The following is a 97556-nucleotide window of genomic DNA, read 5'->3' as shown; positions in this document are numbered from 1 at the left end:
CACTCGTAGCTCAGCTGGATAGAGTACTCGGCTACGAACCGAGCGGTCACAGGTTCGAATCCTGTCGAGTGCACCATTTAAGAGTCAGTTGCAGCAATGCAGGTGATTCGGCTTCAACCAGTTGTGATCTGGTCTAAAAACACACTCTGCACTCGTAGCTCAGCTGGATAGAGTACTCGGCTACGAACCGAGCGGTCACAGGTTCGAATCCTGTCGAGTGCACCATACAAACAAAAAGCCCGCCTAGTGCGGGCTTTTTGCCGTCTGGGGTTTGTGTAGGATTTCGGCTTATTCCTTGACTCGATGTGTTTTCCTCATCGGCTGCGTCGTCGCAGTTCATAGAGGCAGCCACTGCTCAGCTTTGGCTCGCAAGCGCTTGTTCTTTCCAGTTTTTTAGCGTTAAAAGCGCACGCAGCGTGTATCATTGCGCCCGTCAGCCCCGCCGGGGCTTGTGGAATACCTCCATGGACTTACCCAGTAGTTACTTAGTACCCCGTTTTTCCAATCATGAATTGACTGATTGATCCTTCCGGCGTACCCGCTGCTGGGAGTGGAGTTCGCCTATGACCGAAGTAGAAGTAAAGAAAACACAAGAAAGCCTGCAGGATCGTCTGGCTCAAGTCATCGAGCTGCTGCAGCGCCAGCGCGTGGTCGAAGACCTCACGCATCGCCAGGAAGGTCCGAACCACGACCGCGTCGAAAACCTGGTTCACCGGCAAAACCTCGTCGAGTTGCAGCGCAAGCTTGATGACCTGCACTCCGCCGACGTCGCTTACATTCTTGAAGCCTTGCCACTGGACGATCGACTGACCCTTTGGCAGTTGGTCAAGGCTGACCGCGACGGCGATATTCTCCTCGAAGTATCCGACTCGGTCCGAGAAACCTTGATCGCCGACATGGACGATCACGAGCTCTTGGCTGCCGCCCGGGAGATGGACGCCGACGAACTGGCTGACCTGGCCCCTGAGCTGCCCCGCGATGTTGTCCATGAGCTGATGGAGGCCCTCGATAGCCAGCAGCGTGAGCGTGTGCGCTCCGCACTGTCCTATGACGAGGATCAGGTCGGCGCACTGATGGACTTCGAGATGGTCACCATTCGCGAAGACGTCAGCCTGGAAGTGGTATTGCGTTACCTGCGTCGCCTCAAAGAGCTGCCTGGGCACACCGACAAGCTGTTTGTTGTCGACTATGAAGGCATTCTTAAGGGCGTGTTGCCGATCAAGCGTTTGCTGGTCAACGATCCGGACAAGCGCGTTGCGGACCTGATGGCCAGCGACACGGTGAGCTTCCATCCGGACGAAGATGCCTATGACGCCGCCCAGGCGTTCGAGCGTTATGACTTGATCTCGGCGCCGGTGGTCGACAAGAACGGCAAGCTTATTGGCCGTTTGACCATTGATGAAATGGTCGACCTGATTCGTGAGGAGAGTGAAACCGAAGTCCTCAACATGGCCGGTCTGCGTGAAGAGGAAGATATCTTTGCTTCGGTATGGCGCTCATTGCGTAACCGTTGGGCCTGGCTGGCCGTCAACCTGATTACCGCGTTCATCGCGTCGCGGGTCATCGGGCTATTTGAGGGCTCGATCGAGAAGCTGGTGGCGCTCGCGGCATTGATGCCGATTGTGGCCGGTATCGGTGGCAACTCCGGTAACCAGACGATCACCATGATTGTGCGTGCCATGGCGCTCGATCAGGTCAGTACCGCCAATTCTTCGCGACTCATGCGCAAGGAGCTGGCGGTCGCGCTGATCAATGGCGTGGTCTGGGGCGGGGTAATCGGTGTGGTCGCCTATTTGCTCTATGGCAGTTGGTCGCTGGGGGTGGTGATGACAGCCGCCATGACCCTTAACCTGTTACTCGCGGCGCTGATGGGGGTGTTGATCCCCATGACCCTGGCGCGCCTTGGTCGCGACCCGGCGATGGGCGCCAGTGTGATGATTACCGCCATGACTGACAGCGGCGGCTTCTTCATCTTCCTGGGTCTGGCAACCATCTTCCTGCTCTGACCAGGTGGGAGCGGGCAAGCCCGCTCCCACACCCGCCCGTCCTGGGCAACTGTTAAATTCCACGCAAAAAAAAGCCAGCACATGGCTGGCTTCGGCTTTCAGTTGCAGATCAATTGGCTTCTGCGGCCGCCTCTACGTCGTGCGCGATAAGCGAGACAAGGGCATTTTGCTGACGGTGGGAGAGCTGACGAAAACGCTGCAGCAGTTCGCGTTCGTGCAGCGACAGCTCAGGGCTGTCCAGGCGCATGCTTAACTCTTCGCCCAACGCACCTTCCTGAATGAGGCTCTGCTCCAGGCGCGCGATGATTTCGGAGTTCATGCTGCGATGATGATTGCGAGCCACCTCGGCAATGCGTTCCCGCATTCCGTCTGGCAGACGTACGACGAACTTGTCAGCCGTACGGCTGGAATAAATTGCCTGTTTCAATGGGCGCATATATTTAACCGGTTAGTTCAGGGGAGCGGTTTTTGGAATTGGCCGCAAGGATGAGTGTTAAGACAAGGCTCACGACCAAAGTTCAACCCTAATTGCAAAGAGGACGCATCATGCCTCAGATTTGACAGTTACTTGGCGTCAATTCTGTGACAAATATTGAACTGCCTAAAGGCTTTATGCCAGCACTCATTTGCATTTTTGCGGACTGGTTTGAAATTTTTTTACAAGCAATCACCCGAACGTGATGTTCGGGCAAATCCAGGCGCAACGGGGTAAATGGCCGCACATCGTAGCGCAATGTGGCCTTTTGCCCTCAATCTTTAGACTAGTGGCAATTTGCCGATTTACGAGTGCGAGGCGACGTAAGGTAGGGCGGGGAGGAGGGGGTTCAGCGTAAAACCGGGTCGAATTTAATGCGGCGACCCATGATGAGCGTCAGCAGCAGAAGGCTGGCAGAGATGCCTGAAACCACAAATGCTGTGGTTTGCCCGGCTTGCGCACTGGTGTTCATCCCTGCGATGCCTGTGGCAATAGTCAGGCATAAAAAGAAACAGGCGGATTTGGACATGAGCAATTCCTTAGAACACCCAGTGTTCAGAAGCAGGCGCAGTTTGCGCGCCTTGAGTCAGGCGTACCGGCGATTGAGCGTTCGGCGTCATCACCGCCAATTGCGGACGTTGCTGCAAATGGTGCGGCACCGCCTGGCTGATCTGCGCGGGATCATCACTGCCGGTCGATTGGAAATGAAACGTGACAAGTGCCGCCAGGGCAATAGCGTTAAGCGCTAACAAAAGGGCACTGTTCATGGTTATGTTCTCCGCTTAACGCCGTGGCTTGTGTGGTTTAGTAGGAGAAGTATTGCAGGTCTCGTGCCAATCTGTTTTTCCAATAAAATCAATAGGTTAAGCCTACTTCAACGCCCTGAAAGGTTGCAATTTGCAATGCTGGCATTTTGGGGGAGTGCAATTTGCACGATAGCCGCAATCCCCCGTATTTGCGGTGCGCGGCAGGGGTCGCTCAAACAAGGATCGGCCTACACTCAAAAAGCCAACGGACGACATGACAAAACCGACCCTGGCCGTTAACATGCACGCCGTCTGTCGCCGCGCCCTTGGCGCCACGGCTGTCATTTGTCCCAGTAGCTCAATTGGATAGAGCATCCCCCTCCTAAGGGGAAGGTTGGCCGTTCGAACCGGCCCTGGGACACCAGATCCAAAGCCCCGCTCAGGATGTTCCGGCGGGGCTTTTTTGTGCCTGTCTTTTAAACATCGGTCGAACCTTGCCGGTGATCGAGGTTCTCAGCAGGGGCGGAGGTTTTTATCTCAATCGGTGTACCTCGCAGGTGGCCAGACAGCGTCTGAGCACGTAAGCAAAATATTCCCCCGGAAACAGTGCGTACCGCCTGTCCGGAACCGGCAACCCGGGACTATCATTTGATAGCCCTGTCTCTCACTGCAAGGAGCCGCTCGGAACGCCGATGCGCCAAATCTGGAAACCTTTTCGAGCCCTTTATTTCGCCTCCTTGATGATGCTGATCGGCTCTGGCCTGCTGAGTACCTACCTGGCTTTGCGCCTCGCAGCCGACCATGTCGACAGCCTGTGGGTGGGTGCGCTGATGGCGGCCAACTACTTTGGCCTGGTGCTGGGCGGCAAGATCGGGCATCGCCTGATTGCCCGGGTCGGGCATATCCGGGCTTACGCCACCTGCGCCGGGATCGTCGGTGCGGCGGTGTTGGGCCATGGGCTGATCAACTGGCTGCCAGCCTGGATCGTGCTGCGGATAATCGTCGGCCTGGGGATGATGTGCCAGTACATGGTCATCGAGAGCTGGCTCAATGAGCAGGCGGAAGCCAAGCAGCGTGGTGTGGTGTTCAGCGGCTACATGATTGCGTCTTACCTGGGGCTGGTGCTGGGTCAACTGATCCTGGTGATGCACCCCGAGCTGGGCCTTGAACTGCTGATGCTGGTCGCATTGTGCTTCGCCCTGTGCCTGGTGCCGGTGGCGATGACCCAACGTATTCACCCGGCACCTTTGCACCCTGCGCCGATGGAGCCGCGCTTCTTTATAAAGCGCGTGCCGCAGTCGTTGAGCACCGTGTTGGGCGCTGGTGTGATCGTCGGCTCGTTCTACGGCTTGGCGCCGTTGTATGCATCCCAACAAGGGCTGACTACTGAGCAGGTCGGCCTGTTCATGGGCTGCTGTATTTTTGCCGGTTTGCTGGTGCAGTGGCCTTTGGGCTGGCTGTCGGACCGTTATGACCGTGCCCTGTTGATTCGTTGTTTTGCCTTGTGCCTGGCGGTGGCTGCATTGCCCTTGGCGATCATGACCCACGTGCCGTTGGAAGTGCTGTTCGTGGCCGGCTTCCTGTGTTCGCTGGTGCAGTTCTGCCTGTACCCATTGGCGGTCGCATTTTCCAACGATCATGTGGAAGGTGATCGCCGGGTGTCGCTCACAGCCATGCTGCTGGTGACGTACGGCGTGGGTGCGAGCATCGGCCCGCTGTTGGCGGGTGTGGCGATGAAGCTGTTTGGCAGCCATATGCTGTACGCGTTTTTCAGCCTGTGTGCGGCCATTCTTGTGTGGCGTATCCGGCCGAAAGCGGTAACCAACCTGCACCAGGTGGACGATGCGCCCTTGCACCACGTGGCGATGCCCGACAGCATGTCCAGCTCGCCATTGGTGGCTTGCCTCGACCCGCGCGTCGACGAGGCGGTCGTGCAGGAGCAGATGCTGGATCCTGTCCCGGACCCGGCGCCTGAAACCGATCCGCCGTCACCGGCAGATGATGAGCCACCTTTCGAAGGGCCGCCCGAGCCTCTGGGGCCAGACGAACATCCTCACGACTTGAGCAGGGCGCGCCCCTGAATGCAAAAACGGGCAGACCCCATCAGGGTCTGCCCGTTTTTTTTGACGCTGTCTTTAAAGCTTAAAAATCGTCGTCCTTGTCAAAGCGCCGCGCGTCACGTTGCAACTGGTACACAAAGCGTTCCACTTGGCGCTGCACCAGGCCGCTCATGTTGTGGAAGCGCACGCCGGCAAACGTCGTGTTGATCTTGTCTTCGAAGTGCAGGTGACGCAGTTCGACGGAGGTGGTCATGCTGCCGAAGGGCAGGGCCGCGATGAAACGGTCGTAGATCTGGCCCAGTTGCAGGCGCTCGGAGATGTCGCCTTCAAAACGCAATTTGCAGCCGGTGGCGGAAATATCCAGCAGCTTGCCGCTGACCGGTGCCTTGAGCTTCTCGCCACCCATTTCGATGCCGACCAGTTGCGCCAGCTTAAGCGCTGCGCGAAAGGCATTGCGACGCTGATGGTAAACCACCTCGTCGGGCATGCTGCCGGTGTAGATTCGGTGGCCGTCTTTTTCGCTGATGGTCAAGGTGCCGTTGCTTTCCCAGGCGATTCGCACGCCATCATGGAAGCCTTCGATACGGAACGGTTCGCCACTCTCAAGGTGGCGTTCACCGTCACGCGGGACCATTTCGTCCAGTACCAGCGTCTTGCTGTCCCGGTCAACGTCCACCAAGTAGCTTTGAAAGCGCTGGCTGCGTTCGTGGAAAGTGATGATCAAGGGATCATGGCTTTCTTGCAGCATCCGCAATGTGCCGGCGATTTCCAGAGGTGTGGAGAGTACTTTGGGTGGCTGCGGGGCATCTTCCGCATTAGGGGCGTTGAACACGGTTCTTCCATCTCCAGACAAAATACGACTACACGCAAGAACCGGCATTTTGCCAGTATGTGGCGCGCCTTGGATAGGTGCGCGGTAAACCGGCGTCAGGCTTGGCTGCGGGTGCTTGGCTTGACCAGGCGTGAAGTGGAGCCTTGGGCGTTATAAAGAGCCGGAGGCTCTCCGCCGTGGAGTATACGTAACTGGTTGGCGGTCGTGGCTTGCTGCAGCTGGATCGACTGGCCGTTAAGCAGGTTGGCTTCCTGGCACTGTGCGAGCAAAGAATTGAGTGCAGTGCTTTGAGTCAGCAATTGATCGCCGACCGAGGAGTGGCTGGCCAGTTGAGCGAGGCCAGCGTGATCGGCCGGCAGCCCGAGGCTGATGAGAATCTCACTGCGCTTTCTGCCGTGCTGTTCCAGCAACACGATCAGCGACTGTTTGCGCGCCAGGATTTCTTCCAGCAAGCGCATGTCCCGACCATAGAGGGCCAGGGATTCTTCTTTAAGCAGCTCGAGCAACTGTTGCGTCGGCGCCAGATCATCAATGATCAGTTGAAGCAAATGTTCGTCGTGGTGCATGGCTGGCCTTGGGTTTTAAGCGTCCAAAAGCCCTGCGCAGGCCTTTGCCTAGCGCTCGGCTTCGAAGTTAAGGAGCTTGCTGGCTACACGGTTGCTGTCGACTTTATAGCTGCCATCGGCGACGGCCTGTTTCAACTCGGCCACACGGGCTTTGTTGACAACCGGTTGGTCGCGCAGCGAGTCAGTGACCTTCTGCAACTGTTGAGCCTCATTGCTCAGGTGAACGGATTCTCCACTCTGACTGGCGCTGGCCTGTTCTGGCTTGGCTGCAGCAGCTGGCTGAGACTTGGCGTCTACGCCGTCCTTGGCCCCGCTAGTGCGGGCGTTGCCGGACAAAGCCGGGGAGTTATTCAAACGACTGAAATCAATGACCATGATAAAAAACCTCTGGGTATATGGACGCTTGCCATGTTTTCGGCCATACCCGGACAAACTTTAGGCTCGAATTACAATAAATCTGCACGTGCGGACGTCTGGCGCACAGTGTAGAAAAAGCCAGCGTCCTCTGCCACTAAACTATAACGCGACCTCAACCTGACCCGGTGCAGTCACTTGCGCCTTGATCACACGGTTGGAGTTGAGATTTTTCACCCTGATCTGTTCGCTCATGCCGCCATTGGACAGTGCTTCACCCGGCATCTTTACGCTCAACCCGCCGCTGCTGGCGGAAATCACTACTTGATCGCCCTTGCGTATCACCTCGGCCTGTTCCAGATGGACCAGGGTAATGACTTGGTCGGTGACCATTGGTCGGGTAAGTTTCTGCCCGATCGCCTGGTCCATTGAGGTGAGATAACCCTGGTTGATCAGGCTGATGTCGCGTTCACGCAGGGCCACATCCTCGAAGCCAATGATGCCGGTACGTTTCAAGGGGCGTGTCACCACCACCACATCGCGGAACAGCTTGACCTGCGCCGGCACGAATACGGTCCATGGGGACGCGCCTTCGCAGCGTACTTTTACGGTAACGCGGCCGATGGGCTGCGCGGGGCTTTCCAGCGACGCTGTCAATTCCTTGTCGCACATGGGCATGCGCAAGCGCGGGTCTAATTGGTTGACCTGGATTTCATATCGCCCAGGCGTCTGTGTGCTTGCCAGATAATCTTCTACAGTGAACTCAAGAAAGCCTTGGGTGACGCCGATAAGGAGATCAGGCAAGGTGACGTTGTCTGCTCGGGCCGTGGCGCCCAGGTCCAAGGCAAGCAATGCCATCGAGACGCAGAAAAAACTGCGGTACCTCGGGAAATGAAGGCGTCGGGAAACTGTCGTTTTAATATCCATAGCCAATAAATAGCAAAGCTCGTGCCGTTTAGTGTTGGGTATGCGTCGTACCCCCAAAGGTTTTAGCGTAGGAGTCTGGGCATGGCAGGTGTAATGGATTCAGTAAACCAGCGCACACAGCTGGTAGGGCAGAACCGCCTGGAGTTGCTGCTGTTTCGTTTGGACGGCAAACAGCTGTATGGCATCAACGTATTCAAGGTGCGAGAAGTGTTGCAGTGTCCCAAGCTCACCATCATGCCCAAATCCAGCCCCGTGGTGTGCGGCGTGGCGAACATTCGCGGCGCGACCATCCCGATTCTTGACTTGGCCCTGGCCACCGGCGCCGCAGGTCTGCAGGACCGCCAGAACCCGTTTGTGATCATCACCGAGTACAACACCAAGACCCAGGGTTTCCTGGTGCGCTCGGTAGAACGCATCGTCAACATGAATTGGGAAGAGATCCATCCGCCGCCCAAGGGCACCGGGCGCGATCACTACCTCACGGCGGTGACGCGGGTCGATAACCAGTTGGTGGAAATCATCGACGTGGAGAAAATCCTCGCTGAAGTGGCGCCTACTTCGGAAACCATCTCGGTGGGCGTGGTCGATGCCGATACGGCGCACAAGGCGATCTCGCTGCGGGTACTGACGGTGGATGATTCTTCGGTGGCGCGCAAGCAGGTGACCCGTTGTCTGCAAACCGTCGGCGTTGACGTGGTGGCCCTCAATGACGGTCGCCAAGCCCTGGATTACCTGCGCAAGCTGGTAGACGAAGGCAAGAAGCCGGAAGAGGAATTTCTGATGATGATTTCCGACATCGAGATGCCGGAAATGGATGGCTACACGCTCACGGCTGAAATACGCAACGATCCACGCATGCAAAAATTGCATATCATCCTGCATACTTCGTTGTCGGGTGTATTCAATCAGGCAATGGTCAAGAAGGTCGGTGCTGACGACTTCCTGGCCAAATTCCGTCCTGATGACCTGGCATCCCGGGTAGTCGACCGGATCAAAGCAGCAGATCACGGCTAGGGGCGTTTCCCCTGGCGGTCACACGATTTAAGAGGCGGTATCTTTGTCTACGGGTAATTTGGATTTCGAACAGTTCCGGGTCTTCCTCGAAAAAGCCTGTGGCATATTGCTTGGGGAAAACAAGCAGTACCTAGTATCCAGCCGTCTCAACAAAATGATGGAACAGCAGGGTATCAAGTCTCTGGGCGAGTTGGTGCAGCGTATCCAGGGCCAGCCGCGCAGCGGGCTAAAGGAAATGGTGGTCGATGCCATGACCACCAACGAAACCTTGTGGTTTCGTGATACCTACCCATTCGAAGTGCTCAAGAACAAAGTGCTGCCCGAGGCGATCAAGGCCGCGCCGGGCCAGCGCCTGCGTATCTGGTCGGCGGCCTGTTCGTCGGGGCAGGAGCCGTATTCGATCTCGATGTCTATCGACGAGTTCGAACGGACCAATATGGGCCAGTTGAAGGCGGGTGCGCAAATTGTCGCCACCGACCTTTCCGGGACCATGCTCACCAATTGCAAAACCGGCGAGTACGACAGCCTGGCCCTGGGCCGCGGTTTGTCTCCTGAACGCCTGCAACGCTTCTTCGACCCAAAAGGGGCAGGGCGCTGGGCAATCAAGGCGCCGATCAAGAACCGGGTGGAATTTCGCTCGTTCAACCTGCTCGACAGCTACGCCAGCCTCGGCAAGTTCGACATGGTGTTCTGCCGCAACGTGCTGATTTACTTCTCGGCCGAAGTGAAGAAAGACATCCTGCTGCGTATTCACGGCACGCTCAAACGTGGCGGCTACCTGTTTCTCGGTGCTTCCGAAGCATTGAATGGGCTGCCGGATCACTACCAGATGGTGCAATGCAGCCCGGGTATTATTTACCAGGCCAAGTGATAGTCGCTTGAACTGAAAACGGGAGCTCCGCAGGGGGCTCCCGTTTTTTTTGCGTGTCAGTAATCTGCGTTGCTTCGTCAGCCATGCTCAGGGCTTTTCTTCGATCAGGATATTGTCCAGGAACAGGCGATGAATCCGGCCGGTTACTCCCTCAATGAAAATACCCATCTTCACAGTCTCTGTGTTGGATGCGACGTATTCCCCTGTGCCAAATATGGTGAAGCCTGGGTTGACCGCTGCAATGGGACCGATACGTAAGCCATTTATCGTCATATGCAGGCGTGAGCCGTCGGCGACGGTCAGGTCTGTGCTCGCCTGATAGGCGCAACGGTACGTGCGTCCAGCGACCACGTCCACCGAGCGGGTAATGATATGGGAGCCGCCCGGCGGGCTGTTGGTCAACTCAGCAAGCACGCGTCCGTTGTCGATCTTCACCGCCCCGCCGATGTACCTACCCTGGGGCACCCAGCCTTGAAAGCCATTGCTGAAATCCCATGATGTGCCAGGTGTCGGCACCACAACGACGCCCTTATTAATAGTGACAATTGCATTCGGCGCCGAGGAACTCACCTTTTGGCGCGTGATGCGCAGTTGCAGTTGCACTGCCTTGTCCGAGTTGGCCACAACATGCTTTTTTGGGATAAACAGTTGGAGTGAGGGGCTGTCTGCGCCCACTTCAAAGCTTTGGTTGAACTGGCCACCCGTGACGCCTGTTACGGTGCTGCTCATGACCGCCACTACAAAGTCCTCCTTCAGGAGGGGAGTGTTCGACGTCAGTTCTACAAAGTCGCCCGGCTCCTGGCTCGTGTTGAAGTTAGGGGTGGGCGTTGCCGAGTCTTGTTTTGCAAATCTCAGAGGTTGGACGGTGATCATGATTAGCCTCTACCTGGCGCGTGGGGATGTCTGCCCAATAGGCATCCAGTTGCGTACTCGTCGCAACTGTCAGAATTGACAGCGCGGACGAGCGGTCATCGTCCTGAGCCTCCTCAGGCCTTTGCGGTAAAGCGGCAATCACCGTTGCCGCTTTACTGGCGCCACGCGGAAGCGCATTGCCGCTTTTCTGGCATTGCCACCGCCGAACTCCCCGCAAACCCTTGAGTTAGGGGGCTTCGCAAAACTGGCATGCGCCTTGCTATGACCTTGTTACGAAAAGCAGGTCAGCCTAAAGGTTTCCGCCATGAGCATCAGCTTCGATAAAGCGCTCGGTATCCACGAACAAGCACTGGGCTTTCGCGCCCAGCGTGCTGAAGTACTGGCCAACAACATTGCCAACGCCGACACCCCGAACTACAAGGCTCGGGATCTGGACTTCTCTGCCGTGCTTGCCGCACAGCAGGACAAGACCAAAAACGGCACCTTCGCCTTGAACATGACCAACAACCGTCATATCGAAGCGCAGGGCCTGAGCAGTGGTGACGAGTCGCTGATGTATCGCACCCCGATGCAGCCATCGATCGACCAGAACACCGTCGACGCCCAGCTGGAGCAATCGGCCTACGCCGAGAACTCGGTGAACTTCCAGGCCAGCTTTACCCTGCTCAACAGCAAATTCAAAGGGCTGATGTCAGCCCTGCGCGGAGAATAAATCATGTCCCTAGCCAGTGTTTTCAATATTGCCGGCAGTGGCATGAGCGCGCAGACCACGCGCTTGAACACCGTCGCCAGTAACATCGCCAACGCCGAGACCGTGTCTTCGAGCATTGACCAGACGTACCGCGCTCGGCACCCGGTGTTTGCCACCATGTTCCAGGGCGGCCAGAGCGGCGGCAGCGATTCGCTGTTCCAGAATCAGGACGCCGCAGGCCAGGGCGTGCAGGTGCTTGGTGTGGTTGAAGACCAGAGCAACCTCGAAGCCCGCTACGAGCCCAACCACCCGGCGGCGAACGAAAAGGGCTACGTGTATTACCCCAACGTCAACGTGGTTGAGGAAATGGCTGACATGATCTCCGCCAGCCGCTCGTTCCAGACAAACGCGGAAATGATGAACACCGCCAAAACCATGATGCAGAAGGTCCTGACCCTGGGTCAGTGATAAGGGGCGCCAAATAATGGCCATTGTTGATACCACTTCTACCAACACCGCGGTCCAGAACCTTTTCAACACCAAGGTCAAAGACAGTACGGCCAACGTATCGACCATTGCTGATGCCGCCACTGGCAACCAGGCGATGGGCAAGGATGCGTTCTTGCAACTGCTGGTGACCCAGTTGAAAAACCAGGACCCGCTGTCGCCTCAGGACAACGGTGCATTCGTGGCCCAGTTGGCCCAGTTCAGTAGCCTTGAGGGCATCAATAACCTCAACGATACCGTAAAGGCCATCTCCACCAACGCGACGTCTTCGCAAGCCCTGCAAGCGTCGTCGTTGGTCGGTCGTTCGGTGATCACGCAGACCGACAAGACCGTGGTTGACACCAGCAAGAGCATGACCGGCACCGTGACAGTGCCATCGGCGGTGGGCAACGTCTCCGTCAAGATCACTGACAAGGATGGCAACACCGTGCGCACCGTCGATATGGGCGAGCAGAGCGCGGGTAACGCCAGCTTTATCTGGGACGGCAAGAACAGCAGTGGTGAGGTGGCGCCAGCCGGCACCTACACCTTCACGGCCACCACCAAGAATGATGCGGGCGATTCAGTAGCCCTCGCCACGTCTCTGCCGGCGACAGTCGTCAGTGTCACGTTGAGCCAGACCGGCGGCGAAATGCTGCTCAACCTGGCCGGCGGCACCAGCATCAAGCAGTCGCAAATTCAGACTATCGGTACATAGAGCCGGCTAACTACGGCAGAAGGAGAGAAACATGTCTTTTAACATCGGCCTTAGCGGCCTCTATGCGGCCAACAAACAACTGGACGTGACCGGCAACAACATTGCCAACGTTGCGACCACGGGTTTCAAGTCGTCCCGTGCGGAATTCTCGGACATCTACGCGGCGTCCAGGCTCGGCACCGGTCAGAACAGTGTCGGCAGCGGTGTGAACCTGGCGGCAGTGTCCCAGCAGTTCACCCAGGGTGACGTCAACAACACCGGCGGTATCCTGGACCTGGCCATCCAGGGCGGCGGTTTCTTCGTACAGAAGGGCAGTGACGGTTCGCTGGAGTACACCCGCAGTGGTGCGTTCCGTTCGGACAAAGACGGCTACATCACCAACAACACAGGCACCTCGCGCCTGCAAGGCTATGGCGCCGATGCTGACGGTAATATCGTCAAGGGCCAGTTGACCGACCTGCAACTGAACCTGTCGAACCTGCCGCCCAAGGCGTCCACCAAAGTGGATTCCACCAGTAACCTGAACTCGTCGTCGCCGGTAATCGATCAGACAGCAAAGCCGTTTGATCCAACCGACTCCACCACCTTCACCACCCAATACAACACCACTTTGTACGACAGCCAGGGTAACGCCCACCCGATGGTGCAGTACCTGGTAAAAACCGATTCCAATACCTGGAAATCCTACACCCTGATTGAGGGCCGCAACCCTGACGGTACAGCCGCCACAGGCACCGGCTCCACGCCGCCAGTCGCGTCGACCTTGAGCTTTGACGGCTCCGGCAAGCTCACGGGGATTGTCACTGGCGGCACGTCCAGCACCACGCTGACCATTGCCGACTGGACCCCAGGCACCGTGACCGATGGCGTATGGAAGCCGAACGGCGCGACGGCCAACCCGACCGGTATCGCGATCAACATGGCCAACATTACCCAGTACAACTCGGCTACCTACCGCAACCCGCCTGTCACCGACGGTTATGCCACCGGCCAGATCACCGGCCTGAACATCGATGGCAACGGCGTGTTGTTCGCCACGTTCAGCAACCAGCAGAGCAAGGCCATCGGTCAGATCTCCCTGGCCAGCTTCAACAACGAGCAAGGCCTGCAGCCTGCGGGCGGCACGGCCTGGAAAGAAACCTTCGCGTCGGGCCAGCCGGGTTATGACGCCCCGCAAGCCGGCACGCTGGGTTCGATCGTGTCCAACTCCCTGGAGAACTCCAACGTCAACCTGACCAACGAGCTGGTCGACCTGATCAAGGCCCAGAGCAACTACCAGGCGAACGCCAAGACCATTTCCACCCAGAGCACCATCATGCAGACCATCATTCAGATGACGTGATGGTTGGTTGCTCTATAAGAAGCCCCTCGCATGAGGGGTTTTTTTTGCCTGCGGGAAAAGTACGCGCGTTGCGCACTGTCGCCAGCTGACATGCGAGGTATGGAACTGCCTACAGCCACTTCACCACTGAACGTGTCAGAGCCACCGTGGCTCGCCAATCAATGGGGAGGGCTGAACATGTCGAATTCAGGGGTTTCAGGACTGGGCAACGGGCACGCACATTTTGCGCCGCACGCTGCGCGAACGGAGCCGGCCCATGCCGCGCCCGGTGCAGATGTTGCGCCGGTCAAGCAACTGCTTAATCAGCTGTTTGAAGCAACGCAAACGTCCAGCACTCAAACAGCCCAGCATTTGCGCAACCAGTTGAATGAACATCGGCAGAAACTCGGTGATGGCTCATTCAAGAACGTCCTGAACACGCTGATTGAAACGCTGAACGCCTACATCCAGTTTCAGAAGTTTGTCAGTGAGTTCATGAAGGCGTTGTTCCCGGACGCCGATAACCCTGCGCCGACGCCTCCTGGCCAGGCGGGTGGGGGTAGTCCTAGTCATCATGTACACCGCCGCCCCCAGCCGAGCAGGCAAAACATGAGTCACAAGCCGCTCACCCTCGGGGCTGGCTACTTTGACTACAAGCCAGACAAAAGTGAGCCCGGTAAGAAACCGGGCACGGGCAACGAGGCCGGCAATATCTGGAGCGGCTTCCAGCAGGGCCCGGACGGCAATTGCGTCACTGTGTCAGCGATAAAAGCGGCCATGATGAAGTTCGGCCAAAAGCCTACGGATATTTTCAAAGACGTACGAGCCACGGGCGATGGTTATACCGTGCAGATGCGGGACGGGTTCCAGCTTCATCTGAACAAAGGCGAATTGAAGCAGGCGGCGGAACAGGCTCGCTTCAAGGGGGATGACGCCGCCATGATGACCGATGCCAACTTCCTGTTTGCTGCAAGTGCCAAGCGTGCGCAAATGGAAAACAACGACGGGTATGCCGGCAGAAATTTTGCCGCTGCGTTAGACAGCCTCAATGACGGTGAGGACGGTCAAGAGGGCCTGATGCGCCTGGGCCTGCGCGACCATATTCGACATTCCAGCGCATCGGCGTTGGCGGCTGGGCAGATCGGTGTTGTCACCCACGGCATAACAACCCCGGACGGAAAGTTCGTGGGTCATTCCCTGGCAGTGATTAACGGGCGTGAGGAGGTGTGGGGTAAACGCGGGGGGCAACCACCGGGTAACGCTCACGCATTTGCCCTGGTTTGATCGCTGGGTGGGCCTGGATGCGCGTTCGCGTTCGCCCAGGCAAACCTGTGTGACACGGCGCCGCCAAACAAAAAACCCGATAAACCCAACTGCATCCAGGGTTTATCGGGTTTTTAATTCCGGGCGTTCAAGCCCGGGACCGGCTCAGCTTATTGGCAAGCTTCGCAATCCGGCTCGTCAATCGCGCAAGCCTTTGGCACTGGGGCCGGGCCGGCAGGTGCAGCGAGAACCGAATCATCACCGTGGTTGCCGCCGCTGGAAACAGCGTTCAGCTTGCCGGTGTTGATGGTCGATTTCTCGGTGCTGGTCGCAGCCAGGGCACGGAGGTAGTAAGTGGTTTTCAGGCCACGGTACCACGCCATGCGGTAGGTCACGTCCAGCTTCTTGCCCGAAGCGCCGGCGATGTAGAGGTTCAGCGACTGAGCCTGGTCGATCCACTTCTGACGACGGCTGGCGGCGTCAACGATCCACTTGGTGTCCACTTCGAAGGCAGTTGCGTAGAGCTCTTTGAGTTCTTGCGGAATGCGTTCGATCTGCTGCACGGAACCGTCGTAGTACTTCAGGTCGTTGATCATGACCGAGTCCCACAGGCCGCGAGCCTTGAGGTCGCGAACCAGGTACGGGTTGATCACGGTGAATTCGCCCGACAGGTTCGATTTCACATACAGGTTCTGATAGGTCGGTTCGATCGACTGCGACACGCCGGTGATGTTGGCGATGGTGGCGGTCGGTGCGATGGCCATGATGTTGGAGTTACGAATGCCTTTCTGCACACGGGCACGTACCGGCGCCCAGTCCAGGGATTCGTTCAGGTCAACGTCGATGTACTTCTGGCCACGTTGCTCGATCAGGATCTGTTGCGAATCCAGCGGCAGGATGCCTTTGGACCACAGCGAACCCTGGAACGTCTCGTAGGCGCCGCGCTCGTCGGCCAGGTCGCAGGAAGCCTGGATAGCGTAGTAGCTAACCGCTTCCATCGACTTGTCGGCGAACTCGACCGCAGCATCCGAACCGTAAGGAATGTGTTGCAGGTACAAAGCGTCCTGGAAGCCCATGATGCCCAGGCCAACCGGACGGTGCTTGAAGTTGGAGTTCTGCGCCTGTGGCACCGAGTAGTAGTTGATGTCGATCACGTTATCGAGCATGCGCACGGCGGTGTTCACGGTGCGTTCCAGCTTGGCGGTGTCCAGCTTGCCGTTGACGATGTGGTTCGGCAGGTTGATCGAGCCCAGGTTGCAAACGGCGATCTCGTCCTTGTTGGTGTTCAAGGTGATCTCGGTGCACAGGTTCGAGCTGTGAACCACGCCCACGTGCTGCTGCGGGCTGCGCAGGTTGCACGGGTCTTTGAAGGTCAGCCATGGGTGGCCGGTTTCAAACAGCATGGAGAGCATTTTGCGCCACAGGTCTTTGGCCTGGATGGTCTTGAACAGCTTGATCTTGCCCGGGTATTGAGACAGCGCTTCGTAGTACTCGTAACGCTCTTCGAAGGCCTTGCCGGTCAGGTCATGCAGGTCCGGCACTTCGGATGGCGAGAACAGGGTCCACTGGCCGTCATCGAAGACGCGCTTCATGAACAGGTCAGGGATCCAGTTGGCGGTGTTCATGTCGTGGGTACGACGACGGTCATCACCGGTGTTCTTGCGCAGCTCGATGAACTCTTCAATGTCCATGTGCCAGGTTTCCAGGTAGGCACACACAGCGCCTTTGCGCTTGCCACCCTGGTTAACGGCGACAGCGGTGTCGTTCACCACTTTCAGGAACGGAACAACGCCTTGCGACTTGCCGTTGGTGCCCTTGATGTACGAACCCAGTGCACGCACCGGCGTCCAGTCGTTGCCCAGGCCACCGGCGAATTTGGACAACATGGCGTTGTCGTGGATCGCGTGGTAGATGCCCGACAGGTCATCCGGCACGGTGGTCAGGTAGCAGCTCGACAGCTGTGGACGCAGGGTACCGGCGTTGAACAGGGTCGGGGTCGACGACATGTAGTCGAAGGACGACAACAGGTTGTAGAACTCGATCGCACGGTCTTCCTTGTGCTTCTCTTCGATTGCCAGGCCCATGGCCACGCGCATGAAGAACACTTGCGGCAGTTCGAAACGGATACCGTCCTTGTGGATGAAGTAACGGTCGTACAGGGTTTGCAGGCCCAGGTAAGTGAACTGCTGGTCGCGCTCGTGGTTGATCGCCTTGCCGAGCTTTTCCAGGTCAAAGGTGGCCAGGATCGGGTTCAGCAATTCGAATTCGATACCCTTGGCGATGTAGGCCGGCAGTGCCTTGGCGTACAGGTCAGCCATTTCGTGGTGGGTCGCGCTGTCGGCGACGCCCAGGAAGCCCAGGCCTTCGGCACGCAGGGTGTCCATCAGCAGGCGCGCGGTCACGAACGAGTAGTTCGGCTCACGTTCAACCAGGGTACGGGCGGTCATTACCAGGGCGGTATTGACGTCGGTCAGGGCCACGCCGTCGTACAGGTTCTTCAGGGTTTCGCGCTGGATCAGGTCACCATCGACTTCTTCCAGGCCTTCGCAGGCCTCGGTGATGATGGTGTTCAGGCGGCCCAGGTCCAGCGGTGCAAACGTACCGTCGGCCAGGGTGATGCGGATCGAGGGGTGAGCTTGAACGGCGGCTTCGTCGGCCGGGGCGCGCACGGCACGTTCCTTGGCGCGCGAGTCGCGGTAGATCACGTAGTCGCGGGCCACTTTCTGCTCGCCGGCACGCATCAGGGCCAGTTCAACCTGGTCCTGGATTTCTTCGATGTGGATGGTGCCGCCCGAAGGCATGCGACGCTTGAAGGTCGCGGAGACTTGTTCGGTCAGGCGGGCAACGGTGTCGTGGATGCGCGACGAGGCAGCAGCGGTGCCGCCTTCAACTGCAAGAAACGCTTTGGTGATAGCGACGGTGATTTTGTCGTCGGTGTAAGGAACGACAGTGCCGTTACGCTTGATCACGCGCAATTGGCCAGGTGCGGTGGCGGACAGATCCAGGTTCGAATCAGCGGCCTGCGGCACGGAGCCCTGCGGGTTCTCGCGAGTTGTGTCGGTTTGCATGGGGGGTTGTCTCCACATTCTATATTTATTTGGGCACCATCACGGTGCCCACCGTTCCGTCCTGAAGCACTTACAGCAGGCCAGGGGCCTGGCATAACAACTTCGGGACAGGAGGAAGGGAGCTCATCGCGCCGCTTCCATGCCGAAGTCTTCGGTGTGGGGGCAAAAATGCCCTTCGCCGTATTCCTGATGGGTGACAGTTACCTGATACAAGCACTGCAACACCCGTACCGTTTTGCGCCCTTGGGCTTGAAAACGGTTGCCATCCGCTAGAGCGGTTTGGGCTTTCAAAAAATGCTGGGATTAGACCGAACAGGCGCAAGAAATGGCTTGAGTTTCTTGTCTGAAATGTGTTGGGTCTTTTCGCTCAAAACCCTACATGTAGGGTTTTTTTAGCGCCGAGGTACAAGATAATGCGTTTTGGGGGGCTTAGCAACGCACTACCTGTGGATAACGCTGTGGGTAAAATGTGTATGAAACGTGGAACGCCTGTGTAGGCCGCAGTGCTGCTGGATTACGCCGTTTGTCACCGGATATTCCAAGTTGAAAACCGCTGGCTGGAATTTTGAGGGCGCGAACCCTACCACAAAAAAACGCGATCACCGAATCGATTTCCACGCTTGTGCCAGAGGGCTGGCGCATGGCTACAATCGACCTCTTATATGCCCTCAAATCATGACAAAAAGGGTATGGCGGGTGAAGATCAAAAATGTGGGAGCGGGCTTGCTCGCGAAGGCGGTGGATCAGCCAGTTCATCTGTTAACTGACCCACCGCCATCGCGGGCAAGCCCGCTCCCACAGTTGAAATATCGAAGTCCTGAAGATTTTCTTATAACAACGAGGACCACCCGTGGAGCAAGAAGCCTGGCAAATATTGATCGTCGAGGACGACGAGCGATTGGCCGAGTTGACCCGTGATTACCTGGAAAGCAACGGCCTGCGAGTATCAGTGGAAAGCGACGGCGCCCTGGCGGCGGCGCGCATCATCGCCGAGCAGCCGGACCTGGTGATCCTCGACCTTATGCTGCCCGGCGAAGACGGCTTGAGCATCTGCCGCAAGGTGCGCGAACGCTACGACGGCGTGATCCTCATGCTTACCGCGCGCACTGACGACATGGACCAGGTGCTGGGCCTGGACATGGGCGCCGACGACTACGTGTGCAAACCCGTGCGCCCGCGCTTGCTGCTGGCGCGCATTCAGGCCTTGCTGCGGCGCAGCGAACCGGCCGAACCTGCGACGGTGGAGAACCAGCGCCGCCTGCAATTCGGGCCATTGGTGGTGGACAACGCCTTGCGCGAAGCCTGGCTGCACGAGGGCAGCATTGAACTGACCAGCGCCGAATTCGACCTGTTGTGGCTGCTGGTCGCCAACGCCGGGCGCATTCTGTCTCGCGAAGAAATCTTCATCGCCCTGCGCGGTTTTGGGTACGACGGCCAGGACCGCTCTATCGATGTACGCATCTCGCGCATTCGCCCGAAAATCGGCGACGATCCGATCCATCCACGCCTCATCAAGACCATTCGCAGCAAAGGCTACCTGTTCGTCCCCGAAGCCTGCGCCGACATGCCGCTGTGAACTCGATATTCCTGCGCATCTACGGCGGCATGTGCGCGGCCCTGATATTGGTGGCGCTGTTGGGCGTGCTGGCCCTGCACCTGCTCAATGAAGTGCGCAGCGGCCAATACCGTGAACGCCTGGCCCACGGCACCTTCGCGCTGATGGGCGACAACCTGCAGCCGATGAGCGCTATCGAGCGCCAGCGCGCCCTGGCGGTGTGGGAGCGCTTGCTGGGCATTCCGCTGGAATTGCGCACGCTGACCGATGCCCAACTGGACCTCGGCCAACGCAATCGCTTGCAACGCGGCCAGGTGCTGGTGGAACAGACCGGGCCTCACGCTGCCCGCGTGTTGCGCCTGGTCAGCGACAAGGAACCGTTGGTACTGACCGGTGAAGTGCAGCAGATCAGCGAACAACTGGCCCGCGCGACGATTTACCTGCTGGCCGATGAACTGGTGCGTTTCCCGGTGGCCGAGCAGCCGCAGCGGCTGGCTGACATAAAGGAAGCCAAGGGGTTTGGCTTTGATATGCACCTGATGACCCTTGATCAGGCGGACATGGATGAAGACCAGCGCCGTCGCGTATCGGAAGGCGATACGGTGATGGCCCTGGGCAAGGGCGGCGATTCGATCCGCGTGTTTGCCGGCATGGTCGGCACGCCGTGGGTCCTGGAAATCGGCCCGCTGTACCAAATGAACCCGTACCCGCCGCAGTGGCTGATTCTGATCGCGTTGATCAGCCTGACCCTGATCGGCTTGATCGTCTATTTATTGGTGCGTCAGCTTGAGCGACGCCTTAAAGGCCTCGAAGCGGCGGCCACACGCATCGCCCAAGGCAACCTGGAAGTGCGCGTGCCGGCCCGTGGCGCTGATTCCATAGGGCGTCTGGCGGCTGCCTTTAACGGCATGGCCGAGCACTTGCAGCAGTTGCTGGCGATCCAGCGCGAACTGGTGCGCGCGGTGTCCCATGAACTGCGCACCCCGGTGGCGCGCCTGCGGTTCGGCCTGGAGATGGTCGGCGACGCCGCCACGCCCCAGGCTCGGCGTAAATACCTGGAAGGCATGGACAGCGATATCCAGGACCTCGACGGGCTGGTGGATGAAATGCTCACCTACGCGCGCCTTGAGCAGGGCGCGCCGGAGCTGAATTTCCAGCGTGTGGACCTCAGCGCGCTGCTTGATCAGGTGATCGGCGAATTGTCGCCGCTGCGCCCGCAGGTAAAGGTCACGCGGGGTATTTGCCTGTCATCGGTGCATTGGGACGATGCCTGGGTGGATGCTGAACCGCGCTACCTGCACCGCGCCCTGCAAAATCTGGTGAGCAATGCCATGCGCCATGCCCACGGCCAGGTGCTGATCAGTTATCAGGTGGGCCAGGTGCGTTGCCGTATTGATGTGGAAGACGACGGGCCCGGAGTGCCGGAAAGCGCGTGGGAGCGCATTTTTACGCCGTTTCTGCGCCTGGACGACAGCCGTACGCGCGCTTCCGGCGGGCATGGGCTGGGGTTGTCGATTGTGCGGCGGATTATCTACTGGCACGGCGGGCGAGCATTGATCGGCAAGAGCAATAACCTCGGCGGGGCATGCTTCAGCCTCAGCTGGCCAAGAGATCAGGATAAACCCTGATACCGCCAGCCCTCACAATTTGAATGTGCAAACCCGATCAAATGTGGGAGCTGGCTTGCCTGCGATAGCCAGAGGTATCTACACAACTTTTAGAGGCTGGCGAATCTCTCTGTGGACAAGCCCGCTCGCCACGAAAGCTCTACCTACTGGTGTTTAAGCGTCTAGCTCGAGTTGTGTAGATACCTGTGCTGCGATAGCGGTAGATCAAGCGCCGACAGCCACCAGGCTCAACAACTGCTCCCCATCCACCGCAAACTGCCCCTCCAGTTCCTTGCCATAGCACCACTCGGCAGACAAATCCGTCAGCAATCGCAGCCGCACACGCCCCGACTCGGACCATTCCACCAACTCGGCATGCTCAAAGTAGAAGCGCTTCAGCACAATCGGATACAGCGCCTTGAACAGGCTTTCCTTGACCGAAAACGTCAGCGTCACCAACAAAGCGATCTGCTCGCGCGGCACTGACGCCATGCGCTGCAGTTCATCTGCCGTCAAGATTTCGCCCGCCAAACGTTCCGCCCGCTCCAGGGTCAGCACGTTCTCAAGGTCCATCCCCAGCCCGCGCCATTGCGCCTTGTGCCCGACAATCGCCGCCGCGTGCCCGGTGCTATGGGTGATGGAGCCACTGATGTGCCCGGGCCACACCGGCGCACGGTCTTCGCCAATCGCCGGCACGCAATCCAGATGATCAAGCTGTTGCAGCGCCGCGCGTGCGCACAGGCGACCTGCCAAAAACTCGGTCTGACGCTTGGCCACCGAGCGCTGGATGCTGGCCGGTGGCGGCACGGCGCTGCGCTGGAAATCACCCGCGTTCAACAAGGCGGGGTCAAAGCGCGTGCTCAGAAATACCGTGCCCGGCAAGGGTTCGGGCAGCGGCCAATGGGCATCGAGTGGGGTGCAGCAAGCGGGTAGAGGCGTCATGCGCGGTATTTTGCGTCAGTTGGCGCGCCAGTGGATAGCCCGCATCGGTTCAGGCACGGTTCAGAGCCTGTTCAGGGGTAGTTCAGGGGCGCCTGCGTAGTCTGGCTCTACAGCCAAAACGTGTAGAGGCAAGCACCATGACTGCGATCAAAAAGCTGATGTTGGCGTTAACCATGCTGGGTGCCACGGCCGGCGCTCAAGCGTCCGACGGCGCATTTGCGGGGTTTGGCGGCGAGAAAACCAAGAAATCCAGCACCCTGATCCAGCGTGTCAGCTTCGAAGACGTCACTGGCAGGGCCGCACCGTGGGGCAAGTTGCTCGGGTCTACTGCCCCGCAACCGGCGTACCGCGCCGGCTACGAACACCTGACGGGCCACTACAATGGCATTAAATTGCGCCCGCAAGACCTGCAGGGCCGCTATGATATCCCCCAGTCGGACAGTTGAATTGCCTTGGAGAGCCTTATGAAATTGCTGGTGGTTGAAGATGAGGCGCTGTTGCGTCATCACCTGCTGACCCGCCTGACAGACAGCGGGCACGTGGTCGAAGCCGTGGCCAATGCCGAAGAAGCCCTGTACCAGACCGGCCAATTCAACCATGACCTGGCGATCATCGACCTGGGCCTGCCCGGCATGGGCGGTCTGGACCTGATTCGCCAATTGCGCACCCAGGCCAAGACCTTTCCGATTCTGATCCTCACCGCGCGCGGCAACTGGCAGGACAAGGTTGAAGGCCTGGCCGCCGGCGCCGACGACTATGTGGTCAAGCCGTTCCAGTTCGAAGAGCTGGAAGCGCGCATGAACGCCTTGCTGCGTCGTTCCAGCGGGTTTACCCAGTCGACCATCGTCGCCGGGCCTCTGCTGCTGGACCTCAATCGCAAGCAGGCGTCCCTGGACGAGCAACCGCTGGCATTGACCGCTTACGAGTACCGGATTCTCGAATACCTGATGCGTCACCATCAGCAAGTGGTCGCCAAGGATCGCTTGATGGAACAGCTCTACCCCGATGACGACGAGCGAGATCCGAACGTCATCGAAGTGCTGGTCGGGCGTCTGCGTCGCAAGCTCGAAGGCCCGGCCGGGTTCAAACCGATCGACACCGTGCGCGGCCTGGGTTACCTGTTCAATGAGCGCTGCCGTTGATTCGCTCGTTACGTGTGCGCTTGATGCTCGCGGCCACCACTCTGGCCGTGCTGTTTATGCTGGGCTTGTTGCCCGCCATGCAAGGCGCGTTCAGCCTGGCGCTGCAGGATTCCATCGAGCAGCGCCTGGCGTCGGACGTCACCACACTGATTTCCGCCGCGCGGGTTGAGAACAACCGCCTGCTGATGCCTGCGCAATTGCCGGATGAGCGTTTCAACCTCACCGATAGCCGGCTGCTCGGCTATATCTATGATCGCGAAGGCCATCTGGTGTGGCGTTCGCGGGCGACCCAGGAAGAAAACATCAACTACAAACCGCGCTATGACGGGCGCGGCAATGAATTTGCGCGCATCCGCGAGGCCAGTGGCCAGGAATTCTTCGTGTATGACGTCGAGGTCAAGCTGCTCGGCGGCAAGAGCGCGGCGTTCAGCATCGTTGCCCTGCAACCGGTGCGGGAATACCAGCTGACCCTCGAAGGCCTGCAGGAAAACCTCTATCTGGGCTTCGGCGCAGCCTTGCTCGTCTTGCTGACCCTTCTGTGGCTGGGCCTGACTTGGGGCCTGCAAGCCCTGCGGCGCCTGAGTCAGGAGCTTGACCAGATTGAGGGCGGCACCCGCGAAAGCCTTTCCGAGGAACATCCGCGTGAATTGTTGCGCCTCACGGGTTCGCTTAACCGTTTGCTGCACAGCGAGCGCGAGCAACGGGCGCGCTACCGCGACTCCCTCGACGACCTGGCCCACAGCCTGAAAACTCCACTGGCAGTGTTGCAGGGCGTGAGCGAAGACATGGCCCAGCGCCCGGAAGATCGCGGTCAGGCCTGGGTGTTGCAATCGCAGATCGAGCGGATGAGCCAGCAAATCGGCTATCAGTTGCAGCGCGCGAGCCTGCGTAAAAGCGGCCTGGTGCGCCATCAGGTGCGCCTGGAGCCGGTGTTGCAAAGCCTGTGCGACACGCTGGACAAGGTGTATCGCGATAAGCGCGTCACGGTGACGTTCGACTTGCCGCCGGACTGCGATCTGCCCATCGAGAAAGGCGCCTTGCTGGAAATGCTCGGCAACCTGCTGGAAAACGCCTACCGCCTGTGCCTGAGCGAAGTGCGCGTCAGCCTGATGGAAAACCTTGAAGGCACTGAGTTGTGCATTGAAGACGACGGCCCCGGAGTGCCGTCCGACCAGCGTGCGCGGATTCTGCAACGGGGCGAGCGGCTCGACCGTCAGCATCCGGGGCAGGGGATCGGGCTGGCGGTGGTCAAGGATATTATCGAAAGCTACAGCGCGCGCCTGACCCTGGGTGATTCGCCGTTGGGCGGGGCGGCGTTCAAGATTCATTTTCCGGCGGTTTGATCTCTATTGCTGGTTTCTGGCCTCATCGCAGTTCAGGCTTGCCCGCGATGAGGCCCGCCCAGATAAACCTCAGCTGCTCGGCAATCTCCTGCAACGACAAATCCGCCCGCCCCAAATGATAGATGGCGATATCTCGCCGCAACTCATCCTTGAGCGCCTGAAAGCTGGCGCCTTCCTCACGCAAGTGCCGACGCAGGGTTTGCGCGCTGATGTGCAGGTGCTGCGCTCCGCCGAAGGCAGCTCGTACGTAGTGGCTGGCGATGGTGCGTTCACGCATGTGAGGGCCTCGTGCATGGAGTGGCGGTTGTTAGTCACCACCGGGAGGGCCAACAAGGCGGATATCCGCCAAATTGTAGGACGGGACCGGGTGAGTCGGCGGAATTCCGCCACCTCATTCGGCGCGTTGCAGGCCGCCCGTGAGCCCTAAGGCCTGATGTCTAAAGGCCTTCAGGGTTTTTCAGGGAAGTGGCACGGCATTTGCGATAAAGACTACAGCGCAGGCCAGCTTTCAAGGATCTCGCAAACAACAAATCCCTCCAGTGCAGGAGGGTTCGCAATTCAAGTGTCGTGGGCAATGGCGGATCTTTGCCCCACGGGACGATTGAGGAACTTTGCAATGACGACTCGTCAGCCACTCTACAAATCCCTGTATTTCCAGGTGATCGTTGCAATCGTTATCGGTATTTTGCTCGGTCACTTTTACCCGCAGACTGGCGTGGCCCTCAAGCCACTGGGTGACGGCTTTATCAAGCTGATCAAAATGGTCATCGCCCCGATCATCTTCTGCACCGTCGTCAGCGGCATCGCTGGCATGCAAAGCATGAAATCGGTCGGCAAAACCGGTGGCTACGCGCTGCTGTACTTCGAAGTTGTTTCCACCATCGCCCTGCTGATCGGCCTGGTCGTGGTCAACGTTGTGCAACCGGGCGCCGGCATGCACATCGACGTGGCTACCCTGGATGCTTCCAAAGTCGCTGCCTACGTGACTGCCGGTGCAGACCAGAGCATCGTTGGCTTCCTGCTGAACGTCATCCCGAATACCATCGTTGGCGCCTTCGCCACCGGCGATATTCTGCAAGTATTGATGTTCTCGGTGATCTTCGGTTTCGCCCTGCATCGCCTGGGTGCCTACGGCAAGCCGGTGCTGGACTTCATCGATCGCTTCGCCCACGTGATGTTCAACATCATCAACATGATCATGAAGCTCGCCCCACTCGGTGCTTTCGGCGCCATGGCCTTCACTATCGGCGCCTACGGTGTAGGTTCCCTGGTGCAGCTCGGTCAGTTGATGATCTGCTTCTACATCACCTGCGTCCTGTTCGTGGTCGTGGTGCTGGGCGCCATCTGCCGCGCGCACGGTTTCAGCGTGCTGAAGCTGGTTCGCTACATCCGTGAAGAACTGTTGATCGTACTGGGTACTTCCTCCTCCGAATCCGCACTGCCACGCATGCTGATCAAGATGGAGCGTCTGGGCGCGAAGAAATCCGTAGTGGGCCTGGTGATTCCTACCGGCTACTCCTTCAACCTTGACGGTACCTCGATCTACCTGACCATGGCTGCAGTGTTCATCGCTCAGGCGACCGACACGCACATGGACATCACCCACCAGATCACGCTGCTGCTGGTGCTGCTGCTGTCCTCCAAAGGCGCTGCCGGCGTGACCGGTTCGGGCTTCATCGTGCTGGCGGCCACCCTGTCGGCCGTTGGCCACCTGCCGGTTGCCGGTCTGGCGCTGATCCTGGGTATCGACCGCTTCATGTCCGAAGCCCGCGCGCTGACCAACCTGGTGGGTAACGCTGTTGCCACCATCGTTGTGGCCAAGTGGGTCAACGAACTGGACACCGACAAGCTGCAACGCGAGTTGGCGTCTGGCGGTACCGGTATCTCCGACACCCGTCCGGAAGATGACCTGGGCGTGGCCGAAGGCCCTGCTCCAGCCGTCAAGTAAAATGCCGACGGTGTAAAACACACCGAAAGCCTTGCAAACGCCCCGACCTGTTCGGGGCGTTTGCGTTTCTGGCGGGTCACTTTTTGGTTTTTTTGATTTACAGTGCGCGGCTACTTCATCCTTTTTGATAGCGCCGCTAACGGATCGTTTGAGCCGGGCTGTGCGGATGAAACTCGCACCGCACTGCTCGCTCTAAAACCCATTAGCCTGGCGGGTATTTCCGCTGCAACGCTTGCAGGAGTCTTGATGGACAGTGTGGATCTGAATGTCCTGCGCAGCGTGCTCGAGTGGCGCCGCGCCGGTCAACGCGTGGTGTTGTACAGCGTGGTGCAGACCTGGGGCAGCGCCCCGCGCCCGCCGGGGGCGATGTTGGCCCTGCGCGGCGATGGGGTGGTGATTGGCTCGGTATCGGGTGGTTGCATCGAGGATGACTTGATCGCCCGCCTGCAGGATGGTCGCCTGCCCGAGGATGGGCCGCCGGTGCAGCTGGTGACCTACGGCGTCACCCGCGATGAGGCCGCACGCTTTGGCCTGCCGTGCGGCGGGACGTTGCGTCTCACCGAAGAACGCGTGGACGACTGGGCGTGGGTCGAGCAACTGCTGGCACGCTGTGAGGATCATCAGATCGTCGCGCGGGAGCTGAACCTGGCCACTGGCGCAGTGACCCTCAGCAGCGCGAGCAAAACCGATACAGTGACCTTTGATGGCGAGCACCTGCGGGCCATCTACGGCCCCCGCTGGCGCCTGCTGCTGATCGGCGCTGGCCAGCTGTCGCGCTACGTTGCGGAAATGGCGCGCCTGCTGGATTTCGAAGTGTTGATCTGTGATCCGCGCGAAGAGTTCGTCTATGGCTGGGAGGAACAGCAAGGCCGCTTTGTACCGGGTATGCCGGATGAGGCGGTGCTGAATATCCAGACGGATGAGCGTACAGCCATTGTGTGCCTGACCCACGATCCGCGCCTGGACGATATGGCGCTGCTGACGGCGTTGAATTCCTCGGCGTTCTACATTGGCGCCCTCGGCTCGCGGGTCAATAGCCAGAAGCGCCGGGAGGACTTGGCGCAACTGGGCTTGTCGGCGGAAGCAATTGCGCGATTGCATGGGCCGATTGGCTTGCATATCGGCAGCCATACCCCGGCGGAAATCGCTTTGTCGCTGATGGCGGAAATTGTCGCGATCAAGAACGGCGTGGCGCCGATGCAGAAAAAGCCGTTGCCGGTGGTTGCGTAGTGACAATCACGGCAATTGTGCTGGCAGCCGGGCAGGGCAGTCGCTTTCGGGCGGAGGCTGGCGCTGATCAGGACAAATTGCTGGCGCCGTGCGTAGGTCTGGATGGTGTGACACGACCGGTGATTGAGCAGGTGCTGGTGAATTTGCCTGAACAGGTGGTTTCGCGCCTGTTGGTGACCTCACCGGATCGGCTTGAAGTGATTCGGTTGGCCAAAGCGTATGGCTGCGAAGTGCTGCTGCTCAGCTCGGCGGGTATGGGCGACAGCATTGCGGCGGCGGTCGCGGCCAGTGAATCGTCGCACGGTTGGTTAGTGGTGCTGGGGGACATGCCGTTTATTCAGTCCTCGAGTATTGATTGCGTGATCGACGCGCTGGAGGAGGGTGGCATCAGCGTGCCGGTATGTGCCGGTGAATACGGGCACCCGGTGGCGTTTGCTCGTGCGTTCGGTGCGGGGTTGATAGCGCTGGTTGGTGATCGCGGGGCCAGGCCGTTGTTTGCACGTTCAGTTGTGAGTGAAGTGCGGGTTGATGACCGCGGCGTGCTTTGGGATATCGACGTGCCTTCACGGTTGAATTTCGTACCGCAGTAGATGGGGTACATCTGGATAAATCAACCACTCTAAATCGCATAAAAAAGCCCCGCCTGATCACTCAGGCGGGGCTTTTTAGTGGCTTATGGAATCACACGAAAGGTTTAGGCTCGTGTTCTTCTTCATGGGCCTTGTGCTCAACCACCGCGTCAACAACCGGGGCTGGCGCCTCGGCGGTTTCAGCGATGGCCGGAGCGGTAGCAGCTGCTGCAGCGGCGGCTTCAGCTTCCTTGCGACGGCGACGCACTTCACGTGGGTCGTTCGGCGCACGGCCGTTCTCGGTCAGAGCGCTGGCAGGCGCAGCTTCAATCACCGGAGCGGCGACTTCGGCAGCAGCTGGCGCTTCCACGACTGGCTGAGGCTCAACGACTGGCGCTGGCTCGGCAACCACTGTTTCAGCAACCGGCGCAGGCGCTTCCTCTACCACTGGGGCAGGCGCTGGCGCTTCCACCGGAGCGGCTGGCTCGGCAGTCCATTGGAAGGCAGTCTGTTCTTCGCGAACTTCACGCACTTCTCGCACTTCTGGCGCTGCTTCGACGACCGGTGCTTCTACAACCGCTTCAACCACTGGCTGAGGCTCAACCACCGGGGCAGGCTCAACGGCAAAGGCCTCGGCTTGCGGCTGTACTTCACGAACCGGTGCGACTTCCACTTCCGGAACCACTAGGGCTTCGATCGGGGTAGTGGCTTCAACAACCGGTGCTTCAACAGCCGGCGCTTCAGAGGCTGGTGCTTCAAACGTCGGCGTCTCAACAGCTGGGGCTTCAGCGACTGGCGCTTCTACAGCAGCGTTTTCTTCGATGGCGGCAGTAGCACGTTCGGCGTTCTGGTGAGCCTGGGCTTCAGCAGGTGCGCTGATGACCGAGCTGGCAACAGCGGCAGTCACGGCCAGGCCGGCAGCCAGTTCGGCGCCCGTCGGTTCGTGGGTTTCGCCTTCAGCGTGTTCGCCGGCTTCTTCCGAGCCTTCGATCACATTGCCGTTGGCATCACGCTGACGCTCACGACGGTTGCTGCGACGACGCTGGCCACGGGAGCGGCGGCGTGGACGATCGCCTTCGGCGTTGTCCTGACCATCTTCCTGTTGCTCTTCGCCTGTCAGTACTTCTTCCTCTTCTTCGCTGGCAGCTGCGGCTTGCTCGGCGCGTGGTTGACGCTCTTCACGCGGCGGACGCGGCTGGCGCTCTTCACGTGGGGCGCGCTCTTCACGCGGCTGGCGGGCCGGGCGTTCTTCGGTGGAGGCTTCAGCAGCAACGGCTGGCACGGCGTCCAGAGGCTCACGCAGTTCACGCACGCGCTCTTCGCGCTCACCGCGTGGTTTGCGGTCTTCACGTGGAGCGCGCGGCGTGCGAGGTGCGCGCTCTTCGCGGGGTGCACGTTCTTCACGGGCGACAACCGGGGTTTCTTCACGGGCTTCGCGAGGGGCACGCTCTTCACGTGGCGCGCGTTCTTCACGAGGCTTGCGCTCTTCGTCACGGCGACCGTTACGGTTGCGGCTTTGCTGGCGACCGTTGCGACGCTCTTCGTTACGCGCCGGGCGCTCGGCAGCAGGTTTTTCAACCACGACCGGAGCAACAGGCTCTTCTTTGGTGGCGAACAGGCTGACCAGCGACTTCACCAGGCCTTTGAACAGGCTTGGTTCAGGCAGTGCGGCGGCAGGTGCGGCAACCGGAGCGGCAACTTCAACCGGTACCGGAGCGTTGGCACGCGCCGGTGCAGTTTTCACGGCAGCTTCCTGGCGAACCAGTGTGCGGGTCGCGGCGGCCGGCTGAACTTCTTCCACTTCGGCGGCAGCAGCAGCGATTTCATAGCTGGATTGGCCGCTGTGCGCTTCCGGGCTGTCATCACGCAGGCGCTGCACTTCAAAGTGCGGCGTCTCGAGGTGATCGTTCGGCAGGATGACGATACGGGCGCGGGTGCGCAGTTCGATCTTGGTGATCGAGTTGCGTTTTTCGTTGAGCAGGAAGGCTGCAACCGGGATCGGCACTTGCGCGCGGACTTCGGCGGTGCGGTCTTTCAGGGCTTCTTCTTCGATCAGGCGCAGGATCGCCAGGGACAGCGATTCAACGTCACGGATGATGCCGGTGCCGTTGCAGCGCGGGCAGACGATGCCGCTGCTTTCGCCCAGGGATGGACGCAGGCGCTGACGGGACATTTCCAGCAAGCCGAAGCGCGAGATGCGGCCGACTTGTACGCGGGCACGATCCGCTTCCAGGCATTCGCGGACTTTCTCTTCCACGGCGCGCTGGTTCTTGGCAGGGGTCATGTCGATGAAGTCGATCACGATCAGGCCGCCGATATCACGCAGACGCAGTTGGCGGGCGATTTCTTCAGCCGCTTCCAGGTTGGTCTGCAGGGCGGTTTCTTCGATGTCGCTGCCTTTGGTTGCACGCGCCGAGTTGATGTCGATGGACACCAGGGCTTCGGTCGGGTCAATCACAATGGAGCCGCCGGAAGGCAGTTCAACGACGCGCTGGAAAGCGGTCTCGATCTGGCTTTCGATCTGGAAACGGTTGAACAGCGGAACGCTGTCTTCGTAGAGCTTGATTTTGCTGGCGTACTGCGGCATCACTTGGCGGATGAAGGTCAGGGCTTCGTCCTGGGCTTCAACGCTGTCGATCAGCACTTCGCCGATGTCCTGGCGCAGGTAATCGCGGATCGCGCGGATGATCACGTTGCTTTCCTGGTAGATCAGGAACGGCGCGGAACGATCCAGGGACGCTTCTTTAATAGCGGTCCACAGTTGCAGCAGGTAGTCGAGGTCCCACTGCATTTCTTCGCTGCTGCGGCCCAGGCCGGCAGTGCGAACGATCAGGCCCATGTCGGCAGGTGCGATCAGGCCGTTCAGCGCTTCGCGCAGTTCATTGCGCTCTTCGCCTTCGATGCGACGGGAAATGCCGCCGGCACGCGGGTTGTTCGGCATCAGGACCAGGTAACGGCCTGCCAGGCTGATGAAGGTGGTGAGGGCTGCGCCCTTGTTGCCACGTTCTTCTTTTTCCACCTGAACGATGACTTCCTGGCCTTCGCTCAGGACGTCCTTGATGTTCACGCGGCCTTCAGGGGCTTTCTTGAAGTATTCGCGGGAGATTTCTTTGAGGGGCAGGAAGCCGTGGCGCTCGGAGCCGAAATCGACAAAGGCAGCCTCAAGGCTTGGTTCGATGCGAGTAATACGGCCTTTATAGATGTTGGCCTTCTTTTGCTCGCGCGCACCGGATTCGATGTCCAGGTCGTAGAGGCGTTGGCCATCTACCAGTGCAACACGCAACTCTTCGGGTTGAGTTGCGTTAATCAGCATTCTTTTCATGTTGTACCGTCGGTTTCCGGGCTGCCGGAAACGGCGTTCGGCACACACGACTTCTCACGGTCGGTGTCAGGTGCGTCAAGAGTGGTTGGCCACTCCAGTGTCCAGCAATACCCGCCAATGTGGGCCGGTATCGCGACGGACGCGTCCTGCTTGTTAGCGGTGGTGACAAAGGCACCACTTCAACAAAAGCTAAGGTCAGGAGGAGGAATCAACCGGCGACTGTGGACGAGATGAAGCGTCTAAATATAAGCCTAGTGCTACACGGTCCGACGGTTGTGCATCTCCACCCTACACGTATCCCTGATAATTCGGGTGCTGCCGCGCGCAGAATCCGCAGCGGGTTGGCATTTACCGTGTACTCCAATGGGGAGTTCACGCTCATGGCTAAACAAGACTGGGTGAGGGCGATTGCGCTCTCACTCAGCTCTTAACAGGCGTTGTTTCCGAAGCATTCGCTGTGGTCTGGTTCAAGACTGACTGCACTTTGTGAACTGGCCGTAAATATCGGCGCAGAATGCGAGTATTCACTCTGCTTCCTGCACTCGCTTCAGGCCTCATGTCACCTGCGCTTGTTACAATCTTGAGCCTTCCAAAGTGGCGAAAGCCCCGTAGGACGGCCTCGCGTCCTGATGAATTGCGATGGTCAGGGCCGGCAGTTTGCCGCAAGTCCTCTGTCCAGGCCGCTTTTGGCGGCGTTCGCGACTATAGCAGCAATGATTAAGTGCTTCAATTCCATAAAAAATTGTTATCATCGCCGCCATGACCACTACCGCCCCCCAGACCCCCAGCGTCCAGCTGCTCGAGGTCTCGCCGGAATATGCCGGCCAACGCATCGACAATTTTCTCCTGGCCAGGCTCAAAGGCGTGCCCAAGACCCTGATTTACCGCATCTTGCGTAAAGGCGAAGTGCGCGTGAACAAAGGTCGGATCAAGCCCGAGTACAAGCTTCAGGCGGGCGACATCGTCCGTGTGCCGCCGGTGCGCGTGCCTGAGCGTGACGAGCCTGTGCCACTGGCGCAAGGTCTGCTGCAGCGCCTTGAAGCGTCGATTGTCTTTGAAGACAACAAGCTCATCGTGATCAACAAGCCTTGCGGCATCGCGGTTCACGGCGGCAGCGGCCTGACATTCGGCGTGATTGAAGCCTTTCGTCAGTTGCGCCCGGACGCCAAGGAGCTGGAGTTGGTCCATCGCCTGGATCGCGACACCTCAGGCCTGCTGATGATCGCCAAGAAACGCAGCATGTTGCGCCACCTGCACACCGCCCTGCGTGGCGATGGCGTGGACAAGCGCTACATGGCGCTGGTGCGCGGCAACTGGGCCAGCTCGATCAAGAGCGTGCGTGCGCCATTGCAGAAGAGCAACCTGCGGTCCGGCGAACGTATGGTCGAAGTGGACGAGGAGGGCAAAGAAGCCCTGACCCTGTTCAAGGTGCTGCGCCGTTTTGGCGACTTCGCGACGATGGTCGAAGCCAAGCCTGTCACCGGCCGTACTCACCAGATTCGCGTGCACACCCTGCATGCAGGTCACTGCATCGCCGGTGACACCAAGTACGGTGACGAGGATTTCTCCAAGGAAATTCGCGACCTGGGCGGCAAGCGTCTGTTCCTGCACGCCTACATGCTGACCGTGCCATTGCCTGATGGCGGTGAGCTGAAGCTGCAAGCGCCAGTCGACGAAATGTGGGCCAAAACCGTGGAGCGTTTGAGTGTCGCGCCTTGATTACAAGCTGCTGATTTTCGATTGGGACGGCACGCTGGCAGACTCCATTGGCCGGATTGTCGAGTCGATGCACGCGGCGTCGACCCGTTCGGGCTTTGCCTTGTGCAGCGACCTGGCGGTCAAGGGCATTATCGGCTTGGGCTTGCCCGAGGCGATCCGCACCTTGTACCCGCACATCGACGACGAGCAACTGATAGCGTTTCGGCAACAGTATGCCGATCACTACATTGCCCTTGAAGCCGAGCCTTCGCCGCTGTTCGACGGCGTGAGGGAGTCCCTGGAAGCCTTCCGCGCCGAGGGTTATCACCTCGCAGTGGCCACCGGCAAGGCCCGTCGCGGGCTGGACCGAGTGCTCAAGGCTCACGGCTTTGAAAACTATTTCGATATCACCCGCGCCGCGGATGAAACCGCCAGCAAACCCCACCCTCTGATGCTCGAGCAGATTCTCTCTCATTGCGGCGTAGCGCCGCATCAGGCGTTGATGGTGGGGGACGCCTCCTTCGATCTGATGATGGCGCGCAATGCTGGCATGGACAGCGTGGCGGTCAGCTATGGCGCGCAGGCGGCCGAGGCCTTGCAACAATACGAGCCCCGGCTGACGATTGATCATTTTTCCGAATTGCAGGCCTGGCTAAGCCGGGCTTAATAAGTCTTTGCTGGGGTGAATGGCATGAGTGACGAGTGGAAGGCGCCTGAAAAGGCCCAGAGCAGTGATGACAAAAGCTGGAAGCTGTTGGAGAAGACGCTTCTGGCCAGCGTGCAGGAACAGCGTCGTTCGCGGCGTTGGGGGATTTTCTTCAAGCTGCTGACCTTTGTGTACCTGCTCGGCATGCTGGCGTTGTTCAGCCCGCTGATGGACATGGAAAAAAGCGCCACGCGCGGCAGTCACTACACCGCCTTGATTGACGTGCGCGGAGTGATTGCCGACAAGGAGTCCGCCAGCGCCGACAACATCGTCACCAGCCTGCGCGCTGCGTTTGACGACCCCAAGGTCAAGGCCGTGATCCTGCGCATCAACAGCCCGGGCGGCAGCCCTGTGCAGTCGGGTTATGTGTATGACGAAATTCGCCGTCTGCGCGCGCTGCACCCTGACACCAAGCTGTACGCCGTGATTTCCGACCTGGGTGCCTCGGGTGCCTATTACATCGCCAGCGCTGCTGACCAGATCTATGCCGACAAGGCTAGCCTGGTCGGCTCCATCGGTGTGACGGCAGCCGGTTATGGCTTCGTCGGCACCATGGAGAAACTGGGGGTGGAACGTCGCACCTACACCTCGGGCGAGCACAAGTCATTCCTCGATCCGTTCCAGCCGCAGAAGGCCGATGAAACCCAGTTCTGGCAGGGCGTGCTCGACACCACCCATCGCCAGTTCATTGCCAGCGTCAAGCAGGGCCGTGGTGATCGACTGAAGGATAAAGACCATCCGGAGCTGTTCTCCGGGTTGGTGTGGTCGGGCGAGCAAGCGTTGCCGCTGGGCTTGATCGACGGCTTGGGCAGCGCCAGCTCGGTGGCGCGGGATGTTGTTGGCGAGAAAGAGTTGGTGGATTTTACGGTAGAGGAATCGCCGTTTGATCGCTTCTCCAAGAAGCTCGGCGCCAGCGTGGCCGAGAAACTGGCGCTTTACATGGGCTTCCAGGGTCCAAGCTTGCGCTGATATTTCTGGGTTGTCGCAATTCCAAATGTGGGAGCGGGCTTGCTCGCGAATACGGTAGATCAGTTATAGATGTGTTGACTGATACTCCGCTTTCGCGAGCAAGCCCGCTCCCACATTGGTTTTGTAGTGTTCTTAGGGGATTTGCACGCCTTCAACCAGCAGCATATCCACCAGCCGAATCAGCGGCAGGCCAATCAGGCTGGTCGCATCCGGCCCTTCCGTGCTCTGAAACAAACTCACGCCCAGTCCTTCAGCCTTGAAGCTGCCCGCACAGTCGTAGGGTTGCTCCACCCGCAGGTAGCGCTCAATGCGCTCGGCGTCCAGCACGCGCATCTGTACGGTAAAAGGCACGCAGTCCACCTGGCAATGCCCCGTTCCGCTGTTAAGCAGTGCCAGGCCGGTCAGGAAGCTCACGCGCTTGCCGCTGGCGGCCAGCAATTGCTCACGGGCGTTTTCAAACGTGTGAGGTTTGCCGATGATGCGTCCCTCAAGCGCCGCCACTTGATCGGAGCCGATGATCAAATGACCCGGATAGTTGCCAGCAAGCGCACGCGCTTTTTGTTCGGCCAGTCGCTTGACCAGGTCAATCGCGGATTCATTTTCGAGAGGGCTTTCGTCGATATCCGGCGAGCTGCAGATGAACGGTAAGTGCAGGCGGCTCAGCAATTCCCGGCGATAAACCGAGCTGGATGCGAGTAATAAAGGCAGCATGGACGTCTCCTCAAGGCAGTCGCGGATTCTAACGGGGTGACCCGCTGACGCACAGGGCTGAATTTCCTTTGACATGGCCGGGTGCATCCCTATAATGCTGCGCCTATGTTGAATGACCCGATTCCACCTCACGTTGACCCGCGCAAATTGGCTGATCGTGGCACTTCCCTTCAAGGTGAATTGCTGCTGGCCGATTTGGAGAGACTCTGCGACCCGCTTTCCGACACTGTCGGTACGGTGCAGGCCAAATTCGTTTTTGAACGAGATGAACGTAAGTCTGTGGTAATCCACAGCTTTATCGACACCGAAGTCAAAATGGTTTGCCAGCGTTGTCTCGAGCTGGTCACCCTGCCGATTCACAGCGAATGCAGTTACGCTGTGGTGAAGGAGGGTGCGAATACCCAGTCGTTGCCGAAAGGTTATGACGTGCTGGAACTGGGCGAAGATCCTTTGGATCTGCATGCACTGATCGAGGAGGAGCTTTTGCTCGCCTTGCCCATTGTGCCTGCTCATCATCCGGAAGAATGCCAGCAGCCGGAGGGGCTCGATGACGAGCTCGAACCGAGCGAGGACGAGGTAACGCGGTCCAACCCGTTCAGTGTATTGGCGCAGTTAAAGCGTGACCCAAACGTTTAGGAGTTAATCAATTATGGCTGTTCAGCAGAACAAAAAATCCCGCTCTGCCCGTGACATGCGTCGTTCGCACGATGCCCTGACGGCAAGCACTCTGTCTGTAGAAAAAACCACCGGTGAAATTCACCTGCGTCACCACGTATCGCCAGAAGGCGTATACCGTGGTCGTAAAGTGATCGACAAGGGCGCTGACGAGTAATCACTTGTCTGCTCTAGTCATCGCGATAGACGCAATGGGCGGGGACTTCGGTCCCCGCAGCATTGTTCAGGCCTGCATTGCCAGCCTGACTGCTACACCCTCGCTGCACCTGACCCTCGTCGGTCAACCCTCCCTTCTTGAAGAACTGATTGCCAGCCATCCTGCAGTGGATCGCGCGCGCCTGACGATTACGCCAGCCAGCGAAACCATCACCATGGATGACAAGCCTGCGGCAGCCCTGCGTGGCAAGCCCGACTCTTCAATGCGGGTGGCCCTTGAGCTGCTGCGTGATGGCAAGGTGCAAGCCTGTGTCAGCGCCGGCAACACCGGGGCGTTGATGGCGTTGTCGCGGCATGTGCTCAAGACGTTGCCCGGGATCGACCGGCCGGCGATGGTGGCGGCGATTCCGACGCAGAACGGTTATTGCCAGCTGTTGGACCTGGGCGCGAACGTTGATTGCAGCGCCGAGCACTTGCTCCAGTTTGCAGTGATGGGCTCGGTGGCCGCTGAGGCGCTGGGTGTAGCCCGGCCTCGTGTGGCCTTGTTGAATATCGGCACCGAGGACATCAAGGGTAACCAGCAGGTCAAGCTTGCCGCGACCTTGCTGCAAGGCGCGCGCGGCGTGAACTACATCGGTTTTGTCGAAGGTGACGGCGTGTACCGGGGCGAGGCGGACGTGGTGGTATGCGACGGGTTTGTCGGGAATATCCTGCTCAAATCCAGCGAAGGCCTGGCGACCATGATTGCCACGCGCATCGAGGCGTTGTTCAAGCGCAACCTGGCGTCGCGCATGGTTGGCGCCCTCGCGCTGCCGTTGATGCGCCGCTTGCAGGCTGACCTGGCACCGGCACGGCACAACGGCGCAAGCTTTTTGGGCTTGCAGGGCATCGTGATAAAAAGCCACGGTTCGGCGGGTGTGCAGGGCTTTCAGAGTGCGATCGCGCGGGCCTTGATCGAGATCCAGGAAAACCTGCCGCAACGCTTGCACGGCCGTCTTGAGGATCTGTTGCCTTAGGCGAATTGGCTCGGGAATGCTTAAATGTGACCGGCCAGTTCAATTGACCATCCAATCTGTCAGTTTCGTTCGCTGCCACCGTAGGCATGCGCATTTTTGACGACCAGATCATTAGGGGCTTGTTACATGTCTACATCCCTCGCATTCGTCTTTCCAGGGCAGGGTTCGCAGTCCCTCGGCATGTTGGCCGAGTTGGGCGCGCAATATCCACTGATCCTGGAAACCTTCAAGGAAGCTTCCGATGCCCTGGGTTACGACCTGTGGGCACTGACCCAGCAAGGGCCGGAAGAGCAACTCAATCAAACCGATAAAACCCAGCCGGCCATTCTGACCGCCTCGATCGCCCTGTGGCGCGTGTGGCTGGCTGAAGGCGGCGCGCGCCCGGCATTTGTTGCCGGTCACAGCCTGGGTGAATACAGCGCCCTGGTGGCTGCGGGCAGCCTGACCCTCGCTGAAGCGGTCAAGCTGGTCGAGCGCCGTGGACAGCTGATGCAGGAAGCCGTTCCGGCCGGGCAGGGCGGCATGGCCGCTATCCTGGGTCTGGACGACGCCGTGGTGATCGACGCCTGCGCCGAAGCGGCGCAAGGCGAAGTGGTCAGCGCCGTGAACTTCAACTCTCCGGGCCAGGTGGTGATCGCAGGTGCCAAGGCGGCCGTTGAACGCGCCATCGAGCTGTGCAAGGCGCGTGGCGCCAAGCGTGCGCTGCCGTTGCCGGTGAGCGTGCCGTCGCACTGCGAGCTGATGCGCCCGGCTGCCGAGCGCTTTGCCGAATCCATCGCTGCCATCAACTGGCAGACGCCGCAGATCCCGCTGGTGCAGAACGTCAGCGCGGCCGTGGCCGCCGACCTCGACACCCTCAAGCGCGACCTGCTGGAGCAACTCTATAAGCCTGTGCGCTGGGTTGAGTCGGTACAGACCCTGGCTGCCAATGGCGCCACCACACTGGTCGAGTGCGGCCCGGGCAAAGTCCTGGCTGGCCTGAACAAGCGCTGCGCCGACGGCGTATCGACCGCCAACCTGAATACCCCTGACGCCTTCGCTGCCGCTCGCGCGGCGCTGGCCTGAACCCCTGAATTGAGGAGAAGCCTGCATGAGTCTGCAAGGTAAAGTTGCACTGGTTACCGGCGCCAGCCGTGGCATTGGCCAGGCGATCGCCCTGGAACTGGGCCGTCAGGGCGCCATTGTGATCGGCACCGCCACGTCCGCTTCGGGCGCCGAGCGTATCGCCGCGACCCTGAAGGAAAACGGCGTGCAGGGCACCGGCCTTGAGCTGAACGTGACCAGCGATGAGTCGGTTGCGGCTGTATTGGCTGAAATCACTGCACAGTTCGGCGCACCGGCTATTCTGGTGAACAACGCCGGTATCACCCGCGACAACCTGATGATGCGTATGAAAGACGACGAGTGGCATGACGTTGTCGATACCAACCTGAACAGTCTGTTTCGCCTGTCCAAGGGCGTTTTGCGCGGCATGACCAAGGCGCGTTGGGGCCGAATTATCAATATTGGCTCCGTAGTGGGTGCCATGGGCAACGCAGGCCAAGTAAACTATGCCGCGGCCAAGGCCGGTCTGGAAGGTTTCAGCCGTGCACTGGCCCGTGAAGTCGGTTCGCGGTCGATTACGGTCAACTCGGTGGCCCCAGGGTTCATCGACACCGATATGACCCGCGAACTGCCGGAAGCACAGCGTGAAGCCTTGCTGACGCAGATTCCGCTGGGTCGTTTGGGCCAGGCTCAAGAGATCGCGAATGTGGTCACTTTCCTGGCATCTGACGGTGCGGCATACGTGACTGGGGCTACAATCCCGGTGAACGGCGGGATGTACATGAGTTAAATTGTGACGGATCGCTTCAAAAAAATGTCATACGAGCTGTCTAAAATCCGTTATAAAGCTGCAACTTAATTTATAGGCAGCGGGTCTGCCGGGTACAAGGGTGAAGCTTTCAGTTGAAAAGCTGAAAAGTCTTTCTATACACTTACCCACTGGCCAGCTGCCTGAATTTGTCCATTAGGAGTTAAACAAGGTATGAGCACCATCGAAGAGCGCGTCAAGAAAATCGTTGCCGAGCAACTGGGCGTTAAAGAAGAAGAAGTGACCAACTCCGCTTCCTTCGTAGAAGACCTGGGTGCCGATTCCCTTGACACCGTTGAGCTGGTGATGGCTCTGGAAGAGGAATTCGAGACCGAAATCCCGGACGAAGAAGCTGAAAAAATCACTACTGTTCAAGCTGCTATCGACTACGTTACTAGCCACCAGGCGTAATAGTTTGTAGTCGTCGCTTGCTATCAGGGAAAAACCGCACTGCTGTAACGGCGTGCGGTTTTTTCTTTAGCGGTGATGAAAAGTGAGTTCTGAAGCGAAGTGTCGTCATTAGAAAAAGGAGAGTGCTGTGTCGCGTAGACGCGTCGTAGTCACCGGTATGGGTATGTTGTCGCCACTGGGTACGGATGTGCCGAGCAGTTGGCAGGGCATTCTGGCTGGCCACAGTGGTATCGGTCTGATCGAACACACGGACCTTTCTGCCTATTCCACCCGTTTTGGCGGCTCGGTAAAGGGCTTCAATGTCGAGGAATATCTCTCGGTCAAAGAATCCCGCAAACTCGACCTGTTCATTCAATACGGCCTGGCAGCCGGTTTTCAGGCAGTGCGTAACGCCGGCCTGGAAGTCACCGATGCCAACCGTGAGCGCATCGGCGTGGCCATGGGTTCGGGTATTGGTGGTTTGACCAATATCGAAGAAACCAGCCGCACGCTGCACGATTCCGGCCCCCGTCGAATTTCACCGTTCTTCGTGCCCGGCTCGATCATCAATATGATTTCAGGTTTCCTGTCCATCCACTTGGGTGCACAGGGGCCTAACTACGCCATTGCCACGGCGTGCACCACGGGCACTCACTGCATCGGCATGGCGGCGCGCAACATCGCCTATGACGAGGCGGACGTGATGATCGCCGGCGGTGCTGAAATGGCCGCTTGTGGCCTCGGCATGGGTGGCTTCGGCGCATCCCGTGCGCTGTCGACCCGCAATGACGAACCAGCCCGTGCCAGCCGTCCGTGGGACAAGGGCCGTGACGGTTTCGTGTTGTCCGACGGTGCCGGTGCGCTGGTTCTGGAAGAGCTGGAGCACGCCAAGGCGCGGGGTGCCACGATCTACGCCGAGCTGATCGGCTTTGGCATGAGCGGCGACGCTTACCACATGACCTCGCCACCGTCCGACGGTGCCGGTGCTGCGCGTTGCATCACCAACGCCTTGCGCGACGCGAAGGTCAACGCCGACCAGGTGCAGTACATCAATGCTCACGGCACTTCGACGCCGACGGGCGATTTGGCGGAAGCCGAAGCCATCAAGTCGGTGTTCGGCGAGCATGCCTACAAGCTGGCGGTGAGTTCCACCAAGTCCATGACCGGCCACCTGTTGGGTGCGGCGGGCGCGGTCGAGGCGATCTTCAGTGTCATGGCCATCAAGGATCAGGTCGCACCGCCGACCATCAACCTCGATGAGCCGGACGAAGGCTGCGACCTGAACTTCGTGCCTCATGAAGCACAGCCGATGCCGATCGACGTGGTGATCTCCAACTCGTTCGGGTTTGGCGGCACCAACGGTTCCCTGGTGTTCCGTCGGTTTGCCGAGTGATGGACAGCTGGGTCGATGGTCAGCCAGAGGGCAGTGTGCCCCTGAAAGATCGTGGCCTGGCGTACGGCGACGGTTTGTTTGAAACGGTCGCCGTCAAGGCCGGGCAGCCCGTGCTGCTCGACCGCCACCTGCAACGCCTCGACGAGGGGTGCAGGCGCCTCGCGTTAGTTGCGGATCACGCGCTGATCCGCAGCGAAGTGCTGGCCTATGCCGCCGCTCTTGGCAACGGTGTACTCAAATTGATCCTCACCCGCGGCGACAGCCAGCGCGGTTATGGCATCAACCCCGGCGCCCCGGTGCGCCGTATCTTGCAGGGCAATCCGCCCGCAACCTATCCCGACGCGCATGGAACCCAGGGCATTCGCCTGTTTCCGTGTGTCACTCGCTTGGCCGAGCAGCCGCTGCTGGCCGGTCTCAAGCACCTTAACCGTCTCGAACAAGTGATCGCCCGCACCGAGTGGCAAGATGCCGAGCATGCCGAAGGTTTGATGCTGGATAGCTCCGGTCGCGTGATCGAAGGCGTGTTCAGTAATCTGTTTCTGGTGCGCAACGGCGTGTTACTAACCGCTGATCTGAATCGTTGTGGCGTTGCGGGCGTCATGCGCGCCGAGATTCTGGCCCAGGCGCAAACGCTGGGCATCCCGGTGGCCGTGGCCGACATCAGCCTTGAGCAGTTGCAGCAAGCCGACGAAGTCTTTGTGTGCAACAGCGTGTATGGCATTTGGCCGGTGCGCGACTGCGCTGCGATGAGCTGGCCGGTTGGGCCGCTCACCCGTAAACTGCAGGGCATTGTTCGCGCGCTATTGGATATTTGAGTTGATACGAAAACTGGTGTTACTGCTGCAGATCGGCCTGGTTTCGGCAGGCTTGCTGCTGGGCTTCTCGGCCTGGAAGCTCGACTCTGCCCTGAAGCAGCCTCTGAATTTGTCTCAGGAGCAATTGCTGGATGTGCCCGCCGGCTCTACCCCGACGGGCACCTTCAATCGCCTCGAAGCCGACGGCGTGCTCGACGACGCTTTTTGGCTGCGCCTGTATTGGCGCTTCAACCTCGACGGCCAGCCGTTGCACAGCGGCGAATACCGCATGACGCCGGGCTTGACCGCCGAAGGTTTGATCGGCCTGTGGCAGCGCGGCGAAGTGGTGCAATACAGCCTGACCCTGGTGGAGGGCTGGAATTTCCGCCAAGTGCGTTCAGCGCTGGCCAAGCACGAGAAGATCGTGCAAACCCTGTCCGGCCTCAGCGACAGCGAAGTGATGGACAAGCTCGGTCACCCCGGCGTGCACCCCGAAGGGCGTTTCTTCCCTGATACCTATCGTTTCGTGCGCGGCATGACTGATGTCGACTTCCTCAAAAAAGCCTACAACCGCCTCGACGATGTTCTCGCTCAGGAGTGGAGCAAACGCGCCGCCGACGCGCCGTACACCGACCCGTACCAAGCGCTGATCATGGCGTCCCTGGTGGAGAAAGAAACCGGTGTGCCCGAGGAGCGCGGCCAGATAGCCGGCGTGTTCGTGCGACGCCTGAAAATCGGCATGTTGCTGCAGACCGACCCCACAGTGATCTACGGCCTGGGTGAGCGCTACACCGGCAAATTGACCCGCGCGCACCTCAAGGAAGCCAACCCCTACAACACCTACATGATCGCCGGCCTGCCGCCGACGCCGATCGCCATGGTCGGCCGCGAAGCGATTCATGCCGCGCTGAACCCGGTGCCGGGCAGCAGCTTGTATTTTGTTGCCCGTGGCGATGGCAGCCATATTTTTTCGGATGACCTGGATGCGCATAATGCCGCCGTGCGTGAGTTCCAGCTCAAGCGCCGCGCCGATTACCGCTCCAGCCCGGCGCCGGTGGCTAAACCTGCGCCAGACTCGACGCCGCCTGCCGACGCGCCCGCTGATAAACCCGCCGATGCACCCGCCGATGCACCCGCCGATGCACCCACCGAGCCAGCGCCGGACACCGCCGCGCCGCAAAGCCCGCAATGACTCTGACTAAGGACTGCCTGTGACTGGCTTGTTTATTACCCTGGAAGGCCCGGAAGGCGCCGGCAAAAGCACCAACCGCGACTTTCTCGCTGAGCGCTTGCACGCCGAAGGCATCGAGGTGGTGTTGACCCGTGAACCGGGCGGCACGCCGTTGGCCGAGCGCATTCGTGAAGTGCTGTTGGCGCCGGGCGAAGAACAGATGCATCCGGATGCCGAGCTGCTGCTGGTATTCGCCGCCCGTGCCCAGCACCTGGCCGAAGTGATTCGCCCGGCTTTGGCGCGTGGGGCCGTGGTGATTTGCGACCGTTTTACCGACTCGACCTATGCCTATCAGGGCGGCGGCCGAGGCTTGTCTCTGGAGCGCATCGCTACGCTGGAAACCTTTGTGCAGGGCGATTTGCGGCCTGACCTGACGCTGGTGTTCGACTTGCCGGTAGAAATCGGCATGGCCCGTGCCAGTGCGCGCGGTCGCCTGGACCGCTTCGAGCAGGAAGGCTTGGCTTTCTTCGACGCCGTACGCGGTGCATTCCTCAAGCGCGCCACGGCTGAGCCCGCGCGTTATTACCTGCTCGACGCTGCCCAGCCGCTGGCGCAGGTGCAGCAGGCCATCGATGCGCTGCTGCCGACACTCCTGGAGCGCGCCCGTGGCTGAAGCCTACCCGTGGCAGGAGAGTCTGTGGCAGCAATTGGCCGGCCGCGCGCAACACGCTCATGCCTATTTGCTGCACGGCCCCATCGGCATCGGCAAACGTGCGTTGGCCGAACGCCTGATGGCCAGCTTATTGTGCAAACAGCCGGTGAACCTGGAAGCCTGCGGCGTGTGCAAATCCTGCCTGCTGCTCAAGGCCGGCAGCCACCCGGACAATTACCTGCTGGAACCCGAGGAAGCCGACAAGGCGATCAAGGTCGACCAAGTGCGCGACCTCGTGAGCTTTGTGGTGCAGACCGCGCAGATGGGCGGGCGCAAAGTGGTGCTGATCGAGCCGGTGGAGGCGATGAATATTAACGCCGCCAACGCCTTGCTCAAGAGCCTGGAAGAACCGTCGGGCGATACCGTGCTGTTGCTGGTTAGCCACCAGTCCAGCCGCTTGTTGCCGACTATTCGCAGTCGCTGTGTGCAGCAGGCCTGCCCGTTGCCGAGTGAGGCAATGAGCCTGCAATGGCTGGCGCAAGCGTTGCCGGACTGTTCCGCCGATGAGCGCGTCGAGCTGCTGACCTTGGCCGCCGGTTCGCCGCTGGCGGCGGTGAAGCTGCAAGCCCAAGGCGTGCGCGAGCAACGCGCGCTGGTGGTCGACGGCGTGAAAAAGCTGCTCAAGCAAGAACAGTCCGCCACGCAACTGGCCGAAGGCGCCTGGAAGGACATTCCCTTGCTGCTGCTGTTCGACTGGTTCTGTGACTGGTCGAGCCTGATCCTGCGCTACCAGTTGACCAAAGATGAAGACGGCCTTGGCTTGCCAGACATGCGCAAGGTCGTGCAGTACCTGGCGCAGAAAAGTGCTCAGGACAAAGTGCTGAACATTCAGGACTGGATCCTTGCCCAACGCCAGAAGGTGCTCGGCAAAGCCAACCTCAACCGCGTGCTGCTGCTCGAAGCGCTGCTGGTGCAGTGGGTCGGTTTGCTCGGCCGCCGTTAATTTCCGTGGCCGACGGGTGTATCGTCGGCCAGACACTTTCCGTGACTCAAGTTGTAATCCCTATGCTCGTAGATTCCCATTGCCACCTTGATCGTCTTGACCTCGCCCAACACGGCGGTTCCCTCGATGCCGCCCTGGAAGCTGCCCGTCAGCGCGGGGTAGGGCACTTCCTGTGCATTGGCGTGAGCGCCGAGAACGCCGCCGACGTCAAAGCCCTGGCTGATCGTTATGCCGACGTGGATTGTTCGGTGGGTATCCACCCGCTGGACTTGAAGCCTGGCGAAGCGCCCGCGTTGGACTGGTTGCTGGGTGAACTCAACCACCCGCGTGTGGTGGCGATTGGTGAAACCGGCCTGGACTACCACTACGAACCCGAAGCCGCCGAGTTGCAGCAAGCCTCCTTCCGCCTGCACCTGCAAGCCGCCCAGCAAACCGGTAAACCGGTGATCGTCCACACTCGTGGCGCCCGTGCCGACACCCTGACCCTGTTGCGCGAAGCCGGGCTGCCCCAGGCCGGCGTGCTGCATTGCTTCACCGAAGACTGGGACATGGCCAAGGCCGCGCTGGACCTGGGCTTCTACATTTCGCTGTCGGGCATCGTCACCTTCCGCAACGCCGACGCCCTGCGCGATGTGGCGCGCCAGGTGCCTGCTGACCGTTTACTGGTGGAAACCGACTCGCCGTACCTGGCGCCCATCCCCCACCGTGGCAAGCCGAACCTGCCGGAATACGTGCGAGATGTGGCGGATTATCTGGCGATGCTGCGCGGCGAGTCCTACGAACGGTTTGCCGAACAGACCACCGAGAACTTCAAGCGTCTGTTTCCGCTGGCCCACGTGGCTGGCTGAGAAGGTCAAATCGCAGGCAAAAAAAACCCGGGTTCTGGGGGGTGAATCCGGGTTAAGACCATTAGGAGTAAAACAAGGGCACGCAGTCCGTCGGTACCCAGGTCAACGCGTCACTTGGGGGAGATGCCGCGTCGACTACTGAAGTATTGATCAGTATCCGATTCAGTCCAGTCGCGATTGGTCGTTTTTTAAACAGATTTGGAATACGCGCGCTTCGCTTGAGTTCTCATTGCGCGGGTGCACGGGTGTAGTTGTTGCGTATTATTTCTGACTGAGAGCGGTGAAAACGTTGGCGTGCTGAAAGTTAAGTGCGTAACGGGTTCACATAGGCGTTGCCCAACGACTGTTCAGTCGGGATAATCCCTCGCATCAGGTAAATCGTATCGCCACGTATCCGTGGCCCTGCGCACTCCACCCACATTGACCTCTGCAGACCTCTCCCTCATGCAAAAAGAACCCCGTAAGGTCCGTGAGTTTCGCCGCCGTGAGCAGGAAATTCTCGACACCGCACTCAAGTTGTTCCTCGAACAAGGTGAAGACAGCGTCACCGTCGAGATGATTGCGGATGCCGTGGGTATCGGCAAAGGCACGATCTACAAGCACTTCAAGTCCAAGGCCGAAATCTACCTGCGCCTGATGCTCGACTACGAGCGCGACCTGAACGAGCTGTTGCATTCGGCCGATGTCGACAAGGACAAGGAGGCGCTGTCGCGGGCCTACTTCGAGTTCCGCATGCGTGACCCGCAGCGCTATCGCCTGTTTGATCGCCTGGAAGAGAAGGTGGTCAAGGGCCATCAGGTGCCGGAGATGGTCGAAGAGCTGCACAAAATCCGCGCCTCGAACTTCGAACGCCTGACCCTGTTGATCAAAGGTCGCATCAGCGAGGGCAAGCTTGAAGATGTGCCACCGTATTTCCACTACTGCGCAGCCTGGGCGCTGGTGCACGGCGCCGTGGCGCTGTACCACTCGCCGTTCTGGAGCAACGTGCTGGAAGATCAGGAAGGTTTCTTCCAGTTCCTGATGGACATCGGCGTGCGCATGGGCAACAAGCGCAAGCACAGCACCGACTTGCCAAGTGCTGAAACAAAGACTAGCGAAACCCCGGCTACGTAGGTCATTCGCCACAGTGATGGCCTAATGATTTACTGCCAGGTGCAATGCCCCAGGAATATACTCAGGCAAGGATCTTGCTAAAAGTTGAATTATAAGTCAGCTTTCAGCGCGCCCGAATCATCCTCTGCCGGAGTGATCCATGATCGTTGATCGTCAAGGCAGGCGTTTTCGCAATTTGCGAATCAGCCTGACCTCAGCCTGCAATTACGCGTGTACCTACTGCGTGCCTAACGGCAAGCGGCTGGTGGCTGCCCAGGACGAACTTTCGGCCGAAGCCATGGCGCGTGGTGTGGCTTATCTGATTGAAGCGGCGGGCATCGACCGCCTGCGCATCACCGGCGGCGAGCCGTTGGTGAGTCCCAAACTGGAAGCCTTTATGGGCGCGGTGGGGCAGATGGGCCTCAGCGACATCAGCCTGACCACCAACGGCCAACTGCTCGCGCGCAAACTGCCGCTGCTGGTAGACGCCGGCATTCGGCGCATCAACGTGTCCCTCGACACCCTCGACGCCGACGCTTTTCGCAGTATCGCCCGTGGCGGCGACCTGGCGACCGTGCTGGATGGCATGGACCAGGCCCGCGCGGCCGGAATCAAGATCAAAGTCAACATGGTGCCGTTGCGTGGTCAGAACCTCGACCAGGTGATGCCGCTGCTCGACTATTGCCTGGAGCGTGGCTACGAGCTGCGCTTTATCGAACTCATGCGCATGGGCCATCTGGCCAAGGATTCCAATGCTTTCCTACAGCAGTTCGTCAGCCTGCAACAGCTGCTGAGCCTGATCGGTGAACACCACGAATACCTGCAAGCCAACGCCCCGGTGGATGCCACGGCGGTGCGCTACGAAGTGCCGGGCAAGGGCTTTTTCGGCGTGATCGCCAACGAAAGCGTGCCGTTCTGCCGTACGTGTTCGCGGCTGCGCTTGTCCTCGACCGGTTGGTTGCATGGTTGCCTGTCGTCGAGCAACCGCCACTACGTCGGCGACCTGCTGGACAAACCGCGCCATCAAGCGCTGCCTGCCTTGCAAGGCCTGTTGATGAAGGCGCTGGGCGATAAGCAGGAAGTGGCGTTCTCGGGCGGCGCGACGATCATGAAGATCATCGGCGGCTGATCCAGGCTGCCACAAATCCCTGTGGGAGCGGGCTTGCTCGCGAATGCAGTGTGTCAGCTGATAGATTCAGTGGCTGAACCACCGCATTCGCGAGCAAGCCCGCTCCCACATTTGTTTTGTGCTGCACCTGAATGGCGCGGATTCTGCATTACGTGCCCATTCGCCGGTTTTCCGTCACCGGCTTCTGGAGGATTAGGATGCGTAGTCTGGTTTTGTTGCTGGCGTCATTGACGCTGAGTGGTTGCATGACCGTCAGCGATATGGCCGAAGGCACCCGCTATCAGATGAGCGACGCCGGGCTGTTGGACCACAGTAATACCCGTCGCACCGCGTCTATCCGCATACAGCCGGATTCCTTTGTCTTCATCGCTCAGGGCGCCTTCGTGCCGCCGGGCAGTGCCTACCCGCGACCTAATGTGGTGGCCGAGGAAGCCTTCAACGGTTTCGTCGAATATTTCCCGATGGTGCGTCGCGCTCGCAAGCCTGAAGGCCTCGAAGAAGCCATGTCCGAAGCCCGCGCGGCGGGCGCTCACTACCTGCTGTATTGCCGCTTTGCGGCAGCCGATGACCGTATCGGCAACGCCGATGAGTGGACCGATCAGCAAGCCCTCGACCGCGTGGGCCTGGACAGCGGCGTCATCCAGATCATGTTGATCGAGACCAGCACCCAGTATTTGATTGATACTGCACGTATTCGCAGTCGTGGCGGTTTACTGACGTTCCACGACAACAAGCCAGAAGACCTGATCGCCCGCCCCTTGGCGCAGTACGCTCGCGGCCTGCTGGGGATGAGTGATCAGTAACACCTGAGGAACTTCCCATGACCGATTCCGCCACGGCCAATGATCTATTGGCCCAACTGCCCAAAGGCAAGGGACCGGCACCGGTTCACCTGTGGAACCCGGACTTTTGCGGCAACATCGACATGCGCATCGCCCGCGACGGCACCTGGTTTTACCAGGGCACGCCAATCGGGCGTAAGCCGATGGTCAAGCTGTTCTCCAACATCATTCGCCGCGATGGCGATGAGTATTTTTTGGTCACCCCCGTGGAAAAAGTCGGCATTACCGTCGACGACGTGCCGTTTGTAGCGGTTACCCTGGAAGTCGAAGGGCAGGGTGAAAGCCAGGTATTGCGCTTTACCACCAACGTCGATGATCAAATTGAAGCTGGCCTCGAACACCCGTTGCGGGTGGTGATCGACCCCGTCACTCAAGAGCCCGCGCCGTATCTGCGGGTGCGCACCAACCTCGAAGCCCTTGTGCATCGCAACGCGTTCTACCAATTGGTCGAGCTGGCGGTGAGTCGCCCGATCAACGGCCAAAACTGGCTGGGCGTGTGGAGCGGTGGGGAGTTTTTCCGCATCGGCCTGGAGCCCTGAAGCCGCTATTTTCATCTCCCTGAAATAATTCGCTTGCTGCAAACGCGCGGCATCGGTTATCAATTTGTACATGATTAGACATGTCCGATTCGATAAGAAAAAACGCGTCGTCGACGAGCTCATCCGCCGTATTGAAGGTGGCGTGATGGCTGACGGTTACCTGCTGCCGGGCGAGCATCAACTGGCCGAAGAGTTTGCGGTCAGCCGCGGCACCTTGCGCGAAGCCTTGGCTGAATTAAAGCGCCGCAACTATATCGCCACGCAAAGCGGTGTCGGTTCCATCGTCACGTTCGATGGCATGGTGCTCGACCAACGCAGCGGCTGGGCCCAGGCCTTGGCAGATACCGGCGCGCAGGTGACCACCGATATCCTGCGTCTGGAAGCGGTGACCCGTCCGGACTTGCTCAGCCGTTTTGGCAGTGATCGGTTCATCGCCCTCGACCGCCGCCGCTGCGCACCGGATGGCGCCTTCGTGTCGCTGGAGCGCTCGCTGATGCCCGCCTCCGGCGGCCTGGAAAGCCTGCCGAACGTCGGCCTGATCGACAATTCCCTGACTATCACCCTGGCGGCCTTCGGCTATGTCGGCGCCGAAGGTGACCAATGGATCGGCGCCGAGCCGCTGAGCAATGAGGACGCCGAACTGCTCGGCCGCCCTGCCGGCACGGTGTTTCTCAAAGCCTCGCGCACCACCTACGACCGCCGCGAGCGTTTCATGGAGCACGTCGAAAGTCTGCTCGACCCTCTGCACTTTCGCCTGCACCTGCAGTTTGGAGCTTCGAAATGACCCCGATTTCCCGCGCACTCGGCGCGTTTTACGGCCTGGCGTTGGGCGATGCCTTGGGCATGCCCACTCAGTCCCTGAGCCGTGAGCAGGTTCGCGCACGCTTTGGCGCCATCACCGGCCTGGAAGATGCCGACGCCGACCAACCCATCGCACCGAACATGCCCGCAGGTTCGATTACCGATGACACTGAACAGGCGATCCTGGTCGGTGAGTTGCTGGTAGAAGGGCAGGGCAAGATCGAACCCTCTGTGCTCGCCCGGCGCTTGATCGACTGGGAAGCGGCGATGCGCGCCAAGGGCTCCCAGGACCTGCTCGGCCCATCGACCAAACGTGCGATCGACATGATCCTCGCCGGCCACACCCCGGAAGAATCCGGCCGCTACGGCACCACCAATGGTGCGGCGATGCGAATTACGCCAGTGGGGATCTCGGCGGACGTCAGCGACCCGGCGCGGTTTATTCAGGCGGTGATTCAAGCCTGTCAGGTCACGCATAACACCAGCCTGGGCATCTCCAGCGCCGCCGCCGTTGCGGCGGTGGTCTCAGCTGGCATCAACGGCGCGGATTTGGGTGAAGCCCTGAACATCGGCACCCAAGTTGCCCAACAGGCGGAAGGTCATGGGCATTGGATCGCTGGCGGGCGCATTTTCACGCGCATCAGCTGGGCGCGCACCTTGGCCGTCGGCAGCGGCGACAAAGCCCTGTTTGCCGACCTGCTTTACGAGTTGATCGGCACCTCTGTCGCGTCCCAGGAATCGGTGGTGGTGTCGTTTGCCCTCGCGCAGCAAGTGGCGGTGGGCGCGATGAATGCGTTCGAAGCCCTGTGCCTGGCCGCCAGTCTTGGCGGCGACACGGATACCATCGCCGCGATCCTCGGCGCCATGTTGGGTGCATGCCTGGGGATGCAGTGCTGGCCAGAGGCGCTGATCGAACAGGTCAAGCAGGTCAATGGTTTGGATTTGCAGCCACTGGTTCAAGGCCTGCTCACATTGAGATAACGCCGCAGATTAAAAAATGTGGGAGCGGGCTTGCTCGCGAATGCGGTGTGTCAGTCAGCACATCTATTTCTGATACACCGCATTCGCGAGCAAGCCCGCTCCCACATTTTGATCGCGCCGAGTCATGGAGGCCGAGTAAAGGTCCGCTTTGTTTATTTGCCACAACCACAACAATACAGGCATCAGGAGCACCCCTCATGAGTACCCCCTCTTCCGGCCAAAGCGCCGGGCAACTGGAAACACGCGGCATCGAACCGGTTCCTGAAAGCGAGTGCAACGGTCACCCGCTGCAACTGTTCTGGGTGTGGTTTGCGGCCAACATCAGCATCCTCGGCTTGCCCCTTGGCGCGACGCTGGTTGCGTTTCGCGGCCTGGCGATCTGGCAGGCAATCATCGTTGCGATCCTTGGCGCCGCCGGCTCTTTCGCGGTGGTGGGCATCATCTCCATCGCGGGCCGTCGTGGCCGTGCACCGAGCCTGACACTGTCCCGCGCCATCTTCGGCGTGCGCGGCAATATCGGCCCGACCATCGTCTCGTTGATGTCGCGTCTGGGCTGGGAAACCGTCAACACCACCACCGCCGCCTTCGTACTGCTGTCATTGTGTTCGATCCTGTTCCACTCGCCGGTGGAGGCGAAAAGCGCGCCGATTCTGACGCTGGTGTTCATCGCGATTTTCGTGCTGCTGACCCTGGCGGTTTCTGGCCTGGGCCACGCCACGTTATTGGTGATTCAGAAGTGGGCGACTTACGTGTTCGGCGCCTTGAACATCGTGGTCGGCGGCTTCCTCTGCGCCACCATCGACTGGAGCGCCGTATTCAACGCGACCCCGGCACCGCTGAGCGCGATGATCATCGGCGTCGGCACCATGGCCGCCGGTACCGGTATCGGGTGGGCCAACGCTGGCGCCGACATGTCGCGCTACCAGCACCGCAGCGTCAAGGCTGTGCGCCTGGTGGCCTCCGCCGCGTTTGGTGCAGGCATTCCGCTGGTGTTGCTGATCACCCTCGGCGGCCTGCTGTCAGTGGGTAACAACGACCTCGCGTCGGCGACTGACCCGATCATCGCGATCCGCGACATGCTGCCCACCTGGATGGCCGTGCCGTACCTGGTCACTGCCTTTGGTGGCTTGCTGCTGTCGAACAACCTTTCGGTGTACTCGGCGGGCCTTACCACCTTGACCCTCGGTTTAAAGGTCAAGCGCGTGCACGCGGTGATCGTCGACATCGTGGCGATCTTCGCCGGTTCGATTTACTTCATGCTGATCGCCGACAGTTTCTACGGCCCGTTTATTACCTTTATCTCGTTGCTGGCCGTGCCGATCACCGCTTGGGTCGGGATCTTCGTGGTCGACCTGATGCACCGTCGCTACTACAGCCCCAAAGACCTGCTCGACGTTTCCCCAGGCAGCGCCTACTGGTATCGCGGCGGCGTGGAATGGCGCGCGTTCGGCGCCTGGGCTGTGGCGATTGTGCTGGGTTTCAGCTTCACCACCATTGGCACCACCGCGCAAAACATCTGGTTCGCCGGGCCGTTGTCCGACTCTTGGCTTGGCCACAACGGCCTGGGCTGGATCGTCACCTTCCTGGTGGCCGGCGGGATTTATGGGGTACTGGGCGGCGCAGCTGACCGCCGCCCGGCTTTGGTAGAGCGTCACAATGTCTAGATTGCTGCACACCGGCCAGGTCATCGTCGACCTGGTCATGGCCCTCGATACCTTGCCTGCAACCGGCGGCGACGTGCTGGCAAAATCTGCCAGCTTCGAAGCCGGCGGTGGCTTTAACGTGATGGCGGCGGCCCGGCGTAACGGCTTGCCGGTGGTGTACCTCGGTCGCCACGGCAATGGGCGCTTTGGCGATCTGGCCCGCGCGGCCATGCAGGCCGAAGGCGTAGAGATGGCCCAAGCCGCCAGTGAGGGCAAGGACACAGGTTTGTGTGTGTCGCTGACCGAGGCCAGCACCGAGCGCACCTTCATTTCCCATATCGGCGCTGAGGGCGACCTGAGTGCCGAGGATTTGGCCGGCGTCGTGCCGCGCGCCGACGACTTCGTGTACGTGAGTGGCTACAGCTTGTTGCTGGAAGGCAAGGCGCACGCACTGCTCGACTGGCTGCTGGCGTTGCCGCGTGACATCAGCGTGGTGTTTGACCCGGGGCCGTTGGTAAAAGCGCCGGATTCGGCACTGATGGTCGCGCTGCTGCCGCGCATTGATATCTGGACCAGCAATGGCCCGGAAGCCCTGGCCTTTACCGGCGCGAGCACTCTTGCGGATGCGCTGCTCGACCTGAACCGCCATTTGCCTGCCGCGACCTTGCTGGTGGTGCGCGATGGGCCGAATGGCTGCTGGGTCAGCCAGCGGGGCAAGGCTGCGCATGTGCCGGGTTTCAAAGTGCAGGCCGTCGACAGCAACGGCGCGGGCGATGCCCATGCCGGTGTGTTCCTCGCCGGGTTGACCAAAGGTTTGAGCCCGGCGCACGCAGCGCGGCGAGCCAACGCGGCGGCAGCGCTGGCCGTAACGCGTTGGGGGCCGGCGACTTCACCGGGCACTGCCGAAGTGGATGCATTGTTGTCGGAACAGGCGCACTCAGTGCACCGCTGACCTCACTGACGCAACACAAAAAAATGTGGGAGCGGGCTAGCTCGCGAATGCGATGTATCAGTCAAAAATATACCGACTGACACGCCGCCTTCGCGAGCAAGCCCGCTCCCACATTTAGTGTTGCGAGTGAGCTACTAGCTCGCCTTTTCCAACTTACGCGCCTCATCCACACCAGATGCGGTCAGCTTGATCGGCAAATTCAGCGAATGTTCACCGTCATTGTCGGTGATCACATGCCCATCCTTGATGAGCCCGCGGTCTTGAAAAGATGCCAAGGCACTGGCTACCACCTTTTCGCCGCGGTAGTTATCCAGCACCTCCTTGCCCAGACCGTGCGGGTGGGCGTGCAGCAGGCGGGTGAGGACTTCTTTCTCAAGGTCATTATCGACGTTCATGCGTACCTCTTCACTGGGGAATGATCGGGTGTAAATCTGGCAGACGAAGAATCAAGGCGTAGGTTGTTTTGGCGCGCCAGGGATGTTGTTGTCGTCGCCTTTATTGATTTTCGGCTCGTTGACTGCGGGGCCCATTTTGCCGTTACCCACTGCAGTCGGGCTTTGACGACCGGCATCATGGCCCTGAGTGTGCGGGTCGGCGGCGTTGGTGTTGTCGATGACCGCACCGCCGTTAGTATCCATCCCGGTGCCCATGGATTTCTGGGACTCGGAGGTGGCGGGGTTGGTGGTGCCGGTTGAGGTGGTAGCGGCAACGGCGCTCAGCGACGCAGCAGACAACAGGCCGGTGAGGGCGAGGGCAGCAAACTTGGAATTCTTCATGAGGTGTCTCCATATGATTAATGTCCTTACCCTTTATTGGTCCGCGCCCGTTTGCGGTTTGTGCCTTGATGGCGACGAACGGTATCAACCCACCTGTAAGATTTTGTGTGCCCTGCTTCGGCGATGGATCAGCCGCGCCACTGTGATCAGCCGTAACGGCCCCTCGACGCGATAAAATTGCGCTGCAATCGGTCATGAAAGCGCCTTAGTATGTGTGCTTTGAATTTGCCCAAGGCTCGCCCATGACCATCGAGATTCGCCCCGCCGTGCCCAGCGATGCTGCGCAGATCCTGGCCTTCATCACCGAGCTTGCCGAGTACGAAAAAGCCCGGCATGAAGTGATCGCCAGCGTGGTCGACATCGAGCGCAGCCTGTTTAGCGAAGGCGCTACCGCCCATGGCCTGATCTGCTCGCGGGATGGTTTGCCGATTGGTTTTGCCGTGTTCTTTTTCAGCTACTCCACTTGGCTGGGCAGCAACTGCCTGTACCTCGAAGACCTCTACATAAACCCTGAGCAACGCGGCGGCGGGGCGGGCAAGAAGTTGCTGCGCCACCTGGCCAGGATCGCCTGCGACAACGGCTGCGGGCGTTTCGAGTGGAGCGTGCTGGACTGGAACGAACCGGCGATTGCCTTCTACAAGTCCATCGGCGCGCAGCCGCAGGAGGAGTGGGTGCGCTACCGCATGGAAGGCAACGCGCTGCGCGATTTTGCCCAGGGCTGAAGAACAACGAAGATCCAATTGTGGGAGCGGGCTTGTGTGGGAGCTGGCTTGCCTGCGATAGCATCACCTCGGAGCAACTGAATTACCGAGGTGTCTGTATCGCAGGCAAGCCAGCTCCCACATAGAGCGGCTCCCACATTTTTTTGCGTATTGCTCACTATATGGGATGCAAATTTATATATTGAGATATTTCAAGCGATAGGTTTATAGTCGGCAGCATCAGCACTCACTACCAAAAATAAAACAGGTGAAGCGATGCAGCCCCAACCGTTGTCACTGCCCCCCGTGCCCGAGCCAACCTGTGGCGAGCGGCTGAAGAACAAAGTGGTGATCATCACCGGCGCCGCCCAAGGCATTGGCGAGGCAATCGTCGCGTGCTTCCAGGCCCAGCAGGCGCGCCTGGTCATCGCCGATATCCAGGGCGAAAAAGTCGAGAAAGTCGCCGCCCACTGGCGCGAACGCGGCGCTGACATTGTCGCGCAAGCCGTCGACATCACCTCCAAAGAGCAATGGCAGGCGCTGGTCAATGTGGCCATCGAGCGTTTTGGTCGCGTTGACGTGTTGATCAATTGCGCCGGAGTCAACGTCTTCCGCGACCCCCTGGAAATGACCGACGAAGACTGGCGCCGCTGCTTCGCCATCGACCTCGACGGTGCCTGGTTTGGCTGCCGCACCGTGTTGCCGCACATGATCGAGCAGGGCATCGGCAACATCATCAACATTGCCTCAACCCATTCCAGCCACATCATTCCCGGCTGCTTTCCGTACCCCGTCGCCAAGCATGGCTTGCTCGGGCTCACCCGCGCTCTGGGCATCGAATACGCGCCCAAGGGCATCCGCGTGAATGCCATCGCGCCGGGCTACATCGAAACCCAGCTCAACGTCGATTACTGGAACGGTTTTCCCGACCCCCACGCCGAGCGTCAGCGCGCCTTTGACCTGCACCCGCCCAAGCGTATCGGCCAGCCGGTTGAAGTGGCGATGACGGCGCTGTTCCTGGCGACTGACGAAGCGCCTTTTATCAATGCAACCTGCCTGATGATCGATGGCGGGCGCTCCGTGATGTACCACGACTAATCCAACAATAAGAGGTGCCCCATGCTCGTCAAGAACAGGTTCAAGAAAACTCTAGGCGCCGTCGCACTAGCTGTGGCCTTCAGCGGTTTCGCATCTGCCGAAGAAGTGAAGATCGGTTTTCTCGTGAAACAGGCAGAAGAGCCCTGGTTCCAGACCGAATGGGCTTTTGCCGAAAAAGCCGGCAAGGACCAGGGTTTCACCGTGATCAAGATCGCCGTGCCCGATGGCGAGAAAACCCTCTCGGCCATCGACACCCTTGCCGCCAACGGCGCCAAAGGCTTTGTGATCTGCCCGCCGGACGTGTCCCTCGGCCCGGCGATCATGGCCAAGGCCAAGCTCAACGGGTTGAAAGTGCTGGCGGTGGATGACCGTTTCGTCGACGCCAAGGGCAAGCCCATGGAAGACGTGCCTTACGTCGGCCTGGACGCCTACAAGATCGGCCAGAAGCAAGGCGAAGCCATGGCCACCGAAGCCAAGCATCGCAATTGGGACTGGAAAGACACCTACGCCGTCATCAACACCTTTGACGAGCTGGAAACCGGCAAGAAACGCACCGACGGTTCGGTAGAAGGCCTCAAGGCCGCTGGCCTGCCGGCTGACCACATCCTGTTCAGCGCACAGAAAACCCTCGATGTGCCGGGCAGCATGGATTCCACCAACTCGGCGCTGGTAAAACTGCCGGGCACCGCGAAAAATCTGATCATCGGCGGCATGAACGACAGCACCGTACTCGGCGGCGTACGCGCCACCGAAAGCGCCGGTTTCAAGGCGGCCAATGTGATCGGCGTCGGCATCAACGGCACCGACGCAATTGAAGAACTGAAAAAATCCGACACCGGGTTCTACGGCTCGATGTTGCTGAGCCCGGATGCTTCCGGCTACAAAACCGCCACCGCAATGTTTGAGTGGGTGACCAAAGGCACCGAGCCTGCCAAGTTCACCGCTTTAGACAACGTGACCCTGATCACCCGCGCCAACTTCAAGGAAGAGTTGAGCAAAATCGGACTGTGGAAATGACCGGCGCGGCCCTGCGGTTCAATGGCATCGGCAAGGAATTTCCCGGTGTGAAAGCCCTGTCGCAGATCAGCTTTGAAGCGCGGCCGCACGAGGTTCACGCGCTGATGGGCGAGAACGGCGCGGGCAAGTCGACCTTGCTCAAAATCCTCGGCGGCGCCTACATCCCGAGCAGCGGCACGCTGCAGATCGGCGAACAGACCATGGATTTCAAAAACGCCGCCGACAGCATTGCCAGCGGTGTAGCGGTGATTCACCAGGAACTGCACCTGGTGCCGGAAATGACCGTCGCCGAGAACCTGTTCCTCGGGCATTTGCCGTCACGTTTTGGCGTGGTCAATCGCAGCCGTTTGCGTGAGCAGGCGCTGGCCTGCCTCAAAGGCTTGGCCGATGAAATCGACCCTGAGGAAAAACTCGGTCGCCTGTCCCTGGGCCAGCGCCAACTGGTGGAAATCGCCAAGGCGTTGTCCCGTGGCGCACACGTGATCGCGTTTGACGAACCCACCAGCAGCCTGTCGGCGCGGGAGATCGACCGGCTGATGGCGATCATCACGCGACTGCGCGATGAGGGCAAAGTGGTGCTGTACGTGTCCCACCGCATGGAGGAAGTGTTCCGCATTTGCAATGCGGTCACGGTGTTCAAGGACGGCCGCTTCGTGCGCACGTTCGACGACATGGCCGCGCTGACCCATGACCAGTTGGTGACGTGCATGGTCGGCCGCGACATTCAGGACATCTACGACTACCGCCCGCGCGAGCAGGCTGAAGTCGCGCTCAAGGTCGAAGGCCTGCTCGGCCCGGGCTTGCGCGAACCGGTGAGTTTTGAGGTGCGCAAGGGCGAAATTCTGGGGCTGTTCGGGTTGGTCGGGGCAGGGCGTACCGAGCTGTTCCGGCTGCTCAGCGGCCTTACGCGCTCCACCGCCGGGCGCCTGGAACTCTGCGGCGAAACCCTGCCATTGCGCTCGCCGCGCGATGCCATCGCCGCCGGTGTGTTGCTGTGCCCGGAGGACCGCAAGAAGGAAGGCATCATTCCGCTGTCCAGCGTTGCCGAGAACATCAACATCAGTGCGCGCGGTGCCCATGCCAGGTTTGGCTGGCTGTTGCGTGATGGCTGGGAGAAGGGCAACGCCGACCAGCAGATCAAGGCGATGAAAGTCAAAACGCCGAACGCGGAACAGAAAATCATGTACTTGTCCGGCGGCAATCAGCAGAAGGCCATTTTAGGTCGCTGGCTGTCGATGCCGATGAAAGTGCTGCTGCTGGATGAACCCACGCGCGGCATCGATATCGGCGCCAAGTCGGAGATCTACCAGATCATCCATAACCTGGCGGCGAGTGGCATTGCGGTGATCGTGGTGTCCAGCGACCTGATGGAAGTGATGGGTATTTCCGACCGCATTCTGGTGATGAGCGAAGGCGCCCTGACCGGCGAACTGGCCCGCGACCAGGCGGATGAAGCACGGCTGTTGCAACTGGCTCTCCCGCGTTCGCGGGCTTGAAGAATTCGAGGGTGTAGGCATGTCACAGGTAAAAACTGCAAAGGGCTTCTGGCCGGGTTTCAATCAGCGCAAGTTCCTTGATGATTGGGTAATGCTGCTCGCCGCATTGACCATCTTTGCGCTGAGTGCGCTGTTCATCGACAACTTCCTTTCACCGTTGAACATGCGCGGCCTGGGCCTGGCGATTTCAACGGTGGGCATTGCCGCGTGCACCATGCTGTTCTGCCTGGCGTCGGGGCATTTCGACTTGTCGGTGGGCTCGGTGATCGCCTGTGCCGGGGTAGTGGCCGGTATTGTGATTCGCGACACCGACAGCATGCTGCTCGGCGTCTCGGCTGCCTTGGCCATGGGCCTGGTGGTGGGGCTGATCAACGGCATCGTGATTGCCAAGCTGCGCATCAACGCGTTGATTGCGACGTTGGCTACCATGCAAATCGTGCGAGGCCTGGCCTACATTTTCTCCAGCGGTAAAGCGGTGGGGGTGATGGACGAACGCTTCTTCGTGTTCGGCAACGGCCAACTGATGGGCGTGCCGGTGCCGATCATCATCACCGTGCTGTGCTTTGTGTTCTTCGGCTGGCTGCTCAACTACACCACCTACGGGCGCAACACCATGGCCATTGGCGGCAACCAGGAAGCGGCGTTGCTGGCCGGGGTGAACGTTGATCGCACCAAGATCATCATCTTTGCCGTGCACGGGCTGATCGGCGCGTTGGCCGGGGTGATCCTCGCCTCGCGCATGACTTCGGGCCAGCCGATGATTGGGCAGGGGTTTGAGCTGACAGTGATTTCGGCGTGTGTGCTGGGCGGGGTGTCGCTGAGCGGCGGCATTGGCATGATTCGGCATGTGATTGCCGGGGTGCTGATTCTGGCGATTATCGAAAACGCGATGAACCTGAAGAACATCGACACGTTTTATCAATATGTGATTCGGGGTTCGATCCTGTTGCTGGCGGTGATTATCGACCGCATGAAACAGCGCTAGAGAAGACAACGCATAACCTCTGTGGGAGCGGGCTTGCTCGCGAATGCGGTGTGTCAGTCAGCACATCTGTTTCTGACACACCGCATTCGCGAGCAAGTCGAAGCGTCGAACCGCCGCTCCCACATTTGGATCTCCACTGTATTGAGGTTCAGCTTTTGCCATAATGGCGCCCGTTTTCGTACCACCACATAGGCCCGATATGCAGGAAAACGCCCACACCCCCGTCAAAGACGCCGCGCCCACGGGCACTCAGACCTTGCTGCGTGGCCTGGGCGTGGTGCAAGCGGTGGCGGCCGGTGCGCGCGACTTGAAAGAGATCGCCAAGCGCATCGGCACCACCCGCAGCACCACTCACCGCCTGGCCAGTTGCCTGGTGGAAGAGCGTTACCTGCGCGTGGTGCCGCAAGTCGGTTACCTGCTGGGGCCGAAGTTGATCGAGCTGGGGTTTCAGGCGCGTGAAGAACTGCCGTTGGTGACCCTGGCCATTCCGTACCTGGACGAGTTGTCGGCGCTGACCGGCGACACCATCCACCTGGCCATTCGTGAATACGACGACGTGCTCTACCTGCACAAGAACCCTGGCCGTTATGGCCCGGAGATGCGTTCGCGGGTCGGTCATCGCATGCCGCTGGCACGTACCGGGGTTGGCAAGGCCATGTTGCTGGATGACTCGGCTGAGGAATGGCGGCGGCTCTACGAAGCCAGCTTGCCGGAGGGCGGCAAGAACCAGCAGTGGCCGCAGCACCCGGAGCAATCCTGGGCACAGTTCGAGCAGCGCATGCGCGAGTACGTGGTGGGGGGTTATGCGTTTGATCTGGAAGACAACGAACCGTCGATCCGTTGTGTCGCGGCACCGGTGCGCGATGCCAGCCGACGCATTGTCGCCGGGCTGAGCATCGCCAGTACCGTGCCCTACATGCCGCTGGAGAAAATGGCCGAACTGATCCCTGTGATCAAACAGGTTGCAGCGCGGCTGTCAGCGGAGTTGGGCGCGAAGGCCTGATCAGGCCTTGAGGGTCGCCATGTCGATGACAAAACGGTACTTCACATCACCGGCGATCATGCGGCTGAAGGCTTCGTTGATGTTACGGATATCGAGCATTTCGATGTCGCAGCTGATGCCATGCTCGGCGCAGAAATCCAGCACTTCCTGGGTTTCGGCAATGCCGCCGATCAAGGAACCGGCCAGCACCTTGCGGCCCATGATCAGCTTCGCGGCGTTGACCGGAGGATCGACCGGCTCGATCAGGCCTACGAGGATGTGCACGCCGTCAAAGCGCAGCACGTCGAGGTAGGGGTTCAGATCGTGCTGCACCGGGATGGTGTCCAGCAGGAAGTCGAAGTGCCCGGCGGCGGCTTTCATTTGCTCGGCATCGGTGGACACGATCACATGGTCAGCGCCCTGGCGACGGCCTTCTTCGGCCTTGCTCGCAGAACGGGTGAATAGCGTCACTTCGGCGCCAATCGCCTTGGCCAGTTTGATGCCCATATGGCCCAGACCGCCCATGCCCAATACGCCGACTTTGTCGCCAGCCTTGATGCCGTAGTGCTTGATGGGCGAGAACATGGTGACGCCGGCGCACAGGATCGGCGCGGCACTGGCCAGGTCGAGCTTGGCCGGGATCTTCACCACGAAGTGTTCGCTGACCACGATGCTGTCGGAGTAGCCGCCCATGGTGTTGCTGCCGTCAACCCGGTCCGGGGTGGCGTAGGTCATGGTCGGGCCTTCGAGGCAGTATTGCTCGAGGTCGGCGTGGCAGGCGTCGCAATGACGGCACGAATCGACCATGCAGCCCACGCCGACCAGGTCGCCGATTTTGTGCGTGGTGACGCTGGCGCCGACGGCGGTCACCTTGCCGACGATCTCGTGGCCCGGCATCAGCGGGTACACGGCGATGCCCCACTCGTTGCGTGCCTGGTGGATATCGGAGTGGCATACGCCGCAGTAAAGAATCTCGATGGCCACGTCATCGGCGCGCGGGCTGCGGCGTTCAAACGACATGGGGGCGAGGGGAGTGGTGGCCGACTGGGCGGCATAACCGATGGCGGTATACATGAGGAAACCTCGCAAAAGCAATGATCAGGGAGGCTGCGTATTCTGGGCGCCGAGCCCTTGTGCGGCCATGGCGATTGCTCCGAGTCTCATGCCTATTCGTCCGGGAGTGCCCTGTGTTTTGATCCATCTGGACCCAGACCTGCGATGATGCTTTCATCCCCTTTTTGCGAAGTTTTTTGCCATGTTGTTGACCCGCCATCTCGACGCCAACGCTGCGCTGGTTTCCTTGATTGAAGGCCTGACGCCTTGCGACGGTTTCTCCCCGACCCATGTGCCCGGCGTGAAGGTATTGCGCGCCAGTTGCGACGTGGCGCGTGGGCCGCAGATCTATGAGCCGAGCCTGATGTTTGTCGCCCAAGGCAGCAAGGTTGCCTACCTCGGCCCGCGCACGCTGGAGTATGGCGCCGGGCATTACCTGATCCAGGCGATGCCGGTGCCGTTCGAGTGCGAGACGTTTGCCATGGCGCCGGACGCGCCGCTGTACGGCGTGACGGTGGGCATTGATCGCGTGGTGCTGGGTGAGTTGGTGATGGCCATGGGTATTCAGGCCGGGCCGCCGCCCACGGCGCAGACGCTGGAATCGATGAGCTCGGTGGTGCTCGATGATGCGATGCGCGGTTGCGTCGAGCGCTTGCTGGAGTGCCTGCACGATCCGCTGGAAAGCCGGATCATGGGCCCGGCGCGAGTACGTGAATTACTCTTCACCGCCTTGCGCGGGCCTCAGGCTGATGTGCTGCGTGCATTGGTGGAACAGCAGGGGCAGTTTTCGCGAATTGCCACGTCGTTGAGTCACCTGCATGCGCATTATGGCGAGCCGCTGAATATCGAGACGCTGGCGGGGTATGCGCACATGAGTGCGTCGACGTTTCATGAGCATTTCAAGCGCTGCACGTTGTTGTCGCCGGTGCAGTATTTGAAGCGTTTGCGGTTGCTCAAGGCGCAGCAATTATTGCTGGTGGAGGGGATGGGAGTGGCGCAGGCGGCGCATAACGTGGGGTATCAGAGTACGTCGCAGTTTAGTCGGGAATATAAGCGCTACTTTTTGCGCAGTCCGGGCGAAGAGCGCGTCGCGTAGGTCTCTAGTCGCAACAAGGTAAATGTGGCAGCGGGCTTGCTCGCGAAAGCAGTCTGTCAGTTGATGAATGTGTGTGCTGACCCACCGCCTTCGCGAGCAAGCCCGCTCCCACATTTGACCGATTCGCCCATAAAAAAGGCTCTCGATCTGAGAGCCTTTTTTGTTCAAGCAGGTGACTTACATATTCGGATAAGTCGGCCCGCCTGCGCCTTCCGGCGTGACCCACGTAATGTTCTGCGAAGGGTCCTTGATGTCACAGGTCTTGCAGTGCACGCAGTTCTGGGCGTTGATCTGGAAGCGCTTCTCGCCGTCTTCCTTGGTGATCACTTCATACACGCCGGCCGGGCAGTAGCGCTGCGCCGGTTCATCGTAGAGCGGCAGGTTGGTGCCGATCGGGATGCTCGGGTCTTTCAACTTCAAGTGGCACGGCTGCTCTTCTTCGTGGTTGGTACCGGAGATGAACACCGAGCTCAGCTTATCGAAGCTCAGCTTGCCGTCGGGTTTGGGGTAGGCGATTTTCTTGCTGTCTTTGGCCAGCTTCAGGCAGGCGTAATCCGGCTTGGTGTCGTGCAGGGTGAACGGCATTTTGCCGCCGAGGATGTTCTGGTCGAACCAGTTAAAGCCAGCGCCGAGGATCGGGCCAAACTTGTGCATCGCCGGGCCGAAATTGCGGCTGGCGAACAGTTCTTCATAAAGCCAGCTGGCTTTGAAACTGTCGACGTAGTTGGTCAGCTCATCACCGCCTTCGGACTCGGCAAACAGGCGCTCGGCCACCGCGTCGGCGGCGAGCATGCCGGACTTCATGGCGGTGTGGCTGCCTTTGATCTTGGCCACGTTCATGGTGCCCAGGTCGCAGCCGATCAAGGCGCCGCCTTTGAAGACCATCTTCGGCAACGAGTTGATGCCGCCTTTGGCCAGCGCGCGCGCGCCGTAGCTGATGCGCTTGCCGCCTTCAAGATACTGGGCCAGCACCGGGTGATGCTTGAGGCGCTGGAACTCATCGAACGGCGACAGGAAGGTGTTGCTGTAGGACAAGTCAACGATCAGGCCCACAACCACCTGGTTATTTTCCAGGTGGTAAAGGAACGAGCCGCCGGTGTTTTCGGTGCTCATGATGTCCAGCGGCCAGCCGGCAGTGTGCACCACCAAACCTGGCTGATGCTTGGCGGGGTCGATTTCCCAGATTTCTTTCAGGCCGATGCCGTAGTGCTGGGCGTCGGCTTCGCTGTCCAGGTTAAAGCGCGTGATCAGTTGCTTGCCAATGTGGCCACGGCAGCCTTCGGCGAACAGCGTGTATTTGCCGCGCAGTTCCATGCCAGGGGTGTACACGCCTTCTTTCGGGTTGCCTTCGCGGTCAACGCCGAGGTCGCCGGTGATGATCCCGCGCACCACGCCGTTTTCGTCGAACAGCGCTTCCTGGGCGGCGAAGCCTGGGTAGACTTCCACGCCCAGGTTCTCGGCCTGCTGGGCGAGCCAGCGGCACAGGTTGCCGAGGGAGATAATGTAGTTGCCTTCGTTGTGCATGGTCTTGGGCACAAAGAAATCAGGCACCTTGGTGGAGGCCTCGGCGCTGCGCAGTACATAGATGTCGTCGCGCACTACGGGGGTGTTGAGCGGGGCGCCGAGCGCTTTCCAGTCCGGGAACAATTCGTTCAGGGCGCGGGGTTCAAACACGGCACCGGAGAGGATGTGAGCGCCGACTTCGGAGCCTTTTTCCACCACGCAGACGCTGATTTCCTTACCGGCTTCGGCGGCCTTCTGCTTCAGTCGGCAGGCGGCAGACAGGCCTGCCGGGCCAGCGCCGACGATGACCACGTCGAATTCCATGTATTCGCGTTCCACAGGCTATCTCCTACTCAAGGCTCAACAGGCTTTTTTTCTAATGGGTGGAGTTTCGGTGTCGTCTCGCAACAACGGCAAGACCCACCTTTCTCTCTGGGTGGCGCATTATATATAGACCACTGTCAGCGTCCAATACAAACGTTTGTTTGAATTGCCCGCAGGCTAGGTAAATCAAAGAGACGCGGCTTATGACTGGCTATTTTGCCGTATTGACCAGAATAGGCGTTCCGGTCAAGATACGGTCGGTTTTGCGCTAACCGTAGGCATACCGCAGGTTTCAAGAGCACGTCCAAAAGCAAGACGGGTGACGCACGCTTAAACACTGGCGCGCAGTTTACACGCCGCGATAAAGAATGACCTCTCAGTCACCACTGACGAACGGTCATCATTTCCCGTGAGCAAGGCCATCCGCCGCCGTTTTTGGAGGTGCCCTTGTGTGCCGATGAGCATCAACCGCCAGGTTCGCCTAGGCGACTTTCTTTTCACCGGAGAGTAACGAGGAATCCATGAAGGTTCTTGTAGCTGTCAAACGCGTTGTCGATTACAACGTGAAAGTTCGTGTCAAGGCGGACAATTCCGGCGTCGACCTTGCTAACGTCAAAATGTCGATGAACCCTTTCTGTGAAATCGCTGTGGAAGAAGCTGTCCGCCTGAAAGAGAAAGGCGTGGCAACTGAAATCGTTGTGGTTTCCATCGGCCCGACCACTGCTCAAGAGCAGTTGCGTACTGCCCTGGCACTCGGCGCCGACCGCGCCATCCTGGTTGAGTCGGCTGAAGAGCTGACCTCCCTGGCCGTGGCCAAGTTGCTCAAAGCCGTTGTCGACAAGGAACAGCCTCAGCTGGTGATCCTCGGCAAACAGGCCATCGACAGCGACAACAACCAGACTGGCCAGATGCTGGCTGCACTGACCGGTTACGGCCAGGGCACCTTCGCTTCCAAGGTTGAAGTGAGCGGCGACAGCGTTGCCGTCACCCGTGAAATCGACGGCGGCGCACAGACGGTTTCCCTGAAACTGCCGGCCATCGTTACCACCGACCTGCGTTTGAACGAGCCGCGCTATGCGTCCCTGCCAAACATCATGAAAGCCAAGAAGAAGCCTCTCGAAGTGCTGACTCCGGACGCTTTGGGCGTTTCCACCGCCTCCACCAACAAGACCGTCAAGGTTGAAGCGCCGGCTGCACGCAGCGCAGGCATCAAGGTTAAGTCGGTGGCTGAACTGGTCGAGAAACTGAAAAACGAAGCGAAGGTGATCTGATCATGGGTATCCTCGTAATCGCTGAACACGACAATAAGGTGCTGGCCCCGGCCACCCTGAACACGGTGGCTGCCGCCGCCAAAATCGGTGGTGATATCCACGTATTGGTTGCTGGCCAGGGCGCTTCCGCCGTGGCTGACGCCGCCGCGAAAATCGCTGGCGTGAGCAAAGTACTGCTGGCCGACAACGCCGCTTACGCTCACCAGTTGCCGGAAAACGTTGCTCCGCTGGTAGCAGAGCTGGGCGCGGGCTACAGCCACATTTTGGCTGCCGCCACATCCAACGGCAAAAACATCCTGCCGCGCGTTGCCGCGCAGCTGGACGTTGACCAGATCTCCGAGATCGTCTCGGTCGAAAGCGCTGACACCTTCAAGCGCCCGATCTACGCCGGTAACGCGATTGCCACCGTGCAATCGACCGCTGCCATCAAAGTCATCACCGTACGCGCCACCGGTTTCGACCCTGTTGCTGCAGAAGGGGGCTCGGCTGCCGTTGAAGCCGTGGCTGCTGCGCACGATGCGGGTACTTCGAGCTTTGTTGGCGAAGAGCTGGCCAAGTCGGACCGCCCTGAGCTGACCGCTGCCAAGATCGTCGTTTCCGGCGGTCGCGGCATGCAGAACGGTGACAACTTCAAACACCTGTACGCCCTGGCTGACAAGCTGGGCGCGGCCGTCGGCGCTTCCCGCGCGGCGGTTGACGCAGGTTTTGTACCCAACGACATGCAGGTCGGCCAGACCGGCAAAATCGTTGCGCCACAGCTGTACATCGCCGTCGGCATCTCCGGCGCGATCCAGCACTTGGCCGGTATGAAAGACTCCAAAGTGATCGTTGCGATCAACAAGGACGAAGAAGCACCGATCTTCCAGGTGGCTGATTACGGCCTGGTGGCGGACTTGTTCGAAGCCGTACCCGAGTTGGAGAAGCTGGTCTAATCCAGCCGCTTCACTTATAAAGAGCCCGGTCCTTGTGACCGGGCTTTTTTTTGCGCGCCCCTTTTTAATCTGGAGACACCGCCATGGATCTGCGCCCCGTATTGCTGGCCCTGTCGCTATTGCCAGGCCTGGCGCTGGCGGCCGGCAAATGTGATCGCCTGGTGATCACCGGCAGCCCCGACGCACCGCCGCTGCTGTGGCGTGACCCGCAAGACCCGACGCACTTGATCGGCGCCACCGCCGACGTGCTGCAACACGTGGGCAAAGAGCTGGGGCTTAAAATCGACTTGCTCTACGGCGGCAAACGCTCACTGGCCTTGGACGAAGTGCGCAGCGGGCGCATGGACATTCTCGCCGATGCACCGCTGAACCTGGGCGAGCTGGACACCCTCGACTACATCCACCCGGCGCTGATGCAGATCGACTATCTGGTCTGGACCCGCAAGGATTCGCCTCTGACTTACACCACCGCCGCCGACCTGCACGGGCTCAAGGGCGCGGTCTCGGAACGTGCGCGCCTGAGTGCCGGTTTCGACACCTTTGCCGGCCAGCAACTCAGCCTGCAACGCCTGCCTACCTTGACGCCGGCCTTCCAGAAACTGTTGCTGGGGGAGGTGGACTACGTGCTCGCCGGGCGTTACTCCGGCATGGCCATGGCCCAGACGCTGGGCATGAGCAATGACCTGATCGCGCGTGAAATACCCGTCGACAGGCCCGGCCTGTACCTGGCGATCTCCCACAACTCGGCCTGCAATGATCCGTGGCTGCGCGGACAGCTGACCAAAAAGATGACAGAATTGCCCGCGTCCGGTGTGGTGCAAGAAGCCATACAGCGCAATCTTGAGCGTTGGAAAGCGCAACTGCAGCAACCCGTCGGCACCCCAGCAAAGTAAGGATTTACAGTGACTCTTCGACCTCTTTTCGCGGCCCTCGCCGTTGTCGCTTTGGCGGGATGTGCAGCCGATCCTGCGCCGAATGAACAAATTCGCCTGACCCAGCAGGCCCTCGAACAAGCCGGCGCCGTGGGTGCCAGCACCGACGAATCGCCCGAGCTGAAACTCGCCGAAGACAAATTCGCCCGAGCCAAGGCTGACATGGCTGATGAGTCCTACAAGCACGCCCGCATGCGCGCCGAGCAGGCCGAGCTGGATGCGCGCCTGGCCGAAGCCAAAGTGCTGACCCGCAAAAGCCAGGAACAACTGGACGTGCTCAACACGCGCATCACCCGCCTGCGCAAGCAATTGCAGCTGGGAGACGCCCAATGAGCCTGATCACCCGTGGTTTGAGCTGCGCCGTGTTGCTGGCAGGCGCCGCCCTTGGCGGTTGCGCCAGCCAACCGAGCAGCGAGCAGGCGTTGCAACAGGCCGGCAATGACTTCCAGCACGTCAAGGAAGACGCCAACGTGCTGCGCTTTGCGCCCAAAGACGTGATTCGCGCCGGTGAATCCCTGGCGCGTGCCGATCGCTTGTCCAGCTATTGGGGCAGCGGCGCCGACGTGGTGCATTACGCCTACCTGAGCCAGCGCTACAGCGCGATTGCCCGCGAACACACCGAGCAAGGCCTGAATGCCGAGAAAGGCTCCAAGCTCGAACTGGAGCGCCAGCGCCTGCAACTGGCCCTGCGTGAAAACAAACTGGCCAGCGTGCAGCAGCAGGGCAAGTGGCTGGAAGAACAAATCGCCAGCCTGACCACCACCCAGACCGACCGCGGCCTGGTGTTGACCTTGGGCGATGTGCTTTTTGACACCGGTGATGCGCAACTGGAAAACTCGGCCAACCGCATCGTGCTGAAAGTCGTGCAGTTCCTGCAACTGAACCCCAAGCGCGTGGTGCGTATCGAGGGCTACACCGACAACACCGGTGGCGAGCAGGAAAACCTCAAACTGTCCCGCGATCGTGCGCAATCGGTGGCCGACGTGTTGATGGACCTGGGGATCGACGAAAAGCGCATCCAGGTTGAGGGCTACGGCGACCAGTACCCGGTGGACGTGAACGCCACCGAGCGGGGCCGCGCGCAGAATCGTCGGGTAGAGATCGTCTTCTCCGACGAAAAAGGCCAACTGGGCGCTGCGCGCTAAAGTCTGTCGCAGGTCAACCTGTGGGAGCGGGCTTGCTCGCGAAGGCGGTGTGTCAGTCAACATTTCAGTGACTGACACACCGCCTTCGCGAGCAAGCCCGCTCCCACATTTCGTTCTGGGTACACCCTTACAGTTTTTTCTGTCACTGCCGCCCGCGCTCGACTATTGTGGCAACTGTCCCCGTACACTTCTAAACTGTGCCGGTATGTTTCACACAAAAATAAAATACCCGTGAAATCGAGTGCTGCGTCATGACCAATCTGTTGCTCTACCAACGTATCGCCCAGCAACTGGCTGAAGACATCCGACGCGGTGTCTATCAACCCGGCGAGCGTGTGCCTTCGGTGCGCAAGATGAGCTCCCAGCTCAACGTCAGCCACGCAACCGTGTTGCAGGCCTACGCCAACCTGGAAGATCAGGGGCTGATCCGGGCGCGGCCGCAATCGGGTTACTACGTGCACCAGACGCCCGGGCTCACGGCGCCCACGCCCGACATCGCACGCGTTGAACGCCCGGGGTTGGTCACCCGCAGCAGCATCATCCAACAGGTATTGGTCGAGTCGCGCCGCGAAGGCGTGTTCCCGCTGGGCGCCGCCGTGCCGAGCGTCGATTATTTGCCGGTACGCGCACTGCACCAGCAATTGGCCAAGGTCACGCGCTTTCAGAGCCCACGCGCATTCAGTTACATGTTCAGCCCAGGGTTTGAACCGCTGCGTCGTCAGGTGGCGATTCGTATGCGTGATGCCGGCGTCGTGGTCGACCCGTCCGAAGTGGTGATCACCCACGGCTGCGTCGATGCGTTGCAGATGTCCCTGCGCGTGTTGACCCGCCCCGGCGACCTGATCGCGGCTGAATCGCCGACCTATTACGGGTTGCTGCAATTGGCCGACCTGCTGGGCCTCAAAGTCATCGAAATCCCCAGCGACCCGGCCACCGGCATGAGCCTGGAAGCCCTGCAACTGGCGGCCAACCAGTGGTCGATCAAAGCGCTGGTGCTGACCACGCGCCTGAGCAACCCGTTGGGCGCGACCATGCCCGAAGAACGTCAGAAACAACTGCTGCGGCTGGCCTCGGATTTCGATATCCAAATTGTCGAGGACGATATCTACGGCGAATTGATGTTCGAACTCGGCCGCACCAAGGCCCTGAAAGCCTATGACCGCCTTGACCGGGTGATCTACTGCTCAAGTTTTTCCAAGACCTTATCCCCCGGCGTGCGCATCGGCTGGATGATTGCCGGCAAGTACCAGCAGGAAATCCAGCGGCTACAGATGTTCAGCACCCACTCAGCGTGCAGCGTCACCCAAATGGGCGTCGCGGCGTACCTGGAGAACGGTGGCTACGACCGGCATTTGCGCTACATCCGTCAGGAATACCGCAAGAACCTCAGCGCCTTCCAGTTAGCGGTGCAGCAGTATTTTCCCGAAGGCACGCAGATGACCCGGCCGACCGGTGGTTTCATCCTGTGGGTCAGTTTGCCGGGAAGGGTCAATACCCAGGAACTGCACGTGCGCGCACTGCAGCAGGGCATCAGCATTGCGCCAGGCGTAATATTCAGTAATACAGAACAGTTCAACCACTGTATTCGCCTTAACTGCGGCACGCCGTGGAACCGCGAGGCAGAGCGCGCGCTGATGACGTTGGGGATGCTCGCCAGCCAGTTATGCCTGGAAACGGCAGCCGGCTTTTGAGGCGCGTACTGGGGACAGTTTCGACGGCTGAATAATCTCCAGACTTGTCATGCTGCGCACAACAAGCGAGCATGTGGCCTTCTGCCGTTAATGCTGTTGGCGATATGACCTCTATTTTTCGTGCTGCTGTGGTAATTGGCCTGTTAAGCCTGTGTAACGTCGGCACCGTGCTGGCCGCAGCCCCTGTGGCCGATAGCCAGCCTGCGGCGAGCACTCAGCAGAAGCCTCCGGCGAAGAAACCGGCGCCGGTTAAAAAAGCCCCGGCAGCCAAGAAAAAAGCCTCCGTGGTGAAGAAACGCGCACCCATCGCGAGCAAATCCAAATCGGCCCGTGAAGTGGCCCAGACCAAGCTGTCACCGGCACAGTTGGACCTGTCCTTGCCCTCGGACATGGTTCGGCACCTGCAACCGATCGGCACCATGCCCAAACCCAAGAGCGTGCCGTTGTTGCCGCAGATGTTCGGCGAAAAGCCAAGCGATAACAGCGCGTTCCAGATAAACGGCCGCTTGCTCAGCAATGAAATGAAACTGCAATTGCGTAACGATGAGCGCCGAGAAGTGGAAGGCGCGGCGCTGGATTTCGAATTCAAGCGATAACCTTTCCCAACGATGACGAGAGCCATCGACCACCTGTCGCAGACCGGTCAGTCACATTTTTTTTGTGCGAAAAACGTCTGTCAGGCCATTTTAAAACGGCTGTTTAAGGGCGTACTCTAGCCCGGCCATCCCTATTGAGTCGTCGAGGACCTGCTGTTCATGAAATGCCGTGAAGGCTGTGGCGCTTGCTGCATCGCCCCCTCCATCAGTTCACCGCTGCCGGGAATGCCCCAGGGCAAACCTGCGGGCGAACGCTGCCTGCACCTGTCGGTCGAACAGCTATGCCAGCTGTTTGGTCAACCGGAACGCCCAGCGGTGTGCAGTGACTTCAAGGCGGATCTGGATGTATGTGGCACCGACCAGGCCGATGCGATCCGGTTGATCGGCTGGTGGGAGCAAATGACGGCGGCTTGATGGGGTTTACGATTGGAACTTCAACAATAAGGAATACAACAATGGGTTCGCTGAAACGAGTGGCTGTGGTGTGCGGTTTTACGCTGCTGTTTGCCGCCACTGCCCAGGCTGAAGACTGGCAAGTCGCCAAGGATGAGGACGGTATCAAGGTCTCGCTGAGTGAAGTTGCCGGCTCCAAGTACAAAGCCTATCGCGGTGTGACCGTGATCAAGGCGCCCATCGCCAAGCTCATCGCGCTGCAGGAAGATGTGGCCGGTGCCTGTTCCTGGATTCATGAGTGCAAGTTGCAGAAGTTGCTGAAACACGAAGGCGACGTCAGCTACACCTATTCCCAGTTCAATGCGCCGTTCCCCGTGAGTAATCGTGATTCGATCCTCAAAATCACCACCACCAAAGGCGCTGATGGCAGCGTGACTCGCACCTTGCTTGAGGTGCCGACCTACCAGCCGGAAGAGAAAGGCTACGTGCGTGTGTCCCAAGTGGACGGTTATTGGAAACTGGTGCCAAAAAGCCCTACCGAAACCGAAGTGACCTATCAGGTACACACCGAGCCAGGTGGCAGCGTGCCGTCGTGGCTGGCGAACAAGTTTGTGGTGGACGCACCGTTCAACACCTTGAAAGCCTTGAAGGAACACGCTGAAAAATAAGCGCATAGGGTCCGCAGCTTCGGGCCTTGAGTGGAACGTTTTCCGATCCCTCAAGGTCCAGATACATGTGAGCCCACACGCGGGCTTTTTCGAGGAGGCACCGATGCAAAAGTGGCAAATTACCTTCGTTGATGATCATGGCGTTCAGGCCGTGGAGCAGTTCACCTGCGAAAGCAAGCCCAGCCTCGAAGATGCTGCGCACATGATTCGCAACAAGTTGGTGCCGGTCGCTGCAGAACTGGATCTCAATGATCTGGAAGACCGCGTATCCGAGCCTACCGTCAAGATCCTCAAGGATCAGAACAGCATTGAAATTATCGACATCTCTCCCGCCGCCTGAATATTCGCTGACTACCCTCCAAAGCCCTCTGGTGGAGGTGATAGCTTCGCGCTACTCTGCAATTGAGATCAGCGAATGAATCGCTAAGGTCTGGTCTTGTAAGCTACATGCTTGTTTTCCCCTCGGTGTTGTTATTGCCCCAAGCGATGTCAATGTCGCAGCCTCGCGCCAGTAGGGCGCGGGCCAGGGGAGCACGGAAAGTCTATCCATCAGTTTGAGGAGGACGTTTCATGAGCACAGCCTATCAAGAAGACATCAGCACCAACGTTCTGCGCCGCATGAAAGAAGGCGGCTTCGACTTTTCGCGTTTCCACCCCATCGAGTTCTACGCCATTTTCCCGGATGAGGAATGCGCGCGCACGGCTGCGGGTCGGTTTCGTGGAGAGTCACTGAATGCCCAGGTCAGCGCGCGCGATGACGGCGCCTGGTACCTGGAGCTGAGCAAAATCATGTCTGCCACCTACGACGGCATAGGAGACTTTGAGCAAGACTTTGGCGCGGTGGTCGAGCCGCTGGGCGGGATCATCGAAGGATGGGGCGTCAAGCAGGAGGTGCGTGGGTTACCCATGTAGCTGGATTTTATGAGCAACGCAGCGTATCGGCTGACCTTTGGGTCGGCCGTTTTTGTATGTGTTGTGGAAAGGTATTCGAAACGTGCGCGAACTTTTTCTGCACCAAAAAAAAGCCACCCAAAGAGGGTGGCCTAAAGGGAAGTTCGGTGCGCTGAAGGTGTAGGACGCATCCTTTTCAGCAGATGTTGGTGATTATCCGCAGGTGCGACCGGGCAGTGAAATCAACTCTGACTATGCTGTTGATAGTCAAAACCCGCCTTCGGATGGAGCGCGGGGCAAGGCGGCGGGCATTCATTGCACCAGGACGGTGCGATGAAATCTTCGCCTTTATACAACTCACTGATTCTTAAGTGTTTATGCCGCTGGCACGGGCCTTGCGATGGTTCTATCGCCCGGGTGACAAGGAGTACGGCATGACCCGCACTTATTACGATGAAATGTACGACGGGGCAGGGCAAGTCCGCCCCCATTACCGCGAGTTCGCCCGCTGGTTAGCTGAAACCCCTCCCGAGTTGCTCGCGCAGCGTCGGCGTGAGGCCGATTTACTGTTCCACCGCGCCGGGATCACTTTCACCCTCTACGGTGATGAGCAGGGCACCGAACGGTTGATCCCGTTTGACACCATCCCGCGCAGCATTCCGGCGAGTGAATGGCAAATTGTCGAACGCGGCTGCATTCAGCGGGTCAAGGCGCTGAATATGTTTCTCGCCGACCTGTACCACGAGCAACGCATCATCAAGGCCGGGATCATTCCTGCCGAACAAGTGCTGGCCAACGAGCAATACCAGTTGGCGATGCAGGGCTTGAACCTGCACCGTGACCTGTATTCCCACGTATCAGGTGTCGATCTCGTACGCGACGGCGACGGCACGTACTACGTGCTTGAAGACAATTTGCGAACACCGAGCGGCGTCAGCTACATGCTCGAAGACCGCAAGATGATGATGCGGTTGTTCCCCGAATTGTTCGCCGCCCAGCGCATTGCGCCCATCGACCATTATCCCAACCTGCTGCTCGACACCCTGAAAAGCTCCAGCCCGCTGGATAACCCCAGCGTGGTGGTGCTGACCCCTGGGCGTTTCAACAGCGCGTTCTTTGAACATGCGTTCCTGGCCAGGGAAATGGGCGTGGAGCTGGTGGAAGGCGCCGACCTGTTTGTGCGCGACGACCGCGTGTACATGCGCACCACCGACGGCCCCAAGGCGGTGGACGTGATCTATCGCCGCCTTGACGATGCCTTTCTCGACCCGCTGGCCTTCAACCCGGACTCCATGCTCGGTGTGCCCGGCCTGCTCGCGGCCTATCGCTCGGGCCATGTGGTACTGGCCAACGCCATCGGCACCGGGGTAGCGGACGACAAGTCGGTGTATCCGTTCGTCACTGAGATGATCCGTTTTTACCTGGACGAAGAGCCGATTCTGAAGAACGTTCCTACTTTTCAGTGCCGTAAGCCCGACGAATTGTCCCACGTGCTGGCCAACCTGCCGGACCTGGTCGTCAAGGAAACCCAGGGTTCCGGCGGCTACGGCATGCTGGTGGGGCCTGCGTCCACCAAGGCGGAAATCGAAGCCTTCCGTGAGCGCATCAAAGCCAAACCCCACGCTTATATCGCGCAGCCGACCCTGTGTTTATCCACGTGCCCGACCTTCGTCGAAAACGGCATTGCGCCGCGCCATATCGACCTGCGTCCGTTCGTGTTGTCCGGCAAGGAAACCCGCGTAGTGCCTGGTGGCCTGACCCGCGTGGCCCTGCGTGAAGGTTCGCTGGTGGTCAACTCGTCTCAGGGCGGCGGCACCAAAGACACCTGGGTGGTCGAGGACTGATGCCATGTTGAGTAGAACTGCCTCGGATTTGTACTGGATGTCGCGTTACCTGGAGCGCGCGGAAAACCTCGCGCGCATGCTTGATGTCAGCTATTCGCTGTCGCTGATGCCTCAGGACGGGCGTGGCGATGGCCTGCACGAACTGGCCATGCCGCTGCTGATCACTGGCACTTTGGAGGACTACCACGAGCGTCACGGTGAACTGGACGCCGAACGTTTGCTGCACTTTTTTGCCCTGGATGCGGCCAACCCGGCGAGCATCTACAGCTGTCTCGGCGCTGCGCGGGCCAGCGCCCATGCGGTGCGTGGGCGAATCACCGCCGACATGTGGGAAAACATCAACGCCACCTGGCTGGATATTCGTGACATCGCCCAGCAAGGGCTCAGCCGTTACGGCATGAGCCGGTTCTGTGAGTGGGTCAAGGAACGCTCGCACCTGTTCCGGGGCGCCACGTACGGCACCATCATGCGTAACGATGCGTTTCGTTTTATTCGCTTGGGCACGTTTATCGAGCGCGCCGACAACACCCTGCGCCTGCTCGATGCGCGCTACGAAATGGCCGGCGACCAGGCCGCTGCCGTCACCGACGGCACAGCCCACGCCTACTATCAGTGGAGTGCCTTGCTGCGTGCGTTGTCGTCGTTCGAGGCCTACACCGAAATCTATCGCGACGCTCCCGGCTCCCGGCAAGTGGCGGAGTTGCTGCTGTTACGCGCCGACGTTCCGCGATCCTTGAGGGCGTGCAGCGAAGAGATCGACCAGATCCTCGCCAGCTTGCCCGGCCTCAATGGCCGACCGGCCCAGCGCCTGGCCGCCGAAATGGACGCGCGTCTGCGCTTCACCGCGATCGACGAAATTCTCGAGGAAGGCCTGCACGCCTGGCTGACCGACTTTATCCCCTTGGTGCGCCAGTTGGGCGACGCCATCTACAGTTCCTACCTGGAGGCCGCATGAGACTCTCCATCAGCCACGAAACCACCTACCACTACGAAGACCAAGTGCGTGCGAGCATTCAGTACCTGCGCCTCACGCCCCACGACAGCGAGCGCCAGCGTGTCATCAGTTGGCAACTTGACCTGCCGCGCCCGGTGCGCGCGCAAGTCGATCCGTTCGGCAACATCCTGCACGTGCTGACCCTGGACGAGCCCCACGACGCAATCATCATCGGCGCCCGTGGCCAAGTGGATATTGACGAGTTGCGCGAGGCGGAACACGAGAGCCAGTCCGCCTTTCCGTTCCTGCGCAGCACGCGCCTGACCGAAGCCGATGAAGCCCTGCGTGGCTTTGCCGGGCAGCATTGCCATCAGCGGCGTGATCGCACCGCGTTGATTGACCTGATGCACGCGCTTAACCAAACCATGGTTTACACACCCGGCGCCACCGAGGTCGACACCTGCGCCGCCAAGGCTTTCGCCGGGCGCGCGGGCGTGTGCCAGGACCATACCCATGCGTTTTTGGCCTGCGCGCGCAGCCTGGGTATTCCGGCGCGGTATGTGTCGGGGTATTTGTACTCTGAGGACACCGCGCACCTCGCCAGCCACGCCTGGGCCGAAGCCTGGCTGGATGACGCCTGGTACAGCTTTGACGTGACTAACCAATTGGCGCGCCCGGAACGGCATCTCAAGCTGGCCGTGGGCCTAGATTACCTCGACGCCTGCCCGGTGCGCGGCATGCGCCGTGGCGGCGGGCATGAGCAGATGCATGCGAAAGTGTTCGTGGCGCCGACGCCCGTCATTTCAGTCCAGCAGCAATAATCTCGAGAACGAAGCAGGCCAAATGTGGGAGCTGGCTTGCCTGCGATGGCTGCCTGCCAGTTGATACAGATGCAGCTGGCCCACCGCTATCGCAGGCAAGCCAGCTCCCACAGTGTGTGGTGTGCTTTTCAGGGCTGCTGCTTGCGCCCCGCCATATGCTTCAAATACCCCACCAGCAAATCCAGCTCATTGTCCGGCAACACACTGACGGCAAACGCCGGCATCTTCGCCTGCGGCCAATGCCGCAGGCTATGCGGGTCGCGGATGTAACGCTTGAGAAAATCGCCGCTGAAATATTCAGTCGGGTTGTAGGGCACATTCAGGTCCGGCCCCACCTGCGCATCGCCGGCGCCATTCAGGCGATGGCAGGCCAGGCAATTCTTCTGGAACACCGCAAAACCCTGGTTCACCGGGTCATTCGCGGCCAATGTCGGGTCGGGCCGCAACGCCGGAAACCGCTCGGCCACCGTCTTCAACTGCTTGATCCCCGACAGCTGGAACGGCCACTGCTCGGGGCTGATATGTCCCGCCTGCGGGTCAGTCCACACCAGGTAAAACGGCCCTGCGCTCGGCTTGCCGTTTGCCAGCGCAGGCCACGGATGGGCCGGATCTTCCACCGCCAACCACGCGCGGGCGCCGTCGGTTTGCAGCAACGGCGCCGCGCTTAGCTCAGCGGCGAAACCATCAAGGGCGACGGCTTGCAGATGGTTTTCCGGCTTCAGACCCGACAAGAGAGCGGCCAGTGGCACTGCCCGGTACGTCATGGTGCGCTTGTAGGAAACGTCATCAGGGACCTGCACCGTCTGCACATCCTTGCGCGCCAGCAACTCGGCGGTTTGCCAGGTTTTGCTGGTGTGGTCCAGCTCAAGGGTCAGTTGCGCTGCCGAACCCGGAAGGGCGATCAGCAAGGCGAGAAAAGCGAAGGTGGATTTCAAGACGGAGCCCGGATCGAAGTGGCGGTGAGGCCCACGATAGCGGAAATCTGCAGGTAAAAAGACAGCCCCTGCAACAGGACCGCTATTCGCAATGTCCCGGCAGGTGCTGTCAAAAGCTGCAGTCCTGGTGCAACGCGTGCACAGAAGGTGAGGCGCGAGTCGTCACCCAATAATCTTGGTTAAATTGGGCAAGATCAGAATCAGTGTGGTGGCGAAGAGAATAAGTCCCGCCTGACGTACTTTTGATTGTTTGAACATGGCTGACTGCCTTTTGTTGTTATTCCTGAGCGTCAAACGCGTGTCGGATAAATTCAGTATCGCGATGTGACGTTGCACTTTTCTTACAACCGCTCCAGCAAAACCCGGCAGCGGTCTCTTACTGATTCAACCTTAGAGCCCTCGTTCTTTATGGCTTAGATCCATTTCATATCAGCTGATCAGCTTTTCGACTTAAAAGGGCATGAGGCTTAACGCCATGTTGGCGCCAATGCCTTGGCTAGACAGCTAAAACGATTAATCAACACTTTCCCTTAGCTGACTACCGTTCGTCCGAGCGTGGGGGTCAAAGCAGATGAGCGCATCCGGCATTGAAACCGTGTCAATCGCGCCTAAGGTAGAAGAACATGCACTGCGGTTCGAGGATGTCATGACCCAAGCTTTGATCTTTGATGCGATACGCACGCCCCGGGGTAAAGGTAAAGCAGACGGCGCCTTGCACAGCGTCAAACCGGTCAACCTGGTCGCGGGCCTGCTCACGGCGCTGGCTTGTCGCAGCGACCTCGACACGCACCAGGTGGATGACATCGTCCTCGGCTGCGTCACCCCCGTGGGCGACCAGGGTGCCGACATCGCCAAGACCGCCGCACTGGTCGCGGACTGGGACATCAGCGTTGCCGGTGTACAGATCAACCGCTTCTGCGCCTCGGGCCTTGAAGCGGTGAACCTCGGCGCGATGAAAGTGCGCTCAGGCTTTGAGGATTTGGTGGTGGTCGGCGGCGTCGAGTCGATGTCCCGCGTGCCCATGGGCAGCGACGGCGGCGCCTGGGTGCTTGACCCGCAAACCAACCTGCACAGCCACTTCACGCCCCAAGGCATCGGCGCGGACTTGATTGCCACCCTTGAAGGCTTCACGCGCCAGGACGTCGACACCTTCGCCCTACAGTCCCAGCAGAAAGCGGCGAGGGCACGCGCAGACGGCTCCTTCAATAAATCGCTGATCGCGGTGAGGGACCAAAACGGCATCGTACTGCTCGACCACGATGAATTTATCCGCGGCGACTGCACCCTCGCAGGCCTGGGCAAACTCAAGCCGAGCTTTGAAGTGATGGGCCAGATGGGTTTCGACGCCACCGCGTTGCGCGTCTACAGCCATGTGGAGCGCATCCATCACGTGCACACACCGGGCAACAGTTCCGGCATTGTCGATGGCGCTGCGCTGATGCTCATCGGCTCCGAGGCCAAGGGCCGCGAACTCGGCTTGCAACCGCGCGCGCGCATCGTAGCGACAGCCGTCACAGGCACCGACCCCACCATCATGCTCACCGGGCCCGCGCCGGCCACCCGCAAAGCCCTGGCCAAAGCCGGCCTGCGCGTGGAAGACATCGACCTGTTCGAAGTCAACGAAGCGTTTGCCTCTGTCGTCCTGAAATTCATCAAAGACATGGGCATCGACGCCGCGCGCGTCAACGTCAACGGCGGCTCCATCGCCATGGGCCACCCGTTGGGCGCCACCGGCTGCGCCATCCTCGGCACGCTGCTCGACGAACTGGAAGTGCGCCAGCAGCGCTACGGCCTGGCCACTCTGTGTGTCGGCGGTGGCATGGGCATCGCCACCCTCATCGAACGCCTCTGAGCCCAAGGAAGTTGTCATGACCGAAGCCATTCGTTACGAAAAAGGCCAGGACCAGATCGTGGTGCTGACCCTCGACATGCCCGGCCATAGCGCCAACACCATGAACGGTATGTACCGCGAGGCCATGGCGGCCACTGTCACACGCCTGGAAGCGGAAAAAGAAAGTATTGCCGGCGTGGTCATCACCTCGGCGAAGAAAACCTTTTTTGCCGGCGGCGACCTCAATGAACTGATCAAGGTCGACAAGGCGCACGCCAAGGATTTCTACGACGGCGTGGTGGTACTTAAGTCGCAACTGCGCCGCCTGGAAACCTTCGGCAAGCCGGTGGTGGCCGCGATCAATGGCGCCGCACTCGGCGGCGGCTGGGAGATTTGCCTGGCGTGCCATTACCGCGTTGCGCTGGATGACAAGTCGGTACAGCTGGGCTTGCCCGAGGTCACGCTGGGGCTGTTGCCGGGCGGCGGTGGAGTAGTGCGCATGGTGCGTCTGGTGGGGCTGGAAAAGGCCTTGCCGTATTTGCTCGAAGGCAAAAAGGTCCGGCCGCAGCAGGCGTTGCAGGCGGGGTTGATCGATGAAATGGCTATGAGCCTTGATGAGTTGCTGGCCAAATCCCGCGCCTGGATTCTGGCCAATCCTGAGGCTAAACAGCCGTGGGACAACAAGGGTTACCAGATTCCAGGCGGCACACCGTCGAATCCAAAAGTTGCGCAGATGCTGGCCATCGCGCCGTCGATTTTGCGCAGTAAAACCAATGGCTGCTTTCCCGCGCCGGAGAAAATTCTCTGCGCTGCCGTTGAGGGCGCCCAGGTCGATTTCGACACCGCGCACCTGATCGAAACCCGTTACTTCACTGAACTGGTGACCGGGCAAGTCGCGAAAAACATGATCGGCACCTTCTGGTTCCAGCTCAATGAAATCAATGCCGGCAGCTCGCGGCCCAAAGGGTTCGCGCCTTATGTCACGCGCAAAGTCGGCGTGCTTGGCGCCGGCATGATGGGCGCGGGCATCGCTTATGTCAGTGCCAGTGCGGGCGTTGAGGTGGTGCTCAAAGACATCAACCTGGCCGCCGCCGAGAAGGGTAAGGCGCACTCGGCCGCGTTGCTCGACAAGAAAGTCAGCCGTGGGCAAATGACTGCCGAACAGCGCCAAACCATCCTCGCGCGAATTCATCCCGTGGCCTCCGATGCCGACCTGGCCGGCTGCGACCTGATCATCGAGGCCGTGTTTGAAGACCGTGAACTCAAAGCCAGCGTGACGGCGGCCGCGCAAAGCGTGGTGGGTGCCGACGCGATAATCGCCTCCAACACCTCGACCTTGCCCATCAGCGGCTTGGCGACTGCGGTGCCCGACCCAGCCAAATTCATCGGCCTGCATTTTTTCAGCCCGGTCGACAAAATGCCGTTGGTTGAAATCATCAAAGGCGCTAAGACCAGCGACGAAACCCTGGCCCGAGGTTTCGATTTCGTCCTGCAAATCAACAAAACCCCGATCGTGGTCAACGACAGCCGGGGCTTTTTCACCTCGCGGGTGTTCGGCACCTTCACCAACGAAGGCATCGCCATGCTCGGCGAAGGCGTGGCCGCGCCGATGATCGAAACCGAAGCCCGCAAGGCGGGTATGCCGGTGGGGCCTTTAGCGGTGTCGGATGAAGTGTCACTCAGTTTGATGAGCCATATCCGACAGCAAACCGCGAAAGATCTGCAGGCCGAAGGCAAGGCGGTGCCCGCGCACCCGGCGACGCAAGTGATCAATCTGCTGGTGAACGAGTACAACCGCGCAGGCAAAGCAGCGGGCGGCGGGTTTTATGATTATCCGGCGGGCGGGACGAAACACCTGTGGCCCGAGCTTAAAGCCCGGTTCGAACAACCCGGCAAACAGATATCGCCGCAGGATGTGCGTGACCGGTTGCTGTTTATCCAGGCGATTGAAACCGTGCGTTGTGTGGAGGAGGGCGTGTTGATGTCCACGGCTGATGCCAACGTGGGTTCGATCTTCGGCATTGGTTTTGCGGCGTGGAGTGGTGGCGCGTTGCAGTTTATTAATCAATACGGGTTGAACGATTTCATCGCGCGCGCGAGGTATCTGGCCGAGCAATACGGTGAACGGTTCACACCGCCAGCGCTGTTGCTGGAGAAGGCCGCACGAGGAGAAGCCTTTCGGTGATCAAAATGTGGGAGCATCCAGTGGGACTTGCTTTGCAGGGCTATTTCAAGGCAGGCTCTGAGGTGTGCATTATTCCCATCACCGTGTCAGGTATTTTTTATGTCGCTACGCGTCTGTATCCTGGAAACCGATATCCTGCGTCCAGGTTTGATCGATCAGTACCAAGGGTACGGGCAGATGTTCAAGCGTCTGTTTTCCAAACAGCCGATTGCCGCCGAGTTTGTGGTCTACAACGTGGTGCAGGGTGAATACCCTTCGGATGATGAAGTGTTCGACGCCTACCTCATCACTGGCAGCAAAGCCGATTCCTTCGGCACCGATCCGTGGATCCAAACCCTCAAAACCTACCTGCTTGAGCGCTACGCACGCGGTGACAAATTGCTCGGCGTCTGCTTCGGTCACCAGTTACTGGCGCTGTTGCTGGGCGGCAAAACCGAGCGCGCCAGCAAAGGCTGGGGCATGGGCATCCATGACTACAAACTGAACGCCAAGGCGCCGTGGATGAGCCCGGTGGTGGAAGAACTGTCCCTGCTGATCAGCCATCAGGACCAGGTCACCACCTTGCCGGAAAACGCCACAGTCATCGCCTCCAGCGATTTTTGCCCGTTTGCGGCGTACCACATCGAAGACCAAGTGCTGTGCTTCCAGGGCCACCCGGAATTCATCCACGACTATTCCCGCGAGCTGCTGGAGATTCTTCAGACAACCCTCGGAGAAAAGGTTTACACCCATGGCGTCGCCAGCCTTGAGCGCGACCACCACGGCGCCACCGTGGCGGAGTGGATGATGCGCTTCGTGGCGCACAAGCCGGAAGCTGGCGCTTAAAGCCAGCCCGACCGTTTAAAGCTGGCCCACAAACTGGTGCAGCCCACCGCAATAAACCCGAGCACCGCAAAGTAGCCGTAGTGCCATTGCAGCTCGGGCATGTTCTGGAAGTTCATCCCATAAATCCCCGCCACCGCCGTGGGGAACGCCAGAATTGCTGCCCATGCGGCGAACTTGCGCTGCACCACGCTTTGCCGTGAAGCCTCCAGCAACACACCGATTTCGATGGTTTGGCTGGCGATATCGCGCAGGGTGGTGAGGTCTTCCATCTGGCGTGTCACGTGGATCTGCACGTCACGGAAATACGGGCGCATGTTCTTGTCGATAAACGGGAAGCTCAGCTTCTGCAATTCCTGACTTATCTCCACCATTGGCGCCACATAACGCTTGAGTCGCAGCACATCGCGGCGCAGGCCGTGGATCTTCTGGATGTCGCGTTCACTGAGCGAGCTGCACAGCACATTACGCTCCAGTTCATCGATCTCGGCGTGTATCGCCTCGCTCACCGGCTGGTAGTTTTCGGTGACGAAATCCAGCAGCGCATAGAGTACGAAATCTTCCCCATGCTCCAGCAACAGCGGCCGCGCCTCACAGCGCTGGCGCACAAAGCCGTAGGACGCCGAATGCCCGTTGCGCGCGGTGATGATGTAGCCGCTGCCGGCAAAGATATGGGTTTCGATAAACTCCAGCTTGCCGTTCTCGCGCACCGGTGAATAGGTGACGATAAACAGCGCGTCGCCGAAGGTTTCAAGCTTCGGGCGGCTGTGCTTTTCCAGGGCGTCTTCGATGGCCAGCTCATGCAGGTTGAACTGGCGTTGCAGGTTGGCCAGCTCCCGGGCGTCGGGCTCTTCCAGGCCGATCCACACAAAGTGACCGGGTTTGGCAGCCCACGCTGCGCCCTCGTCGAGGGTGATATCCGTGACTTTTTTACCGGCGCTGTAGACAGCTGCCGCAACAACTCTACCCATGGTGCTGATCGCTTCTTGTTGGGAGGACGGATGTTGGGCAGCTTAGCCTGAATGACGTTCCGTTGTTACAGTGCTAGAGACGCGTTTTTTTGCCGAGCAAGCTTGCTTGCGCCGGGGTGCGAAGCCCCCAAAAATCACAAGCGCGCCGGCACCCAAGCGGCTTGCAACTCACGGTCCATTGCCTCAATGCATTCATCCATCTGCTCCTGACAGTGCTGCATCAGGCCAGGCACGTCATCCACTGTCATGCCAGACGTAGGAATCGGCGCCAGCGAACGTATGAGTACCTCACCGCTGTCCCAGCGATTCAGCTGCATATGGTTAACGTAATTGCTCACGCACACCTGAACAATCGGCACACCCGCCGCAATCGCCATATGAAACGCGCCTTTCTTGAACGGCAACAACCCCTTGCCCAGGTTGCGCGTGCCCTCCGGAAACACCCAGATCGACGTGTCCTCATGCTGCAAGGTATGCGTGGTGGTCAACATCGCGCGACGCGCCTTGTGCGCATTGCCCCGGTCGATCAACACATTGCCCGCCAGCCAGAACAACTGGCCGAACAACGGCACCCATTTCAGGCTCTTCTTGGCAATACACACCGTGCGGTAAGGCACCACGGTGCCCAGCACAAACAGGTCGTAGTTGGACTGATGGTTGGCAATGATCACGCAACTGCCGGGCTTGTTTCGCAGCGAGTCGACATCCGCCTTTACCTTGAGCCGCAACAACCACATCGCAGGCAGCCCATAAAGGCGCGCGCACAGACGACTGTTATCCGGATTGAACGGCCGACAAATCCCCAGCAGCACGCCCAGCACACCGGCGAGCATAAAGTGCAGGCCCATCAACAACATACGAAACACAAAAAGCATCGAAACAGCCCGTCGGGACAAAATTTGGCGCAGTGTACGGTTGTGCACTGTATTCGGCAATTGCCCCGACTGACGTAGGAGATAGGCGATGTTTAAGCATATGTTTCAACAAGTGCCAGCAAAGCCCAGCCAGAGCGGCTACGGCCATTTCTGATTAAGTTGTAAGAAAAAGCCCGACTCAAGGTCGGGCTCTGGCAAAGCGGAAGTAGGAATAGACTCAGAAGTGAGTCTGATCCTGGATGATTGCATCGTCCAAGGCTTCCAGCAGAGCCTTGCGTACTTTCAATTTGGTGTGCTTGTGCGCGTTCATATTGATTTTCTTCAACTGACGCGCCGCTTCCAGCGCCGCCGCGTGCAGTTCTTCCGGAGCGACCACTTTATCGAGGAAGCCCGCACCGAGCGCGCCCTGCGGGTCAAACATCTCCGCATTGATCACCGAACGATGAAACGCCGACTTGCGCAGGCGATCCCGTGCCAGCTCAATCCCCGCGTGGTGCATGGTCATGCCAATCGCCACCTCATTCAGGCCAATGCTGAACGGGCCCTCCACGCCAATCCGGTAATCCGCCGACAACAACAGGAACGCGCCCTTGGCCACCGCATGCCCAGGGCACGCCACAATCACCGGGAACGGATGCGACAACAAGCGACGTGCCAGCGTCGAGCCGGACGTTACCAGGCCAATCGCCTCTTTAGGCCCGGCCGTCATTACCTTCAAATCATAACCACCCGACAAAATCCCTGGCGTGCCAGTGATGATCACCACCGCCCGATCCTTCTCGGCGTGATCCAGCGCCGCATTAAACTCAGCAACCACCGCCGGAGAAATGGCATTTACCTTGCCGTTGCTCAAGGTCAGTGTCGCGATACCGTCTTCGAGGTGGTAGGAGATCAACTCACTCATGACGCGGTTCCTTGTAGGGCTTGTTATAGAGAGGCTGTTTATAGGCATGCATGCGCAGACGTTACCCACCACGCCCGCCCCGGTAAAGCGCCGTGACTGACTGCTCAGTCAGACTTTTCCTGCATCCCCAAGGATAGACGCCCCCGGGCAGGGCGCAGCAACCGCCCCAAACACCTGCCGCCGATGCCGGAGAATGGCAGAATCAACGCCCTCGCCGGACGCGTCACGGTATAACCGTCTAAGCGCATGAAAATTCTGAAAAAAACCTTTGCCATCAGAAAGGCTTTCGACTACATTAGCGCGCCTCGACAGACTGAACTGGTTTGACGAGATACGGTGAAGTGTCCGAGTGGCTTAAGGAGCACGCCTGGAAAGTGTGTATACAAGAAATTGTATCGAGAGTTCGAATCTCTCCTTCACCGCCATATTAAGTAAACACAAACCCCCGGTTTTCCTAGAGAAAACCGGGGGTTTGTGGTTTTTGGCGTCTGAAAAATGCTATCACAGTGTACTTCCGGCCACCCGCAACCAAAGCGATCAACAACTCTCCCAAGGTGTTTGACGAACATATCATCTTGGCCGGTAAGCCCTTTGGTGCGGGTTTGCTATGGATGGTTCGAAAATATTCTGCTTTCCTGCGCCCGTCACGCCCATCCCTGAGCCGGGCAAGGATTATGAAATGGCAACTCAATTTACGAAGCGCAGTACGTTTAAGGCTGATTGAGTGATTGCCGATCGCCAACTATCCAATCAGGGTGACGCCACCGTTGATACGCCACTAAGACCACTGGCGTTCGTCAAAACTCCGATGAGCTGGTACACCGTCAACGCCGCGCCTTCGACTTAATAGATAAAAGCAAAGAGAAAAAGGATTTATTTATTTTCGTGTTTTTAGCGAATTTTATAAATTCTCCCTTTTTCGCTGCCCAATATTTATTTATAGTTAGGCCCTAAATCAACCCGCAAGCTGAGAAATCAAAATGGACGAAAAAATTTTCTTCACTCAAGGGAATGTCAGCGTAAGCAATAGCAGGTTTATTGTGGACGGTCAGACTTATGCGATGAGCAATGTGACCTCTGTAAAATCGCGTGTCACACCCCCTGATAGAGGCGCTGCAATAATTATCGCCATTGTGGGCTTGGCTTGCTTGTTTGGGAGCGGGTGGGTGTTCATAGCTGGTTTAGTAGCGTTGGCTTTAGCCGTTCTGGTTTGGGTGGGTAGCAAAGCTAAATACGCTGTTATTTTAAATACCTCATCAGGTGAAAACCAAGCTCTGGTCAGCGAAGATAAACCCTATATCGCCAACGTAATTTCGTCATTAAACGATGCGATAGTTAGCCGGGGCTAATGTGGTGAGTGAACTCAGTAATCAGTTTCTCTAAGAATAGTAGTTGTAAAAAGGGGGGCAGATTTATTTAATTTTGGCTTTGTGCGCATTAAATAAGTCACTCCCCTTTTAACTGTAAGCTTTATAGCGAACTGCAATCTTCACAGGTCCGCGGGGTGTCCATCCGCTGTCCTATTACATCCAGCAAATCGCAGCCGTCGCGCAGCGGAATTGAACACAGCAGGGCAAAGTCATTGAGGGACACCGCATCACTGTTTATTTCGCTTCGTAACGCAAGGTTTTCAAGCACTTGAGTAACGGCACAAAGCCGATAACTTGCTGCGTCGAGAAGAATTTCCAGCGGCACGGTTGTATCGACAAAGAGGGCAGGGGTGGCGCTGTCGTTGCTGGTGAGGGCTATGTATTGACTCATATGTGGAACTCCGGCTGTCAGTGTAATCGGGCCTGCGGGCAGGCCCGCTTTGGGCTTACCGGAGTCAGTAGCAATCTCACGAAATGCAAAGTTTTACAAAAAAATGCAGTGTGGTTGCAAAACGATGTTGGTCGATCACGGCAATAGTGCAAGTGCAGCATCCCCGGAATCATTGGTCGGAAAAGCGAAAGATATAGGAATACCGATGTTTTCCTAAACTGGATGTGTGTATTTCCTCCGCGTGCTCGGCCGCCTTCGATGACATCAAAAATTGCCATAGCCCGCGAAACTTAAGGGTTTCGCCCAGATTTGGGCATTTCGCAGTTCATCTCGAAGGTCGGGGGCCAGTTAAAGATGGATACCTCCAAAAATTTAAGACTTTGTTAACATCTGCTGCGGAATCGGTAACCCTAGTCGAACCATTATCGACAACGCTCGACTTGTATGGCTAACCAGTAAAAAATCCCGCAGCACTTCATCCAGCCCCGCCGTCGAATGCGAGGCCGGGTCCTTAGGATAGCCAGCACACACGCGGCGTCCTTTGCCCAAGCCCACCTAAAACGATTCAAGGTCCACAGTTTTAGAGCGATCTACACAAATATTAAGGAAGACACATGCGTAGTCAGAAACTCATTGTCAGCTGTTCCCTCATTCTCTTTTTCGCATTGGCAGGCTGTAAGGAGGACAAGAAGGACGTCGCAAGCCCAGCTTGCGGGGATCCGTCCACTGTCAGCGACTCGCAAAAATGTCCTCGAGATGAGGCAAACATTGTTCGGCCCAAACCAAAAACCTGGTCGTTTAATTAAGGGTCCAGATAAGCTCTTTCGCTAACACGTCCCCATACTAAGGCCCGCCCGTTCCTCTGAGGCGGGCCAAACCTTGCTTGATATGGCCGGCAGCCGATCGTTTCCAGCGCCCCCTGACGTTGCTGCCCACTTCTGCTGAGCCATCTTCCTCAAGGCGTAGGGTGATCTCCATCACTGCAGCCCGCGTAAACCGGGTGCTTGCATAATGAAAGTGATTTTGCGGGTAGTTTCGAATCTCTCCTTCACCGCCATATTAAGTAAACACAAACCCCTGGTTTTCCTAGAGAAAACCGGGGGTTTGTGGTTTTTGGCGTCTGAAAAATAGACCCTTGAGGCCATTATGGGACTGGCGCTTCATTTGGTACGTAAGGGTTGTCGATCTGGGTGGCGTCTGCCACTGCGTGCTAAGCAAGCAGCCTGGTAACTGAGTTAGAAGTGACGGAATTACTCAGTGAAATCCCGCGATGTATCAATCATGGGTCTTAAGTGATGCACCTAAAGGCCATCCCGAATGACCGTTAGCCCTCTGGAATTTCATTCTGATAAAGATGCTGGTGAGATCACGGATCTGGCGCACAGCGCCAACCTCCTGCTGGCGTAAATACGCCTAATGACGACATGACGAGATCATTTTCGAAAAGATCAGGGGCAAACGGGTCAACCGATGGTGGCAACAGAGGCTGGCCAATTTGTGCGGGGAGCGTAGAGCACTCGATGGTCCACGGTGCCCGTCCGGCGTGATGTTGGCCGAAGGACAGTTCGCAAGCTAATAGAGACGCAGGGTTTGTTGAACTGCCAGGACCGCAGAGCATTTCGCGCAAGTGATTGCCCGGTGCCAACTGGGTGGGGCGGCTTGCGGCGAACAAAAAGTAGTCTCCCGCTAATAGCAGGCAGCCCTGACGCGATGGCTCATCCGCCGCCTGCAACCATTGGCCACGACAAGCGCCGAGAGAACCAGGCAAGCGTTCCCATATTTCGTAATAGCTTTCATCCAGCGCTGTCTCTATGAGGCACTCACTGGTTTCAAAGTGCATACGCCCAATGTCTTCTTCGCCACTGACCGGCTGATAGTCCATCTTACGATGCCATTGGCAAATATCGGCGTCCACTTGGGTCACGCCGGCGAACCCTTGCTGTTCACACAATGCTAAATAGTGGGTATCGCTGAGATCTTCGAGTGCAAGACTTGGTACCGCGTTATCGGGGATTCGCAGGTCTGCAAACAGTCGCTGTGTCTGTAACCAATACACCGCCGTTTCGCTGTCCGAAAGGCCTGAGCGCCGCTGGATCAAACGCCGCTTCCATACGCCGAGATAACGTTGAGCAACCTGATTCATGAGTATTCCCGATGTTAGGGATAGTATCGGCTTTTCGGAATGTGGATTTTACACTGAGTGCATCAATCGGCAGCTCAGGTTTTGCACATGCGGTGACCTGCGTAGGTGCGCAGTTATTAGCCAGGTGTGGAGGCCTTTTATTTTGACCGTGTGAGCCAGAACCCCTTTTATAGATATACCGCACAAAGGGGACTGGCTTGATAAAGCGCTAAAGCGAACTGCAATCTTCCCAGGTTCGCGGGGTGTCCATCCGCTGTCCGATTACATCCAGCAAATCGCAGCCGTCGCGCAGTGGAATTGAACACAGCAGGGCAAAGTCATTGAGGACCACCGCATCACTGCTTATTTCACTTCTTAGTGCAAGGTTTTCAAGCACTTGAGTAACGGCACGAAGCCGATAACTTGCGGCGTCGAGAAGGATTTCCAGCGGCACGGTGGTATCGACAAAAAGGGCAGGGGTGGCGCTGTCGTTGCTGGTGAGGGCTATGTATTGGTTCATGCGTTAAATCCGTTCATTCAGATAGGGATTAGCCACGCATTTGTCGCCAAACAAAAGGTGGCAGCTGTACGCAGGTTGGCGAACCGGGACAAGAACGGATAAAGACCGGCAGACCCGAAGGTCTCCCACGCACAGCTACCATTGAGCAGCTTATTGCGTGCAGGGGCATCCCGCAAATCTGCCGGGAGGCTTCTGCCATCTTGTAGTCGGGTCGCCAAACCCGATCGCCCTTTGGGCGACCGAGCGACTATAAGCTTAGCGATTTCGAAGCGGCAGGCCGACGCTTCTGAATGAGATGTAGGACGTTGCCTGGAATACTGGGGAGGGTTATCTGATCTACCTCTCAATCCTTCGTCTTTGAGAGTGGCTATTTGAACGGATCAGAAATGGTGATTGTGCTAGGGAAAATTTTTCTCTAGCATCCATGCCTATGGCTACCCTTCACAGTGAACGAAACTGGAAAATAAAAATCTATCCCGACGACCACGCGCCGCCGCATTTTCATGTGCAAACGCCGGATGGTGAGTCGCTGGTTCAGATAGAAGGGCTTCTTGTGCTCGGCACAGGAGCAGAAGCCAAGGCCTTGAAAGCTGCCCTTGTTTGGGCCAAAGCTCATATCGCTGATCTCAAGCGTGTATGGGACGAACAAAACCGGAGGAACTGACTTATGACCAGCAAGCTTCGCATCTCTGCTGTGCAACCAGTTGCCGGCAAGCATGCCTTGAAGATTGAGTGGAACAACGGCAAGCGGCACACCGTTAATATTCTCGATCATATAAACAACTTTTCCATCCTCAAGCCGCTACTGGACTTGAACCTATTCGGCCAAGCGGAAGTCGGTGAGTGGGGCTTTGATGTGACTTGGGGTAATGACCTTGAGTTGTCAGCCGTCACGCTGCACCGCTTAGCATTGGAGCAGTCCGGTGAGGTCATGCTGACGCAGGATTTCAGGCAGTGGATGCTCAGCAACAACCTTTCCCTTTCCGCAGCAGCGGTGGAGTTGGGCTTCTCTCGCAGGACCATCACTGCGTATAGCAGCGGTGCATCCTTGATCCCCAAACATGTTGGGTTGGCGTGCAAGGGCTGGGAATACGAGCATAAAGGTTACAAAGGGCACCACGCTTGATTGGGTCTGTATAACGCAAGAAGGGCGACCAATTGAGTCGCCCTGATACATTTTCTGAAGACCTCCCCCTCAATGCCTATGCCGATGATGCACATCCGGAAAATGCGCATGGCTATGCAGCATCACCCCATGTACATGCACATGACTGTGCGGCTGCCCCGGCTCCCACTCAAACCCATGCTCATGCTGATGATGCTCATCATGCACATGCCGATGCCCGTGTTCTGTCGCCTCATGCAGGTGCTCATGCGCGTGCCGTTCTGTCAGGTGCAACCACACGCCCACGGCCATTAGCGCCAACGCAATCCAGAACGCGGCTGACACTGACTCCCCAAATATCAGCAGCGCTACCGCAGCACCGAGGAAGGGCGCGGTCGAGAAGTAGGCGCTGGTACGCGCACTGCCTAACCCGCGCAACGCCAGCACAAACATCACTAGGCTCACGCCATACCCCAAAAATCCAACCAGCAGGATAGGCCCCAATTGAGCCATCCCCGGAACCTGCGCCCCAAGGTAAAGCGCCAATCCACAGTTCACCAGTCCCGCAATCAACCCCTTTGCCCCGGCAATAAACAGCGCATCCGACGCCGACACCCTGCGCGTCAAATTGTTATCGATCCCCCAGCACAAGCAGGCAATTGCTACCGCCAACGGTCCGGTCCAGTCGTGGCTGGCGCCGCCACCGTCTGACCAGGACAACACCACGCCGCCCAGCACTATCGCGATCATCCCCAGCACAATGCGGCGGTCGGCGTTCTCCCTGAACACCAGCCAGGCGATGACAGCGGTCAATACCGATTCAAGGTTAAGCATCAATGAGGCGGTGGCGCCGGTGGTGCGGGTCAGGCCGAACATCAGCGCAACCGGCCCGAGGATGCCGCCGAAGGCGATTGAGCCAATCAGCCACGGCCATTCCGAAGGAGTGAGCCCGGTGGGTTTCCAGCCGCGATCACGGATCAGGCGTACGCCTGCGAGCCCGATGCCGCTGCCGAGGTAGAGCAGGCCTGCGAGCAGCACGGGCGAGAGGCCCAGGCCGAGGCTTTTGGCAAGCGGGGTGCTGGCGCCGAACAGGGCGGCGGCAGCGAGTGCGTAAACAATACTGAGGTTCATGGGCCGTCCTCGAAGGTCAGGCCCATGATACGTCTGGGCCTTGGTTAAAGCCCTGGCGTTTTTGACAATTTCACAGTCATTTACTGCGCAGTTTTAAGCTTGATCACATCACCCGAAATCTTGGTGGTGTAGCCGCTGAGTACCCACGCCCAGAACCATTTTTCCTGCACCTGCGTGTTGATCAGTGCATCACCGCCTTTCGCCTTGATAGCAGCATCCTGGGCGCGCACGAAACGGCTGTTCTGACCGATCGGGATGAGACCGAACAGCATGATGCCGGTGGCGCTGGCTTCGCTGTGGCCCAACACGGTGTATTGGCTGCGGTCGTACTGCGGGGATTTGATGGCGGTGCCGGTGCAGCCAGCGAGGGTGAAACCAAGAACAGCGGCTGCAGCGATTTTACTGATGTGCTTCACGGGGTAACTCCATGGGTAAAAAATCGAGATCCACTTCTCGAAGGGGCGCCACTTTAATCGCCGCCATAGCAGATTGAAATCAATTATCCGAAGTTTCATTTTTACGCCTGAACGTATACCCACGCGGTGAGGCCCGATGCCAGCGCGACCGACACCCGCTTGTAGTCCGACACTTCATAGGCATCCGCCGCCGCCAGCTCTTGTTCGTTTATCTGAAACACCATGCCCTCAACGCTGGCGGCCTGTTCAGTGGCGGGCGCGACGATGGGGTGATGGGTCTTGCCGCTGGTGGCGAGTACGTCGGGGTCGGTGATTTCGACAAAGCTTTGCGAATAGCCGAGCATCGCGTCCTGCTGGCCGACCAGTTCGCGGCCGAAGTTGGCGAGTTGTACGGCTTTGTCTTGCAGGGTGCCGTATGAAAACAACAGCTCGGGGAATTGGGTGGAGTGTTCCATGGGGTTTCCTTGTGCGAGTAAGCCTTCGTAAAAAGCGCCGTAAGGCTTGCTCGGGTGGGCGATCTGGTTTCCAGAATCCACAGCTTGGCATTCGGGTTGTGCACTCACCGTGCGTTCCTCGCATTCAAGCTGCGCTGATCGTTAGGCGTTTCACTATATAGCGATGCGCTGGCCGAGCCCAACTCCCAAAACACCGCAAAGCAACTGTGGGAGCTGGCTTGCCTGCGAAAGCGGCGGGTCAGCTTGCACATTTGCACCTGAACCACCGCCATCGCAGGCAAGCCAGCGCCCACATGTTTGACCGCGCTCAGGCAGTCAGAGGTGCAGCCAAGCCAAACCACCTAACACCATGGCTACGCCACCGGCGGTATACGACATGCGCTTCAACCATTCCTTGCGCGTCAACAACGTAATCGCCGCCAGCGAGATCGCGATCTGAATCGCGGTCATCGCCTGCGCCCAGCGGTGATGCTGGTGCAGCGCCGCTTCCGATTTCTCATCCCATTCCTTCGACGTGGCCTCAAGCTTCTCGGCCTGTTTGCGCACCTCCTCCTTCTGGCCCTTGTAGCGCTCGATCTCATCCTTGTAGTGCGCCGCGTCCACGCCGGGAATATGCGTGGCCAGTTCCGCCAGGTTCTGGCGGCTGGATTTGGCCTGGTAGTAATTCCACTGGTTGGCCGCTTCGGTCTTGATGATGGCTGCGTTGTTCTTATCCATCGCCGCTTCGCTTTCGGTGGAGCCCGCCTGATAGCTGAGCATGGCGCCGAGGGTGGCCATCAGCGCGGTCATTACGGCGATGCGGCTGGCGAAATTGTCACCACGGCCGTGGGCATGTTCGGTGGTGTGTTCGACGTGTTTTTCGTGGGGGCTGGGGACTTCGAAGGCTTCGGACATGGGGGCGTCTGCGAACGGAATGAGGGAGTCTGATTCTTCACCAACGCAGCTGTCTCAATCCTGTACGTAACGCAGCAAACCTTCCCATGGTGGCTGTTTAAATGGGAGGCAAGGAGATGCGCTACCTGTGTTGGTTTGGGCTGCTTGCCGAAGCGCGTCTGATCAGGCGCACATACACGGCGACATTGATCAGCAGCACCAAGGCCCCCAGCACCAGTTGAATGTTCGGGGTCAGCCCGGCCGGGTAGATCAGCGTAAGGATGTAATGCTCGATAAAGCCACCGCCGTAACCGTCTTGCCCGGCGAGGTGGCGAAACAGGTTTTCCCACCGGGTCAGCGGGCAGGGCAGGTGAAACACTTCCACCGCCACGCCCCAGGCTGCGGCGGGCAGGTGCAGCCACATCACGCGCCGCCATTTGAGGGCCAGCAGCCCGCCAAACAGCACGAAGAGGATAAAGCTGAGGTGAAACAGCACCAGGCTGTCGGCGGCTAGGCGGTAGAGCATCGCGGGCACTTCGAAAGGGCAGGCACACAGTCTAAAGGGTTGCCTGGCGGTAAGCGCGGCCGTTATTGTGCTGAATCCTTTTTGTCGTTCTCCCAGGGTTTTGTTGTGATGAATGCACCGCGTACAGCAGTCGGTCCGATCAAGGCCGTGATATTCGATATGGACGGGTTGTTGCTGGATACCGAAGGCATCTACACCGAAGTCACGCAGATCATTGCCGAACGCTACGGCCGTACCTACGACTGGGGCATTAAGCAGCACATCATCGGGCGCGGCGCGCAAGACCTGGCCGATTACGTGGTCAAGGCGCTGGACTTGCCGATCACTCCGGCCGAGTTTCTGAAGATTCGCGAACCGCTGATGAGCGAGCGTTTCCCCAAGGCGCTGGGCATGCCCGGCGCTGAAGCGTTGGTGCGGCACTTGCACGCGCACAACATCCCGATTGCCGTGGGCACCAGTTCGTCGCGCAATTCGTTTGGCCACAAGACCACGCAGCACAGCGAGTGGTTTAGCCTGTTCGGCACCATTGTCACGGCGGACGACCCTGAAGTGGGCGCGGCCAAACCTGCGCCGGACATCTTCCTTACCGCCGCGCGCCGCCTGGGCGTTGCGCCCCAGGATTGCCTGGTGTTCGAAGATTCGCCGTTTGGCGTGACTGCCGCCAAAGCCGCCAACATGAAGGCGATCGCCGTGCCGGATGAAGCCATGGCTGACAGCAAGTACGACCATGCTGACCAGATCATCCGCAAACTGGCGGACTTTGATCTTGCGGCTTATGGCTTGCCTGCTCTGCGCTAATTTCCTGATTCAGATGGAGATCAAATGTGGGAGCGGGCTTGCTCGCGAATGCGGTGTATCAGTCGATGAAATCAGTGACTGACACTGCGCATTCGCGAACAAGCCCGCTCCCCCATTTAGTTTGGCATTCACCTGATATCTAGGCGCTGAAACCACCGTCGATGGTCAAGCTTGCACCGGTGATGTACCCGGCTTGCGGCCCTGCGAGATACGCCACAAAGCTGGCAATCTCTTCCACATGCCCATACCGCCCAACTGCCATCAACCCGATCAAGCTTTCGGCAAAGTCACTGTTCGCCGGGTTCATGTCGGTGTCCACCGGCCCTGGCTGCACGTTATTGATGGTGATGCCACGCGGCCCCAAGTCCCTCGCCAAACCCTTGGTCAACCCCACCAGCGCCGCCTTGCTCATTGCATACGGCCCACCGCCACCAAATGGCATGCGCTCGGCGTTGGTGCTGCCGATGTTGATCACCCGGCCGCCTTCGCCCATATGCCTGGCCGCTTCCTGAGTCGCAATAAACACACTGCGCACGTTGATCGCCAGGGTCTGGTCAAAATCTTCCAGCGTGAAGTCTTCCAGTGGCGCGATGGCCAGCACGCCGGCGTTGTTCACCAGAATGTCGATGCGGCCAAAGGCTTCTACGGTGGTGTTGACGGCATGGCGGATCGCGTCGGCATCGGCGCTGTCGGCGCGAATTGCCAGGGCGTTGCCGCCTTCGCTGATCACGCTGTTTTGCAGTTCTTCAGCCTTGGCCGCCGAGCTGACGTAGGTAAAGGCGACGGCTGCACCTTGCGCGGCGAGGCGCTTGACGATGGCGGCGCCGATGCCGCGGGAACCGCCTTGAATCAAGGCGACTTTGCCGCTGAGGTCTTGTGTGGTCATGTCGATCTCCTGGTCGTTCAAGGCGGAGTGCCTTGTTGTTGGAACCGAGTATCGACCTCACCGCCGCGCCCCGGTAGGCCGTGATTGCTATAGTCTGTGTAAACCAAAAGTTTAGAGTGGAGCGGTATGGAGAGCTTTGGCAGTATCGAATGCTTCGTGCGCAGCGCTGAAGGTGGCAGCTTCGCCGAGGCCGCGCGGCACTTGAGCCTGACACCGGCGGCAGTGGGAAAAAGCGTCGCCAAGCTGGAAGCACGCCTGGGCGTTCGGCTGTTCCAGCGTAGTACGCGTCGCCTGACCCTGACGGAAGCCGGCAAGCTGTTTCTCGACGAAGTCAGCGGCAGCCTCACCACCATCCAGAATGCGGTGGCTAACCTGGCCAGCGCCGAGGGGCGCCCGGTGGGCACGCTCAAGGTCAGCATGGGCACCGTGTTCGGCAATCGTTACGTGGTGCCGTTGCTGGGGGAGTTCATGCGGCGGTTTCCGGACATCAGCCCGGACTGGCATTTCGATAACCGCCAAGTGGATCTGATCGGCCAGGGGTTTGATGCGGCGATCGGCGGTGGTTTTGAGCTGCCCCAAGGCGTGGTGGCGCGCAAGCTCACGCCGGCGCATCGGGTGTTGGTAGCGTCGCCGGATTACTTGGCACAACGTCCAAACGTGCAAACACCCGAAGACCTGTCGCGCTGCCTGGGCATTCTGATCCGCTCGCCGCAAACCGGCCGCGTGCGCTCCTGGCACCTCACCAGCCTGGAGCGCGAGCATCGCCCGCTGGTGCTCAAGCCCGGCATGACCATGAGCGACTCCGAAGCCGCCTGCTGCGCCAGCGCCCAGGGGTTGGGGATTGCGCTGGTGAGCATGCCGATGGCCGTGCCGTTTCTGGACAGTGGTGCGGTGGTGCGAGTATTGCCTGACTGGTACGTCGACGACGGCAATATTTCCATCTACTACGCCGAACACAAACTGCTGCCCGGTAAGACCCGGGCGTTTGTGGACTTCATCATTGAGCGGTTTGCAGAGCAGCGCTTGGGCCAGCGATTCAGTGCGGTTTGATCATGGCGGGGGACCGAGGCGCCGCTATCGCAGGCAAGCCAGCTCCCACAGCGGAATGCATTTCAAGCTGGAAACGCGATCAACTGTGGGAGCCGGGCTTGCCCGCGATGGCCGCGACGCGGTCTACCGTCCAAACTGCCCCGGCCAGCCACTGATTTTCTTCGGCCGAGGCGTCGCGTAGGTTCTGATCTTCGACGTCGTCAACCCCAACCGCACCAGCGATTCAGCAATGGTCACCGCCGCCGTCACGCCATCCACCACCGGCACGCCGGTGCGATACCGAATCTGCTCATCCAGCC

100 protein-coding genes, 3 tRNA genes and 1 pseudogene (1 of these 104 only partly in view) are annotated in these 97556 nt (G+C 59.2%); 73 read left to right on the top strand and 31 right to left on the bottom strand.

Features of this window, described 5'->3' with window-relative positions:
* Positions 1-148: 148 nt before the first annotated feature.
* Both Q7C20_RS13945 and mgtE read left to right on the top strand, forming a co-directional pair.
* Positions 149-225: transfer RNA gene (locus Q7C20_RS13945), tRNA-Arg, on the top strand.
* 338 nt (positions 226-563) lie between these two features.
* Positions 564-2006, top strand: a complete 1443-nt coding sequence (mgtE, locus tag Q7C20_RS13940; protein WP_375068041.1) for a magnesium transporter — start codon at positions 564-566, stop codon at positions 2004-2006.
* A 109-nt stretch (positions 2007-2115) separates the two neighbouring features.
* Here mgtE and Q7C20_RS13935 read toward each other — a convergent pair whose 3' ends face one another.
* The 3 genes from Q7C20_RS13935 to Q7C20_RS13925 form a co-directional block, all read right to left on the bottom strand.
* Positions 2116-2442, bottom strand: coding sequence for an Arc family DNA-binding protein (locus tag Q7C20_RS13935; RefSeq protein WP_003193592.1), 327 nt, complete (start codon positions 2440-2442; stop codon positions 2116-2118).
* Positions 2443-2830: 388 nt separating this feature from the next.
* Complete coding sequence (locus tag Q7C20_RS13930; protein WP_375068038.1) at positions 2831-3010, bottom strand: PA3371 family protein; 180 nt, start codon at positions 3008-3010, stop codon at positions 2831-2833.
* A gap of 10 nt (positions 3011-3020) precedes the next feature.
* On the bottom strand, positions 3021-3248 hold the full coding sequence (locus Q7C20_RS13925) for a hypothetical protein (RefSeq protein ID WP_348057211.1): 228 nt from the start codon (positions 3246-3248) through the stop codon (positions 3021-3023).
* Positions 3249-3574: 326 nt separating this feature from the next.
* Here Q7C20_RS13925 and Q7C20_RS13920 point away from each other — a divergent pair.
* Both Q7C20_RS13920 and Q7C20_RS13915 read left to right on the top strand, forming a co-directional pair.
* Positions 3575-3651, top strand: a tRNA-Arg gene (locus Q7C20_RS13920).
* Positions 3652-3919: 268 nt separating this feature from the next.
* Positions 3920-5308, top strand: coding sequence for an MFS transporter (locus Q7C20_RS13915; RefSeq protein WP_348057213.1), 1389 nt, complete (start codon positions 3920-3922; stop codon positions 5306-5308).
* A 61-nt stretch (positions 5309-5369) separates the two neighbouring features.
* Here Q7C20_RS13915 and Q7C20_RS13910 read toward each other — a convergent pair whose 3' ends face one another.
* The 4 genes from Q7C20_RS13910 to flgA form a co-directional block, all read right to left on the bottom strand.
* Positions 5370-6119: a flagellar regulator YcgR PilZN domain-containing protein gene (locus Q7C20_RS13910; protein ID WP_348057215.1), complete on the bottom strand. Its 750-nt coding sequence runs from the start codon at positions 6117-6119 to the stop codon at positions 5370-5372.
* 95 nt (positions 6120-6214) lie between these two features.
* Positions 6215-6685: a flagellar protein FlgN gene (locus tag Q7C20_RS13905; RefSeq protein ID WP_375068035.1), complete on the bottom strand. Its 471-nt coding sequence runs from the start codon at positions 6683-6685 to the stop codon at positions 6215-6217.
* Between the two features lie 48 nt (positions 6686-6733).
* Positions 6734-7060, bottom strand: a complete 327-nt coding sequence (flgM, locus tag Q7C20_RS13900) for a flagellar biosynthesis anti-sigma factor FlgM (RefSeq protein WP_348057219.1) — start codon at positions 7058-7060, stop codon at positions 6734-6736.
* A 141-nt stretch (positions 7061-7201) separates the two neighbouring features.
* The gene (gene flgA / locus Q7C20_RS13895; protein WP_375068049.1) at positions 7202-7966 is read right to left on the bottom strand and encodes a flagellar basal body P-ring formation chaperone FlgA; all 765 of its coding nucleotides are present in this window, start codon (positions 7964-7966) and stop codon (positions 7202-7204) included.
* 81 nt (positions 7967-8047) lie between these two features.
* Between flgA and Q7C20_RS13890 the strand changes: the two genes are divergently transcribed.
* Both Q7C20_RS13890 and cheR read left to right on the top strand, forming a co-directional pair.
* The gene (locus tag Q7C20_RS13890) at positions 8048-8980 is read left to right on the top strand and encodes a chemotaxis protein CheV (RefSeq protein ID WP_348057221.1); all 933 of its coding nucleotides are present in this window, start codon (positions 8048-8050) and stop codon (positions 8978-8980) included.
* Positions 8981-9023: 43 nt separating this feature from the next.
* Positions 9024-9851, top strand: coding sequence for a protein-glutamate O-methyltransferase CheR (gene cheR / locus Q7C20_RS13885; RefSeq protein WP_348057223.1), 828 nt, complete (start codon positions 9024-9026; stop codon positions 9849-9851).
* A gap of 87 nt (positions 9852-9938) precedes the next feature.
* Here the strand turns inward: cheR and Q7C20_RS13880 are convergent, their stop codons facing one another.
* Positions 9939-10724, bottom strand: coding sequence for a hypothetical protein (locus Q7C20_RS13880; protein WP_375068033.1), 786 nt, complete (start codon positions 10722-10724; stop codon positions 9939-9941).
* Between the two features lie 304 nt (positions 10725-11028).
* On the opposite strand from Q7C20_RS13880, the gene flgB reads away from it, so the two are divergent.
* From flgB to Q7C20_RS13855, 5 genes are all read left to right on the top strand, one after another.
* Entirely contained in the window at positions 11029-11436 is a 408-nt protein-coding gene (gene flgB / locus Q7C20_RS13875) for a flagellar basal body rod protein FlgB (RefSeq protein WP_375068032.1), read from the top strand.
* A 3-nt stretch (positions 11437-11439) separates the two neighbouring features.
* Positions 11440-11883 carry a flagellar basal body rod protein FlgC gene (gene flgC / locus Q7C20_RS13870; RefSeq protein WP_016973698.1) on the top strand — a complete coding sequence of 148 codons (444 nt, stop codon included), beginning with the start codon at positions 11440-11442 and terminating at the stop codon, positions 11881-11883.
* Positions 11884-11899: 16 nt separating this feature from the next.
* Positions 11900-12619, top strand: a complete 720-nt coding sequence (flgD, locus tag Q7C20_RS13865; protein WP_348057230.1) for a flagellar hook assembly protein FlgD — start codon at positions 11900-11902, stop codon at positions 12617-12619.
* 31 nt (positions 12620-12650) lie between these two features.
* Entirely contained in the window at positions 12651-13961 is a 1311-nt protein-coding gene (flgE, locus tag Q7C20_RS13860; protein WP_375068030.1) for a flagellar hook protein FlgE, read from the top strand.
* Positions 13962-14138: 177 nt separating this feature from the next.
* Complete coding sequence (locus Q7C20_RS13855; protein WP_375068029.1) at positions 14139-15224, top strand: hypothetical protein; 1086 nt, start codon at positions 14139-14141, stop codon at positions 15222-15224.
* A gap of 149 nt (positions 15225-15373) precedes the next feature.
* On the opposite strand, the gene Q7C20_RS13850 is transcribed toward Q7C20_RS13855, so the two are convergent.
* Positions 15374-18271, bottom strand: coding sequence for a ribonucleoside-diphosphate reductase subunit alpha (locus Q7C20_RS13850; protein WP_375068027.1), 2898 nt, complete (start codon positions 18269-18271; stop codon positions 15374-15376).
* A gap of 850 nt (positions 18272-19121) precedes the next feature.
* Here Q7C20_RS13850 and Q7C20_RS13845 point away from each other — a divergent pair.
* The gene (locus tag Q7C20_RS13845; RefSeq protein ID WP_348057238.1) at positions 19122-19847 is read left to right on the top strand and encodes a response regulator; all 726 of its coding nucleotides are present in this window, start codon (positions 19122-19124) and stop codon (positions 19845-19847) included.
* Complete coding sequence (locus Q7C20_RS13840) at positions 19844-21454, top strand: ATP-binding protein (RefSeq protein ID WP_375068025.1); 1611 nt, start codon at positions 19844-19846, stop codon at positions 21452-21454. The genes Q7C20_RS13845 and Q7C20_RS13840 overlap by 4 nt, the downstream gene beginning before the upstream one ends.
* Before the next feature lie 204 nt (positions 21455-21658).
* On the opposite strand, the gene Q7C20_RS13835 is transcribed toward Q7C20_RS13840, so the two are convergent.
* Positions 21659-22375, bottom strand: a complete 717-nt coding sequence (locus Q7C20_RS13835) for a 4'-phosphopantetheinyl transferase (protein WP_375068023.1) — start codon at positions 22373-22375, stop codon at positions 21659-21661.
* A gap of 137 nt (positions 22376-22512) precedes the next feature.
* Here Q7C20_RS13835 and Q7C20_RS13830 point away from each other — a divergent pair, with 137 nt between their 5' ends.
* From Q7C20_RS13830 to Q7C20_RS13820, 3 genes are read left to right on the top strand one after another with little or no spacing between them, the layout of a single operon-like run.
* The gene (locus tag Q7C20_RS13830; protein WP_375068021.1) at positions 22513-22821 is read left to right on the top strand and encodes a hypothetical protein; all 309 of its coding nucleotides are present in this window, start codon (positions 22513-22515) and stop codon (positions 22819-22821) included.
* Positions 22822-22839: 18 nt separating this feature from the next.
* Positions 22840-23517 carry a response regulator transcription factor gene (locus tag Q7C20_RS13825; protein ID WP_016973689.1) on the top strand — a complete coding sequence of 226 codons (678 nt, stop codon included), beginning with the start codon at positions 22840-22842 and terminating at the stop codon, positions 23515-23517.
* Positions 23514-24860: an ATP-binding protein gene (locus tag Q7C20_RS13820; RefSeq protein WP_348057246.1), complete on the top strand. Its 1347-nt coding sequence runs from the start codon at positions 23514-23516 to the stop codon at positions 24858-24860. The genes Q7C20_RS13825 and Q7C20_RS13820 overlap by 4 nt, the downstream gene beginning before the upstream one ends.
* A gap of 22 nt (positions 24861-24882) precedes the next feature.
* On the opposite strand, the pseudogene Q7C20_RS13815 reads toward Q7C20_RS13820, so the two are convergent.
* Positions 24883-25086 (bottom strand): annotated as a pseudogene (locus Q7C20_RS13815) (AraC family transcriptional regulator); the annotation flags it as partial.
* A gap of 390 nt (positions 25087-25476) precedes the next feature.
* Here Q7C20_RS13815 and Q7C20_RS13810 point away from each other — a divergent pair.
* The 3 genes from Q7C20_RS13810 (at position 25477) to Q7C20_RS13800 (ending at position 28628) form a co-directional block, all read left to right on the top strand.
* Complete coding sequence (locus Q7C20_RS13810; RefSeq protein WP_375068020.1) at positions 25477-26808, top strand: dicarboxylate/amino acid:cation symporter; 1332 nt, start codon at positions 25477-25479, stop codon at positions 26806-26808.
* Positions 26809-27054: 246 nt separating this feature from the next.
* Positions 27055-28038 (top strand): XdhC family protein, encoded by a 984-nt coding sequence (locus Q7C20_RS13805; protein WP_375068019.1) that lies wholly within the window; start codon positions 27055-27057, stop codon positions 28036-28038.
* Positions 28038-28628: an NTP transferase domain-containing protein gene (locus Q7C20_RS13800; protein WP_375068018.1), complete on the top strand. Its 591-nt coding sequence runs from the start codon at positions 28038-28040 to the stop codon at positions 28626-28628. Before Q7C20_RS13805 ends, Q7C20_RS13800 begins: the two co-directional genes overlap by 1 nt.
* Before the next feature lie 91 nt (positions 28629-28719).
* Here the strand turns inward: Q7C20_RS13800 and rne are convergent, their stop codons facing one another.
* Positions 28720-31920: a ribonuclease E gene (gene rne, locus Q7C20_RS13795; RefSeq protein WP_375068017.1), complete on the bottom strand. Its 3201-nt coding sequence runs from the start codon at positions 31918-31920 to the stop codon at positions 28720-28722.
* A gap of 768 nt (positions 31921-32688) precedes the next feature.
* On the opposite strand from rne, the gene rluC reads away from it, so the two are divergent.
* From rluC to Q7C20_RS13780, 3 genes are read left to right on the top strand one after another with little or no spacing between them, the layout of a single operon-like run.
* Positions 32689-33648 (top strand): 23S rRNA pseudouridine(955/2504/2580) synthase RluC, encoded by a 960-nt coding sequence (gene rluC, locus Q7C20_RS13790; protein WP_071483181.1) that lies wholly within the window; start codon positions 32689-32691, stop codon positions 33646-33648.
* Entirely contained in the window at positions 33635-34294 is a 660-nt protein-coding gene (locus Q7C20_RS13785) for an HAD-IA family hydrolase (RefSeq protein WP_375068016.1), read from the top strand. Before rluC ends, Q7C20_RS13785 begins: the two co-directional genes overlap by 14 nt.
* Positions 34295-34318: 24 nt before the next feature.
* Positions 34319-35302 (top strand): S49 family peptidase, encoded by a 984-nt coding sequence (locus tag Q7C20_RS13780; protein ID WP_375068015.1) that lies wholly within the window; start codon positions 34319-34321, stop codon positions 35300-35302.
* A gap of 132 nt (positions 35303-35434) precedes the next feature.
* Here the strand turns inward: Q7C20_RS13780 and Q7C20_RS13775 are convergent, their stop codons facing one another.
* Positions 35435-36013 (bottom strand): Maf family protein, encoded by a 579-nt coding sequence (locus Q7C20_RS13775; RefSeq protein ID WP_375068014.1) that lies wholly within the window; start codon positions 36011-36013, stop codon positions 35435-35437.
* Positions 36014-36118: 105 nt separating this feature from the next.
* On the opposite strand from Q7C20_RS13775, the gene Q7C20_RS13770 reads away from it, so the two are divergent.
* The 20 genes from Q7C20_RS13770 (at position 36119) to Q7C20_RS13675 (ending at position 53942) form a co-directional block, all read left to right on the top strand.
* Positions 36119-36649 (top strand): YceD family protein, encoded by a 531-nt coding sequence (locus Q7C20_RS13770; RefSeq protein ID WP_071483177.1) that lies wholly within the window; start codon positions 36119-36121, stop codon positions 36647-36649.
* 13 nt (positions 36650-36662) lie between these two features.
* Positions 36663-36845, top strand: a complete 183-nt coding sequence (rpmF, locus tag Q7C20_RS13765; RefSeq protein ID WP_008152339.1) for a 50S ribosomal protein L32 — start codon at positions 36663-36665, stop codon at positions 36843-36845.
* 4 nt (positions 36846-36849) lie between these two features.
* Positions 36850-37860, top strand: coding sequence for a phosphate acyltransferase PlsX (gene plsX, locus Q7C20_RS13760; protein ID WP_375068013.1), 1011 nt, complete (start codon positions 36850-36852; stop codon positions 37858-37860).
* Between the two features lie 126 nt (positions 37861-37986).
* The gene (gene fabD / locus Q7C20_RS13755; protein ID WP_375068012.1) at positions 37987-38925 is read left to right on the top strand and encodes an ACP S-malonyltransferase; all 939 of its coding nucleotides are present in this window, start codon (positions 37987-37989) and stop codon (positions 38923-38925) included.
* Positions 38926-38950: 25 nt separating this feature from the next.
* Positions 38951-39694, top strand: a complete 744-nt coding sequence (gene fabG, locus Q7C20_RS13750) for a 3-oxoacyl-ACP reductase FabG (protein ID WP_375068011.1) — start codon at positions 38951-38953, stop codon at positions 39692-39694.
* Between the two features lie 192 nt (positions 39695-39886).
* Positions 39887-40123: an acyl carrier protein gene (gene acpP, locus Q7C20_RS13745; protein ID WP_004371293.1), complete on the top strand. Its 237-nt coding sequence runs from the start codon at positions 39887-39889 to the stop codon at positions 40121-40123.
* A 127-nt stretch (positions 40124-40250) separates the two neighbouring features.
* Positions 40251-41495, top strand: a complete 1245-nt coding sequence (fabF, locus tag Q7C20_RS13740; protein WP_375068010.1) for a beta-ketoacyl-ACP synthase II — start codon at positions 40251-40253, stop codon at positions 41493-41495.
* Positions 41495-42310: an aminodeoxychorismate lyase gene (pabC, locus tag Q7C20_RS13735; protein WP_375068009.1), complete on the top strand. Its 816-nt coding sequence runs from the start codon at positions 41495-41497 to the stop codon at positions 42308-42310. The genes fabF and pabC overlap by 1 nt, the downstream gene beginning before the upstream one ends.
* A 1-nt stretch (position 42311) precedes the next feature.
* Positions 42312-43481, top strand: a complete 1170-nt coding sequence (gene mltG, locus Q7C20_RS13730; protein WP_375068008.1) for an endolytic transglycosylase MltG — start codon at positions 42312-42314, stop codon at positions 43479-43481.
* 19 nt (positions 43482-43500) lie between these two features.
* Positions 43501-44133 carry a dTMP kinase gene (tmk, locus tag Q7C20_RS13725; protein WP_375068007.1) on the top strand — a complete coding sequence of 211 codons (633 nt, stop codon included), beginning with the start codon at positions 43501-43503 and terminating at the stop codon, positions 44131-44133.
* Complete coding sequence (locus Q7C20_RS13720; RefSeq protein ID WP_375068006.1) at positions 44126-45115, top strand: DNA polymerase III subunit delta'; 990 nt, start codon at positions 44126-44128, stop codon at positions 45113-45115. The genes tmk and Q7C20_RS13720 overlap by 8 nt, the downstream gene beginning before the upstream one ends.
* Before the next feature lie 62 nt (positions 45116-45177).
* Entirely contained in the window at positions 45178-45963 is a 786-nt protein-coding gene (locus tag Q7C20_RS13715) for a TatD family hydrolase (RefSeq protein ID WP_375068005.1), read from the top strand.
* 444 nt (positions 45964-46407) lie between these two features.
* Positions 46408-47076, top strand: a complete 669-nt coding sequence (locus Q7C20_RS13710) for a TetR/AcrR family transcriptional regulator (protein ID WP_375068003.1) — start codon at positions 46408-46410, stop codon at positions 47074-47076.
* Positions 47077-47215: 139 nt separating this feature from the next.
* A complete protein-coding gene (locus Q7C20_RS13705; RefSeq protein WP_375068002.1) occupies positions 47216-48184 on the top strand; it encodes a GTP 3',8-cyclase MoaA in 969 nt (322 codons plus the stop codon).
* Between the two features lie 197 nt (positions 48185-48381).
* On the top strand, positions 48382-48987 hold the full coding sequence (locus Q7C20_RS13700; RefSeq protein WP_348055927.1) for a DUF4823 domain-containing protein: 606 nt from the start codon (positions 48382-48384) through the stop codon (positions 48985-48987).
* 17 nt (positions 48988-49004) lie between these two features.
* On the top strand, positions 49005-49565 hold the full coding sequence (locus tag Q7C20_RS13695; RefSeq protein WP_375068001.1) for a DUF1285 domain-containing protein: 561 nt from the start codon (positions 49005-49007) through the stop codon (positions 49563-49565).
* 70 nt (positions 49566-49635) lie between these two features.
* Entirely contained in the window at positions 49636-50349 is a 714-nt protein-coding gene (locus Q7C20_RS13690; RefSeq protein WP_375067998.1) for a GntR family transcriptional regulator, read from the top strand.
* Positions 50346-51347: an ADP-ribosylglycohydrolase family protein gene (locus tag Q7C20_RS13685; RefSeq protein WP_375067996.1), complete on the top strand. Its 1002-nt coding sequence runs from the start codon at positions 50346-50348 to the stop codon at positions 51345-51347. Before Q7C20_RS13690 ends, Q7C20_RS13685 begins: the two co-directional genes overlap by 4 nt.
* Before the next feature lie 197 nt (positions 51348-51544).
* Positions 51545-53011 carry a purine-cytosine permease family protein gene (locus tag Q7C20_RS13680; RefSeq protein ID WP_375067994.1) on the top strand — a complete coding sequence of 489 codons (1467 nt, stop codon included), beginning with the start codon at positions 51545-51547 and terminating at the stop codon, positions 53009-53011.
* Positions 53004-53942 carry a PfkB family carbohydrate kinase gene (locus Q7C20_RS13675; RefSeq protein WP_375067992.1) on the top strand — a complete coding sequence of 313 codons (939 nt, stop codon included), beginning with the start codon at positions 53004-53006 and terminating at the stop codon, positions 53940-53942. The genes Q7C20_RS13680 and Q7C20_RS13675 overlap by 8 nt, the downstream gene beginning before the upstream one ends.
* Positions 53943-54076: 134 nt before the next feature.
* On the opposite strand, the gene Q7C20_RS13670 is transcribed toward Q7C20_RS13675, so the two are convergent.
* Positions 54077-54337, bottom strand: coding sequence for a hypothetical protein (locus tag Q7C20_RS13670; RefSeq protein ID WP_375067991.1), 261 nt, complete (start codon positions 54335-54337; stop codon positions 54077-54079).
* A gap of 51 nt (positions 54338-54388) precedes the next feature.
* On the bottom strand, positions 54389-54718 hold the full coding sequence (locus Q7C20_RS13665) for a hypothetical protein (protein ID WP_375067989.1): 330 nt from the start codon (positions 54716-54718) through the stop codon (positions 54389-54391).
* 242 nt (positions 54719-54960) lie between these two features.
* Here Q7C20_RS13665 and Q7C20_RS13660 point away from each other — a divergent pair, with 242 nt between their 5' ends.
* From Q7C20_RS13660 to Q7C20_RS13635, 6 genes are all read left to right on the top strand, one after another.
* Complete coding sequence (locus Q7C20_RS13660; RefSeq protein WP_348055911.1) at positions 54961-55440, top strand: GNAT family N-acetyltransferase; 480 nt, start codon at positions 54961-54963, stop codon at positions 55438-55440.
* A 255-nt stretch (positions 55441-55695) separates the two neighbouring features.
* On the top strand, positions 55696-56517 hold the full coding sequence (locus Q7C20_RS13655) for an SDR family oxidoreductase (RefSeq protein WP_375067987.1): 822 nt from the start codon (positions 55696-55698) through the stop codon (positions 56515-56517).
* A gap of 21 nt (positions 56518-56538) precedes the next feature.
* Complete coding sequence (locus Q7C20_RS13650; protein ID WP_348055907.1) at positions 56539-57534, top strand: substrate-binding domain-containing protein; 996 nt, start codon at positions 56539-56541, stop codon at positions 57532-57534.
* Positions 57531-59030 (top strand): L-arabinose ABC transporter ATP-binding protein AraG, encoded by a 1500-nt coding sequence (gene araG / locus Q7C20_RS13645; protein ID WP_375067985.1) that lies wholly within the window; start codon positions 57531-57533, stop codon positions 59028-59030. The genes Q7C20_RS13650 and araG overlap by 4 nt, the downstream gene beginning before the upstream one ends.
* Positions 59031-59049: 19 nt before the next feature.
* Positions 59050-60015 (top strand): L-arabinose ABC transporter permease AraH, encoded by a 966-nt coding sequence (gene araH / locus Q7C20_RS13640; RefSeq protein WP_348055905.1) that lies wholly within the window; start codon positions 59050-59052, stop codon positions 60013-60015.
* Positions 60016-60214: 199 nt separating this feature from the next.
* Positions 60215-61018, top strand: a complete 804-nt coding sequence (locus Q7C20_RS13635; protein ID WP_375067983.1) for an IclR family transcriptional regulator — start codon at positions 60215-60217, stop codon at positions 61016-61018.
* On the opposite strand, the gene Q7C20_RS13630 is transcribed toward Q7C20_RS13635, so the two are convergent.
* Positions 61019-62071 (bottom strand): NAD(P)-dependent alcohol dehydrogenase, encoded by a 1053-nt coding sequence (locus Q7C20_RS13630; protein WP_375067981.1) that lies wholly within the window; start codon positions 62069-62071, stop codon positions 61019-61021.
* Between the two features lie 181 nt (positions 62072-62252).
* On the opposite strand from Q7C20_RS13630, the gene Q7C20_RS13625 reads away from it, so the two are divergent.
* The gene (locus tag Q7C20_RS13625; RefSeq protein WP_375067979.1) at positions 62253-63146 is read left to right on the top strand and encodes an AraC family transcriptional regulator N-terminal domain-containing protein; all 894 of its coding nucleotides are present in this window, start codon (positions 62253-62255) and stop codon (positions 63144-63146) included.
* Positions 63147-63323: 177 nt separating this feature from the next.
* Here Q7C20_RS13625 and Q7C20_RS13620 read toward each other — a convergent pair whose 3' ends face one another.
* A complete protein-coding gene (locus Q7C20_RS13620) occupies positions 63324-64988 on the bottom strand; it encodes an electron transfer flavoprotein-ubiquinone oxidoreductase (RefSeq protein WP_375067976.1) in 1665 nt (554 codons plus the stop codon).
* A gap of 506 nt (positions 64989-65494) precedes the next feature.
* On the opposite strand from Q7C20_RS13620, the gene Q7C20_RS13615 reads away from it, so the two are divergent.
* From Q7C20_RS13615 to Q7C20_RS13550, 14 genes are all read left to right on the top strand, one after another.
* A complete protein-coding gene (locus tag Q7C20_RS13615) occupies positions 65495-66244 on the top strand; it encodes an electron transfer flavoprotein subunit beta/FixA family protein (protein WP_024076934.1) in 750 nt (249 codons plus the stop codon).
* A 2-nt stretch (positions 66245-66246) separates the two neighbouring features.
* The gene (locus Q7C20_RS13610) at positions 66247-67176 is read left to right on the top strand and encodes an electron transfer flavoprotein subunit alpha/FixB family protein (protein ID WP_375067974.1); all 930 of its coding nucleotides are present in this window, start codon (positions 66247-66249) and stop codon (positions 67174-67176) included.
* Positions 67177-67259: 83 nt separating this feature from the next.
* A complete protein-coding gene (locus Q7C20_RS13605) occupies positions 67260-68069 on the top strand; it encodes a substrate-binding periplasmic protein (RefSeq protein WP_375067973.1) in 810 nt (269 codons plus the stop codon).
* 9 nt (positions 68070-68078) lie between these two features.
* Positions 68079-68441, top strand: a complete 363-nt coding sequence (locus Q7C20_RS13600) for a DUF4398 domain-containing protein (RefSeq protein WP_348055891.1) — start codon at positions 68079-68081, stop codon at positions 68439-68441.
* The gene (locus Q7C20_RS13595; RefSeq protein ID WP_375067971.1) at positions 68438-69253 is read left to right on the top strand and encodes an OmpA family protein; all 816 of its coding nucleotides are present in this window, start codon (positions 68438-68440) and stop codon (positions 69251-69253) included. Before Q7C20_RS13600 ends, Q7C20_RS13595 begins: the two co-directional genes overlap by 4 nt.
* Positions 69254-69504: 251 nt before the next feature.
* On the top strand, positions 69505-70944 hold the full coding sequence (locus Q7C20_RS13590) for a PLP-dependent aminotransferase family protein (protein ID WP_375067969.1): 1440 nt from the start codon (positions 69505-69507) through the stop codon (positions 70942-70944).
* 104 nt (positions 70945-71048) lie between these two features.
* Positions 71049-71540 carry a translation initiation factor 2 gene (locus Q7C20_RS13585; RefSeq protein ID WP_375067967.1) on the top strand — a complete coding sequence of 164 codons (492 nt, stop codon included), beginning with the start codon at positions 71049-71051 and terminating at the stop codon, positions 71538-71540.
* 159 nt (positions 71541-71699) lie between these two features.
* On the top strand, positions 71700-71954 hold the full coding sequence (locus Q7C20_RS13580) for a YkgJ family cysteine cluster protein (RefSeq protein ID WP_375067965.1): 255 nt from the start codon (positions 71700-71702) through the stop codon (positions 71952-71954).
* A 41-nt stretch (positions 71955-71995) separates the two neighbouring features.
* Positions 71996-72601, top strand: coding sequence for an START domain-containing protein (locus tag Q7C20_RS13575; protein WP_348055884.1), 606 nt, complete (start codon positions 71996-71998; stop codon positions 72599-72601).
* A gap of 103 nt (positions 72602-72704) precedes the next feature.
* On the top strand, positions 72705-72941 hold the full coding sequence (locus tag Q7C20_RS13570; RefSeq protein ID WP_348055883.1) for a hypothetical protein: 237 nt from the start codon (positions 72705-72707) through the stop codon (positions 72939-72941).
* A 230-nt stretch (positions 72942-73171) separates the two neighbouring features.
* Positions 73172-73513: a ribonuclease E inhibitor RraB gene (locus tag Q7C20_RS13565; protein ID WP_348055882.1), complete on the top strand. Its 342-nt coding sequence runs from the start codon at positions 73172-73174 to the stop codon at positions 73511-73513.
* A gap of 413 nt (positions 73514-73926) precedes the next feature.
* A complete protein-coding gene (locus Q7C20_RS13560; RefSeq protein WP_375067962.1) occupies positions 73927-75336 on the top strand; it encodes a circularly permuted type 2 ATP-grasp protein in 1410 nt (469 codons plus the stop codon).
* Positions 75337-75340: 4 nt separating this feature from the next.
* Positions 75341-76291: an alpha-E domain-containing protein gene (locus tag Q7C20_RS13555; RefSeq protein WP_375067960.1), complete on the top strand. Its 951-nt coding sequence runs from the start codon at positions 75341-75343 to the stop codon at positions 76289-76291.
* Positions 76288-77091: a transglutaminase N-terminal domain-containing protein gene (locus Q7C20_RS13550; RefSeq protein WP_375067958.1), complete on the top strand. Its 804-nt coding sequence runs from the start codon at positions 76288-76290 to the stop codon at positions 77089-77091. Before Q7C20_RS13555 ends, Q7C20_RS13550 begins: the two co-directional genes overlap by 4 nt.
* A 128-nt stretch (positions 77092-77219) precedes the next feature.
* Here Q7C20_RS13550 and Q7C20_RS13545 read toward each other — a convergent pair whose 3' ends face one another.
* The gene (locus Q7C20_RS13545) at positions 77220-78026 is read right to left on the bottom strand and encodes a c-type cytochrome (RefSeq protein WP_375067956.1); all 807 of its coding nucleotides are present in this window, start codon (positions 78024-78026) and stop codon (positions 77220-77222) included.
* 646 nt (positions 78027-78672) lie between these two features.
* Between Q7C20_RS13545 and Q7C20_RS13540 the strand changes: the two genes are divergently transcribed.
* The 3 genes from Q7C20_RS13540 to Q7C20_RS13530 all read left to right on the top strand — a co-directional run bounded on the left by Q7C20_RS13540 (position 78673) and on the right by Q7C20_RS13530 (position 82867).
* On the top strand, positions 78673-79878 hold the full coding sequence (locus tag Q7C20_RS13540) for an acetyl-CoA C-acetyltransferase (protein WP_375067954.1): 1206 nt from the start codon (positions 78673-78675) through the stop codon (positions 79876-79878).
* A gap of 16 nt (positions 79879-79894) precedes the next feature.
* Positions 79895-82042 carry a 3-hydroxyacyl-CoA dehydrogenase NAD-binding domain-containing protein gene (locus Q7C20_RS13535; RefSeq protein ID WP_375067952.1) on the top strand — a complete coding sequence of 716 codons (2148 nt, stop codon included), beginning with the start codon at positions 79895-79897 and terminating at the stop codon, positions 82040-82042.
* 99 nt (positions 82043-82141) lie between these two features.
* The gene (locus Q7C20_RS13530) at positions 82142-82867 is read left to right on the top strand and encodes an amidotransferase (RefSeq protein WP_375067951.1); all 726 of its coding nucleotides are present in this window, start codon (positions 82142-82144) and stop codon (positions 82865-82867) included.
* On the opposite strand, the gene Q7C20_RS13525 is transcribed toward Q7C20_RS13530, so the two are convergent.
* From Q7C20_RS13525 to Q7C20_RS13515, 3 genes are all read right to left on the bottom strand, one after another.
* Positions 82864-83835 (bottom strand): magnesium and cobalt transport protein CorA, encoded by a 972-nt coding sequence (locus Q7C20_RS13525; protein WP_375067950.1) that lies wholly within the window; start codon positions 83833-83835, stop codon positions 82864-82866. The two genes, Q7C20_RS13530 and Q7C20_RS13525, sit on opposite strands and share 4 nt — an antisense overlap.
* A gap of 134 nt (positions 83836-83969) precedes the next feature.
* Entirely contained in the window at positions 83970-84710 is a 741-nt protein-coding gene (locus tag Q7C20_RS13520) for a 1-acylglycerol-3-phosphate O-acyltransferase (protein WP_375067949.1), read from the bottom strand.
* A 217-nt stretch (positions 84711-84927) separates the two neighbouring features.
* On the bottom strand, positions 84928-85614 hold the full coding sequence (locus Q7C20_RS13515; RefSeq protein WP_375067947.1) for a crotonase/enoyl-CoA hydratase family protein: 687 nt from the start codon (positions 85612-85614) through the stop codon (positions 84928-84930).
* A gap of 335 nt (positions 85615-85949) precedes the next feature.
* On the opposite strand from Q7C20_RS13515, the gene Q7C20_RS13510 reads away from it, so the two are divergent.
* The 3 genes from Q7C20_RS13510 to Q7C20_RS13500 all read left to right on the top strand — a co-directional run bounded on the left by Q7C20_RS13510 (position 85950) and on the right by Q7C20_RS13500 (position 87034).
* A tRNA-Ser gene (locus tag Q7C20_RS13510) sits at positions 85950-86039 on the top strand.
* A gap of 555 nt (positions 86040-86594) precedes the next feature.
* A complete protein-coding gene (locus Q7C20_RS13505; RefSeq protein WP_375067946.1) occupies positions 86595-86963 on the top strand; it encodes a DUF6232 family protein in 369 nt (122 codons plus the stop codon).
* 8 nt (positions 86964-86971) lie between these two features.
* The gene (locus tag Q7C20_RS13500) at positions 86972-87034 is read left to right on the top strand and encodes a hypothetical protein (protein WP_375068047.1); all 63 of its coding nucleotides are present in this window, start codon (positions 86972-86974) and stop codon (positions 87032-87034) included.
* Between the two features lie 50 nt (positions 87035-87084).
* On the opposite strand, the gene Q7C20_RS13495 is transcribed toward Q7C20_RS13500, so the two are convergent.
* From Q7C20_RS13495 to Q7C20_RS13485, 3 genes are all read right to left on the bottom strand, one after another.
* Positions 87085-87375, bottom strand: coding sequence for a short-chain dehydrogenase (locus tag Q7C20_RS13495; protein ID WP_375067945.1), 291 nt, complete (start codon positions 87373-87375; stop codon positions 87085-87087).
* Between the two features lie 1366 nt (positions 87376-88741).
* Positions 88742-89518 (bottom strand): hypothetical protein, encoded by a 777-nt coding sequence (locus Q7C20_RS13490; RefSeq protein ID WP_375067944.1) that lies wholly within the window; start codon positions 89516-89518, stop codon positions 88742-88744.
* A gap of 208 nt (positions 89519-89726) precedes the next feature.
* Positions 89727-90017: a short-chain dehydrogenase gene (locus Q7C20_RS13485; protein WP_375067942.1), complete on the bottom strand. Its 291-nt coding sequence runs from the start codon at positions 90015-90017 to the stop codon at positions 89727-89729.
* 430 nt (positions 90018-90447) lie between these two features.
* Here Q7C20_RS13485 and Q7C20_RS13480 point away from each other — a divergent pair, with 430 nt between their 5' ends.
* Positions 90448-90681: a DUF4160 domain-containing protein gene (locus Q7C20_RS13480; protein WP_177005842.1), complete on the top strand. Its 234-nt coding sequence runs from the start codon at positions 90448-90450 to the stop codon at positions 90679-90681.
* A gap of 3 nt (positions 90682-90684) precedes the next feature.
* Positions 90685-91143, top strand: a complete 459-nt coding sequence (locus Q7C20_RS13475; RefSeq protein ID WP_348058934.1) for a hypothetical protein — start codon at positions 90685-90687, stop codon at positions 91141-91143.
* Between the two features lie 69 nt (positions 91144-91212).
* Here Q7C20_RS13475 and Q7C20_RS13470 read toward each other — a convergent pair whose 3' ends face one another.
* The 5 genes from Q7C20_RS13470 to Q7C20_RS13450 all read right to left on the bottom strand — a co-directional run bounded on the left by Q7C20_RS13470 (position 91213) and on the right by Q7C20_RS13450 (position 94523).
* Positions 91213-92253 (bottom strand): EamA family transporter, encoded by a 1041-nt coding sequence (locus Q7C20_RS13470; protein ID WP_375067941.1) that lies wholly within the window; start codon positions 92251-92253, stop codon positions 91213-91215.
* 80 nt (positions 92254-92333) lie between these two features.
* Positions 92334-92669 (bottom strand): hypothetical protein, encoded by a 336-nt coding sequence (locus Q7C20_RS13465; RefSeq protein WP_348058930.1) that lies wholly within the window; start codon positions 92667-92669, stop codon positions 92334-92336.
* A 101-nt stretch (positions 92670-92770) separates the two neighbouring features.
* Positions 92771-93124, bottom strand: coding sequence for a gamma-glutamylcyclotransferase family protein (locus Q7C20_RS13460; RefSeq protein WP_375067940.1), 354 nt, complete (start codon positions 93122-93124; stop codon positions 92771-92773).
* Between the two features lie 315 nt (positions 93125-93439).
* Entirely contained in the window at positions 93440-94018 is a 579-nt protein-coding gene (locus Q7C20_RS13455) for a DUF4337 domain-containing protein (RefSeq protein WP_375067939.1), read from the bottom strand.
* Between the two features lie 121 nt (positions 94019-94139).
* The gene (locus tag Q7C20_RS13450; RefSeq protein ID WP_375067938.1) at positions 94140-94523 is read right to left on the bottom strand and encodes a DUF2784 domain-containing protein; all 384 of its coding nucleotides are present in this window, start codon (positions 94521-94523) and stop codon (positions 94140-94142) included.
* A gap of 108 nt (positions 94524-94631) precedes the next feature.
* Here Q7C20_RS13450 and Q7C20_RS13445 point away from each other — a divergent pair, with 108 nt between their 5' ends.
* A complete protein-coding gene (locus Q7C20_RS13445; RefSeq protein ID WP_375067937.1) occupies positions 94632-95321 on the top strand; it encodes an HAD-IA family hydrolase in 690 nt (229 codons plus the stop codon).
* A 139-nt stretch (positions 95322-95460) separates the two neighbouring features.
* On the opposite strand, the gene Q7C20_RS13440 is transcribed toward Q7C20_RS13445, so the two are convergent.
* Positions 95461-96207 carry a 3-oxoacyl-ACP reductase family protein gene (locus Q7C20_RS13440; protein ID WP_375067936.1) on the bottom strand — a complete coding sequence of 249 codons (747 nt, stop codon included), beginning with the start codon at positions 96205-96207 and terminating at the stop codon, positions 95461-95463.
* 126 nt (positions 96208-96333) lie between these two features.
* Between Q7C20_RS13440 and Q7C20_RS13435 the strand changes: the two genes are divergently transcribed.
* Positions 96334-97257: a LysR substrate-binding domain-containing protein gene (locus Q7C20_RS13435; protein WP_375067935.1), complete on the top strand. Its 924-nt coding sequence runs from the start codon at positions 96334-96336 to the stop codon at positions 97255-97257.
* A 123-nt stretch (positions 97258-97380) separates the two neighbouring features.
* Here the strand turns inward: Q7C20_RS13435 and Q7C20_RS13430 are convergent, their stop codons facing one another.
* Positions 97381-97556: the final stretch of an aspartate/glutamate racemase family protein gene (locus tag Q7C20_RS13430; protein WP_375067934.1), read on the bottom strand. 553 nt of this gene lie beyond the right edge of the window; only the last 176 of its 729 coding nucleotides appear in the window; its start codon lies off the right edge, out of view; its stop codon occupies positions 97381-97383.

This window comes from Pseudomonas sp. AMR01, assembly GCF_041946035.1.
GTDB classification, from domain to species: Bacteria; Pseudomonadota; Gammaproteobacteria; order Pseudomonadales; family Pseudomonadaceae; genus Aquipseudomonas; species Aquipseudomonas antarctica_B.
Note: the sequence above shows the minus strand (reverse complement) of the source record. Positions and strands in the feature narration are given on the sequence as shown.

What these genes read in the sequence shown, in the direction of transcription:
- Q7C20_RS13590 (WP_375067969.1), top strand. Translation starts at nt 69,505, where the DNA reads ATGACCAATCTGTTGCTCTACCAACGTATCGCCCAGCAACTGGCTGAA.
- Q7C20_RS13665 (WP_375067989.1), bottom strand. Translation starts at nt 54,718, where the DNA reads ATGAAGAATTCCAAGTTTGCTGCCCTCGCCCTCACCGGCCTGTTGTCT.
- Q7C20_RS13660 (WP_348055911.1), top strand. Translation starts at nt 54,961, where the DNA reads ATGACCATCGAGATTCGCCCCGCCGTGCCCAGCGATGCTGCGCAGATC.
- Q7C20_RS13435 (WP_375067935.1), top strand. Translation starts at nt 96,334, where the DNA reads ATGGAGAGCTTTGGCAGTATCGAATGCTTCGTGCGCAGCGCTGAAGGT.
- araH (WP_348055905.1), top strand. Translation starts at nt 59,050, where the DNA reads ATGTCACAGGTAAAAACTGCAAAGGGCTTCTGGCCGGGTTTCAATCAG.
- Q7C20_RS13605 (WP_375067973.1), top strand. Translation starts at nt 67,260, where the DNA reads ATGGATCTGCGCCCCGTATTGCTGGCCCTGTCGCTATTGCCAGGCCTG.
- Q7C20_RS13505 (WP_375067946.1), top strand. Translation starts at nt 86,595, where the DNA reads ATGGACGAAAAAATTTTCTTCACTCAAGGGAATGTCAGCGTAAGCAAT.
- acpP (WP_004371293.1), top strand. Translation starts at nt 39,887, where the DNA reads ATGAGCACCATCGAAGAGCGCGTCAAGAAAATCGTTGCCGAGCAACTG.
- Q7C20_RS13925 (WP_348057211.1), bottom strand. Translation starts at nt 3,248, where the DNA reads ATGAACAGTGCCCTTTTGTTAGCGCTTAACGCTATTGCCCTGGCGGCA.
- Q7C20_RS13535 (WP_375067952.1), top strand. Translation starts at nt 79,895, where the DNA reads ATGACCGAAGCCATTCGTTACGAAAAAGGCCAGGACCAGATCGTGGTG.
- flgM (WP_348057219.1), bottom strand. Translation starts at nt 7,060, where the DNA reads ATGGTCATTGATTTCAGTCGTTTGAATAACTCCCCGGCTTTGTCCGGC.
- Q7C20_RS13625 (WP_375067979.1), top strand. Translation starts at nt 62,253, where the DNA reads ATGTTGTTGACCCGCCATCTCGACGCCAACGCTGCGCTGGTTTCCTTG.
- Q7C20_RS13540 (WP_375067954.1), top strand. Translation starts at nt 78,673, where the DNA reads ATGACCCAAGCTTTGATCTTTGATGCGATACGCACGCCCCGGGGTAAA.
- rluC (WP_071483181.1), top strand. Translation starts at nt 32,689, where the DNA reads ATGACCACTACCGCCCCCCAGACCCCCAGCGTCCAGCTGCTCGAGGTC.
- Q7C20_RS13680 (WP_375067994.1), top strand. Translation starts at nt 51,545, where the DNA reads ATGAGTACCCCCTCTTCCGGCCAAAGCGCCGGGCAACTGGAAACACGC.
- Q7C20_RS13805 (WP_375068019.1), top strand. Translation starts at nt 27,055, where the DNA reads ATGGACAGTGTGGATCTGAATGTCCTGCGCAGCGTGCTCGAGTGGCGC.
- Q7C20_RS13520 (WP_375067949.1), bottom strand. Translation starts at nt 84,710, where the DNA reads ATGCTTTTTGTGTTTCGTATGTTGTTGATGGGCCTGCACTTTATGCTC.
- Q7C20_RS13810 (WP_375068020.1), top strand. Translation starts at nt 25,477, where the DNA reads ATGACGACTCGTCAGCCACTCTACAAATCCCTGTATTTCCAGGTGATC.
- Q7C20_RS13710 (WP_375068003.1), top strand. Translation starts at nt 46,408, where the DNA reads ATGCAAAAAGAACCCCGTAAGGTCCGTGAGTTTCGCCGCCGTGAGCAG.
- Q7C20_RS13830 (WP_375068021.1), top strand. Translation starts at nt 22,513, where the DNA reads ATGACTGCGATCAAAAAGCTGATGTTGGCGTTAACCATGCTGGGTGCC.
- Q7C20_RS13525 (WP_375067950.1), bottom strand. Translation starts at nt 83,835, where the DNA reads ATGGGTAGAGTTGTTGCGGCAGCTGTCTACAGCGCCGGTAAAAAAGTC.
- Q7C20_RS13475 (WP_348058934.1), top strand. Translation starts at nt 90,685, where the DNA reads ATGACCAGCAAGCTTCGCATCTCTGCTGTGCAACCAGTTGCCGGCAAG.
- Q7C20_RS13445 (WP_375067937.1), top strand. Translation starts at nt 94,632, where the DNA reads ATGAATGCACCGCGTACAGCAGTCGGTCCGATCAAGGCCGTGATATTC.
- Q7C20_RS13570 (WP_348055883.1), top strand. Translation starts at nt 72,705, where the DNA reads ATGCAAAAGTGGCAAATTACCTTCGTTGATGATCATGGCGTTCAGGCC.
- Q7C20_RS13555 (WP_375067960.1), top strand. Translation starts at nt 75,341, where the DNA reads ATGTTGAGTAGAACTGCCTCGGATTTGTACTGGATGTCGCGTTACCTG.
- Q7C20_RS13480 (WP_177005842.1), top strand. Translation starts at nt 90,448, where the DNA reads ATGGCTACCCTTCACAGTGAACGAAACTGGAAAATAAAAATCTATCCC.
- Q7C20_RS13485 (WP_375067942.1), bottom strand. Translation starts at nt 90,017, where the DNA reads ATGAACCAATACATAGCCCTCACCAGCAACGACAGCGCCACCCCTGCC.
- Q7C20_RS13650 (WP_348055907.1), top strand. Translation starts at nt 56,539, where the DNA reads ATGCTCGTCAAGAACAGGTTCAAGAAAACTCTAGGCGCCGTCGCACTA.
- flgE (WP_375068030.1), top strand. Translation starts at nt 12,651, where the DNA reads ATGTCTTTTAACATCGGCCTTAGCGGCCTCTATGCGGCCAACAAACAA.
- Q7C20_RS13655 (WP_375067987.1), top strand. Translation starts at nt 55,696, where the DNA reads ATGCAGCCCCAACCGTTGTCACTGCCCCCCGTGCCCGAGCCAACCTGT.
- Q7C20_RS13775 (WP_375068014.1), bottom strand. Translation starts at nt 36,013, where the DNA reads ATGCTGCCTTTATTACTCGCATCCAGCTCGGTTTATCGCCGGGAATTG.
- Q7C20_RS13690 (WP_375067998.1), top strand. Translation starts at nt 49,636, where the DNA reads ATGATTAGACATGTCCGATTCGATAAGAAAAAACGCGTCGTCGACGAG.
- Q7C20_RS13610 (WP_375067974.1), top strand. Translation starts at nt 66,247, where the DNA reads ATGGGTATCCTCGTAATCGCTGAACACGACAATAAGGTGCTGGCCCCG.
- Q7C20_RS13915 (WP_348057213.1), top strand. Translation starts at nt 3,920, where the DNA reads ATGCGCCAAATCTGGAAACCTTTTCGAGCCCTTTATTTCGCCTCCTTG.
- flgA (WP_375068049.1), bottom strand. Translation starts at nt 7,966, where the DNA reads ATGGATATTAAAACGACAGTTTCCCGACGCCTTCATTTCCCGAGGTAC.
- Q7C20_RS13550 (WP_375067958.1), top strand. Translation starts at nt 76,288, where the DNA reads ATGAGACTCTCCATCAGCCACGAAACCACCTACCACTACGAAGACCAA.
- Q7C20_RS13580 (WP_375067965.1), top strand. Translation starts at nt 71,700, where the DNA reads ATGAAATGCCGTGAAGGCTGTGGCGCTTGCTGCATCGCCCCCTCCATC.
- araG (WP_375067985.1), top strand. Translation starts at nt 57,531, where the DNA reads ATGACCGGCGCGGCCCTGCGGTTCAATGGCATCGGCAAGGAATTTCCC.
- Q7C20_RS13495 (WP_375067945.1), bottom strand. Translation starts at nt 87,375, where the DNA reads ATGAGTCAATACATAGCCCTCACCAGCAACGACAGCGCCACCCCTGCC.
- flgC (WP_016973698.1), top strand. Translation starts at nt 11,440, where the DNA reads ATGTCCCTAGCCAGTGTTTTCAATATTGCCGGCAGTGGCATGAGCGCG.
- Q7C20_RS13715 (WP_375068005.1), top strand. Translation starts at nt 45,178, where the DNA reads ATGCTCGTAGATTCCCATTGCCACCTTGATCGTCTTGACCTCGCCCAA.
- Q7C20_RS13905 (WP_375068035.1), bottom strand. Translation starts at nt 6,685, where the DNA reads ATGCACCACGACGAACATTTGCTTCAACTGATCATTGATGATCTGGCG.
- Q7C20_RS13935 (WP_003193592.1), bottom strand. Translation starts at nt 2,442, where the DNA reads ATGCGCCCATTGAAACAGGCAATTTATTCCAGCCGTACGGCTGACAAG.
- Q7C20_RS13850 (WP_375068027.1), bottom strand. Translation starts at nt 18,271, where the DNA reads ATGCAAACCGACACAACTCGCGAGAACCCGCAGGGCTCCGTGCCGCAG.
- Q7C20_RS13890 (WP_348057221.1), top strand. Translation starts at nt 8,048, where the DNA reads ATGGCAGGTGTAATGGATTCAGTAAACCAGCGCACACAGCTGGTAGGG.
- flgD (WP_348057230.1), top strand. Translation starts at nt 11,900, where the DNA reads ATGGCCATTGTTGATACCACTTCTACCAACACCGCGGTCCAGAACCTT.
- rne (WP_375068017.1), bottom strand. Translation starts at nt 31,920, where the DNA reads ATGCTGATTAACGCAACTCAACCCGAAGAGTTGCGTGTTGCACTGGTA.
- Q7C20_RS13515 (WP_375067947.1), bottom strand. Translation starts at nt 85,614, where the DNA reads ATGAGTGAGTTGATCTCCTACCACCTCGAAGACGGTATCGCGACACTG.
- Q7C20_RS13595 (WP_375067971.1), top strand. Translation starts at nt 68,438, where the DNA reads ATGAGCCTGATCACCCGTGGTTTGAGCTGCGCCGTGTTGCTGGCAGGC.
- Q7C20_RS13670 (WP_375067991.1), bottom strand. Translation starts at nt 54,337, where the DNA reads ATGAACGTCGATAATGACCTTGAGAAAGAAGTCCTCACCCGCCTGCTG.
- Q7C20_RS13490 (WP_375067944.1), bottom strand. Translation starts at nt 89,518, where the DNA reads ATGAATCAGGTTGCTCAACGTTATCTCGGCGTATGGAAGCGGCGTTTG.
- pabC (WP_375068009.1), top strand. Translation starts at nt 41,495, where the DNA reads ATGGACAGCTGGGTCGATGGTCAGCCAGAGGGCAGTGTGCCCCTGAAA.
- Q7C20_RS13470 (WP_375067941.1), bottom strand. Translation starts at nt 92,253, where the DNA reads ATGAACCTCAGTATTGTTTACGCACTCGCTGCCGCCGCCCTGTTCGGC.
- fabG (WP_375068011.1), top strand. Translation starts at nt 38,951, where the DNA reads ATGAGTCTGCAAGGTAAAGTTGCACTGGTTACCGGCGCCAGCCGTGGC.
- Q7C20_RS13455 (WP_375067939.1), bottom strand. Translation starts at nt 94,018, where the DNA reads ATGTCCGAAGCCTTCGAAGTCCCCAGCCCCCACGAAAAACACGTCGAA.
- Q7C20_RS13635 (WP_375067983.1), top strand. Translation starts at nt 60,215, where the DNA reads ATGCAGGAAAACGCCCACACCCCCGTCAAAGACGCCGCGCCCACGGGC.
- Q7C20_RS13630 (WP_375067981.1), bottom strand. Translation starts at nt 62,071, where the DNA reads ATGTATACCGCCATCGGTTATGCCGCCCAGTCGGCCACCACTCCCCTC.
- Q7C20_RS13930 (WP_375068038.1), bottom strand. Translation starts at nt 3,010, where the DNA reads ATGTCCAAATCCGCCTGTTTCTTTTTATGCCTGACTATTGCCACAGGC.
- Q7C20_RS13615 (WP_024076934.1), top strand. Translation starts at nt 65,495, where the DNA reads ATGAAGGTTCTTGTAGCTGTCAAACGCGTTGTCGATTACAACGTGAAA.
- Q7C20_RS13575 (WP_348055884.1), top strand. Translation starts at nt 71,996, where the DNA reads ATGGGTTCGCTGAAACGAGTGGCTGTGGTGTGCGGTTTTACGCTGCTG.
- Q7C20_RS13780 (WP_375068015.1), top strand. Translation starts at nt 34,319, where the DNA reads ATGAGTGACGAGTGGAAGGCGCCTGAAAAGGCCCAGAGCAGTGATGAC.
- Q7C20_RS13460 (WP_375067940.1), bottom strand. Translation starts at nt 93,124, where the DNA reads ATGGAACACTCCACCCAATTCCCCGAGCTGTTGTTTTCATACGGCACC.
- flgB (WP_375068032.1), top strand. Translation starts at nt 11,029, where the DNA reads ATGAGCATCAGCTTCGATAAAGCGCTCGGTATCCACGAACAAGCACTG.
- Q7C20_RS13835 (WP_375068023.1), bottom strand. Translation starts at nt 22,375, where the DNA reads ATGACGCCTCTACCCGCTTGCTGCACCCCACTCGATGCCCATTGGCCG.
- Q7C20_RS13700 (WP_348055927.1), top strand. Translation starts at nt 48,382, where the DNA reads ATGCGTAGTCTGGTTTTGTTGCTGGCGTCATTGACGCTGAGTGGTTGC.
- Q7C20_RS13770 (WP_071483177.1), top strand. Translation starts at nt 36,119, where the DNA reads ATGTTGAATGACCCGATTCCACCTCACGTTGACCCGCGCAAATTGGCT.
- Q7C20_RS13675 (WP_375067992.1), top strand. Translation starts at nt 53,004, where the DNA reads ATGTCTAGATTGCTGCACACCGGCCAGGTCATCGTCGACCTGGTCATG.
- Q7C20_RS13880 (WP_375068033.1), bottom strand. Translation starts at nt 10,724, where the DNA reads ATGATCACCGTCCAACCTCTGAGATTTGCAAAACAAGACTCGGCAACG.
- mgtE (WP_375068041.1), top strand. Translation starts at nt 564, where the DNA reads ATGACCGAAGTAGAAGTAAAGAAAACACAAGAAAGCCTGCAGGATCGT.
- Q7C20_RS13565 (WP_348055882.1), top strand. Translation starts at nt 73,172, where the DNA reads ATGAGCACAGCCTATCAAGAAGACATCAGCACCAACGTTCTGCGCCGC.
- Q7C20_RS13855 (WP_375068029.1), top strand. Translation starts at nt 14,139, where the DNA reads ATGTCGAATTCAGGGGTTTCAGGACTGGGCAACGGGCACGCACATTTT.
- fabD (WP_375068012.1), top strand. Translation starts at nt 37,987, where the DNA reads ATGTCTACATCCCTCGCATTCGTCTTTCCAGGGCAGGGTTCGCAGTCC.
- rpmF (WP_008152339.1), top strand. Translation starts at nt 36,663, where the DNA reads ATGGCTGTTCAGCAGAACAAAAAATCCCGCTCTGCCCGTGACATGCGT.
- Q7C20_RS13695 (WP_375068001.1), top strand. Translation starts at nt 49,005, where the DNA reads ATGACCGATTCCGCCACGGCCAATGATCTATTGGCCCAACTGCCCAAA.
- Q7C20_RS13585 (WP_375067967.1), top strand. Translation starts at nt 71,049, where the DNA reads ATGACCTCTATTTTTCGTGCTGCTGTGGTAATTGGCCTGTTAAGCCTG.
- Q7C20_RS13450 (WP_375067938.1), bottom strand. Translation starts at nt 94,523, where the DNA reads ATGCTCTACCGCCTAGCCGCCGACAGCCTGGTGCTGTTTCACCTCAGC.
- Q7C20_RS13560 (WP_375067962.1), top strand. Translation starts at nt 73,927, where the DNA reads ATGACCCGCACTTATTACGATGAAATGTACGACGGGGCAGGGCAAGTC.
- Q7C20_RS13530 (WP_375067951.1), top strand. Translation starts at nt 82,142, where the DNA reads ATGTCGCTACGCGTCTGTATCCTGGAAACCGATATCCTGCGTCCAGGT.
- Q7C20_RS13440 (WP_375067936.1), bottom strand. Translation starts at nt 96,207, where the DNA reads ATGACCACACAAGACCTCAGCGGCAAAGTCGCCTTGATTCAAGGCGGT.
- Q7C20_RS13705 (WP_375068002.1), top strand. Translation starts at nt 47,216, where the DNA reads ATGATCGTTGATCGTCAAGGCAGGCGTTTTCGCAATTTGCGAATCAGC.
- Q7C20_RS13685 (WP_375067996.1), top strand. Translation starts at nt 50,346, where the DNA reads ATGACCCCGATTTCCCGCGCACTCGGCGCGTTTTACGGCCTGGCGTTG.
- Q7C20_RS13825 (WP_016973689.1), top strand. Translation starts at nt 22,840, where the DNA reads ATGAAATTGCTGGTGGTTGAAGATGAGGCGCTGTTGCGTCATCACCTG.